The sequence below is a fragment of the Streptomyces sp. NPDC005820 genome, from assembly GCF_040630255.1.
Classification (GTDB): domain Bacteria; phylum Actinomycetota; class Actinomycetes; order Streptomycetales; family Streptomycetaceae; genus Streptomyces.
Map to the genome: position 1 here is coordinate 11,835 of NZ_JBEXXE010000040.1, position 94,179 is coordinate 106,013.

General features: G+C 72.9%; 84 protein-coding genes and 3 tRNA genes. 46 read left to right on the forward strand and 41 right to left on the reverse strand.

Translation table 11 applies throughout. From position 1 onward, the window contains the following. Positions 1-527 precede the first annotated feature (527 nt). A complete protein-coding gene (locus ABZ464_RS37870; RefSeq protein ID WP_359285307.1) occupies positions 528-2,246 on the forward strand; it encodes an LCP family protein in 1,719 nt (572 codons plus the stop codon). Positions 2,247-2,262: 16 nt separating this feature from the next. Here the strand turns inward: ABZ464_RS37870 and ABZ464_RS37875 are convergent, their stop codons facing one another. The 9 genes from ABZ464_RS37875 to ABZ464_RS37915 all read right to left on the reverse strand — a co-directional run bounded on the left by ABZ464_RS37875 (position 2,263) and on the right by ABZ464_RS37915 (position 12,074). Continuing rightward, positions 2,263-2,427, reverse strand: a complete 165-nt coding sequence (locus ABZ464_RS37875; RefSeq protein ID WP_359285310.1) for a twin-arginine translocase TatA/TatE family subunit — start codon at positions 2,425-2,427, stop codon at positions 2,263-2,265. A gap of 140 nt (positions 2,428-2,567) precedes the next feature. Beyond that, complete coding sequence (locus ABZ464_RS37880) at positions 2,568-3,401, reverse strand: endo alpha-1,4 polygalactosaminidase (RefSeq protein ID WP_359285313.1); 834 nt, start codon at positions 3,399-3,401, stop codon at positions 2,568-2,570. Beyond that, complete coding sequence (locus ABZ464_RS37885; protein WP_359285315.1) at positions 3,398-4,060, reverse strand: spherulation-specific family 4 protein; 663 nt, start codon at positions 4,058-4,060, stop codon at positions 3,398-3,400. Before ABZ464_RS37885 ends, ABZ464_RS37880 begins: the two co-directional genes overlap by 4 nt. Beyond that, the gene (locus ABZ464_RS37890; RefSeq protein ID WP_359285317.1) at positions 4,057-4,956 is read right to left on the reverse strand and encodes an NAD(P)-dependent oxidoreductase; all 900 of its coding nucleotides are present in this window, start codon (positions 4,954-4,956) and stop codon (positions 4,057-4,059) included. Before ABZ464_RS37890 ends, ABZ464_RS37885 begins: the two co-directional genes overlap by 4 nt. A 7-nt stretch (positions 4,957-4,963) precedes the next feature. Then, positions 4,964-5,677: a sugar phosphate nucleotidyltransferase gene (locus ABZ464_RS37895; RefSeq protein WP_359285320.1), complete on the reverse strand. Its 714-nt coding sequence runs from the start codon at positions 5,675-5,677 to the stop codon at positions 4,964-4,966. Positions 5,678-5,722: 45 nt separating this feature from the next. Continuing rightward, positions 5,723-6,724, reverse strand: coding sequence for a GDP-mannose 4,6-dehydratase (locus tag ABZ464_RS37900; protein WP_359285322.1), 1,002 nt, complete (start codon positions 6,722-6,724; stop codon positions 5,723-5,725). Between the two features lie 97 nt (positions 6,725-6,821). Beyond that, positions 6,822-8,240 (reverse strand): hypothetical protein, encoded by a 1,419-nt coding sequence (locus tag ABZ464_RS37905; RefSeq protein ID WP_359285325.1) that lies wholly within the window; start codon positions 8,238-8,240, stop codon positions 6,822-6,824. Next, positions 8,237-9,820, reverse strand: a complete 1,584-nt coding sequence (pelF, locus tag ABZ464_RS37910; RefSeq protein WP_359285327.1) for a GT4 family glycosyltransferase PelF — start codon at positions 9,818-9,820, stop codon at positions 8,237-8,239. The genes ABZ464_RS37905 and pelF overlap by 4 nt, the downstream gene beginning before the upstream one ends. Before the next feature lie 124 nt (positions 9,821-9,944). After that, on the reverse strand, positions 9,945-12,074 hold the full coding sequence (locus tag ABZ464_RS37915) for a hypothetical protein (protein ID WP_359285328.1): 2,130 nt from the start codon (positions 12,072-12,074) through the stop codon (positions 9,945-9,947). 546 nt (positions 12,075-12,620) lie between these two features. Between ABZ464_RS37915 and ABZ464_RS37920 the strand changes: the two genes are divergently transcribed. Next, entirely contained in the window at positions 12,621-14,666 is a 2,046-nt protein-coding gene (locus tag ABZ464_RS37920) for a phosphocholine-specific phospholipase C (RefSeq protein ID WP_359285330.1), read from the forward strand. Positions 14,667-14,755: 89 nt separating this feature from the next. Then, positions 14,756-15,577, forward strand: coding sequence for a phospholipid scramblase-related protein (locus tag ABZ464_RS37925; RefSeq protein WP_359285333.1), 822 nt, complete (start codon positions 14,756-14,758; stop codon positions 15,575-15,577). 606 nt (positions 15,578-16,183) lie between these two features. On the opposite strand, the gene ABZ464_RS37930 is transcribed toward ABZ464_RS37925, so the two are convergent. Next, positions 16,184-17,131 carry a hypothetical protein gene (locus ABZ464_RS37930; RefSeq protein WP_359285334.1) on the reverse strand — a complete coding sequence of 316 codons (948 nt, stop codon included), beginning with the start codon at positions 17,129-17,131 and terminating at the stop codon, positions 16,184-16,186. Further along, complete coding sequence (locus ABZ464_RS37935; protein ID WP_359285337.1) at positions 17,128-17,931, reverse strand: phosphatase PAP2 family protein; 804 nt, start codon at positions 17,929-17,931, stop codon at positions 17,128-17,130. Before ABZ464_RS37935 ends, ABZ464_RS37930 begins: the two co-directional genes overlap by 4 nt. Positions 17,932-18,090: 159 nt before the next feature. Here ABZ464_RS37935 and ABZ464_RS37940 point away from each other — a divergent pair, with 159 nt between their 5' ends. Continuing rightward, complete coding sequence (locus ABZ464_RS37940; RefSeq protein ID WP_359285340.1) at positions 18,091-18,717, forward strand: TetR/AcrR family transcriptional regulator C-terminal ligand-binding domain-containing protein; 627 nt, start codon at positions 18,091-18,093, stop codon at positions 18,715-18,717. Between the two features lie 148 nt (positions 18,718-18,865). Here ABZ464_RS37940 and ABZ464_RS37945 read toward each other — a convergent pair whose 3' ends face one another. Then, complete coding sequence (locus tag ABZ464_RS37945) at positions 18,866-19,894, reverse strand: DUF2510 domain-containing protein (protein ID WP_359285342.1); 1,029 nt, start codon at positions 19,892-19,894, stop codon at positions 18,866-18,868. A gap of 287 nt (positions 19,895-20,181) precedes the next feature. On the opposite strand from ABZ464_RS37945, the gene ABZ464_RS37950 reads away from it, so the two are divergent. Continuing rightward, positions 20,182-22,857 (forward strand): AAA family ATPase, encoded by a 2,676-nt coding sequence (locus ABZ464_RS37950; RefSeq protein ID WP_359285344.1) that lies wholly within the window; start codon positions 20,182-20,184, stop codon positions 22,855-22,857. A gap of 78 nt (positions 22,858-22,935) precedes the next feature. On the opposite strand, the gene ABZ464_RS37955 is transcribed toward ABZ464_RS37950, so the two are convergent. From ABZ464_RS37955 to ABZ464_RS37990, 8 genes are read right to left on the reverse strand one after another with little or no spacing between them, the layout of a single operon-like run. Further along, positions 22,936-23,745, reverse strand: a complete 810-nt coding sequence (locus ABZ464_RS37955) for an SDR family NAD(P)-dependent oxidoreductase (protein ID WP_359285346.1) — start codon at positions 23,743-23,745, stop codon at positions 22,936-22,938. 48 nt (positions 23,746-23,793) lie between these two features. Further along, positions 23,794-24,912, reverse strand: a complete 1,119-nt coding sequence (gene pcaD / locus ABZ464_RS37960; protein WP_359285348.1) for a 3-oxoadipate enol-lactonase — start codon at positions 24,910-24,912, stop codon at positions 23,794-23,796. Beyond that, the gene (gene pcaB, locus ABZ464_RS37965; RefSeq protein ID WP_359285351.1) at positions 24,909-26,237 is read right to left on the reverse strand and encodes a 3-carboxy-cis,cis-muconate cycloisomerase; all 1,329 of its coding nucleotides are present in this window, start codon (positions 26,235-26,237) and stop codon (positions 24,909-24,911) included. Before pcaB ends, pcaD begins: the two co-directional genes overlap by 4 nt. Continuing rightward, a complete protein-coding gene (gene pcaG, locus ABZ464_RS37970; protein WP_359285353.1) occupies positions 26,234-26,839 on the reverse strand; it encodes a protocatechuate 3,4-dioxygenase subunit alpha in 606 nt (201 codons plus the stop codon). The genes pcaB and pcaG overlap by 4 nt, the downstream gene beginning before the upstream one ends. A gap of 6 nt (positions 26,840-26,845) precedes the next feature. After that, positions 26,846-27,619 carry a protocatechuate 3,4-dioxygenase subunit beta gene (gene pcaH, locus ABZ464_RS37975; RefSeq protein ID WP_359285356.1) on the reverse strand — a complete coding sequence of 258 codons (774 nt, stop codon included), beginning with the start codon at positions 27,617-27,619 and terminating at the stop codon, positions 26,846-26,848. Positions 27,620-27,636: 17 nt separating this feature from the next. Further along, positions 27,637-28,839 (reverse strand): thiolase family protein, encoded by a 1,203-nt coding sequence (locus ABZ464_RS37980; protein ID WP_359285358.1) that lies wholly within the window; start codon positions 28,837-28,839, stop codon positions 27,637-27,639. Beyond that, positions 28,836-29,480: a CoA transferase subunit B gene (locus ABZ464_RS37985; protein WP_359285360.1), complete on the reverse strand. Its 645-nt coding sequence runs from the start codon at positions 29,478-29,480 to the stop codon at positions 28,836-28,838. The genes ABZ464_RS37980 and ABZ464_RS37985 overlap by 4 nt, the downstream gene beginning before the upstream one ends. Further along, a complete protein-coding gene (locus tag ABZ464_RS37990; RefSeq protein ID WP_359285363.1) occupies positions 29,480-30,235 on the reverse strand; it encodes a CoA transferase subunit A in 756 nt (251 codons plus the stop codon). Before ABZ464_RS37990 ends, ABZ464_RS37985 begins: the two co-directional genes overlap by 1 nt. Before the next feature lie 176 nt (positions 30,236-30,411). Between ABZ464_RS37990 and ABZ464_RS37995 the strand changes: the two genes are divergently transcribed. Further along, the gene (locus tag ABZ464_RS37995; protein ID WP_359285365.1) at positions 30,412-30,876 is read left to right on the forward strand and encodes a MarR family transcriptional regulator; all 465 of its coding nucleotides are present in this window, start codon (positions 30,412-30,414) and stop codon (positions 30,874-30,876) included. A gap of 9 nt (positions 30,877-30,885) precedes the next feature. Here ABZ464_RS37995 and ABZ464_RS38000 read toward each other — a convergent pair whose 3' ends face one another. Beyond that, positions 30,886-31,890, reverse strand: coding sequence for a DUF3048 domain-containing protein (locus ABZ464_RS38000; RefSeq protein ID WP_359285368.1), 1,005 nt, complete (start codon positions 31,888-31,890; stop codon positions 30,886-30,888). A 171-nt stretch (positions 31,891-32,061) separates the two neighbouring features. Between ABZ464_RS38000 and ABZ464_RS38005 the strand changes: the two genes are divergently transcribed. Next, on the forward strand, positions 32,062-33,252 hold the full coding sequence (locus tag ABZ464_RS38005; protein ID WP_359285371.1) for a zinc-dependent alcohol dehydrogenase: 1,191 nt from the start codon (positions 32,062-32,064) through the stop codon (positions 33,250-33,252). 43 nt (positions 33,253-33,295) lie between these two features. Here the strand turns inward: ABZ464_RS38005 and ABZ464_RS38010 are convergent, their stop codons facing one another. Next, positions 33,296-34,375, reverse strand: coding sequence for an ATP-dependent DNA ligase (locus tag ABZ464_RS38010; RefSeq protein WP_359285374.1), 1,080 nt, complete (start codon positions 34,373-34,375; stop codon positions 33,296-33,298). A 253-nt stretch (positions 34,376-34,628) separates the two neighbouring features. On the opposite strand from ABZ464_RS38010, the gene ligD reads away from it, so the two are divergent. Next, a complete protein-coding gene (gene ligD, locus ABZ464_RS38015) occupies positions 34,629-35,708 on the forward strand; it encodes a non-homologous end-joining DNA ligase (protein ID WP_359285376.1) in 1,080 nt (359 codons plus the stop codon). A gap of 173 nt (positions 35,709-35,881) precedes the next feature. Beyond that, positions 35,882-36,907, forward strand: a complete 1,026-nt coding sequence (locus ABZ464_RS38020; protein ID WP_359285379.1) for a LacI family DNA-binding transcriptional regulator — start codon at positions 35,882-35,884, stop codon at positions 36,905-36,907. Between the two features lie 25 nt (positions 36,908-36,932). Here ABZ464_RS38020 and ABZ464_RS38025 read toward each other — a convergent pair whose 3' ends face one another. Continuing rightward, entirely contained in the window at positions 36,933-37,724 is a 792-nt protein-coding gene (locus ABZ464_RS38025) for a VOC family protein (protein WP_359285382.1), read from the reverse strand. Positions 37,725-37,978: 254 nt separating this feature from the next. On the opposite strand from ABZ464_RS38025, the gene ABZ464_RS38030 reads away from it, so the two are divergent. The 5 genes from ABZ464_RS38030 to ABZ464_RS38050 all read left to right on the forward strand — a co-directional run bounded on the left by ABZ464_RS38030 (position 37,979) and on the right by ABZ464_RS38050 (position 41,069). Next, a complete protein-coding gene (locus ABZ464_RS38030; protein ID WP_208117194.1) occupies positions 37,979-38,224 on the forward strand; it encodes a WhiB family transcriptional regulator in 246 nt (81 codons plus the stop codon). 86 nt (positions 38,225-38,310) lie between these two features. After that, positions 38,311-38,382 (forward strand) — tRNA-Gly (locus tag ABZ464_RS38035). Positions 38,383-38,390: 8 nt separating this feature from the next. After that, positions 38,391-38,462: transfer RNA gene (locus ABZ464_RS38040), tRNA-Glu, on the forward strand. 28 nt (positions 38,463-38,490) lie between these two features. After that, positions 38,491-39,852, forward strand: coding sequence for an SDR family oxidoreductase (locus ABZ464_RS38045; protein WP_359285385.1), 1,362 nt, complete (start codon positions 38,491-38,493; stop codon positions 39,850-39,852). Next, entirely contained in the window at positions 39,849-41,069 is a 1,221-nt protein-coding gene (locus tag ABZ464_RS38050) for a ribonuclease inhibitor (RefSeq protein ID WP_359285388.1), read from the forward strand. The genes ABZ464_RS38045 and ABZ464_RS38050 overlap by 4 nt, the downstream gene beginning before the upstream one ends. A 48-nt stretch (positions 41,070-41,117) precedes the next feature. Here the strand turns inward: ABZ464_RS38050 and ABZ464_RS38055 are convergent, their stop codons facing one another. Both ABZ464_RS38055 and ABZ464_RS38060 read right to left on the reverse strand, forming a co-directional pair. Beyond that, positions 41,118-42,911, reverse strand: coding sequence for an AAA family ATPase (locus ABZ464_RS38055; RefSeq protein ID WP_359285391.1), 1,794 nt, complete (start codon positions 42,909-42,911; stop codon positions 41,118-41,120). Positions 42,912-42,931: 20 nt separating this feature from the next. Then, a complete protein-coding gene (locus tag ABZ464_RS38060; protein ID WP_359285392.1) occupies positions 42,932-44,332 on the reverse strand; it encodes a hypothetical protein in 1,401 nt (466 codons plus the stop codon). A 91-nt stretch (positions 44,333-44,423) separates the two neighbouring features. Here ABZ464_RS38060 and ABZ464_RS38065 point away from each other — a divergent pair. After that, a tRNA-Trp gene (locus ABZ464_RS38065) sits at positions 44,424-44,499 on the forward strand. A 17-nt stretch (positions 44,500-44,516) separates the two neighbouring features. Here the strand turns inward: ABZ464_RS38065 and ABZ464_RS38070 are convergent. The 5 genes from ABZ464_RS38070 to ABZ464_RS38090 form a co-directional block, all read right to left on the reverse strand. Further along, positions 44,517-45,350, reverse strand: coding sequence for a hypothetical protein (locus tag ABZ464_RS38070; protein WP_359285395.1), 834 nt, complete (start codon positions 45,348-45,350; stop codon positions 44,517-44,519). 67 nt (positions 45,351-45,417) lie between these two features. Then, positions 45,418-46,392, reverse strand: coding sequence for an acyl-ACP desaturase (locus tag ABZ464_RS38075; RefSeq protein WP_359285397.1), 975 nt, complete (start codon positions 46,390-46,392; stop codon positions 45,418-45,420). Between the two features lie 219 nt (positions 46,393-46,611). Further along, complete coding sequence (gene ddaH, locus ABZ464_RS38080) at positions 46,612-47,388, reverse strand: dimethylargininase (RefSeq protein ID WP_359285399.1); 777 nt, start codon at positions 47,386-47,388, stop codon at positions 46,612-46,614. Positions 47,389-47,548: 160 nt separating this feature from the next. Continuing rightward, positions 47,549-49,171, reverse strand: a complete 1,623-nt coding sequence (locus tag ABZ464_RS38085) for an ABC-F family ATP-binding cassette domain-containing protein (protein ID WP_359285502.1) — start codon at positions 49,169-49,171, stop codon at positions 47,549-47,551. A gap of 286 nt (positions 49,172-49,457) precedes the next feature. Beyond that, the gene (locus ABZ464_RS38090) at positions 49,458-49,874 is read right to left on the reverse strand and encodes an SsgA family sporulation/cell division regulator (RefSeq protein WP_359285402.1); all 417 of its coding nucleotides are present in this window, start codon (positions 49,872-49,874) and stop codon (positions 49,458-49,460) included. A 225-nt stretch (positions 49,875-50,099) separates the two neighbouring features. Between ABZ464_RS38090 and ABZ464_RS38095 the strand changes: the two genes are divergently transcribed. The 4 genes from ABZ464_RS38095 to ABZ464_RS38110 all read left to right on the forward strand — a co-directional run bounded on the left by ABZ464_RS38095 (position 50,100) and on the right by ABZ464_RS38110 (position 52,598). Beyond that, entirely contained in the window at positions 50,100-51,212 is a 1,113-nt protein-coding gene (locus tag ABZ464_RS38095; protein ID WP_359285404.1) for an oxidoreductase, read from the forward strand. Positions 51,213-51,275: 63 nt separating this feature from the next. Then, positions 51,276-51,608: a plasmid stabilization protein gene (locus tag ABZ464_RS38100; protein ID WP_359285407.1), complete on the forward strand. Its 333-nt coding sequence runs from the start codon at positions 51,276-51,278 to the stop codon at positions 51,606-51,608. Positions 51,609-51,668: 60 nt separating this feature from the next. Then, positions 51,669-52,364: an endonuclease V gene (locus ABZ464_RS38105; protein ID WP_359285409.1), complete on the forward strand. Its 696-nt coding sequence runs from the start codon at positions 51,669-51,671 to the stop codon at positions 52,362-52,364. Between the two features lie 87 nt (positions 52,365-52,451). After that, a complete protein-coding gene (locus ABZ464_RS38110) occupies positions 52,452-52,598 on the forward strand; it encodes a hypothetical protein (RefSeq protein WP_359285410.1) in 147 nt (48 codons plus the stop codon). 28 nt (positions 52,599-52,626) lie between these two features. Here the strand turns inward: ABZ464_RS38110 and ABZ464_RS38115 are convergent, their stop codons facing one another. Continuing rightward, the gene (locus ABZ464_RS38115; protein WP_359285413.1) at positions 52,627-53,799 is read right to left on the reverse strand and encodes a saccharopine dehydrogenase NADP-binding domain-containing protein; all 1,173 of its coding nucleotides are present in this window, start codon (positions 53,797-53,799) and stop codon (positions 52,627-52,629) included. A 111-nt stretch (positions 53,800-53,910) separates the two neighbouring features. Here ABZ464_RS38115 and ABZ464_RS38120 point away from each other — a divergent pair, with 111 nt between their 5' ends. The 5 genes from ABZ464_RS38120 to ABZ464_RS38140 all read left to right on the forward strand — a co-directional run bounded on the left by ABZ464_RS38120 (position 53,911) and on the right by ABZ464_RS38140 (position 60,329). Next, a complete protein-coding gene (locus tag ABZ464_RS38120) occupies positions 53,911-54,165 on the forward strand; it encodes an MmcQ/YjbR family DNA-binding protein (protein WP_359285416.1) in 255 nt (84 codons plus the stop codon). Between the two features lie 127 nt (positions 54,166-54,292). Further along, the gene (locus tag ABZ464_RS38125) at positions 54,293-55,465 is read left to right on the forward strand and encodes a CaiB/BaiF CoA-transferase family protein (protein WP_359285419.1); all 1,173 of its coding nucleotides are present in this window, start codon (positions 54,293-54,295) and stop codon (positions 55,463-55,465) included. A gap of 37 nt (positions 55,466-55,502) precedes the next feature. Then, positions 55,503-56,717, forward strand: coding sequence for an acetyl-CoA C-acetyltransferase (locus tag ABZ464_RS38130; protein ID WP_359285421.1), 1,215 nt, complete (start codon positions 55,503-55,505; stop codon positions 56,715-56,717). 42 nt (positions 56,718-56,759) lie between these two features. Beyond that, positions 56,760-58,937, forward strand: a complete 2,178-nt coding sequence (locus tag ABZ464_RS38135; RefSeq protein ID WP_359285424.1) for a 3-hydroxyacyl-CoA dehydrogenase NAD-binding domain-containing protein — start codon at positions 56,760-56,762, stop codon at positions 58,935-58,937. Between the two features lie 129 nt (positions 58,938-59,066). Beyond that, positions 59,067-60,329: an acyltransferase gene (locus tag ABZ464_RS38140; RefSeq protein ID WP_359285426.1), complete on the forward strand. Its 1,263-nt coding sequence runs from the start codon at positions 59,067-59,069 to the stop codon at positions 60,327-60,329. On the opposite strand, the gene ABZ464_RS38145 is transcribed toward ABZ464_RS38140, so the two are convergent. Then, positions 60,269-60,979 carry a MerR family transcriptional regulator gene (locus ABZ464_RS38145; protein WP_359285429.1) on the reverse strand — a complete coding sequence of 237 codons (711 nt, stop codon included), beginning with the start codon at positions 60,977-60,979 and terminating at the stop codon, positions 60,269-60,271. The two genes, ABZ464_RS38140 and ABZ464_RS38145, sit on opposite strands and share 61 nt — an antisense overlap. A 107-nt stretch (positions 60,980-61,086) precedes the next feature. Between ABZ464_RS38145 and ABZ464_RS38150 the strand changes: the two genes are divergently transcribed. Further along, positions 61,087-61,569, forward strand: a complete 483-nt coding sequence (locus ABZ464_RS38150; protein WP_359285431.1) for a macro domain-containing protein — start codon at positions 61,087-61,089, stop codon at positions 61,567-61,569. Between the two features lie 7 nt (positions 61,570-61,576). Here ABZ464_RS38150 and ABZ464_RS38155 read toward each other — a convergent pair whose 3' ends face one another. After that, entirely contained in the window at positions 61,577-61,756 is a 180-nt protein-coding gene (locus ABZ464_RS38155) for a hypothetical protein (protein WP_359285434.1), read from the reverse strand. A 66-nt stretch (positions 61,757-61,822) separates the two neighbouring features. Further along, a complete protein-coding gene (locus ABZ464_RS38160; RefSeq protein ID WP_359285436.1) occupies positions 61,823-63,310 on the reverse strand; it encodes a M1 family metallopeptidase in 1,488 nt (495 codons plus the stop codon). Positions 63,311-63,528: 218 nt separating this feature from the next. On the opposite strand from ABZ464_RS38160, the gene ABZ464_RS38165 reads away from it, so the two are divergent. Beyond that, positions 63,529-65,472 carry a Xaa-Pro dipeptidyl-peptidase gene (locus ABZ464_RS38165; RefSeq protein WP_359285439.1) on the forward strand — a complete coding sequence of 648 codons (1,944 nt, stop codon included), beginning with the start codon at positions 63,529-63,531 and terminating at the stop codon, positions 65,470-65,472. A gap of 92 nt (positions 65,473-65,564) precedes the next feature. Here ABZ464_RS38165 and ABZ464_RS38170 read toward each other — a convergent pair whose 3' ends face one another. Continuing rightward, positions 65,565-66,524: an FAD-dependent oxidoreductase gene (locus tag ABZ464_RS38170; protein ID WP_359285440.1), complete on the reverse strand. Its 960-nt coding sequence runs from the start codon at positions 66,522-66,524 to the stop codon at positions 65,565-65,567. A gap of 94 nt (positions 66,525-66,618) precedes the next feature. Between ABZ464_RS38170 and ABZ464_RS38175 the strand changes: the two genes are divergently transcribed. Further along, positions 66,619-68,259, forward strand: coding sequence for an ABC-F family ATP-binding cassette domain-containing protein (locus tag ABZ464_RS38175; protein ID WP_359285442.1), 1,641 nt, complete (start codon positions 66,619-66,621; stop codon positions 68,257-68,259). A 114-nt stretch (positions 68,260-68,373) separates the two neighbouring features. Here ABZ464_RS38175 and ABZ464_RS38180 read toward each other — a convergent pair whose 3' ends face one another. Both ABZ464_RS38180 and ABZ464_RS38185 read right to left on the reverse strand, forming a co-directional pair. After that, on the reverse strand, positions 68,374-68,937 hold the full coding sequence (locus tag ABZ464_RS38180) for a putative glycolipid-binding domain-containing protein (RefSeq protein WP_359285445.1): 564 nt from the start codon (positions 68,935-68,937) through the stop codon (positions 68,374-68,376). Between the two features lie 64 nt (positions 68,938-69,001). Next, positions 69,002-71,416 (reverse strand): Tex family protein, encoded by a 2,415-nt coding sequence (locus ABZ464_RS38185; protein ID WP_359285447.1) that lies wholly within the window; start codon positions 71,414-71,416, stop codon positions 69,002-69,004. A 154-nt stretch (positions 71,417-71,570) separates the two neighbouring features. Here ABZ464_RS38185 and ABZ464_RS38190 point away from each other — a divergent pair, with 154 nt between their 5' ends. Both ABZ464_RS38190 and ABZ464_RS38195 read left to right on the forward strand, forming a co-directional pair. Beyond that, positions 71,571-72,557: a GlxA family transcriptional regulator gene (locus ABZ464_RS38190; RefSeq protein WP_359285448.1), complete on the forward strand. Its 987-nt coding sequence runs from the start codon at positions 71,571-71,573 to the stop codon at positions 72,555-72,557. Positions 72,558-72,600: 43 nt separating this feature from the next. Further along, positions 72,601-73,236, forward strand: a complete 636-nt coding sequence (locus tag ABZ464_RS38195; RefSeq protein WP_359285505.1) for a DJ-1/PfpI family protein — start codon at positions 72,601-72,603, stop codon at positions 73,234-73,236. Here ABZ464_RS38195 and ABZ464_RS38200 read toward each other — a convergent pair. Next, a complete protein-coding gene (locus tag ABZ464_RS38200) occupies positions 73,223-73,975 on the reverse strand; it encodes an enoyl-CoA hydratase/isomerase family protein (protein ID WP_359285451.1) in 753 nt (250 codons plus the stop codon). The two genes, ABZ464_RS38195 and ABZ464_RS38200, sit on opposite strands and share 14 nt — an antisense overlap. Before the next feature lie 290 nt (positions 73,976-74,265). On the opposite strand from ABZ464_RS38200, the gene ABZ464_RS38205 reads away from it, so the two are divergent. Continuing rightward, the gene (locus ABZ464_RS38205) at positions 74,266-74,787 is read left to right on the forward strand and encodes an ATP-binding protein (protein ID WP_359285508.1); all 522 of its coding nucleotides are present in this window, start codon (positions 74,266-74,268) and stop codon (positions 74,785-74,787) included. A 3-nt stretch (positions 74,788-74,790) separates the two neighbouring features. Here ABZ464_RS38205 and idi read toward each other — a convergent pair whose 3' ends face one another. The 3 genes from idi to galE all read right to left on the reverse strand — a co-directional run bounded on the left by idi (position 74,791) and on the right by galE (position 77,595). Continuing rightward, positions 74,791-75,384 (reverse strand): isopentenyl-diphosphate Delta-isomerase, encoded by a 594-nt coding sequence (gene idi, locus ABZ464_RS38210; RefSeq protein ID WP_359285453.1) that lies wholly within the window; start codon positions 75,382-75,384, stop codon positions 74,791-74,793. A gap of 167 nt (positions 75,385-75,551) precedes the next feature. Next, positions 75,552-76,493 carry a cation diffusion facilitator family transporter gene (locus ABZ464_RS38215; protein WP_359285456.1) on the reverse strand — a complete coding sequence of 314 codons (942 nt, stop codon included), beginning with the start codon at positions 76,491-76,493 and terminating at the stop codon, positions 75,552-75,554. Positions 76,494-76,632: 139 nt separating this feature from the next. Continuing rightward, positions 76,633-77,595 (reverse strand): UDP-glucose 4-epimerase GalE, encoded by a 963-nt coding sequence (gene galE, locus ABZ464_RS38220; protein WP_359285459.1) that lies wholly within the window; start codon positions 77,593-77,595, stop codon positions 76,633-76,635. A gap of 322 nt (positions 77,596-77,917) precedes the next feature. Here galE and ABZ464_RS38225 point away from each other — a divergent pair, with 322 nt between their 5' ends. From ABZ464_RS38225 to ABZ464_RS38300, 16 genes are all read left to right on the forward strand, one after another. Beyond that, a complete protein-coding gene (locus ABZ464_RS38225; protein ID WP_359285462.1) occupies positions 77,918-79,747 on the forward strand; it encodes a DUF5941 domain-containing protein in 1,830 nt (609 codons plus the stop codon). After that, the gene (locus ABZ464_RS38230; protein WP_359285465.1) at positions 79,744-80,496 is read left to right on the forward strand and encodes a phosphocholine cytidylyltransferase family protein; all 753 of its coding nucleotides are present in this window, start codon (positions 79,744-79,746) and stop codon (positions 80,494-80,496) included. The genes ABZ464_RS38225 and ABZ464_RS38230 overlap by 4 nt, the downstream gene beginning before the upstream one ends. Beyond that, positions 80,484-81,545 carry an iron-containing alcohol dehydrogenase family protein gene (locus ABZ464_RS38235; RefSeq protein WP_359285468.1) on the forward strand — a complete coding sequence of 354 codons (1,062 nt, stop codon included), beginning with the start codon at positions 80,484-80,486 and terminating at the stop codon, positions 81,543-81,545. Before ABZ464_RS38230 ends, ABZ464_RS38235 begins: the two co-directional genes overlap by 13 nt. Next, positions 81,523-82,302, forward strand: coding sequence for a CDP-alcohol phosphatidyltransferase family protein (locus ABZ464_RS38240; protein ID WP_359285471.1), 780 nt, complete (start codon positions 81,523-81,525; stop codon positions 82,300-82,302). The genes ABZ464_RS38235 and ABZ464_RS38240 overlap by 23 nt, the downstream gene beginning before the upstream one ends. Then, entirely contained in the window at positions 82,299-83,180 is an 882-nt protein-coding gene (locus ABZ464_RS38245; RefSeq protein WP_359285474.1) for a glycosyltransferase, read from the forward strand. Before ABZ464_RS38240 ends, ABZ464_RS38245 begins: the two co-directional genes overlap by 4 nt. 99 nt (positions 83,181-83,279) lie before the next feature. Next, the gene (locus ABZ464_RS38250) at positions 83,280-84,209 is read left to right on the forward strand and encodes an ABC transporter permease (RefSeq protein WP_359285477.1); all 930 of its coding nucleotides are present in this window, start codon (positions 83,280-83,282) and stop codon (positions 84,207-84,209) included. Continuing rightward, positions 84,202-84,990 (forward strand): ABC transporter ATP-binding protein, encoded by a 789-nt coding sequence (locus ABZ464_RS38255; RefSeq protein WP_359285479.1) that lies wholly within the window; start codon positions 84,202-84,204, stop codon positions 84,988-84,990. Before ABZ464_RS38250 ends, ABZ464_RS38255 begins: the two co-directional genes overlap by 8 nt. Positions 84,991-85,351: 361 nt before the next feature. Then, positions 85,352-86,272 (forward strand): squalene synthase HpnC, encoded by a 921-nt coding sequence (gene hpnC, locus ABZ464_RS38260; protein WP_359285483.1) that lies wholly within the window; start codon positions 85,352-85,354, stop codon positions 86,270-86,272. Then, a complete protein-coding gene (gene hpnD, locus ABZ464_RS38265) occupies positions 86,269-87,219 on the forward strand; it encodes a presqualene diphosphate synthase HpnD (RefSeq protein ID WP_359285485.1) in 951 nt (316 codons plus the stop codon). Before hpnC ends, hpnD begins: the two co-directional genes overlap by 4 nt. Then, positions 87,219-87,389, forward strand: a complete 171-nt coding sequence (locus ABZ464_RS38270) for a DUF6380 family protein (protein WP_359285487.1) — start codon at positions 87,219-87,221, stop codon at positions 87,387-87,389. The genes hpnD and ABZ464_RS38270 overlap by 1 nt, the downstream gene beginning before the upstream one ends. Next, positions 87,386-88,786, forward strand: a complete 1,401-nt coding sequence (gene hpnE / locus ABZ464_RS38275) for a hydroxysqualene dehydroxylase HpnE (protein ID WP_359285490.1) — start codon at positions 87,386-87,388, stop codon at positions 88,784-88,786. Before ABZ464_RS38270 ends, hpnE begins: the two co-directional genes overlap by 4 nt. Before the next feature lie 74 nt (positions 88,787-88,860). Then, positions 88,861-89,925: a polyprenyl synthetase family protein gene (locus tag ABZ464_RS38280; protein ID WP_359285509.1), complete on the forward strand. Its 1,065-nt coding sequence runs from the start codon at positions 88,861-88,863 to the stop codon at positions 89,923-89,925. Between the two features lie 118 nt (positions 89,926-90,043). Beyond that, positions 90,044-92,152 carry a squalene--hopene cyclase gene (shc, locus tag ABZ464_RS38285; RefSeq protein WP_359285493.1) on the forward strand — a complete coding sequence of 703 codons (2,109 nt, stop codon included), beginning with the start codon at positions 90,044-90,046 and terminating at the stop codon, positions 92,150-92,152. Continuing rightward, the gene (locus tag ABZ464_RS38290) at positions 92,153-92,794 is read left to right on the forward strand and encodes a 1-hydroxy-2-methyl-2-butenyl 4-diphosphate reductase (RefSeq protein WP_055635841.1); all 642 of its coding nucleotides are present in this window, start codon (positions 92,153-92,155) and stop codon (positions 92,792-92,794) included. A 5-nt stretch (positions 92,795-92,799) separates the two neighbouring features. Beyond that, positions 92,800-93,822, forward strand: coding sequence for an adenosyl-hopene transferase HpnH (hpnH, locus tag ABZ464_RS38295; protein WP_359285495.1), 1,023 nt, complete (start codon positions 92,800-92,802; stop codon positions 93,820-93,822). 4 nt (positions 93,823-93,826) lie between these two features. Further along, positions 93,827-94,179: flavodoxin-dependent (E)-4-hydroxy-3-methylbut-2-enyl-diphosphate synthase (locus ABZ464_RS38300; protein ID WP_359285498.1), on the forward strand; the 353-nt coding region annotated here is incomplete at its 3' end.

Here is a 94,179-nt window from a genome sequence, read left to right on the forward strand (position 1 = left end):
GTCCGAACCGCCTCCCGGCGTCCGAACCGCCTCCCGGCGTCCGAACCGCCTCCCGGCGTCCGAACCGCCTCCCGGCGTCCGAACCGCCTCCCGGCGTCCGAACCGCCTCCCGGCGTCCGAACTGCCCCCCGGCGTCCGAACCGCCTCCCGGCGTCCGAACTGCCCCCCGGCGTCCGAACTGCCCCCCGGCGTCCGAACCGCTCCCGGCGGCTGACGCCGGCCCCCGGCGGCCGACCGCTCCCCGGCGTCCGAACCGCCCCCTGCGGCTGACGCCAGCCCCCTGGCCGTCGACCGGCCCCTGGCGGCTGACCGGCCCCTGCGGCTGACGCCAGCCCCCGGCGGCCGACCGCCCCCCGGACGGGGAATCCCTCCCCCAGGTTGCATGACATCCCTCACCTGTGAATTCGCCCAGGATCCGGACTGCTCTGGCCAGGGCTTTGTTAGATTGCGCAACTACGCAAGCAACCTCGATCTTGATTGCCGCCTCTACCTCTGTGCATCTGTCCGACCGTTCGTAGGAGTGGTGAATGAGCGACCCGTGGGACGGTCCGGCCGGCCAGGCCACGCGCAGCCGCACCGGCAGGGTGCCCGGGCAGCGCGCGACCGGGCTCGACGAACCGCTTCCGACGGGCGGGCGCGCCGCGGCACGGGCGGCCTCCCGCGGGCGCGGCGGCGGCCGCGGGACGCGCCGGGGCCGTCCGGTGCGCCGCGGCAGACGCCTGCTGCGGATCGCCGGGCTGTGCCTGGCGGTCCTGGTGCTGGCGACGGCCGGTGCGGGCTGGTGGTTCTACCAGCACCTGAACAGCAACATCAACAGCGTCTCGATCGACGGCAAGGGCGGCAAGGAGAAGGCCGACGCATTCGGCCGCACCCCGATCAACATCCTGGTCATGGGCTCGGACGGCCGTACCAGCAAGGCGGACTGCAAACTGGGCGGCGGCTGCTCGCAGACCGGGGTGCAGTCCGGCAACGGCAACGCGGACGTGCAGATGGTGGTCCACATATCCGCCGACCGCTCCAACGCCACCGTCATGAGCATCCCGCGCGACACCATGACGAACGTCCCGGCCTGCAAGGACAGTGGGACCGGGCAGTCCACGTCCGGCTACTACGGCCAGATCAACAGCGCCCTCCAGTACGGCCCGGCCTGCCAGGTGTCCACCATCCACGAGCTCACCGGCATCCCCATCGACCACTTCGTCAAGCTCGACTTCTCCGGCGTGGTCAAGATGTCCGACGCGGTCGGCGGTGTCTCCGTGTGCGTGAACGCCAACGTGTACGACACCTACTCGCATCTGAAGCTGTCCAAGGGCACCCACACCCTCAAGGGTGTCGCGGCCCTGGAGTTCGTCCGCTCACGGCACGGCTTCGGCGACGGCAGCGACCTCGGCCGTACCGTCTCCCAGCACATCTTCCTCAGCGCGATGATCCGCAAGTTCAAGAGCGCGGGCACCCTCACCGACCCCACCGCGGTCTACAGCCTCGCCGACGCCGCCACCAAGGCGCTCACCGTGGACGACGGCCTCGGCAGCGTGAAGAAGCTGATCGGGCTCGCGGCCGACCTGAACAAGGTCCCCACCAGGCGGATGACGTTCACCACCATGCAGACGGCCCCCGATCCGTCGGACAGCGACCGGGTCGTGGTGGGCACCGGCGCCAAGACCCTCTTCTCCACCATCGCGGGCGACCAGTCGCTCACCACCGGTTCCGGCAAGAAGTCGGCGGCGGCCTCCGCGACGGCCAAGGCGACGGCCACCGCCTCGGCGGTCCCCGCGTCCGAGGTCGCCGTCACCGTGGAGAACGGCACGACCATCACCGGCCGCGCCTCCGCCGTCGCCGGCGCCCTCACCGACGCGGGCTTCGACTCCGGCACGACCACCGCCAACGCCCCGAGCCCGGCGACCACCACGACCCTCACCTACGGCACCGGCCGGAAGGGCGCGGCGCAGACGGCCGCGAAGACCCTCGGCCTGCCGTCCTCGCATCTGAAGCAGGGCGGCGGAACCGGCCTCACCCTGGTCATCGGCAGCGACTGGCCGAGCGGCACCACCTACCCCGGCGGCACCTCCTCGCCCGCGCCCGCCGACACCAAGGCCGCCGTCTCCAACGCCCACGCCCAGACCGCCGACGAGGCCAAGACCTGCGCCGAGGTCAGCCCCTTCAAGACGGTCGCCCTCAATGGCGTCCCCATGACCCCCACCCAGGCCTACGCGGCGGCGGGCAACAAGCCCGACTCGGACGACTGACCGGGGCAGACGCCGGTCAGGGACGCGGCGCGGCGTCGTCCCGGTCGTTCAGGGACCTCGCCTCGCTCTTGAGGATGCGGGTCGCCCTGCCCGCCGAGCGGGTCAGTTCGGGCAGCTTCCTGATCGCGAGGATCGCGATGACGACGACCAGGATCAGGGCCAGCTCGCTCATGCCGAACATACGGGTCTGCTCTCTCTCCAGGTCGTCTACAGTTCTGTAGAAGTATCCCCGGGAGGCGAACGCTCAACAAGTCTGCCTTCCGGCCGCGTTGGCGGGAAACTGTACGAACCGAGGAGCGTCAGCAGCGGGCGCCCCCCGGCTCAGCAGGGCTTGCGCCACACCCCCAGCTCCAGCTTCTTCTGCATCGACGACAGCTTCAGCCGTCGTGACTCGGCGCAGAAGCTGCTCGTGGGCTCCGCGTACTCCACGTGGAAGACCGCCTTCCCGGCCTCGATGAACGGGGTGAGCCGCGCGCACTCGCCGTACTGGGCGCACTCCTCGTTGACCGCGAAGTCGAAGTGGGCGAGGAGCTGGGGGATCTGCGGCAGGTCGTTCTTGAGGCCCACCGACATCCCGCGTGCGTGCGCCAGCTCGGCGATCATCCGGTTGTAGCGGAGCTGGTCGCGGGCGGTGAGCGGGAAGCCCGTCGTGTTGCCGTAGCCCTCCACCAGGTCCGGTTCCACCGCGTCGAAGCCCTTGGCGCGGCACATGTCGAAGCGCCGCGCCATGATCGGCCGCAGCACGGAGATCTTCCGGATGTCCAGCCAGCGCTCGCCCGCCCAGCCGTTCTCCTTGCCCAGCACCGCCTTGGGGAAGTCGTCCTTGTCGGACCGGAAGTCCTCCCACGCGCCGACGTTGACGTAACAGATGACCTTGCGTCCGTCCCGGTGCAGCCGGGCCACGTCCGCGGCCGTGTTCTCGAAGCCGTCGATGTCGTAGACCGGCACGTCCACCGACGGGTCGACCCTGCTGTTGAGCTGCCACTGCCAGGCCAGCCCCGGCCGGGGCCGCCACAGCTCCCCGGCCGACGAGTCCGCCGTACCGGAGGGCGAGCCGGAGGCCGGCGGCGTGCCGTCGTCCCCGCCCCCCGTTGCGGAGCAGCCCGCGAGTGCCAGCGCGCCGGCCAGCAGGATCGCTCGTACCGTGTACCTCATCGTTGTGTTCCGCTCAGTGCGGGGGTCAACTCACCCCAGGGATTGGGCAGTTCTCCCGTGACGGGACCGGACACCGCGGCGCCCCGCTCACCCGCGGTGCGCACCGCGAGCGGTACCAGCGCCTCGGGGACGCCGTACACCAGATGGCAGAGTCGCTCGGGCGCGTGCCGGGTGGTCCAGTCCGGGCGGGTGAACGCCGAGACGTACGTGGACCAGTGGCCCTCGAAGGTCACGGTCAGGTCGGCGAGGCGGGCGTAGCCGGGCGCCGGGTGGACCCCGGGGTTGAGGACCACCGTCCCGGCGCCCGAGCGGCGCACGCTCTTCACCAGCCGGCGGCAGGCGGGCAGCGCGTCCGGGGTCGCCGTCACCTGGTCGAGGAAGCAGCCGTCGGCCGCGTACCACTCCTGGTGCCGGCGTACGTCGGCCACCACGGCGGCCCGCTCACGCACCCCGTAGTCGGTGTCGACGTACCCGAGGACGCGCGCGCCCGCCTCCCGAAGGGCCCCGGCCGCCGCGGCGAACGCGGGGTCGGGGCCCCGACCGGGCCCGTTCGCGGGGTTGAGGATCACGCCGTACGTGCGCCCCGCGCCCTGGATCAGACGGTGCCAGGCGCCCGGATCCTCGGCGGGGTGCACGTACAGCGGAATCAGCAGGCTCACGGCGTGCCGTCGCCTTCCCACAGCGCGGCGAGCGCCTCGTCGAGGGTGTGCGCGGGCCGCCAGCCCAGGGCTCGCTCGGCGGCCGTGACGTCGGAGCACTGCCAGGACACCTCGCCCGAGCGGATCGAGCGTCCGCCCCCCGTGGTCTCCTCGACGCGGCCCCGGAAGCCGGCCTGCGCGGCCAGCCCGAGCACCAGCTCGCGCACCGGGACGGCGCGGCCCGCGCTGACGTTCAGGATCCGCGGCAGCGGGCCGGGGACGGTGACCGCGAGCTCGGCCGCGTGCGCCACGTCCCGTACGTCCACGAAGTCGCGGTACGAGGACAGATCGCCGAGCCGCAGCACCGCGTCCGGGTCCCGGCCCGCCTCCCGCAGCAGGGCGGCCAGCCGGCCCGGCAGTCCGGCGGGCGGCGCCCCCGGCCCCACCGGGTTGCCCACCCGCAGCACCACCGCGTCCAGGCCGGACGCGGTCACCACCGCCGTGCCCGCGAGCTTGGTCGCGCCGTACGGACCGGCCGGGCAGGTCGGGTCGGACTCGGTGACCGGGCTGCCCGCGATGCCCGGACCGTACTCGGCGGCCGAGCCCAGATGCACCAGCCGGGCCCCCGGCGCCGCCTCCCGCAGCGCCGCGCACAGCACGGCCGGGCCACGGGCGTTGACCTCGGCGAGGGTCACGGCGTCGCCGCCGGTCGCGCCCGCGCAGTTGACCACCGCGTCGGGCGCGGCCAGGGCCAGGGTCTTGGCCAGCTCCGCCGGACGGACCGAGGCGAGGTCGACCTCGTGGTCCGCGCCCGGGGAGCGGCCGGCGCCGAGGACCAGCGCGCCCGGCAGGGCCCGCAGCCGGTCGGCGACATGGGCTCCGAGATAGCCGGTGAAGCCCAGGACGAGAATGCGCATCGGGTGCTCAGGCTCCCTTGAGGAGATGGGACTTGCGGGTGGTGAACTCCGCGTTGGCGCGGTCGTAGTCGTCGGGGCGCCCGATGTCCAGCCAGTAGCCGTCGAACTCGTAGGCCTGCGGCTTGTTCTGAGCCTGAATCAGATCGAGGACCAACTCGTCGAAGCCGAGCGGCAGTCCGGGGGTGTAGCCCTCCAGCGTCGAGCGGGACAGACCGTAGACGCCCATCGAGACCCGGTAGTCCATGCTGGGCTTCTCGGTGAAGGCGACCACCTTCGAGGAGTCGGTGGTCAGCACCCCGAAGTCGATGCGCACCTTCCGGGCGTACGTGGCGATGGTCAGCGGCGCCCCCGAGGCGCGGTGCGTCCTGAGGACGTCCGCGTAGTCGAGGTCGGTCAGGACGTCACCGTTCATGACCAGGAACGACTCGGGCAGCCGCTCGCGCAGGGTGAGCAGCGGGCCGAGAGTGCCCAGCGGGCTCTCCTCGGTGGCGTAGTCGATCTTCAGGCCCCAGGCGGCGCCGTCGCCGACGTAGGCCCGGATGATCTCGCCGAGATGGCCGATGGCGATGGTGCAGCCGGTGAAGCCGGCCGTGGCCAGCTGGCGCAGCACGATCTCCAGGATGGCGTGCTGGTCGCCGATGGGGACCAGCGGCTTGGGCAGCGCGGTGGTGTAGGGCCGCAGCCGGACGCCCTTGCCGCCGGCCAGGATCACTGCGTGCACGGGACTCCTCCTTCGTGTCTTCGGGTGTGGGGACGTACCGGACGGTCAGATGTTGTAGATGCCGGTCTTGTAGCGGGTCAGGTGGGCCGGGTCGCGGAAGAACTCCACGGTGTGCGCGAGGCCTTCCTCCAGGGTGTGCGCGGGCTGCCAGCCGGTGGCGGCGGCGAGCCGGCTCGCGTCGGCGACCAGCCGCATCACCTCGGAGTTGGCCGGCCGGATCCGGGCGGTGTCCTCGCGGACGTCGAGGGCGGTGTCCATGACCTTGCCGATCAGCTGGACCAGGTCGCCGACGGAGATCTCCCCGCCGGTGCCGGCGTTGAAGGTGCGGCCCACCACCTGCCCGGCGGGCGCGGTGCCGACGGCCAGGAACGCCTGCGCGGTGTCCCTGACGAAGGTGAAGTCCCGCGTGGGCCGCAGATCGCCGAGGGTGATCGTGCGTTCCCCGGCGGCCACCTGGCCGATGACGGTCGGGATGACCGCGCGCATCGACTGGCGCGGCCCGAAGGTGTTGAACGGCCGCAGCGTCACCACGGGGGTGTCGAAGCTGGCGTGGTAGCTGTCGGCCAGCCGGTCCCCGCCGGCCTTCGAAGCGGCGTACGGGGACTGGGTGTTGATGGGGTGGTCCTCGGTGATCGGCACGGTCTGCGCGGTGCCGTACGTCTCGCTCGTGGAGGTGTGCACCAGCCGGGGCGTGCCCAGCGCGCGCACCGCCTCCAGCACGTTCAGCGTGCCGGTGACGTTGGTGTCCACATAGCTGTGCGGCGCCCGGTAGGAGTACGGGATCGCGATCAGCGCGGCCAGGTGGTAGGCCGTGTCGGCCCCTTCGAGCAGGCCGCGCACCGAGCCCGGGTCCCGGACGTCGCCCAGGACGATCTCCACCTGGTCGAGGACGTCCGGGTGCAGGGTCTCCAGCCAGCCGTACGAGGAGAACGAGTTGTACTGGGCCATGGCCCGCACTCGGTGCCCCGAGGCGACCAGCGCCTCGGTGAGATGCGAGCCGATGAAGCCCTCGGCTCCGGTGACGGCGGCGAGCGGTGTGGAGGTCAACTCCGGTGTCCTTCCGATGGGTTCGATGTGTGTGTGGGGGCGGGTGACGGCAGCGTGGGGGAGGTGAAGGGCGCGTGGCCCGGAGAGCGTGCGGCGCTCAGGCGTGCGGCGCGGGGCGGCCGAGCTGCCACAGCGCGTACGCCGTCAGACAGAGCGCGGCGGCCCCCGAGGCCAGACAGAGCGCCTCGACCGGGCCCGGCGGCAGGCCGAGGAGGGCGACGGCCCCGGCGCCCCCGGCGGCGGTGAGACAGATGAGGGCCGACGGCCAGGCGGCGCCGAACGCCTGCAGCAGCAGGGCGGTCCACAGCGCGGCGGCGAGCAGCAGCAGCGCGGTCGGCGCGGACCCGGTGACCAGGGCCGCGGGCACCAGCGGCAGCAGATAGGCGAGCAGACAGACGGCGAGGATGCCGGCCGAGCGCAGCAGGAACCCGGCGGGGGTCGCGGTGGCGCGCAGGGCCGCCACCGACAGACCACGGTAGCGGTACAGCAGCCACTCCGCGAGCCCCATGCTGACGGTGAGCACGATCACCGCGTACGGCTCCGCGCGCCCCTCCAGCAGCACCAGCACCCCGGCGGCCAGCCCGAACAGTCCGTAGGGCAGCGACCACGCGAGACGCGGGAGGGGCCCGTCGGGCGCGGCCGGCGCGGCGAGGGCCGTACGCAGCGCCAGGGCGGTCACGGCGAGCGTGCCCAGCAGGGCCAGCGCCGGCAGCCCGGTCCGCAGCGGCCCGCCCGGTTCCCACCACGGCAGGACGACGGCGCCCGCGATCAGCGGGGAGAGCGCGGCCAGCAGCAGCCGCTCCCGCGCCAGCACCAGCAGGACGCCCGCCGCCGCCAGATACAGGGACTGCGCGGCGACGGCCAGGAGCACCGGCACGCTCCCGGCGAGCGGCACGGCCGCCGCCGTGGCCAGGGCGGCGCCGACGGGCGCGCCGGTGAGCAGCGTACGGCCCGCCTCGCGCCGCCCGGTCGCCCTGCGCAAGTGGGCCCGGTGGCCGAGCGCCTGCCCCCAGGCCCAGGAGACCAGGCCCGCGACGATCAGCGCGGGGGCGTGGTCCGCGGCGTTCCACAGCGGACGGGTGAGCAGATAGGCCAGCCCCGGCAGGGCGAACAGCACGCCCCGCAGCAGACAGCGCACGGTGTCCGGGCGCCATACGTCGGCGGCCGGAGCGGGCTCCGGGAAGGTCCTCGGCACCCGCTCGTACAGCGCGGCGGCGAGGGAGAACAGACTGGGGTGGCCGTAGCGCGCCTTGATGAGGGCGGCCGACAGGCCCTCCGCCTCCAGCAGCGCGGCCACCTCGTACGGGTGGACGGCGGGCCCGACGCGGTCGGCGAGCTCGGCGGCCAGCAGGCTCACCGCCTCCTCGTCGGGGCCCTGCCGGGGCAGCCGGATGGCGAGCGTGGTCTCGTCCGAGGCCCAGCGCGGCCGGCGGCGCGGCGGGCGGGTCTCGGCGAGCCGCAGCGCCAGCGTGTCCTGCTCGGACCCGCCGGGCTCCAGGGAGATCGGCCCGCTCATCCGGCCACCGTGCCGACCGGCGCGACCGGCGAGACCGGCTGGGGCGGCACCGAAGCCGCCGCAGGCACGGCTGTGGTCATGGCCGTGGTCGTGGTCATGGCCTTGGGTATGGCCTTGGTTATCCCCGCGGGTTCCCGCTCCAGCGTGGGCAGTTCGAGGTAGATGGCGCGGAAGGTGTCGATGGTCTGGCGCAGGGTGAACTGCTCGATCACCCGCAGCCGGGCCGCCTCGCCCATGCTGCGGCGGCGCGCCGGGTCGCCCAGCAGCTCCAGCGCGGCCGAGGCCATCGACCGGGGGTCGCGGGGCGGCACCACGAGCCCGGTGTCGCCGACCGCCTCCCGTACCCCGCCCACGTCGGTGGAGACGGTGGCCCGCCCGCACGACATGGCCTCGATCAGCGTGAACGGGAAGCCCTCGCTGATGCTGGACAGCATCACGACGTTGCCGGCCGCGTAGGCGTCCTTGATGTCGTCGACCCGGCCCTCGAAGGTCACGGCGTCCGCGTGTCCCAGCTCGGCGGCGAGCGCCTCGCAGCGCTCCCGGTAGGCCTCTCCGCCGCGCGGGGTGCCGCCGAACAACCTCAGGCGGCAGTCGGGGAGTTCGGCCCGGACGAGCGCGAAGGCCCGGATCAGGGTCTCCAGGTCCTTGATCGGGTCGACCCGGCCGGCCCAGCTCAGGGTGAGGTCCCCGGGCTCGGGTCCGGCGGGCGGGAACGCGGCCGGGTCCACGCCGTTGTAGACGGTGCGGATCGACTCCGGGGCGGCGCCGCCCTCCTCCTCCCACAGCCGGTTGTAGCGGTTGCCCGGGGTGATCAGCGCGGCCCGCCGGTAGGTCTCCTCCGCCAGCAGCCGGAAGAAGCCGAGGACGACCGCCTTCACCGGCCAGCGGTAGGGCGCGGTGCGGTAGCCGAGGTAGCGCTCGCGCAGATACACGCCGTGCTCGGTCAACAGCAGGGGCACACCGTGCCGTTGGAGTGCCGCGAGGCCCGGCAGGACGGCGACTCCGCCGCTGACCGCGTGCGCCACCCCGGTCTCGGGGGCGGGTGCGGCGAGCGGGCGCAGGGCGTGTTCCAGGAGGGCGGTCGCGGTGAGCGCGTCGTGCAGGGTCGGGCCCGCCTCGCGCACGGCGAGGCCCGGCCGGTTCCACACCGACGTGAGGATCGCGATCGCCCGGTCGCCGCAGAGGAAGGGGCTGAGCGCCCCGTCCGCCGCGGCCCGCGCCATCGTGTACAGGGCGGGCGCGAAGCCGCCCTCGGCGCGCGGGTCGAGCAGCGCGGTGAGGAACTCCTCGTAGGCGGTGGCCAGTCGGGTGCGGGCGCGGCCCCGGGGCGCCCGGCCGGCGGGCGGGTCGCCCCACATGGGGACGGACAGCACGCGCGTGACATGGGTGGGCAGGTCCCAGGCGAGGGACTCGCGTCCGGTGCCGGTCACGGCGATGACGTCGAAGTCGATGTCGGGCATGCCCTGGACGAGCTGGTCGCACCAGACGCTCACGCCGCCGTGACTGTGCGGGTAGGTGCCTTCGGTGAGCAGGGTGACGCGCGTCGCGCCGGAGCGGCGCGCGCCGTGGGGAACGTGCATCGGTGGGCTCCACGGCCGAGGTGTGGGGTGGTTCGTGCCCGGTGAGCCCCGTTCTCGGGGCTCACCGGTGGGTCCGTGCCGCGGGCTCGCGGCGGTCGGTTCCGTCCGTCGGTCGGTGCGCCGTTCAGTTGTCCGCGGTGTACGGGACCTGTTCGGTCACGCCCGCCGGGACCCGTGTGTCCGGTGCGGGCCGGGTGGCCGTGAGCGTCTCGGAGGTGTCGGCGGCCGGGGCCGCGGCGGAGGCCGGCAGGGTGAGGGTGAGGGGAGTGCCGGCGGAGGGCGTCCAGCCGGACACCCCGCCCGCGTACGCCGTGCCGAAGGCGGCGCCGGCCAGGGTGGTGCCGCTGGGCAGGGTCGCGGTGACGTCCACGCCGTCGGGTGCCTCGACGGTGACGGTGTCGCCGACGCGGTAGGCGGTCACCCGGTCGTCGCGCACGGCGGCCTGCCAGGCGGTCCGGCGCTCGAGTTCGGTGCCGATGTCCTTCATCCGCAGGTTGACCACCGGGGTGTCGTCGGCGAACAGGGCGCGGTAGCCGTCGAGGACACCGTCGAGGACGGGGTAGGCGAGGCGGTCCTCGGCGAGGTTCGACTGGTGGATGTAGTGCGGCTTGGGGTCGTTCGCGAGGACGTGTCCGAGGGCGGTGCGGGTCTCGATCGGCACGATGTGGTCGGCGTAGCCGGTGGCGGGATCCAGCGGGGCCGTGAGGCAGGTGGTGGTGGCGGGGTTGTCCTCGCAGACGCCGCTGCCGCCCTGGGCCCGGCTGGTGTAGATCCAGTTGTACTCGTCGATCTGCTCGGCCGCCCTGCCCGCGTTGTAGAAGACGTTCATCGGGTGGCGGGGGACGGTGGTGGCGGCGCCGAGCCGACGCCGGTCGGGCTCACGGGAGTTGTCGGAGCCGAGCCAGCCGATGCCGTTGTCGTCGAGGGCGGGTGCGAGGTTGGGGTTGTCCACGGGCTGCTGCGGCAGCACCTTCAGGCCGGAGTGCTCGCCGGTGACCAACTCGTCGGCCTCCAGGGGGAGTCCGTTGGCCTGGCCCCAGGCGCGGTTGTCGGCGATCGCGTCGGAGATCTCCGTACGGCTCACCCACTGCGTGGCGCCGTCGGCGTCGGTGGCGCACTTCCACGGCACCACCGTGGTGTCCTGCACACAGCCCAGGAAGGCGTGTGTGTAGGTGTGGTTGATCCAGCGGAACCGGTCCTTGTCGGCGAGGAGTCGGTCGGCGAGCGGGTCGGCGCCGTTGTTCTGCGCGCGGGTGTCGACGGTGGCGACCGCGTTGTAGGCCAGGTCCAGGGTGAAGTTCCTGCTGTTCTGCCAGGTCACCGCGTGGTCGACGTCGGCGGCGGTCATCCGGATCGGGTCGGGGGTGGCGCCGGGGTCGGTGCAGTCGACGTCGCCCGGGGTGCAGTCGAGGGTGGTGTTCCAGCGGTCGTCGGCGGCGAACACGTCGTCCACGTGCACGGCGAAGTAGTTGCGGGAGGCGCCGAGGTGGACCCCGCCGGTCATCCACTCCACGATGCCGCGGGCCAGCAGCCGGAACTGCTGCTGGTACTGGTTGTAGACGAAGGTGACGACCAGTTCGCGCCGCCCGTCGTGCCGGTACTCGCCCACCAGTGAGCCCCGCGTCGACTGCCCGGGGACGGGCGCGTCGACGTAGGAGGTGAAGTCGGCGCCCGCCGCGGGCGTCGACAGATAGGCGTAACTCTCGCCGACGGAAGGGTCGTTGTCCTCGAAGGGCACCGTCCCGTCGAGATAGCCGAACGGTCCGGTCCGCCCGGCGGCGGTCACCGAGGCCCGCACCCCGTCGAGGCTGCCGGAGTAGCCGCCGTGCACCGGGTACTGCAGACCCGCTTCCGGACGTGCGTAGGTGTAGGCGTCGACCTGGGGGATGCCGTAGGTCTGCTCGTAGGCGGCGAGGGCCGCCATCTCCGCCGAACCGGCCGCGAACGGGTTGTCGTTGGGCAGCACGACCGCCTGGAACCTCGCGCGGGGCCGGCCGTCGACGGTGTCGGCGAGGAAGGCCGCGTCGATCACCTGCCGGCCGGGCCGGGTGAGGTCGATCTCGGTGTACGGCGTCCCCGCCGCCGTCAGTTCAGCCGCGATGGCGCCGGTGGCCGGGCCGCCGTCGCTCACCACGAGAACCCGCAGGTCGACGCGTGGTGTGGTGGCGTCGGCACGAGCCGTGCCGGTGGGCAGGCCGAGCGCGGCGATGAGCGCGCCCACCGTGAGCGCGGTGGTGCGTGTGGTCCGCTTCATGCGGTGAAGTTCCCCTCCCCGGGCAGGGGTGAGCACCGCTCCCGTGGAGCTGACGCACCCCCTTGCGGAACGCCGGCTCCCCCTCCGAGGCCGGTCGTCGCCGCATCCGTCGCGAATGAACATAGTGAGGAGTCTGTGCGGGTTTTGTGATCTTGCTGCGGAACATGACGGAAAAGTGCGCTTGCTCCGGTGATTCGGCACACAACCGAATCATGTGTTTTTCCATCTGAGGTGCTCGCGGGGCACGACGGATGCAAGCGCTTCATGTGCTGGTCGTGGCCTCGGGCGGCACACGGCCGGACCCCTTGGCCGGCCGGTCGAACCGCCAGTGGTCCATACCGCGAGCGGCGGCCCGGATCAGGCCGGAATCGCGTCACCCTAAGGGAGTAGGGCCCGGGTCTTGGGGGGCCTTTGATCCGCTGCACATCTCGCGTACCGGCGACCTTCACGCGGACGCCACCGCACCCTTCCGCGCCGTTCGATGCCCTTGGAACACTCGCTTCCCGTCACGTGAGACACGCCTTCCGCACGAGAGGTCCCTCACCCATGTCCGAGGTCAACCGGCGCCGCTTCCTCCAACTCGCGGGCGCCACCACCGCGTTCACCGCGCTCTCCGGCAGCATCGAGCGTGCCGCGGCGCTGCCCGCGAACCACCGCACGGGGTCGATCGAGGACGTCGAGCACATCGTCGTCCTGATGCAGGAGAACCGCTCCTTCGACCACTACTTCGGCACGCTGAGAGGCGTCCGCGGCTTCGGCGACCCGCGCCCGGTGACGCTCCCGAACGGCAAGTCGGTGTGGCACCAGTCCGACGGCACCAAGGACGTCCTGCCCTTCCATCCCGACGCCGACGACCTGGGGATGGCCTTCCTCCAGGACCTCCCGCACGGCTGGAACGACGGCCACGCCGCCTTCCACGGCGGCAAGTACGACGGCTGGATCGCCGCCAAGTCCGCCACGACGATGGCGTACCTCAACCGCGCGGACATCCCGTTCCACTACGCGCTCGCCGACGCCTTCACCATCTGCGACGCCTACCACTGCTCCTTCATCGGCTCGACCGACCCCAACCGCTACTACCTGTGGACCGGTTACACCGGCAACGACGGCAAGGGCGGCGGCCCGGTCCTCGGCAACGACGAGGTCGGCTACAACTGGACGACGTACCCCGAGCGGCTGGAGAAGGCGGGCGTCTCCTGGAAGATCTACCAGGACGTCGGCGACGGCCTGGACAAGGCCGGCAGCTGGGGCTGGATCCAGGACGCCTACCGCGGCAACTACGGCGACAACTCGCTGCTCTACTTCACCCAGTACCAGAACGCCCAGCCCGGCGACCCCCTCTACGACAAGGCCCGCACCGGCACCGACGCCCGCAGGGGCGAGGGCTTCTTCGAGCAGCTGAAGGCGGACGTCCAGGGCGGCAGGCTGCCGCAGATCTCCTGGATCGTCGCCCCCGAGGCCTTCACCGAACACCCCAACTGGCCCGCGAACTACGGCGCCTGGTACGTCGCGCAGGTCCTCGACGCCCTCACCTCCGACCCGAAGGTGTGGGCGAAGACGGCCCTGTTCATCACCTACGACGAGAACGACGGCTTCTTCGACCACATGGTCCCGGCGTTCCCGCCCGCCTCCGCCGCGCAGGGCCGGTCCACCGTCGACACCGGTCCGGACGTGTTCAAGGGCGACAGCGGCCATGTCGCCGGCCCCTACGGACTCGGCCAGCGCGTGCCGATGCTGGTCGTCTCCCCCTGGAGCAAGGGCGGTTACGTCTGCTCCGAGACCTTCGACCACACCTCGGTGATCCGGTTCATGGAGCGCCGCTTCGGTGTCCACGAGCCGAACATCTCGCCGTGGCGGCGCACGGTCTGCGGTGACCTGACCGCCGCGTTCGACTTCGGCCGCAAGGACACCCGCCCGGTCTCCCTGCCCGGCACCGACGGCTACGAGCCGCCGGACAGGGACCGCCACCCGGACTACGTCCCGACCCCGCCCGCGACCCCGGTCCTGCCGAAGCAGGAGCGCGGCCACCGCCCGACCCGCCCGCTCAAGTACGCCCCCTTCGTGGACGGTTCGGCGAACGGCGCGGCCGGGGAGATCACCCTCACCTTCGCCTCCGGCGCGAAGGCCGGCGCCGCCTTCCTCGTCACCTCCGGCAACCGCGCGGACGGGCCGTGGAGCTACACCACCGGCTCGGGCAAGACCGTCTCCGACACCTGGAACCCGGCCACCTCCGGCGGCTCCTACGACCTGACCGTGCACGGCCCCAACGGGTTCCTGCGCGCCTTCCGGGGCAAGGAGGCCGGGCTGGAGGCGATCGCCCGGCACATCGGCGAGGGCCTCGAACTCACCCTCACCAACAAGACCGCCCACACGGCCGTGCTGAAGCTCGCCGACGGCTACGGCGGCCGCACCACGTCCGTGCGGGTGCGCCCCGGCGCCGTGGTCCGCCACTTTGCCGACCTGACCAGGAGCCGGCGCTGGTACGACCTCACCGTCACGGCCGACGTCGACGCCGACTTCGGACGGCGGTTCGCCGGACACGTCGAGAACGGGTGCCCGGGCGTCAGCGACCCGGCGATCGTCACGGAGTAGCAAAGAGCCCGGCGCGCGGGTAAATGCGGCGTGAACACCGGCTCGTGGGGACTGGTCAGGTCCCGGCGGGCTCGGGGTAGTGTGCCCCGGTGACCACGCATTCGAACACACCTGCAGGCTGGTACCCGGATCCGCACGGTGCGGCCCAGACGCTGCGCTACTGGGACGGCGCCCAGTGGACCGAGCACACGCACGCCGACCAGCCGGGCCAGGCTGCGCCGGGCATCCCGGCGCAGCCGGCCGGGCCCGATCCGCGCGTCCAGCGCCAGGTGCAGCAGCAGGCCGGGGTCGCCTCGAGCGGCCCCGGCGGCGGCACGCTGTTCAGCGAGCCGGTGCTGGTGGTGAACCAGAAGGCCAAGCTCATCGAGCTGACCAACGAGTACAAGGTCATGGACCAGCAGGGCAACCAGCTCGGCTCGGTCGTCCAGGTCGGCCAGAGCGCCCTGCGCAAGATCATTCGGTTCGTCGCCAGCATCGACCAGTACCTCACCCACAAGCTGGAGATCCGCGACGCCTACGGTCAGCCCGTGCTGCTGCTGACCCGCCCGGCGAAGATATTCAAGTCCCGGGTGATCGTGACCCGTCCGGACGGACAGCAGGTCGGCGAGATCGTCCAGCAGAACGTCTTCGGGAAGATCAACTTCGCCATCAACGCGGGCGGTCAGCAGATCGGCGCGATCAAGGCGGAGAACTGGCGGGCGTGGAACTTCGCCATCGTCGACCACGCGGAGAACGAGGTCGCCCGGATCACCAAGACCTGGGAGGGCCTCGCCAAGACGATGTTCACCACCGCCGACAACTACGTCCTCCAGATCCACTACCAGCTCCCCGAACCGCTGCTGAGCCTGGTCGTCGCAACGGCCCTCACGGTGGACACGGCCCTGAAGCAGGACGCCCGAGGCCTCGGCTGACGCCGACGGCAGCACGGTAGACACGGGGGCCACCGGACCGGCGCGCCGCCCGGCAGCAGAGGCGGCGGCCATTCCGGCCCGTGGCGGGGGGCCGCACCGCCGGAACACCGGCGCACACCCGGGAGGCCTGCTCGGCGCGGGCGCACGGCCGGGACACCGGCGAGCACCCGGGACGCTTGGTTACCGGGCTCCCCCCGAGCACCCGCCGACGGGCGCCCGGGGACGACTGCCGGCCCGGGCCCTGTCCGGTGCCCGCGCATTCGGCCCGGTGCCTGTCCGGTCGGCCCGAGGCCTGGCCGGTGTCCGTGCACTCGGCCCGGTGCTTGTCCGGTCGGCCCGGTGCTTGTCCGGTCGGCCCGAGGCCTGTCCGGTTGGCCCGATGCCTGCCTGGTGCCCGTGCACTCGGCCCGGTGTCCGTGCACTCGGCCCGGTGCCTGCCCCGTCGGCTCGGTGTCCGTGCACTCGGCCCGGTGCCTGCCCCGTCGGCCCGGTGTCCGTGCACTCGGCCCGGTGCCTGCCCCGTCGGCTCGGTGCCCGCGCACTCGGCTCGGTGCCCGTGCACTCGGCCCGGTGGCCGCGTACTCGGCCCGTTGGCTCCGCCCTCGTTCACCGTGCCGTCAGATGTCCGGGTTCCGAGGTCGGGCGGGGCCGCATGGCCGGTTCGGGTGAGGCTGTTTCCGGGCTCAGGGCCAGGACGGCGGCCACGGGGTGCTCCTCGTCGTGGAGCGGCAGGGGCTGCGGTGCGGCCCGGGAGAGCAGGACCACGCCCCAGCCGGCGAGTGACGCGCCCGCCAGTGCGAGGAGGACGCCCGCCGGACCGCCCTGGAGGCGTTCGCCGAGCAGGACCAGCCCGATCGCCGCCGCGGCCACGGGGTTGGCCAGCGTCACCATCGCCAGCGGGGCGCCGAGCCCGCCCCGGTAGGCGGTCTGCGACAGCAGCAGCCCGGCCGTGGCGAACGCCGCGACCAGCAGCGCCACCCCGATCACCTGCACGCTCAGCAGCGAGCCCGAGCGGTCGGTGGCCGCCACCGTCACCGTCTGGGTGAGCGCCGAGGCGACCCCGGAGACGATGCCGGACGCGCTCGCGTGCCGCAGTCCGGGCCGGGTGCCGGGCCGGGCCAGCAGGCCGATGACCGCCGCCGTGGTCCCCGCCACCGCGATCGCCTCGGAGCCGCTCAGCGCGTTCTCGGGGGCCGGGCCCGAGGCCGTGACCAGGATCGCGGCCAGTCCGGCCAGGGTGAAGGCGGTGCCCCGCCACTCGGCCGGGGTGACCCGCCGCCCCGCGACCCGCGCGCCCAGCGGCACCGCGGCCACCAGCGTCAGCGCGCCGAGCGGCTGCACCACGGTCAGCGGACCGTACTTCAGCGCCACCACGTGCAGCAGCGCCGCCGAGGCGTTCAGCCCCACCGAGGCCCACCAGGCGCCCCGGCCCAGCATGCGCGCCAGCCCGGCGCCGGGGGAGCGGGAGGCGAGCCGCTCCTGGGCGACGGCCGCGGCCGCGTAGGCGACCGCCGAGAACAGGGAGAGGACGACGGCGACGAGGGTGGCGTTCATCGGCCCGCCCCCACCAGGACGTGGTCCCCGGTCCTCGCCCGGACCGGCCGCGGACGGCCGGGGCCGACCGGGGCCGCCGTCCGCGCCGGCACGTGGATCACCGCGAGCGCCGCGCCGAGCAGGGCGCCCGCCACGATCGCGTCGAGCCAGTAGTGGTTCGCCGTCCCCACGATCACCAGCAGTGTCACCAGCGGATGCAGCAGCCACAGCCAGCGCCACCGCGACCTGGTCGCCGCGATCAGCCCGATGGCGACCATCAGGGCCCAGCCGAAGTGCAGCGAGGGCATCGCCGCGAACTGGTTCGACAACTGGTCGGTCTGCGGGGGCCCGTACACCGAGGGACCGTAGACCCGCGCGGTGTCCGTCAGGCCCGCCGCCGCGAGCATCCGGGGCGGCGCGAGCGGGAACGTCAGATGCAGCACCAGGGCGGCCGCGGTGACGGCGGCCAGCACCCGCCGGGCCCACACGTAGTGCGCCGGGCGCCGCAGATAGAGCCAGACCAGGAAGGCCAGCGTGGCCGGGAAGTGCACGGTCGCGTAGTAGGTGTTCGCGACCCGGACCAGGACGTCCCCGTGCAGCAGCAGGGACTGCACCGCGCCCTCGCCGGGGAGGTGGAGCCACCGTTCGGCGTGCCACACGTCAACGGCGTTGCGGAAGGCCTCCGCGGTGTGGCCCGTGGCCAGCTGCCGCCCGACCTTGTAGACGAGGAAGAGCCCTGCGACGAGCAGGAGCTCCCTGACTATGGGCGGCCGTGCCGGTGAGACCGGCTCCGCTGCTTCAGGCTCGGTGCGGGCATTCATCCCCCGGCCCCTTCACTGGACGGTGGTGCGTTTGATCGATCGATACGGCATCGTACCGATACGCTACTGTACCGATACGCGCGAGTACCGGTACACTTGCGTATCGATTGAGATACGACACACTGGAACGGACAGCGAGCGAGAGAAGGGGACGAGGCGATGACGTCGCAGGCCGCGGAGGGACCGGAGCCGGTCGCCGCAACGCGCCGCTCCAAGATCACGCCTGAGCGTGAGGCGGAGTTCTTCGACGCCGTCCTCGAACAGATCCGCGAGTGCGGATACGAAGCGCTCACCATGGAGGGCGTGGCCGCCACCACCCGGTGCAGCAAGTCCACGCTCTACCGGCAGTGGAAGACCAAGCCCCAGTTCGTCGTGGCCGCGCTGCGGTCCCGCCGGACCGGGCGGCTGGCCGGCATCGACACCGGCTCCCTCGCCGGCGACCTGTGCGAGGCCGCGCGGGCCACGGGCCACTGGTCGTTGCACGACAGCAAGCTGATGCAGGCCCTCGGGCACGCGGTCCACGGCGACGAGGACCTCGCCCTGGCGCTGCGCGAGGCGCTGATCGACCCCGAGATCGAGGCGCTGCGCACGATTCTGCGGCGCGGGGTCGACCGGGGCGAGATCCCCGCCGACCACCCCGCGCTGGAGTACATCCCCGCCCAGATGTTCGGCGTCGTCCGCGCCCGGCCCGTCGTCGACGGCGAGTTCGCCGACCCGGACTACCTGGTCCGGTTCGTGGAGGCCGCCGTACTGCCCGCGCTCGGGCTCCGCAGGCCGTCACCGTAGAAGACCCAGGCCGCCGCCCACGGGATGACCGGACGGCGACCTGCTCGCGCCGCACCGTGGGGACGGGGGCGGCGCGCACCCCCCGGCCGGGTGGGGTTCCCCTTGAGCGGAGGGGCGCCCCACCCGGCCGATCAACGCTCGACGGGTGTCACACGTTCGTACCGCTGCCGCCGCCCGAGGCGACCTTGATCCCCTTCGTGATCGTGTCGATGACCGACACGCTCTGGTCGGCGTCCACGCCGAACCGCAGCACCACCAGCCGCTTGCTGTCCGCCGGGGCCGGGAACGCCAGCGACTCCACGTAGCCGTCGGCGCCCTTGCTGGTGACCGCCTTCCAGCGCACCAGATAGCCCTTCTGTCCGGCGACGGTCACGGCCTTGGAGGCGAGCACCTGGTGCGAGGTGATCTCGCCGTAGGTGTCGCCGCCGTAGGACTGCTCCGCGTTCTGGGCGATGTCCGCCTTGGCGACCTCCTCGGCCGTGTCGCCCTTGGTGCCCAGCAGCTCGACCGGCGAGGAGTACACGCCGCCCTTGGTGCAGGACTTGGAGGTGTCGCCCGGGCACTGGTACGAGGACTCGGACGTCACGGCCGCGCCGGAGCTGCCCTCCTGCCCGTACCAGCCGCTCGGGATCGGGATGCTGATCCCGTTGAGCGCGTCGGTCACCGACCCGCTCTTGATCTTCGGCGCCTCGGACTCCTGCGGGGACGGAGAGGCCCCGCCCGAACCGCCGGAGCCGCCGGAGCCGCCTGGTCCGCCGCTCGATCCGCCCGAGCCGCCGCCCGGTCCGCCCTGGCCGCCGCCGCCGCCCGGTCCGCCCTGGCCGCCCGGCCCCTGCGCCGTACCGCTGCCGCCGCTGCCGCCGTCGTCCTTCGACAGCGCGTACACGCCCACCCCGATACTGGCGAGGACCGCGACCGCCGCCGCGACGGCTATGCCCGTGCGCAGTCCGCGCCGCGGGCCCGTGCCCTCCGGCGGTGCCGGGTACGCCGGATAGGCCGGGTACGCCGCATACGCGCCGTCGGTCGGCGCCTGCGCCTGCGGACCCCATGCGGCGGCCGAGCCCACGGGGCGGGTCTGGTCGGTCCACGCCTTGCCGTCCCACCAGCGCTCGGCGGCGGGACCGTCACTTGTCTGCCCCGGGTCGGGGTACCACCCGGGAGGAGTCACCTGCGTCATGCCCTAACCGTATGAGGCATCGGTGAAAGGCGGATGAGAGGGAGGGCATTCCGTTGCGGGGGCCGCGCCCGCCGAGCGCCGCGGCTGGCGTGAATTCGACGTCAAATCCGTGCGCGTCGCCCGGCGTTGACGTTCCGGTGGCCGCGACGCAGGCCCGCCCGGCCGGGCCGGGGTCCGCCGTGTCACTCGTGCAGGCAAGACCTGCGCGGACTGTCTGCACGGCGCCCTCCGGACGGCTACGCTCGAGTTCTGTACGTCGTCCGGGCGACACTTGGGGAGGTAGCGGGATGACGGAGGCACGGCCGGCGGGGGCCGCCTCGGCTTCCCTGTGGGAGCGCGAGAAGGAGATCGCCGGCATCGCGCGGGCGGTGGACGCGCTCTGCGCCGACCGGTCCTCCTCGGGTCACCTGCTGGTGCTCCGGGGCGAGGCCGGGGTCGGGAAGACCGCATTGCTGGCCGAGACCCGCCGTATCGCCGAGGACCGGGGCTGCGCGGTCTGGTCGGCCCGCGGCGGCGAGACACTCAGGTCCGTCCCCTTCAACGTCGTACGGCAGCTGCTGCAGCCCGCGCTGCTGTCGCTGCTGTCCGAGGAGGCCCGCGAGTACCTCGGCGACTGGTACGACATCGCGGGCCCCGCGCTCGGCATAGCGGAACCCGGCGACGGCCCGGCCGACCCGCAGCACGTGTGCGACGGACTCGTCGCCGCCGTGAGCCGGCTGGCCACCCGCTGCTACCCGCTCGTCCTGCTGATCGACGACGCGCACTGGGCCGACCAGGAGACCCTGCGCTGGCTCGCCGCCTTCACCGACCGCCTCGACCGCCTCTCCGTCCTGGTCGTCCTGGCCCGCAGGCCCGAGGCGGTGGGCGGCGACCGGGGCCGCTACCTCGACGCGATCGGCGAGGCCGCCGGCCCCCGCGTCACCAGCATCACCACCCTCACCCCGGCCTCCGTCGCCGGCCTGACCCGCGCCACCCTCGGGGAACACGCGGACGCCGCGTTCTGCCGCGAGGTGTGGGCCGTCACCGACGGCAACCCCTACGACACCGTCGAACTCCTCGCCAAGGTCAAGGACAAGGGCCTCGACCCGACCGAGGCCTCGGCCGCCGAACTGCGGCCCCTGAACCGGGCGGCCCGCGGCGGCGGACTCGTCGACCGCCTGGAGGAACTGGGGGTGGAGGCCACCCGGTTCGCCATGGCGGCCGCCATCCTCGGCGGCGTCGGCATCTCCATCGACGAGGCGTCCCGGCTCGCCGTCATGGGCCGCGACACCGCCGTGCGCTGCGCCGACCTGCTGCGCACCGCCCGCATCCTCACCGAACCCGACCCGGCCGCCGTGCCCGCCGCGGAGGGCGACCTCGAGTTCGTCCACCCGCTCATCGCCAGCGCCGTCTACGACAGCATCCCCTCCAGCCTGCGCACCGCGATGCACGGCATCGCCGCCAAGATCGTCACCGAGGCGGGCAAGGGCCTCGCGGCCGCCTCCCGGCACCTCATCCAGGTCCACCCCGAGGGCGACCAGGAACTCGTCGAACAGCTGCGCGGGGCGGCCGGCGAACACCTCGCGGTCGGCGCCCCCGACGCGGCCCGCCGCTGTCTGGAGCGCGCCCTCGCCGAACCGCCCGACCCGGACGTCCACGCGCGCGTGCTGTACGACCTCGGCTGCGCCACCCTGCTCACCGCGCCCGCCCGGACCGTCGAGCATCTGCGCACCGCGCTCGCCATGCCCGGTCTGGAGGGCGACCTGCGGATCGACGCCGTCTACCGCCTCTCCCAGGCCCTGCTGCACAACGACCAGATGGAGGAGGCCGTCCGCACCGTCGAGGCGGAGGCGAACCGGCTCGCCCCGGGCCCGGCCAAGATGCGGCTGCAGGCCGTGCAGTTCATGTGGGAGTGCGTGCACGCGGGCGAGGCGATCTCCCCGAACCGCTCCGAGCAGCTCGCCGCCCTCGCCGCGACCTGCACCGGCCGCGACAACGCCGAGCGGGCCCTGCTCATCCTGCGCGGCTTCGACGCCGTGACCCGCGGGGAGAACGCGGAGGAGGTCGTCGAGTACTGCGACCGCGCCCTGGTCAACGGCGGCCTCGCCCCGGGACTCGGCTGGACCGACCAGGTCTGGGGCATCGAACTGCTGATGATGCTCTCCAGCTCCTACGCCTACACCGACCGGCTCGACCGCGCCGACACCTTCTTCAACGAGGCCCTGCGCACCTACGAGTCGGCCGGCTGGAGCGGCGGCCATCTCGCCCTCGCGCACGCCTACCTCGGCCTCGGTCTGCGCCGCCGGGGCAAGCTGAAGGAGGCGGAGAAGTCCCTCAGGAAGTCCCTCCAGCTCGCCGAGCGCGTCGGCCGCGGACTGCCCCTGTACTGGTCGGCCACCTGCAACCTGGTCGACGTGCTGCTGTGCCGCGGCCATGTCGACGAGGCGTGGGAGATCGCCGAGGAGTGCGGCTTCGCCCCGCCGTACCCGTCCACGATCGTGCTGCCCGACCCGCGCTCGGTGCGCGGCCGACTGCTGCTCGCGGTGGGCCGCACCGCCGAGGGGATCAACGAACTGGAGGAGGCGGAGAAGGCGGCGGCCGTCCGCGGCCACCTCAACCCGGTGATGGTCCCCTGGGCGGTCGACCTCGCCCGCGCCCTCGCGACCGAGGACCCGGCCCGTGCGGCCCTGCTCGCCGGGGACGTCCGCCGGCGCGCCGAGCGGTTCGGCACCGACACCGCGATCGGGGAGGCGCTGCGGTGCGCCGCCGCGCTGGAGACCGGGCAGCGTGCGGTGCGGCTCGCCCATCAGGCGGTCACGTTGCTGGAGTCCTCACCGAGTCAGTACGAGCACGCGGCTGCCCGTATCGAGTACGGGATTCTGTCGCGGTCGGTGTCCGAGCTGAATCGGGGGTTGACGCTGGCGCGTACCTGCGGGGCGGATGGGCTGGTGGAGCAGGCGGAGAGGGCATTGGGGGCGGGCTGAAGGTTGTTCGGGTGCGGCGTCGTCGTGGCTGGTCGCGCCCACGCGGCGGAGCCGCATATCGACACAGCCCCGCGCCCCTTAGGGGCGCTGCCCCCATCCGTCGGTCAGTAGGTCCTCGGTGATCTGGGCCAGCCGGGCCCGGGTCTTCGGGTCGTACGTCTCCTCGTGGGCCCGTGCCCTGCGGGTTCCGTCGTAGAAGTGGCCCGTGCCCCGGTCCTCCGTGGCCAGGGCCAGGACCCCCGGGGCGCCGTCGGCGACCGTGGTCCACGGGGTGACGCCGCCCTCGCGGACCATGGTCGTGTCCATGAAGGTCGCCGGGTGCAGGACGTTCACCGCGACGCCGGTGTCCGCCAGTTCCCCGGCGAGGGCGAAGGTGTGGGCCGCGAGGGCGAACTTGCTGCGGCAGTAGGCCGGGAAGCCGTCGTAGCCGCGGGTGAACTCGGGGTCGTCCGGGTCGACGGGTTCCTGCCCGAGCGAGCCGACGTTGACGACGCGGGCCGGCGGGTTCGCCCGCAGCACCGGCAGCAGCGCGCGGGTCAGCGCCACCGGCGCCAGATAGTTGACGGCCAGCCGCAGTTCGTGCCCGTCGGCGCTCACCTCACGGCCCGAGCCGGGCGAACCGGCGCCCACGCCCGCGTTGTTGATCAGCACGCCGAGTTCCGGGTGGGCCTCGGCGACCCGCGCGCCCAGCTCGCGCACCCGGGTCAGCGAGGCCAGGTCGGCGACGAACCCCTCCGCCGCGCCCTCGGCCCGCAACTCCTCGACCAGGTCCCGGGTACGGTCCGGATCGCGGCCGTGGGCGAGCACCAGGTGCCCGGAGCGGACCAGCTCGAACGCGACGTACCGGCCGAGACCCGAGGTGGCGCCGGTGATCAGGATGGTGGACATGCCCCCACCGTAGGCACAACTGCCGTGCCGTGCCTGCCACCGCCGGGGTCACCCTTCCTCGTCCTCCAGTACCCGCTGAGCCGCCGCGAACGCCGAGTTCGCCGCCGGGACCCCGCAGTACACGGCCGTCTGGAGCAGTACGGCCCCGATCTCGTCCCGCGTCAGCCCGTTGCGCAGCGCGGCCCGCACATGCATGGCCAGCTCGTCGTAGTGGCCGTGGGCGACCAGCGCGGTCAGCGTGATCATGCTGCGTTCGCGGCGGCTGAGGGTGGGGTCGGTCCAGATCTCGCCCCAGGCGTAGCGGGAGATGAAGTCCTGGTAGCGGGCCGTGAAGGGGGACTGCCGGGCCTGCGCCCGGTCCACATGGGCGTCGCCCAGCACCTGGCGGCGCACCTCCATGCCCCGCCGGGCGCCCCCGTCCAGGTGGGCGCGCAGTGCGGTCAGCACGGCCTCCGGGCACTGCGCGGGCGCCAGGTGCGAGGCTCCCGGGAGCTCGACCAGCGTGGCGCCGGGCACCGCGTCCGCGATCTCCCGCAGATGCGCGGGCGGGGTCGCCGGGTCCTGCCGTCCCGCGATCAGCAGTGTCGGCACGGAGATCTCCGCCAGCCGCTCCCGCAGATCGAACGCGCCCAGCGCGTCACAGCACGCGGCATAGCCCCCGGGGTCGGCACGGCGATGGTCGGCGATCAGCTCCGGCACGGTGAACCCGGGGGTGAACCAGCGGGCGTCGGCGCCCTCGGCGAGCTTCTCCAACCCCTCGCTCCGTACCTGCGCGGCCCGCTCCTCCCACGGCTTGGACCCGTTGAAGTGGGCCGAGGAGCAGATCACCGCGAGCCGCGACACCCGCTCGGGGTGGTGCAGGGCCAGGTGGAGGCCCACCGCGCCGCCCAGCGACACCCCCGCGTACGCGAAGCGTTCCAGGCCGAGCGAGTCGGCGAGCGCCAGCACCAGCGCGGCGAGGTCACCGACGGTGGCCCCCGGCCCGATCAGATCGGCGGGGGAGCCGCCGTGCCCCGGCAGGTCGTAGCGGATCACGCGGTGGGTGATGGACAGCTCGGGGGCGACCTTGTCCCACAGGGTGTACGAGGTGCCCAGCGAGGGTCCGAGCAGCAGCGCGGGCGCGGAAGTGGGGCCCTCGGCACGGTGGTTGAGCAGCTTCTCGGTCAACGTCGCTCCAGCGCACGGTCGGTGAGGGCACCGGCGGAGCCGGTGTAGCGGGCGGGGTCGGTGAGGTCGGTGAGGTCGACGTCCGTCAAGTCGGGCTCCTCCGCGAGGAGTTCGGCCAGCGGGCGGCCCTCGGCGTAGGTGCGCGGGGCGAGCGCGGTGAGCAGCTCCTTGGCCCGGGCCCGGCCCAGCACCGCCGACAGTTCGGCGGACAGCCGCTCGGAGACGATCAGCCCGTGGGTGAGTTCCAGGTCGGCGCGCATCGCCTCCGGGTGCACGCGCAGACCCCCGGTCAGCTCGGCCGCGTCCCGGGCGGCCCCGCCCACCAGCCGCAGCAGATCCCTGAGCGGCTCCCACTCCGCGTGCCAGGCCCCGGCCGGCCGCTCGTCCGGGGCGGTCAGCGACCCGAACAGCACGGCCGCGAGCTGCGGTGCGCGCAGGGCGGCGGCCGCGATCAGCGTCGAGCGCACCGGGTTCGCCTTGTGCGGCATGGCCGAGGAGCCGCCCCCGCTGCCCTCCGCGACCTCGGCGATCTCGGTGCGGGCCAGGGTGAGGACGTCCGTCGCGACCTTGCCCAGCGCGCCCGCCGCGAAGGCCAGGCAGCCGGCGAGGTCGGCGACGGGGGTGCGCAGGGTGTGCCACGGCAACAGCGGCTCCGCCAGCCCGAGTTCGCGCGCGTACGCGCCGGGCAGCGCGGTCGCGTCCTGGGCGCCGTAGGCCGTGAAGGCCGCCAGCGTCCCGGCGGCGCCGCCGAGTTGGGCGGGCAGGGAGTCCCGTACGGCGGTGATCCGGTCCCGCGCGTCCAGCACGAGGGAGCGCCATCCGGCGGCCTTCAGCCCGAACGTCGTCGGCACGGCGTGCTGGGTGAGCGTCCGGCCGGGCATCACCGTGTCCCGGTGCGCGCCGGCGAGCCGGGCCAGCGCCTCCTGCGTACGGCCGAGGTCGGCCAGCACCGGGTCCAGGGTGCGCACGGCGACCAGCATCGTCGCCGTGTCCATGATGTCCTGGCTGGTCGCGCCCCGGTGGACGTAGGGGCCGAAGGTCCCGCCGACGGCCCGGGTGAGGTCCGCGACCAGTGGGATCACCGGGTTGCCGCCGGCGCGGGCGCGCTCGGCGAGGGAGTGCGCGTCGAACGCGCCGGCCGCGGCCGCGGTGACCGCCGCCCCGGCGCCCCCGGGGGCCAGGCCCAGTCTCTCCTGGGCACGGGTCAGCGCGGCCTCCGCGTCCAGCAGCGCCCGCAGATAGGCGCCGTCGGAGGTCGCGGAGGCGGCGGGGGAGCCGGTCCACCCCGGGGAGAGCAGACCGGACTCGGGCCGGGCATCCGTCACTGGAACTCCAGGAACACCGTCTCGCCTTCGCCCTGAAGGCGGATGTCGAAACGGTAGGTGCCCAGCGGGCCGTCCGTGGCGATCAGCGTGGCCCGGCGCGCCGGGTCGAGCCGCTCCAGCAGCGGGTCGGCGGCGAGCGCGGCCTCGTCGCCCGGCAGATAGATCCGGGTGTACAGGTGCACCAGCAGACCGCGCGCGAACACACAGACGCTGAGGTAGGGGGCGCTGTTCCCGCGCGCGCCGGGCCGCAGGGTGCGCGCCGACCAGTGTCCGTCGGTGTCGGTCTGGATCCGGCCCCAGCCGGTGAACTCCACGCCGTTGCGGCCCAGGAAACCGCCCGTGGACGGGTCACGCCGCATCGAGCCGTCGGTCTGCGGCACCCGGCCGTCCGGGTCGGCGCCCCACAGCTCCACGAACGCGTCCGGCAGCGGGTTGCCCTCGCCGTCGTACACGTACCCCTGCAGGGCGATGGTGTCCGGGTGGCCGAGCGGGGCGATGTCGCCGCCGCCGGGGAACGGCAGGGCGTGGCCGTAGAACGGGCCGACCGTGTGCGACGGCGTCGGGAGCACGGTCTCCGGACGGCTCGTGTCGATCTTCGTCATGGCAGGTCAGCGTCCTTCTTCGATCCAGGTGGCGTGCGGGCCGTCCAGCACGATGTCCCAGTGGTAGCCCATCGAGAACTCCGGCACCGACAGGCTGTGGTCGTAGGTCGCGACCAGCCGCTGGCGGGCCGCGTCGTCCGTCACCGACTGGATGATCGGGTCGTAGGGGAACAGCGGGTCGCTCGGGAAGTACATCTGCGTCACGAGCCGCTGGGTGAACGCCGTACCGAAGAGCGAGAAGTGGATGTGGGCGGGCCGCCAGGCGTTGAGGTGCTGGCGCCAGGGGTACGGCCCCGGCTGGACGGTGGTGAAGCGGTAGTGGCCCTCGTCGTCGGTCAGGGTGCGGCCGACACCGGTGAAGTTCGGGTCCAGCGGGGCGTCGTGCTGCTCGCGCTGGTGGGCGTACCGGCCCGCCGAGTTGGCCTGCCAGATCTCCACGAGCTGACCCCGGATCGGACGCCCGTCGCGGTCCAGCAGCCGTCCGGAGACGGTGATGCGCTCGCCGATCGGCTCGCCGTGGTGCTGCCGGGTCAGATCGTTGTCGATCTCCGTGATGTCGCGCTCGCCGAAGGCGGGGGAGTGCAGCTCCACCAACTCCGGGTCCTTCGACACGTCGATGGTGACCGGCGGCTGCTTCGGGTGGCGCAGGACCGAGGAGCGGTACGGCGTGTAGTCGCGGCGCGGCTGGTGCTCGACGGGCCCGCCGTCGGCGAGGCGCTTCTCGTACGCCGCGTGCTCGGCCGCGATCTCCTGGTCGATGTCGTGCTGGGTGAGAGTCATGGGAAGTCCTTGGAGGCCTAACGTTCGAGGACGAGGGCGAGGCCCTGGCCGACGCCGATGCAGAGGGTGGCGACGCCGGTGCCGGAGCCCCGGCGGGCGAGCTGATGGGCGACGGTGCCGGCGAGGCGGGCGCCGGAGGCGCCGAGGGGGTGGCCGAGGGCGATGGCGCCGCCCTGGGGGTTGAGGACGGCCGGGTCGAACTCGGGCCACTCGGCGACACAGCCCAGCACCTGGGCGGCGAAGGCCTCGTTGAGTTCGAGCACGGACAGGTCGGCGAAGGTCCGGCCCGCCTTGGTGAGCGCCCGGTTGACGGCTTCGACGGGGGCGAGGCCGAAGTGGTCCGGGTCGAGGGCGTGCACGCCGGTCGCGCTGATCCGGGCGAGCGGCTCCCGGCCGGTGGCCTTCAGCCCCTCCTCGTCCACCAGCAGCAGGGCCGCGGCACCGTCGTTCAGCGGCGAGGCGTTGCCCGCGGTGACCGTCCCGCCGTCGGGGCGGAAGGACGGCTTCAGCTTCGCCATCGCCGCCAGGGACGCGTCCGGCCGTACGCATTCGTCGGCGCCGAAGACGATGGGGTCGCCCTTGCGCTGCGGGATCGCCACCGGCGCGAGCTCGGCGTCGAACAGGCCCGCGGCCTGCGCCGTCGCCGCCTTCCGATGCGAGGCGAGGGCGAACTCGTCCTGCTGCTCGCGGCTGATCTTGTGCTTGTCGGCGATCAGCTCGGCGGACTCGCCGAGGGGGATGGTCCACTGCGGGTCCATCCGCGGGTTGACCATGCGCCAGCCGAGGGTGGTCGAGTACAGCTCGGTGTGTCCGGCGGGGAAGGCCCGGTCCGACTTCGGCAGCACGTACGGCGCCCGGGTCATCGACTCCACACCGCCCGCCACGGCGATGGAGGCGTCGCCGGCGGCGATGGCGCGGGCCGCCTGGATCACCGCCTCCAGGCCGGAGGCGCAGAGCCGGTTGACGGTGACGCCGGGCACGGAGGTGGGCAGGCCGGCGAGCAGGGCGGCCATGCGGGCGACGTTGCGGTTCTCCTCGCCGGCGCCGTTGGCGTTGCCGAAGTAGACGTCCTCGATCCGGGCCGGGTCCAGTCCGGGGGTACGGGCGAGGAGTTCGCGGACGGCGTGGGCGGCGAGGTCGTCCGGGCGCACGCCCGCGAGGCCGCCGTTGTAGCGGCCGATCGGGGTGCGGACCGCGTCGACGACATAAACCGTGTTCACAGCGACTCCTCCGAGACGGTCAGCTTCGCGTCGGTCCTGGCGATGACGTCCTCGACGCCCACCCCGGGCGCGACCTCGGTCAGCACGAGCCCGTCCGGGGTCACGTCGATCACCGCGAGGTCGGTGATGATCCGGTTCACGCAACGCTTGCCGGTGAGCGGCAGCGCGCACTCCTCCAGGATCTTCGGTGAGCCGTCCTTCGCGGTGTGGGTCATCACCACGACGACCGTACGGGCCCCATGCACGAGGTCCATCGCCCCGCCGATCCCGGTGATCAGCTTCCCCGGAATCGCCCAGTTCGCCAGGTCGCCCTTCGCGGACACCTGCATCGCCCCCAGCACGGCGACATCGATGTGCCCGCCGCGGATCATCCCGAAGGACAGCGCCGAGTCGAAGAAGGAGGCGCCGGGCAGGACCTTCACGGTCTCCTTGCCCGCGTTGATCAGATCCGGGTCGACCTGGTCGTCGGTGGGGTAGGGGCCGGTGCCCAGGATGCCGTTCTCCGACTCCAGGATCACCTCCACGTCCGCCGGGAGGTAGTTCGGGATCAGCGTGGGCAGCCCGATGCCGAGGTTGACGTACTGCCCGTCCTGAAGTTCGCGCGCGGCGCGGGCGGCCATCTGCTCACGTGTCCAGGCCATCAGCTGCTCACCGTCCGCTGCTCGATCTTCTTGTCGGCGGCCTGCTCCGGGGTCAGCGCGATCACGCGCTGCACGAAGATGCCCGGCAGGTGCACGGCGTCCGGGTCGATCTCGCCGGGCTCGACCAGCTCCTCCACCTCGGCGATCGTGACCTTCCCGGCCATCGCGGAGAGCGGGTTGAAGTTGCGGGAGGACTTGTTGAAGACCAGATTGCCGTGCCGGTCGCCCCTGGCCGCCCTGACCAGCGCGAAGTCGGTGCGGATGCCGCGCTCCAGCACGTACTCCGTGCCGTCGAAGGTCCGTACCTCCTTCGGCGGGGAGGCCAGCGCCACGCCGCCCTCACCGTCGTAGCGCCACGGCAGTCCGCCCTCGGCGACCTGGGTGCCCACCCCGGCGGGGGTGTAGAAGGCGGGGATCCCGGCGCCGCCGGCCCGCAGCCGCTCGGCCAGCGTGCCCTGCGGGATCATCTCCACCTCCAGCTCCCCGGCCAGGTACTGGCGGGCGAACTCCTTGTTCGCACCGATGTAGGAACCGGTCACCCGGGAGATCCGCCCGGCCGCGAGCAGGACCGCGAGGCCCGACTCCATCGCCCCGCAGTTGTTCGAGACGACCGACAGACCGCTCACGCCCCGCTCGTACAGGGCCTGGATGAGGACGTTCGGCACACCGCTCAGCCCGAAGCCACCCACCGCCAGCGACGCACCGTCCGGCACGTCGGCCACTGCCTCCAGGGCCGTGGCGACCACCTTGTCCATCCGTGGAGCCCCATCTCTGCGAATTAATCAGCGCACTGAGTATTTCAGCGAGGTGTCCTACGCTGCCATCGGCGGGTGAAGGCGTCAAGAGCTGGGATGATGCGGGGCCTGCCGAGACAGGGCCGGGGAGCGCGAGTATTGTTCAGTGCACAGATTAATTCGGACGGGGAGCGCACATGGCCGCGTTGGACCTCACCACCCACCCCGGGCACCTCGCCCGGCGACTCCAGCAGGCGCACTACCTGCTGTGGAACACGATGGTCTCCGAGGAGATCACCTCCCCGCAGTTCGCCGTCCTCAACGCGCTCGTCGCCGAGCCGGGCCTCGACCAGCGCACCGTGGGCGAGCGGGTGGGGCTCGACCGTTCCACGATCGCCGAGGTGATCAGCCGGCTGGACCGGCGCGGGCTGCTGGACAAGGTCCGCGACCCGGCGGACGGCCGCCGCTTCCTGCTGCGGCTCACCGAGGACGGCGTCCGCACCCACCGCAGGCTGACCGTCCGCACGGCCCGGATGAACCAGGTCTTCCTCGCGCCGCTCTCCGCCGACGAGCAGGTCCAGTTCTTCGACCTGATCCGGCGGGTCTCGGACGCGGCGGAGGGACTGCGCAACCCGGCGGAGCCGCTGGTCGGGCAGGGGTGAGACGACCGCTCACGGAGCCTTCGCGAAGACCACCCACACCTGCCCCTCGGCGAAGTCGACCGGGTTCCCGTCGGTGGTCGTGAAGTCCGTGCCGTCCCGCGCGGTCGCCCGCTTCCAGCGCACGTCGTAGGCCCGCCCGTCGCGCAGCACCTCCGCCGTCCCCGAGCCCACCGTCTCGGTGTACGGCGTGTTGTTGCCGAGGAAGTCGTGGAAGGCCGACTCGCGCACCTTCACGTACTGCACCACCACCGTGGCCGGGGCCACCCGCCGGCCGTCGGCCGTCACGGTCGGTGTGCCGTCCATGGAGACCAGCCAGCGGGCCCGGTCCGCCGCCCAGGTGAAGGTGAAGCGGGCCCCCGGGTAGCGCACCGTGTGCGAGGCCTGCGCCCTGCCGCCGGAGGGTGCGGGGCCGTAGCGGAAGCCGGTGGTCAGCGCGGCCGCGCCCGGCGCGGAGGACAGCAGCCGGTCCGGGCGGAGGTAGAGATTGTGCGGAGCGGCCCGGTCCGGGCCGCGGTAGTAGGCGCCGGACGCGTCGCCCGGCGTCACGGCGTCCAGGGGCGCCCGGTCGATCAGCGGCAGCAGCTTGTGCTGCGCCCCGGAGAAGGCCAGCAGCGGACGCCGGAACTGGCCCAGCAGCTCCAGATCGGACTCCCGCGCGCTGCGCACCGGCCCCACCGCCTGCGGCAGCGTGCTGGCGTACACCGCCATCAGCCGGCTCAGCCCGCCCTCGACCTGCTCGACGTAGACGACGTCCGCCGCGTCCACCCCGGTCTGCGGGCGCGCCGCGTCCGCGTTGTCGATCTTCACGGCGAGCACCGAGCCGAGGTCCGTGGCGGGCGGGCTGGTGCCGTCCGGCCGTCCCGAGGTGCTGCGGCCGTCGTCGGGGGACGGGGAGCGGGTCGTCGTACAGCCCGCCGTCAGGGAGAGGGAGACGGCGAGGGCGGCGGCGAGCAGGGCCGCGGCCGGTGTCGCCCTGACGGCCGTCCTGGAGCGTCTCGCGCGTTGTGCACCCACCGTCGCCACCCCGCTTCCGTCTCTCGATTGTGCGCTCGTCCGTTCGGTCGCGCCTGCGAGTGGACGGGTCCGGTGTGACAGGGCCACCGGTCCGGGTACCCGGGGCGCAGCCGGGCACCGGGACCCCGGACCCGCCGGGACGGACCGGACCGGTGGAGGGAGCGCGGCACCATGAAGGCAGTGACCTGGCAGGGAAAGCGCGACGTCCGGGTGGAGACCGTGCCCGACCCGGAGATCCAGGAACCCACGGACGCCGTCATCCGCATCACGTCCACCGGGCTGTGCGGCTCCGACCTGCACCTGTACGAGGTGCTCACCCCGTTCATGACCCCGGGCGACATCCTCGGCCACGAGCCGATGGGCATCATCGAGGAGGTCGGCGCCGGGGTGCCCGACCTGAAGGCCGGCGACCGGGTCGTGGTGCCGTTCCAGATCGCCTGCGGCACCTGCTGGATGTGCCTGAACTCCCTGCCCACGCAGTGCGAGACCACCCAGATCAGCGCCGAGGGCATGGGGGCCGCCCTGTTCGGCTACACCCGGCTGTACGGCGCGGTGCCCGGTGCCCAGGCCGGGTATCTGCGCGTCCCGCAGGCCCAGTTCGGCCCGATCAAGGTCCCCGAGGGACCGCCCGACGACCGGTTCGTGTACCTCTCCGACGTCCTGCCCACCGCCTGGCAGGCCGTCGCCTACGCCGACATCCCCACCGGCGGCAGTGTCGCCGTGCTCGGACTCGGCCCCATCGGCGACATGGCCTGCCGGATCGCCCAGGTGCGCGGCGCCGGGCGGGTGTTCGGCGTCGACCTGGTCGGCGAGCGGCTGCGCCGGGCCCGGGCGCGCGGTGTCGAGACGTACGACCTGCGCGGCTTCGACAGCGAGAAGGAGCTGGTCACCGCCATCCGCGACGAGACCGACGGGCGCGGCCCCGACGCCGTGATCGACGCCGTCGGCACCGAGGCGCACGGCGGCGCGGCGGCCCGTCTGGTCCAGAACGCCTCCGCGCTGCTCCCGCGCAGGCTCGGCGGCCCTCTCGCGGAACGCTTCAGCGTGGACCGGCTCGCCGCCCTGCACACCGCCATCGACCTGGTGCGGCGCGGCGGCACCCTCTCGCTGACCGGCGTCTACGGCGGGATGGCCGACCCGCTGCCCATGCTCACCCTGTTCGACAAGCAGCTCCAGATCCGCATGGGCCAGGCCAATGTGCGCCGCTGGGCCGACGACATCCTGCCGTACCTCACCGACGAGGACCCGCTCGGCGTCGACGACTTCGCCACCCACCGGCTGCCGCTGGCGGAGGCGCCGCACGCGTACGAGATGTTCCAGCGCAAGCAGGACGGCGCGGTGAAGATCCTGATGACGCCGTGAGCCACGGTGGCGCCGGGGTGAGTCAGGGCATGGGCGAGGTGCGTCAGGTCGCCGCCGGGGGTGTCCCGAGGATCTCCGCGAGGTCGTAGCGCACCGGCTCCTCCAGCTGGCCGTAGGTGCAGCTCTCCGGGGTGCGGTCGGGGCGCCAGCGGCGGAAGCGGGCGGTGTGGCGGAAGCGGGCCCCGTTCTCCATGTGGTCGTACGCCACCTCGGCCACCCGCTCCGGCCGCAGCGGCACCCAGGACAGGTCCTTCTTGCCCGACCAGCGGCTCGGCGCCCCCGGCAGCCGCGCCGTCTCGTGGGCGGCCTCCTCCGCCCAGGCCGCCCACGGGTGCCCGGCGGGGTCCGCCATCCGCGACGGCTCCAGCTCCTCGATCAGTTCGGCCCGGCGCTTCATGGGGAAGGCGGCGGACACGCCCACGTGCTGGAGGGTGCCCCGGTCGTCGTACAGGCCCAGCAGCAGCGACCCGACGACGGGCCCGCTCTTGTGCAGCCGGTAGCCGGCGACCACCACGTCGGCGGTGCGTTCGTGCTTCACCTTGAACATGGCCCGCTCGTCCTGCCGGTAGGGCAGGCCGAGCGGCTTGGCGATCACCCCGTCCAGGCCGGCGCCCTCGTACTGCTCGAACCACTGTCGGGCGACCTCGACCTCGGTCGTCGCCGGCGCCAGATGCACCGGCGGGGTCACCCCCGTCAGCGCCCCGGTCAGCAGCTCCCGCCGGTCGGTCAGCGGTACGTCGAGCAGCGAGGTGTCCGCCAGCGCCAGCAGATCGAACGCCACGAACGACGCCGGCGTCCGCTCGGCCAGCGTGCGCACCCTCGACTCCGCCGGGTGGATGCGCTCGGTGAGGGCGTCGAAGTCCAGCCGCCCCTCCCGCGCGATCACGATTTCCCCATCCAGCACGCACCGCTCGGGCACCCGCTCCTTCAGCGCCTCCACCAGCTCGGGAAAGTACCTGGTCAGCGGCTTCCCGGTCCGGCTGCCCAGCTCGACCTCGGCCCCGTCGCGGAACACGATCGCCCGGAACCCGTCCCACTTCGCCTCGTACTGCATCCCCGCCGGAATCGCCGCCACCGACTTGGCGAGCATCGGCTTCACGGGCGGCATCACCGGCAGATCCATGCTCCGACTCTACGAGCCGCCCAGGGCACCCGCACGCCGCACCCATCCGCGCGGACGACGGCTCCGAAGGACGGGTGAGGGCCATCGAAGCTGCGCCTTCGTCTGTCGCCCGGCTGTCGCCGACGCTCCGGCCGGGCGACTGTCCCTCACCGTGCGTGCGCGGGGGAGGGGCAGGGGGAGAGACAGGGGAGAGACAGAAGTGCCGGTATTGCCCGGTATGCGTGTCATGGGTGTTGCGCCTACCGTGGCTCGCATGGGTGATGCGGTGGAACTGGAGGCGGGTGGCCGCAGCGTACGGCTGTCCAGTCCCGACAAGGTCTTCTTCCCGGAGCGCGGCTTCACCAAGCTGGACCTCGCCCGCTACTACCAGGCCGTCGCGCCCGGCATCCTGCGCGCCCTGCGCAACCGCCCCACCACCCTGGAGCGCTACCCCGACGGCGTGACCGGCGAGTCCTTCTTCCAGAAGCGCGCCCCGAAGAACATGCCCGACTGGATCCCCACCGCCCACATCACCTTCCCCAGCGGGCGCAGCGCCGACGAGATGTGCCCCACCGAGGAGGCGGCCGTGCTGTGGGCCGCCCAGTACGGCACGCTCACCTTCCACCCCTGGCCCGTGCGCCGCGACGACGTCGACCGCCCCGACGAACTGCGCATCGACCTCGACCCGCAGCCCGGCACCGACTACGCCGACGCCGTCCGCGCCGCCCATGAACTGCGCGCCGTCCTCGACGAGTTCGGCGGTCTGCGTGGCTGGCCCAAGACCTCCGGCGGCCGGGGCCTGCATGTCTTCGTGCCGATCCGGCCCCACTGGACCTTCACCCAGGTCCGGCGCGCGGCCATCGCCGTCGGCCGGGAGATGGAGCGGCGGATGCCGGACCGGGTGACGATCAAGTGGTGGAAGGAGGAGCGCGGCGAGCGCATCTTCCTCGACTACAACCAGACCGCCCGGGACCGCACCATCGCCTCCGCCTACTCCGTACGGCCCCGCCCGCACGCCCCGGTCTCGGCGCCCCTGCGCTGGGAGGAGGTCGGCGAGGCCCACCCCCGTGACTTCGACATCGCGACCATGGCGGCCCGCTTCGCCGAACTCGGCGACGTCCACGCCGACATGGACGACCACGCGTTCTCCCTGGAGTCCCTCCTGGAACTCGCCCGCCGCGACGAACACGACCACGGCCTCGGCGACCTGCCGTATCCCCCGGAGTACCCGAAAATGCCGGGCGAACCGAAGCGGGTCCAGCCGAGCAGGGCCCGCGACGAGGACGCCCCGCCGCCCTCGCGCTCCCGACGCCGCGAGAAGCCGGCGCCCCCGCCGGAGTCGACGGCACCCTGACCCTGCGCCTCCCGGCCCGCGGCACCCCGCTGACGTCCGGTCAGCAGCCCTCTGACGTCCGGTCGGCACCCCTGCGGCAACCGGCCCCCCGTGCCCGCGCCGCCGCGAGAGCGCTCTCACCGTCCTCCTCCCGGGGATATCCTGATCCGCACCCACCGAGGAGGAGCCCCGACGTGACCGAGACCGCGCAGCGTCCCACCCTGGAGGCCGTGGCCGCGCGGGCCGGGGTGTCCCGGGCCACCGTGTCGAGGGTCGTCAACGGTGGGGACGGGGTGCGGGAACCCCTCGTGGAGCGGGTCCGGCGGGCCGTGGAGGAACTCGGATACGTGCCCAACCAGGCCGCCCGCAGCCTGGTGACGAAGCGGCACGGCGCCGTGGCCGTCGTCATCGCCGAACCGGAGACCAGGGTCTTCGCCGACCCCTTCTTCGCACTCCAGCTCCGCGGCATCAGCAAGGAGCTGACCGCCCAGGACAACCAGCTGGTCCTGCTGCTCACCGAAGGCCGCGACGACCACACGCGTGTCGCCCGCTATCTCGCCGGCGGCCATGTCGACGGCGCCCTGGTCTTCTCCCTCCACCTCGACGACCCGCTCCCCGGCCTCATCCGGGGCGCCGGCCTGCCCACCGTGTTCGGCGGCCGCCCCGGCTGGAACGACGGCGACGCCGAGGTGGTGTACGTCGACAGCGACAACCGCGGCGGGGCCCGCGCGGCCGTACGCCATCTCGTCGGCCTCGGCCGTACCCGGATCGCGCACCTCACCGGCGCCCTCGACCAGACCTCGGCGGCCGACCGGCTCGACGGCTACCGGGACGTCATGGGCGAGGGCGATCCGCGGCTCGTCGTGGAGAGCGACTTCACCCCCGGCGGCGGGGAGCGCGCGATGCGCGCCCTCCTGGACCGCTGCCCCGACGTCGACGCGGTGTTCGCCGCGAACGACCTCACCGCCTCCGGTGCCCTGCGCGTGCTGCGCGAGCGGGGGCGGCGGGTGCCCGAGGACGTGGCGGTGGTCGGCTTCGACGACATGCTGCCGGTCGCCGAGGCCACCGACCCGCCGCTGACGACGGTCCGTCAGGACATCGAGGAGATGGGCCGGATCATGGCCCGCCTGCTGCTGCGCCGCCTCGACCCGCGCACCCCCGAGGAGACCCCGGCGGGTGTGGTCCTGCCGACCACCCTGGTGCGGCGCGCCTCGGCCTGAGCCCCGCCCGTCGTCCGGCCGGCCCTCAGCCCTCCTGCTGCGCGCTTCTGATCACCGCGAAGCGCGCCCCGTACGGGTCGGCCAGCCGGGCCATGCGGCCGACGCCCTCGACGTCCGCCGCGGGCATCCGGACCGCGCCGCCCCGCGCCTCCGCCTCGGCGGCGACCGCGTCCACGTCCGCGACCTCGAAATACGGCAGCCAGTACGCCCCGTCCCGCGCCTCGGTCGGGTCGTCGGCCAGTGTCACGAACCCGCCGAACATGGCGTCCTCACCGGCCCCTGCCGGGTTGACACAGGTGTACACACCGCCGGGGAAGGGCACGGCGGAGGTCTCCAGACCCAGCGTCGCGCGGTAGAAGGCGGCCGCCGCGGCGATGTCCGGCGTGTACAGCTCCACCCAGCACAGCGAGCCGGTTTCGCCGGCCAGGTCCACGCCCTTGTTCCGGCCGGCCTGCCAGAGGCCGAAGGGCACCCCCGCCGAGTCGGCGACGATCGCCATCATGCCCTGTCCCATCACGTCCATGGGAGGGAAGAGCACCCGCCCGTGAGCCTGTTCCGCGGCCTTGGCGGTGGCGTCCACGTCCGGCGACTGGAAGTACACCGTCCAGGACGGGGGGCCCTGTGCGGGCGTGGTCTGCATACCGCCCGCGACGGTTCTGCCGTCCGACTGGAAGAAGCCGTAACCCCCGGCGTCGGGGCCCGCGGACTCGAACCGCCAGCCGAACAGGGCGCCGTAGAAGGAGGTGGCGCCGTCGATGTCGGGCGTGCCGAGGTCGATCCAGTTCGGAGCGCCGTCGACGAAGCGGGTGGTGAGCATCTCCGCCCTCCTCACAAGGGTCCCGTTGCCTGCACTGCCGAGTCTCGCACCGCCCACTGACAATCGCCGCCGGAATCCCACTACCTTCGGTGATCGACGAGGGTCTCTCTGTTTCCGCGACTTCCGTGACATCCGCGCGCCGCCGTGCGCCGAGGCCGGTCACGGCGTCATCATCGGAGCGGCCGGAGGCCTTCGCCCGGTGCGTATATCCGGCGTTGATCGAACGTTTTTCGCCGCACGGCACGATCCTGGCCATGCATACCGACACGATCCCCACGTCCGACCTCGGCTGGCAGCGGGAGGCGCTGTGCGCGCAGACCGGGGCGGACTTCTTCTTCCCGGAGCCCGGCAGCTCGGTGCGCGAGGCCAAGCGCATCTGCGGCATGTGCGACATGCGCGTGGCCTGTCTCGAGTACGCCCTGGCCAACGACGAGCGCTTCGGCGTCTGGGGCGGCCTGTCCGAGAAGGAGCGCCTGCAGATCAGGCGGACGTCCTGCTGACCCGTCACCGGGCGGTGGGCAGTTCAGGCGTCTCGAAAATCCGGGAGACCGCGTCGCGGGGGTGCGGTTAGGATCCGGGGGCGCCTCCGGACGTAGCGCAGAGGCAGTCGCGCCGGCTTGCCCAGCCGGATACGCCGGTTCGAATCCGGTCGTCCGGGCGCGGAACGGTCCTGTAGAGCAGAGGCAGACTCGCCACCCTCTCAAGGTGGAGACGCCGGTTCGAATCCGGTCGGGACCACGGTACGGCGAACACGGGGCGGGGACGGATGGGCGAGGAGAGCACGGTCACGGCGGTCGGCCCGCGGGTCACCGAGACGGAACTGGCCGCCTTCCACGCGCTGGTGGGCAAGTTGCGCGCGCTGCCCGTCGACGATCCCGTACGGCTGCGCGCCGAGCAGGTCGCCGCCTCCTTCGCCCGCGACGGACGGCTGCGCCGCCGCAAGGCCCGCGGCGCCGAGGTGTCGGCCGCCGACGCCGCAGCGATGGCCGCCACCGCCACCGGGGCCCCGGACCGGCGCGAGGACGCGCCCCTGACCGGCGCCGACACCGGTGACGGAGGCGTCTTCCTGCGGCCCCGCACCTGCTACGTCTGCAAGTCGGCGTATCGACAGGTCGACACCTTCTACCACCGGCTCTGCCCCGGCTGCGCCGCCGACAACACCGCCCGCCGCGCCCTGAGCACCGATCTGCGCGGGCGGCGTGTCCTGCTGACCGGCGGACGTGTGAAGATCGGCTTCCAGCTGGCCCTGATGATGCTGCGCGACGGCGCGGAGGTCCAGGTCACCTCCCGGTTCCCGCACGACACCGTGCGCCGCTTCCGCGCCGAACCGGGCAGCGGCCAGTGGCTGGACCGGCTCACCGTCCTCGCCGTCGACCTGCGCGACCCGCGCCAGGTGCTGGGCCTGTGCGAGGACCTGCGCGCCGACGGTACGCCCCTCGACATCCTCGTCAACAACGCGGCCCAGACCGTACGCCGCCCTCCGCAGTCGTACGCCCTGCTCGCGGCCGGTGAGGTCGACGCGCTGCCCGAGGGGGCGCGTCAGGCCCCCGGGTTCGCGCCGATGCGGATGCTGCCGGGCGGCGCCGCCGCGCTGCCCGCGGCCCTGCGCGAGGCGGACGAGGCCGGTCTGCTGCCCGACCCCTCCCCGGAGAACTCCTGGTCGGCGACGCTCGGCGCGCTCGACCCGGCCGAGATCCTGGAGACCCAGCTCGTCAACGCCCTCGCCCCCGCCCTGCTGTGCGACCGGCTGCTGCCGCTGCTGCTCGCCTCCCCGCACCCGCGCCGCTACGTCGTCAACGTCACCGCCGTCGAGGGCCGGTTCACCGTGCGCAACAAGATGCCGGGACACCCGCACACCAACATGGCCAAGGCCGCACTCAACATGCTCACCCGCACCAGTGCCGCCGAACTCGCCGCGCGCGGCGTCCACATGTGCGCGGTCGACACCGGCTGGATCACCGACGAGAACCCGGCGCCGAAGAAGGCCCGGATGGCGGGCGCGGGCTTCCGCACCCCGCTGGACATCGTCGACGGCGCGGCACGGGTGTACGACCCGATCGTGCGCGGCGAGGCCGGGCACCCGGTGTCGGGCGTGTTCCTGAAGGACTACCGGGAGGCGGAGTGGTGAGCGAGGAGAACCGGGCGGCCGAGCCCGTGGTCCGGCGGACCGGGTTCGCCGGAGTGCCGCAGGTCGTGCCCCGGCCGCTCGCCGATCTCGCCCCGCTGCTCGACTGGCTGCGGGCCGGGCGCCCGGCGGGGGAGCGGCTGGACTTCACGGCCGGGACCGCGCTGCCGGACGGACGCCTCGACCTGTGCAAACAGGGGCTGGGGGCCGAGGGGGCCGCGCTGATCGCCGAGGCCCTGGCCGACGGCCCCTCGCCGGTACGGCATCTGCTGCTGGGCACCGACGCCCTCGGCGACGACGGCGCCGCCGCCGTGGCCGGCACCGACGCGCCGGTCGAGACCCTCTACCTCGGCTGCAACGGCATCACCGCCGGTGGCGCCTGCCGGATCGCCGACCAGCTGCGCGCCTCGCCGCAGGTCGTCACCGGTGTCTGGCTCAAGCGCAACCCGCTGGGCAGCGGCGGAGGCCGGGCCGCCGTCGAACTCATCGAGTCCGCACGGACCCTGCGCACCCTCGACCTCGTCCAGACGGGCCTGGACGCGTCCGGCGCCGCCCGCCTCGCCGACGCCCTGCCGGCCGCCGCCGAGGGCGGACGGCGTATCGAGCGGCTCTTCGTCGGCGGCAACCCGCTGGGCGCACCGGGTGCCGAGGCGCTCGCCGCGGTGATCGCCGCCGGGGCCGTCGACGAGCTGTACGTGTCCGCCGCCCGGCTGGGCGACACCGGCGCCCTCCGGCTCGCCGACGCGCTGTCCCGGGCGCCGTACGGGCGGCTCACCCGGCTGTCCGTCGCCAGCAACGGCATCGGACCGCGAGCCGCGGCCCTGCTGGTGGACGCGGCCACCGCCGCCGGGGTCACCCTGCTGGACCTCGGCCGGGTGCGCGCCGCCGCCGTGCTGGGCGCGGCCGACAACCGGCTCGACCTGGAGGCCGCCGACCGCATCGGCCGGACGCTGGCCGCCGGTGAACACCGCCTCGCCCACCTGTACCTGCGCCACACGGGCCTGCGCAGCCGCGAGGCCCACCGTCTGCTCGACCACGCGCCCCGCGCCGCCACGGCCACCCGCTTCGACCTCGGCCAGGGCATCGCGACGAGCGTCAAACGCCGCCTCACCGCCCTCAGCGCCCACGTCCCGCCCCCGACCGTGGCCCCCGACGTCGCCGCCGTACGCAGCGTCCACCGCACGGCACCCCCGACGCCGGAAAACCCACCCGAGGACTGACCGCCCGCCGGCGCCCGCCCGGGTGTCGGCGCCGGGGCGTCGGCGGTCTCACCGTCCCTTCCCGGTGAACACCTCCATCCAGAACCGCTGATGCTTCTCCGAAGCCCCCACCAGATACGTCGCCCGCAGCTTCGGCGGCAGATGGCGCACCAGCCGGGCCACCACCGCGCGATGCCTGCGCAGCTGGGACAGCTCGGCGTTGGCGAGGATCTGGTGGACGACGTCACTGTCGTCGCCGCCCTCGTCCGAGTGCTCGGCGGCGCGGCGCAGCCGGGCCTCCCAGGCGTCCGCGTCCCGGGCGAGTTCGCCGAGGCCGGTGACCGGACGGCCCTGGAGACGGTCGATCAGCGCGGTCAGCGGCACGGGCGCGTACTCGCCGTCGCCGAGGTAGACCGTCGCCATCTCCAGCGGCAGCCCGCGCCGGTGCAGCTTGATCAGCCGCTCCAGGGTGCGCTTGGTGATCCAGGCCCGGCCCTCCTCGTCGATGTCGTGCTTCCACCACTCCAGGACCGTCTCGGCGTCGGCCCCGTACCGCTCCAGCAGCCACTCGTTGGCCGGGATGTCCTCCGGCGCCACCTCCAGGGAGGCCGTGAACCGGGTCGCCTGCGCGATGTTGTTCCGGGACACCAGCAGCTTGCGGCCGAGGTGGTACGGCGGGTTCTGCACGGCTATCTGGGCGCGCAGGTTCTCGATCCGCCGGCCCGCCAGCGACCACTCCTGGGTGATCTCCATCAGCTTCGCGAACGCGGCCCTGTCCTTGGGCCGGTTGTACTCGTCCCACACGATCGCCTTGGGCTCGGGCCCGGTGAACCGCACGGCGAGCAGGTTGTCCAGCGTGCCGTCCGGCGACGGCACCGGCGCGCACAGGTCCTCGACGTTCGTCACCGGCAGCGAGAAGTACAGCGGGTCCCGGCCCAGGCCCTCCCGGAGGGTCTCGCGCACCAGCTCCGTCTTGCCGCAGCCGGGCGGCCCCTGCAGCAGCACCGTCCAGCGGTTGCGCAGCGCCGCCCGCACCACCTGCCGTACCGGGTCGGCGACCGTGGCCGGGTTGGGCACGCCCAGGGCCTGCGCGATCCGGTCCAGGATCTCGGCCGTGCGGTTCCGCCCGGGGCGGCCGTCCGGTCCGGGCTCGGCCAGCCGCAGCCGCTCCCCGTCGACCAGGGGCAGGCCCCAGCGCAGCGGGAAGCCCTCGCGCGCGTTGGCGAGGACGTGGTCGAGGGTGCGCGGGGACAGCAGTTCACGCAGAGCGGGGGAGAGCGACGCCCATACGGCGAACACCGGACGCAGGTCCCACGGGCGGTACCTGGCCGCGAGGTGCCGCCGCCACGACGTGTCGTTCGCCGTGATCCGCATGGTGACCATGCGGTCCAGCAGCGCGAGGTCGCCGCGCCGTGCCGAGGTCTCCGCGAGCGACTCGTTGTCCGTGAGGAAGACGCCGACACACCCGAGCGCCCGCAGATCGTGCTCGCCCAGCGTCCAGTTGCAGGCGATCTGCATCAGCTGCGACTGGATGGTGTCGCCCGCCTGCAGCGAGTCGTCGATGAGCAGCACGAACGGTCGCCCCGGCGTCAGCTGGCTCATCACCAGCTGACGCAGCACCAGTTCACCCGAGCGGGGGTCGCGCACCGGCGCGTTGACGAGCAGGTCGTCGGGTGTGAGGTTCGCGGCCGGTACGTAGACCAGCTCGGTGTCGGGGCGGGTGCGCGCGAGGTACGAGAAGAACGTCGACGTCTTGCCGATGCCGTGTTCCCCGAAGACCTGGCCGGTCTGGCCGAGGTCGATCATCGCGTCGATGAAGGACTCGAGACGCGAGGCGGTCTGCTGCGGTGCTTGCGTGGTCATGTGCCGGTTCCTGTGCTCGGTTACCGCGATCCGGTGGTCACGCGATGGCAGGCCATCGCCGGGGTGTGCGTCTCGGGCCACTCGCTGCCGCCCTCGGTGATCAGCCATATCCACTTGCCGGGCTCGGCGGGCGTGATCGCCGGCGCGTAGCCGTCGGTGAGGACGACGACCGCGTCCGGAGTCTCGTCGAACCGGCGGCCCTTCACCTCGGTGCGCCCCTCCACGTAGTCGGCGACCGCCTGGAAACTGGTGCCTCCGCCGCCGTACACCCGTTCGCCGGGCCGGAACGGCATCACCACGCCGTCGAAGGACAGCCAGTGCGCCGCCACCCCGTCGATCCGCCCGACCAGATCGGTGAGCCACCGCACCACGTGGTCCGGCATCGACCCCGAGGTGTCGTACGCGATCACCAGGACCTTCTCGCGGACCGGGCCGCGCCGCGCCAGCATCGGGTCCTGGCCGAGCGCCGCGAGCAGCGCGCCGCGCTTCTTGGGGTACACCAGCCGCTCGCCGTCCCGGAGTTTCGAGGCGAGCACGTCGACCAGCCAGCGCTGCCACCAGTGGACGGTCCGCGTGCGCGTGGTCTCGCCGCGCAGCGCGCCCGCGCCCAGGGTGCCCCACAGCCGGGCCGCCCGCGCCGAGTCGCCCTCGGTACGGCCCATCAGGTCGAGCAGCTCCCGCTCCGCGCCGGTGTGCCCGCGCCGGGCCGCCAGCAGGGAGTTGAGCAGCGCCGAGGACGTCACCGCGTCGACGGTCTCCTGGTCGGCGGGGACCCCGCCCGCCAGGTGCACACAGAGCCGACGCTCGACGACCGGCGGGTGGTGCATCCGCTTCAGCTCGCCGTACACCCGCATGTCCGTCTCGGTGAACGTCCCGTACTCCACCGGCTCCCGGCCGTGGGCCGTCAGGTCCTCGACGTAGGCATCGTGGATCCGCCGCGGGTCGACGCCCGTGGGGCGGCCGTCCAGCAGGGGCAGTGCGTCGCGCTCCAGCCGGACCAGGGCGACATGGTTGACGGCCACCTCCGCGGCCAGTTCGAACACCGGGTCCTCACGCAGCTCGGGCTCGGCCAGCAGATGCCGGTGCACCAGATGCCGCGCCTCGTGGAAGAGGACGAACTTGACGCCGTCCAGGCCCAGTCGGACGAAGAAGTCCGGGTTGTACAGCAGCAGACAGGTGCCGTCGCCGGAGGCCACCACGGCCGCCGTGTCCACCGCCGTCGTCGGGATCTGGTGATGGCACTTCGTGTACAGCCAGGACGCCACCGCCGACTCCGTCAGCCCGAAGTCCAGCAGCGCGGCCTCCTTCAGCCGCCGCGCCTCCTCGACGACCTCGGGACGGGCCGGCCGATACGCCTCCAGCGCCCGGCGATCGGTCAGATCCACCACCGGCGCACGCCGCCCCCGCTCCCCGTACCCCATGCCACAGCCCCCCGTGCGATCGCTCCCCCAGCACCTCATTGGTAGCAGCCCCCACCGACAACGGGCCAAGGCATTAAGCTCCACGGCAAGGGCGGGGCCGTAGCGCAGCGGCAGCCGCACCGGTCTCCAGAACCGGAACACGCTGGTTCGAATCCAGCCGCCCCGCCCCCCTTCCCGGCCGTGCTCAGGCGAGGGCGCCCGCCGTCATCAGCAGTTCCGGGGCTGTCCCGTGGAAGGTCTCGGCGATCTGGGCCAGCACCGCCCAGGCGTCCTCCCGGTCGCCGAGGTGGTCGTGGACGAGCGGGCGCAGGGCGTGCTCGGCGTCGGGGACGCGGGCCGGGAACATCAGCCGGCCCATGGCGAGGACTTCGAGCACACGGACCGCCGGGCCGTGGCCGGTGGCGTACGCGGCGGGTCCGTCCAGCACGCCGGCCTCCCGCAGCCGGTGCGTGAACCTGGGGTGGGAGCCGAACCGGGCGCGCAGCGCGGGCGGGCAGTCCGGGCGTATCGAGAGCACCCAGCGGGTGTAGCCCGGCAGCGGCTGTTCGACGTGCGCCTCGGCGACCGCCGTCCAGTCGTCCCGGGTCAGCACCATGGAGCAGGCCTCGCGGGCCCGGGTCATGGAGTCCCCCGTGCGCAGGGCGCCGACGAGGCCGTGGCGGACGTAACTCTCGGGGATCTCGGGTTCCTCGCCCGCCAGCGCGGGATCCACCGGCACGGGGGCGGTGCGGCCGGGGCCGAAGGGCAGCCCGCGCACGACGGCCCGCCGCAGGCCCGCGTTCCTGCCCAGGTGGGGCCAGACGAGCGCGTTCAGCTGCGGGTCGTCCTGTTCCAGCGTCCACAGTGCGACGGACGACGGTACGGGGGACCAGTTCCACGCCCGTCTGATACGGCGCCGGGCCAGTCGGGCGGGCTCGTCGGCGGGCAGGTCGATGCGTGCCCGGACGCGGGCCGCGGTGTCCTCGTCGGTCAGGCCGACCAGAAAGCCGACCGCCAGACGTGTGGTGTCGTCGAGCATGGCGGCATGATGCCGCAGGGTACCGACAGGGCGCACCGGCAATTCGATGCGCCCCGCACGCCCCGGCTCAGGCTCCGGCGCGCGCCGCCATGCGCGCCTTGCGCGCCGCCAGCTTCTCGTCGAACTTCGCCGCCTCCGAGTCCAGGCCGCCCATGAACAGGCCCAGCTCCTCCTGGGCCTGGCGGCCGTCGGCGCCGAGGCCGTCGATGTCCATGACCTTCAGGTGGCGCAGCACGGGCTGGAGGACGTCGTCGTGGTGGATGCGCATGTTGTACACCTCGCCGATGGCCATCTGCGCGGCGAACCGCTCGAAGCCGGGCATGCCGTGGCCGGGCATCCGGAAGTTCACGATGACGTCCCGCACGGCCTGCATGGTGAGGTCGGGGGCGAGCTCGAAGGCGGCCTTGAGCAGGTTGCGGTAGAAGATCATGTGCAGGTTCTCGTCGGTCGCGATCCGGGCCAGCATGCGGTCGCAGACCGGGTCGCCGGACTGGTGGCCGGTGTTGCGGTGCGAGATGCGGGTCGCGAGCTCCTGGAAGGCGACGTAGGCGACCGAGTGCAGCATCGAGTGGCGGTTGTCCGACTCGAAGCCCTCGCTCATGTGCTCCATCCGGAACCGCTCCAGCTGGTCCGGGTCCACCGCGCGCGAGGCGAGCAGGTAGTCGCGCATCACGATGCCGTGCCGGCCCTCCTCCGCGGTCCAGCGGTGCACCCAGGTGCCCCAGGCGCCGTCCCGGCCGAACAGGGAGGCGATCTCGTGGTGGTAGCTGGGCAGGTTGTCCTCGGTGAGGAGGTTCACCACGAGCGCGATCCGGCCGATCTCGGTGACCTTGGACTGCTCCTTGTCCCAGGCCTCGCCGTCCTCGAAGAGGCCGGGGAAGTTGCGGCCGTCGCTCCACGGCACGTACTCGTGCGGCATCCAGTCCTTGGCGACCTTCAGATGCCGGTTGAGTTCGGTCTCGACCACTTCCTCGAGCGCGTACAGCAGCTTGGCGTCGGTCCAGACGGCGGGGCTGCCGAGGTGAGGGGAGGTGATCGTCACGAGGTACTCCAGGGGGACAGAAAAACGGAGCGGAACACTCCGGCGAGCGATGCCGGAACCTACGGGATCGTAGGCTACGAAACCGTAGGTTACGAAGCCGTAGGTTAAGGGTGCTGTAAAGATCGCTGATCAGCCAGGCTCCCCAAGGGATTTCGAGGGGTGCCGAACACCCCCGGGATCCGCAGGTCCCGGGGCTGAAGAGGTGATCGGGTCACCCGGTCAGGCGTACAGTTCCCGAAGTCGCACCGAGAGGCAAGTCACACATCCCTCGAGTTTCTCGAACTCGCCGATGTCGACCGTGACGGGCTCGAGGCCGAGGTCGGCGAAGAGCTCCGCCGACTGCGGCGCGGCGGCCGACATGAGCAGCTTCGGGCCGCCCAGGAGCACCACGTGCGAGCCGGCCTCCTCGGGCACCGACAGGAACCGCGGGAACAGCGAGGGCCGGTCCACCTTCGGGATGTGCCCGATCACCGTGCCGTCGGGCAGCGCGGTGACCGCCGACTTCAGATGCAGCACCCTGCTCACCGGTACGGCGACCACCCGCGCCCCGAGCGGCTCGAACGCCGCCCGCACCTGCTGCAGCCCGGCGGCGTTGGTCCGTCCGCCGCGGCCGACGTAGATCGTGTCGCCGACCTTCAGCACGTCGCCGCCGTCCAGCGTGCCCGGCTCCCAGATCCAGTTCACCGAGCAGCCGAGGCGGGCCACGGCCTCCTCGACCCCGTCGGTCTCCGCGCGCCGGGACTCGGCGCCGGAGCGGGCGATCAGGGCGACGTTCTTGTACATGACGACGGTGTCCTCGACGAACACGGCGTCGGGGCAGTCGTCGGCCGGGTCGACCTCGATCGTCTCCCAGCCGTGCGCGCGCAGTGTCTCCGTGTACGCCTCCCACTGTTCGAGCGCGAGGTCGACATCGATCTTCTCGCGCTCGATGTGGGTCACCAGCCCTTCGGCGAGGCGGGGGCCGGGGCGGCGGACGAGGGCTTTCCTGCTGGGCACGGACGGGTCTCCGAATCGGCGAGGGCTCGGGCCCGCCCGGCGGATCGCGCCGGAGGTCCGACCGGCGCCCCTGACACGGCGCCGGTCAGCCATCATGCAGCGCGGCTCCACCAGGACAAAACCCCTGGCGCCCGCCCGTGCCCCTCCCGAGACCGGCCGCCTAGGCCGGGTCCGCCACCTCCTCGAGGCTGCTCTCGCGCAACTCCCCGTCCAGCAGCAGCCAGCGGGTGATCCCGATCGACTCCAGGAACGGCAGATCGTGACTGGCCACGACGAGTGCGCCCTCGTAGGACTCCAGGGCCGTGGTGAGCTGCCGCACACTCGCCATGTCGAGGTTGTTCGTCGGCTCGTCCAGCATCAGCAGCTGCGGGGCCGGCTCGGCGAGCATCAGCGCCGCCAGGGCCGCCCGGAAGCGCTCCCCGCCGGACAGCGTCCCCGCGTTCTGGTCCGCGCGGGCGCCCCGGAACAGGAACCGGGCGAGCCGGGCCCGTACCCGGTTGTTCGTGGCGGCCGGCGCGAACCGGGCCACGTTCTCGGCGACCGTCAGCGTGTCGTCGAGGACGTCCAGGCGCTGCGGCAGGAAACGCAGCGGCACGTGCGCGTGCGCCTCGCCCGCGACCGGCGCCAGTTCCCCGGCGATGGTGCGCAGCAGGGTCGTCTTGCCCGCGCCGTTGCGTCCGACGAGCGCCACGCGCTCGGGTCCGCGCAGATCGAGACCGCCCGCCACGCGCGCGCCGTAGGCGAGTTCCAGGTCCCGCAGGGTGAGCACCTCGCGCCCCGGCGGGACGGCCGTGTACGGCAGCTCGACCCGGATCTCGTCGTCGTCCCGCACGGCCTCCGCGGCCTCGTCGAGCCGTTCCCTGGCCTCGGTGAGGCGCTCCTCGTGCAGGATGCGGTGCTTGCCCGCGGACTCCTGCGCAGCGCGCTTGCGCGCCCCCATGACGATCTTCGGTTCGCGTTTCTGCTCGAACATCTTCTGCCCGTAGCGCTTGCGGCGGGCGAGCTTGACCTGGGCGTCGGCCAGTTCGCGTTTCTGCCGGCGCAGATCGCCCTCCGCGACGCGCACCATGCGCTCGGCGGCCTCCTGCTCGCCGGCGAGCGCCTCCTCGTAGGCGGAGAAGGTGCCGCCGTACCAGGTGATCTCCCCGCCGCGCAGGTCGGCGATCTGGTCGACGAGCTCCAGCAGTTCCCGGTCGTGACTGACCACGACCAGCACGCCCGGCCAGGAAGCCACGGCCGCGTACAGCCGCCGGCGGGCGTACAGGTCGAGGTTGTTGGTGGGTTCGTCGAGCAGCAGGACGTCCGGGCGGCGCAGCAGCAGCGCGGCCAGCCGCAGCAGGACGGACTCGCCGCCGGACACCTCGCCGACGGTGCGGTCCAGGCCGATGTGGCCTAGGCCGAGTTCGCCGAGGGTGGCCAGGGCGCGTTCCTCCACGTCCCAGTCGTCGCCGAGGGCCTCGAAGTGCTCCTCGGCGGCGTCGCCGGCCTCGATGGCGTGCAGGGCGGCCCGCTGTACGGCGATGCCGAGGACGTCGTCGACCCGCAGACCGGTGTCGAGCGTGACGTTCTGCGGGAGGTGGCCGACCTCGCCGGAGACCCGCACGGTGCCCTCGGTGGGGGTCAGCAGCCCGGCGATCAGCTTCAGCAGGGTCGACTTGCCGGAGCCGTTGACGCCGACGAGCCCGGTCCGGCCGGGGCCGAAGGAGACGTCGAGGCCGTCGAGGACGGGCGTGCCGTCGGGCCAGGAGAAGGAGAGGGCGGAGCAGGTGATGGATCGTGTCAAAGGGGCCTCGCGGTGTGCGTGTGCGGTCAGGGGCATACGCGTGTCGAGACACCGGAGGGCGGCGACCACCGTGGGAGCGGGAGCGCGGGCATACGGAGAGCCCTGTTGCGCAAAGGACGGCTCGAGAACGCCGAGGTCGCACGCAAGCGCCCGCACGGGTGCGGGGCATGGTGTCTCAGGACCTCAGACGAGCAACGTCCTTCTCCAATCGACGGCAACAGGACCGCTTCAGACGATAGGAGGGGCCGGCAGCACCGTCAAAGGATTAAAACCGGCCGCCCGCGGTTCAGCAGGCGTCCCGCATCAGTTCCGCGAGGTCGTGGTCGAGATCCAGCTGGAGGTGCTCCAGACCGACCGGCACCAGCTCCCCGGTGGCGCCCAGGAAGCGGCGGATGTCCGACGAGTGGACGTGCACGACGGCGGTGCCCTCGGGGGCGTGGAACTCCAGCACCGTGCGGTCGTACCCGTACGGGCGGACGCGGACGTCGCCGTGGCCCTCGGCCTGCTCCAGGCCGGCGGCGAGCAGGTCACGGGCGAAGGTCCAGCAGACCTCGACGCCCTCCAGGGTCGCGGGGGCCGGGAAGGTCATACGGACGGCGAACGGGTCGCTCCGGTCGTAGTGCAGCATGGCGGGGATGCTCGGCATCCGAGGCGCGGCGGCGACCAGGCGGGCCTCAACGGGCTGCTCGATGACGGTGGACAACGCCTTGCTCCCTTGCTGACGACGGGACGGACTTCCGGCCGGACGGGGACCGGATACAGGAAGAGACGCTGTAACCGGCCGATCCGTGCACACCGATGGCGAGTGACCTCGGTCACCGCCTTCATGCACGGGAGTGACGCACCTCTCCTGCCGTGCCGGACAGGGCGGTTGAGGCGGCCGGGGCCCTCTGGACGCCACCGGGGCCGTGGGCTAGCTTCCCCCGCCATGAGGCGCTTGGGGAAGACGCGACGCACGGTAAGGACGGTAAGAACTGCCCGGGGGAAGGCGTGGGCCGCCGCGGTGGCCTGCGCGGCGGCGCTGGCCGCGCTGCCCGCCGCACCGGCCCGGGCCCAGGCCCACGGGGACCCGCACTGGGCGGCGAAGGACACCGGCAGCACCTCGGTCCGCTTCCGCGGGCTGTCCGCGGTCGACCGGCGCACCGCGTGGCTGTCCGGCACCCGGGGCACGGTGCTGCGCACCACGGACGGCGGGGCGAGCTGGCGGAACGTCTCTCCGCCGGGCGCCGCCGACCTGCAGTTCCGCGACATCGAGGCGTTCGACGCGCGCCGCGCGGTGGTGCTGGCGATCGGCGAGGGAGAGGCCTCGCGGGTGTACCGCACCGAGGACGGCGGAGCCACCTGGACGGAGTCCTTCCGCAACACCGACGCGCGGGCGTTCTACGACTGCATGACCTTCTTCGACCGCCGCCACGGCCTCGCGATGAGCGACCCCGTGGACGGCAGGTTCCGCATCCTGTCGACCGCGGACGGCGGCCGGTCCTGGACGGTGCTGCCGGACACCGGCATGCCGGCCGCCCTGGACGGCGAGGCGGGCTTCGCGGCCAGTGGCCAGTGTCTGGTCTCCGCCGGGCCGAAGGACGTGTGGCTGGCCACCGGCGGAGCGGCACGCGCGCGTGTGCTGCACTCCGCCGACCGGGGACTGACCTGGACGGCCGCCGACACCCCCGTCCCGGCGGGCGACCCCGCGCGCGGGGTGTTCGCCCTCGCCTTCCGCGACCGTACGCACGGCCTCGCCGTCGGCGGCGACTACCGCGCCGACCAGCCCTCCCCGGACTCCGCCGCCCGCACCGGCGACGCGGGCCGCACCTGGCGCCCCGCCGCCACCGCGCCGCCCGCCTACCGCTCCGGCGTGACCTGGCTCCCGCACCGCCGCACCGCCGCCCTCGCCGTCGGCCCCACCGGCACCGACCTGACCACCGACGGCGGCCGTACCTGGCGCAGCCTCGACACCGGCTCGTACGACACCGTCGACTGCGCCCCGGGCGGCGGCTGCTGGGCGGCGGGCGAACAAGGGCGGGCGGCACGGCTGGAGAACTGACCGATCCGGGGTACCCGGACCGCGTACACGAAGGCACAGCGCGGCCGGAAGGAGTGAGCGCACATGTCACGCGGTGCGAGCCCCGAGCGGGAGCGCCAGTACGAGCACATCAAGGAGAGCGCGCGGGACCGGGGCGAGAGCCCCCGCCGCGCCGAGGAGATCGCCGCGCGGACGGTCAACAAGGAACGCGCCCGGTCCGGCGAGTCGAAGACCGCGAGCCGCACCTCAACCGAGGACATCTCGTCCGGCAGGCGGGGCGGGCTGCGGTCCGGCAAGGGCTCCCAGGGGCCCACCTACGACCAGCTGTACGAGGAGGCCAAGCAGCGCGGCATCAAGGGCCGTTCGGACATGAACAAGAGCCGGTTGCAGCGCGCCCTGGACGACAGGAAGGGCTGACGGACCGCGGGGAGACCTGATCGCGGGCCCGCGCGCGGGAGCCGTACGCTCGTCACCACCATGACGACCGTAGACATTCCCGCGGGCTGGCCCGCGACCGAGGAGGAGGCCCGCGCCGTCCAGGACGAGCTGCGGGCCCGCGTGCTGCTCGACGAGCCCGGCCCGCCGCCGGGGACCGGGCGGGTGACGGGGGTCGACGTCGCCTACGACGACGAACGGGACGTCGTCGCGGCCGCGGCCGTCGTGCTGGACGCGGCGAGCCTCGACGTCGTCGCCGAGGCCACCGCCGTCGGCCGGATCTCGTTCCCGTACGTGCCCGGTCTGCTCGCCTTCCGTGAGATCCCGACCGTGCTGGCCGCCCTCGACGCCCTGTCCGTCCCGCCCGGCCTGGTCGTCTGCGACGGCTACGGCCTCGCCCACCCGCGCCGCTTCGGTCTCGCGAGCCACCTCGGGGTCCTCACCGGCCTGCCCACGATCGGCGTCGCGAAGAACCCGTTCACCTTCACGTACGACGACCCGGACGCGCCGCGCGGATCGTCCTCGCCGCTCCTCGCGGGCGCCGAGGAGGTGGGGCGCGCCCTGCGCACCCGAGAGGGGGTCAAGCCCGTCTTCGTCTCCGTCGGCCACCGTACGACCCTGGGGACGGCCTGCGCCCACACCCTCGCCCTGACGCCGCGGTTCCGCCTCCCGGAGACGACCCGCAGGGCCGACGCGCTGTGCCGGAGCGCGCTCCGGGAGGCGACGGGGCAGGCCTGACGGGCCGTACGGGCACCGGCGTCTGAGTACGTCGTCTGAGTATCCGTACGGATGCCGGCGCCGCCCGCCGACGGCCAGGCTGTGCCCATGACCACGCACCGGGCCCCGAAGCCCCTCGCCGACCCCGACCGGCCCGTCGAGCGCGCCGTGAACGCCGCCCTGATCCTCGCCGTGCTCGCGGGCCTCGGCTGGATCGTCGGAATGATCTACACGCTCGTCGAATGGCCGATGTGACCGATGTGAGGCTCCGGGAAAGGGGTGCTCAGCGGCTCGCCGCCACCCGGAAACGGATGCCCGCGCGGATCAGTCGCTCGGTCAGCGCGTCGCCCATCGCCACCGCCGTGGTGACCTGCCCCGCCGTCGGCGGCAGGTCGTCGCAGGCCAGCGCCAGCGCACCCTCGGCGAACATCTTCGCCGTCTCGTCGTAGCCGGGGTCGCCGCCCGAGACCTCCGTGAGCACCCGCCGGCCGCCGCCCTCGCCGACGAACCTGACCGAGAACCAACTGCGCGCCCGCTTCTCCGCACTGGGCCCCTCGCCCGGCTTGAGCCGGTCCGACAGCCAGCGCCGGGCGGGCGGCAGCTGCGCGGCCGCGACGACCGTCCCGACGGCCGCGACCCCGCCCACGGCGACCGGCAGCCGCCGTACGGCCGCGTAGTGGCGGTAGCGGAAGTCGGGGCCGTAGCGGTCCAGCGCCTTCGCCGACCGGCACACGATCTGCGGGTCCACCGTCGGCAGCGGCAGCGCCCAGGCGCCGACCTCCGGGGCGAACCGGGGCGCCCCCGCCGGCGCCGACGCCCGCCGGCCCATCAGACGCGGCTCGTGCCGGCGCCGGTCCCGCGCGGCCGAGGCCACCTGCCTGCCGCGCGCGAACTGTCCCAGCGCGGAGGCGAACGTCCCGCCCGAGAAGGCGGCGTCCGCCGTCACATAGCCGTCCACGATCAGCGGCACCCCCTCGGGCAGCTGCCGGACGGTGAAGTACACGCCGAGATCGTGCGGGACCGAGTCGAAGCCGACGGCGTGCACCAGCCGTGCCCCCGTCTCCCGCGCGCGGGCGTCGTGCCGGACGTACATCAGGTCCAGGAACTCCGGCTCGCCGCTGAGGTCGAGGTAGTCGGCGCCGGTGTCCGCGCAGGCGGCGACGAGCTCCTCGCCGTACTCCACATAGGGGCCGACGGTCGTGGCCACCACGCGCGCGTGCTCCGCGAGGGCGCGCAGCGACGCCGGGTCCGCGACGTCGGCGGTGAGCACCCCGGCCGTCGTGCCGAGCCGCCCGCGCAGCCGCTCCAGCTTCTCCCGGCTGCGGCCGGCGATCGCCCAGCGCAGATCCTCGGGCGCGTGGGCGGCGAGGTACTCGGCGGTGAGCGTCCCGACGAATCCGGTCGCGCCGAAGAGCACGATGTCGTACGGACGGTCCGTCCTCTTTAGCCTGCTCATGACACCCCTTGCCCGTTCATGACACCTCTTGGTCCCGCAGCCCGCGCCGCTGTCGGTGGCTGAGGCTAGCGTGAGGAGTGCGCAGGCCGACGACGAGCCCGGAGGCAGCAGGTGACCGTGGACCGGAACGCCCTGAAGAAGTGGGAGAAAGTACGCGAGTTCGCGCTCGGGCTGCCGGGCGCGACCGAGGAGTACCCCTGGGGCGAGACGGTCGCCAAGGTCAACAGGAAGGTGTTCGTCTTCCTCGGCGTCGACGACGGCAGTCACCCGCTGGGCGTCACCGTCAAGCTGCTCTGCGACCGGGTCGAGGAGAGCTACCGCACGATCGCGCCCAAGCGGCTCATAGCGGAGCTGGACGCCCGCTGAGCAGGCGCAGGTCGGGCACATCGCGCCTAAACTGGCTAAGCGCTTGCTCGCTCGGCTCTTGTGCCCACTGGAACACGTTCTTAACATCACGGGTGTTACATCGGTTGTGTCACAGCAAGGGGGCTGGATGACGACGGGACACACGTCCGGGCAGGGCCCGCTCGCCGGAGTGCGCGTGGTGGAGCTCGCCGGCATCGGCCCGGGCCCCTTCGCCGCGATGCTGCTGGCCGACCTCGGCGCCGACGTCGTGCGCGTGGACCGCCCCGGCGGCCCCTCCCTCGCCGTCGACCCGGCCTACGACGTCACCAACCGCAACAAGCGCTCGGTCGTCGTCGACCTCAAGGCACCCGACGGCCCCGCGCGCGTGCTCGACCTCGCCGCCCGCGCCGACGTGCTGATCGAGGGCAACCGGCCCGGCGTCGCCGAGCGGCTCGGCGTGGGCCCCGAGGACTGCCACGCCCGCAACCCCCGGCTGGTCTACGGCCGGATGACCGGCTGGGGCCAGGAGGGCCCCCTCGCCCACCGCGCCGGCCACGACATCGCCTACATCGCGCTCACCGGCACCCTCGGCATGATCGGCGCCCCGGACACCCCGCCGCCCGCCCCCGCCAACCTCCTCGGCGACTACGCCGGCGGCTCCCTCTACCTCGTCGTCGGCGTCCTCGCCGCGCTCCACCACGCGCGCGTGAGCGGCACCGGCCAGGTCGTCGACGCGGCGATCGTGGACGGCACCGCCCATCTCTCCGCGATGATCCACGGCATGCTCGCGGCCGGCGGCTGGCGGGACCGGCGCGCCGCCAACCTCCTCGACGGCGGCTGCCCGTACTACGGCACCTACGAGACCGCCGACGGCGGCTACATGGCGGTCGGCGCCCTGGAGCCGCAGTTCTACGACGCGTTCACGGACCTCCTCGGCCTCGGGGACTTCCGCGACGCCCGCAAGGACTGGACCCGCTGGGGCGAACTGCGCGAGGCGGTCGCCGCCCGCTTCAAGTCCCGCACCCGGGACGAGTGGACGGCTCTCTTCGAGGGCTCCGACGCGTGCGTGGCGCCCGTGCTGTCGCTGCGCGAGGCCCCGCACCACCCGCATCTCGCCGCCCGCGGCACCTTCACCGACCACGGCGGCATCACCCAGCCGGCCCCCGCGCCCCGCTTCTCCGCCACCCCCACGGCCGTCCGCTCCGGCCCCGCGCAGCCCGGCGCCGACACCGGCGAGGTGGCCCGGGACTGGGACATACCGGGGCTCGCGAACGACCTGGTGAAGACCCCCGTGAAGGACCTCCCGCGCCAGGGCGACTGACCCCGTTCGGCCCACCCTCCCCCGAAAGGCTTGACCAGTGAGCACCGAAGCGTACGTGTACGACGCGATCCGCACCCCGCGCGGGCGCGGCAAGGCGAACGGCGCCCTGCACGGCACGAAGCCCATCGACCTCGTCGTCGGCCTCATCCACGAACTGCGCGACCGCTTCCCCGGCCTCGACCCGGCCGCGATCGACGACATCGTCCTCGGGGTCGTCGGCCCCGTCGGCGACCAGGGCTCCGACATCGCGCGCATCGCCGCGATCGCCGCCGGACTGCCGGACACGGTCGCGGGCGTACAGGAGAACCGCTTCTGCGCCTCGGGTCTCGAGGCCGTCAACCTGGCCGCCGTCAAGGTCCGCTCGGGCTGGGAGGACCTGGTCCTCGCGGGCGGCGTGGAGTCGATGTCCCGGGTGCCGATGGCCTCCGACGGCGGCGCCTGGTTCAACGACCCGATGACCAACCTGGCCGTCAACTTCGTCCCGCAGGGCATCGGCGCCGACCTCATCGCCACCATCGAGGGCTTCTCCCGCCGTGACGTCGACGAGTACGCGGCACTGTCGCAGGAACGGGCGGCGACGGCCTGGAAGGAGGGCCGCTTCGACCGCTCCGTCGTCCCGGTCAGGGACCGCGCCGGACTCGTCGTCCTCGACCACGACGAGCACCCGCGCCCCGGCACCACCGCCGACTCCCTCGCGGCCCTGAAGCCGTCCTTCGCCGACATCGGCGAACTCGGCGGCTTCGACGCGGTGGCGCTGCAGACGTACCACTGGGTGGAGAAGATCGACCACGTCCACCACGCGGGCAACTCCTCCGGCATCGTCGACGGCGCGTCCCTGGTCGCCATCGGCTCCAGGGAGGTGGGCGAGCGCCACGGCCTCACCCCCCGCGCGCGGATCGTCTCCGCGGCCGTCTCCGGCTCCGAGCCGACCATCATGCTCACCGGCCCCGCCCCGGCCACCCGCAAGGCCCTCGCCAAGGCCGGCCTGACCATCGACGACATCGACCTCGTCGAGATCAACGAGGCGTTCGCCGCGGTGGTGCTGCGGTTCGTCAAGGACATGGGCCTGTCCCTGGACAAGGTCAACGTCAACGGCGGCGCCATCGCCCTCGGCCACCCCCTCGGCGCCACCGGCGCGATGATCCTCGGCTCCCTCGTCGACGAACTGGAGCGCCAGGACAAGCGCTACGGCCTCGCCACCCTCTGCGTCGGCGGCGGCATGGGCATCGCCACGATCGTCGAGCGCGTCTGACCCTCCCCAGCGGCACCCACAGACTTCTACGGAGACCCCGTCATGACCGAGAGCACCACCATCCGCTGGGAACAGGACCGCACCGGCCTCGTCACCCTCGTCCTCGACGACCCGAACCAGTCCGCGAACACCATGAACGCGGCGTTCCGCGCCTCCCTCGCGGCGGTCACCGACCGCCTGGAGGCCGAGAAGGACACCATCCGGGGCGTCATCCTCACCTCGGCCAAGAAGACCTTCTTCGCCGGCGGCGATCTGCGCGACCTGATCCGCGTCACCCCCGAGACCGCCCAGGAGCTGTTCGACGGCGGCCTGGAGATCAAGCGCAACCTGCGCCGCATCGAGACCCTCGGCAAGCCCGTCGTCGCCGCCCTCAACGGCGCCGCCCTCGGCGGCGGCTACGAACTCGCCCTCGCCTGCCACCACCGCATCGCCCTGGACGCCCCCGGCGCCAAGATCGGCTGCCCCGAGGTCACCCTCGGCCTGCTCCCCGGCGGCGGCGGAGTCGTCCGCACCGTCCGCCTGCTGGGCATCGCCGACGCCCTCCTGAAGGTCCTCCTCCAGGGCACCCAGTACAGCCCGCACAAGGCCCTGCAGAACGGCCTGATCGACGACGTGGCCGCCACCCCCGAGGAACTCCTCGCCAAGGCCCGCGCCTTCATCGACGCGAACCCCGAGTCGCAGCAGCCCTGGGACAAGCCGGGGTACCGCATCCCCGGCGGCACCCCCGCCCACCCGAAGTTCGCCGCCAACCTGCCCGCCTTCCCGGCCACCCTGCGCAAGCAGACGGGCGGCGCCCCCTACCCGGCGCCGCGCGCCATCCTCGCCGCGGCCGTCGAGGGCTCCCAGGTCGACTTCGAGACCGCGCAGGTCATCGAGGCCCGCTACTTCGTCGAGCTCGCGGCCGGCCAGACCTCGAAGAACATGATCCAGGCGTTCTTCTTCGACCTCCAGGCCGTCAACTCCGGCGCCAACCGCCCCCAGGGGATCGAGCCCCGCCCCGTCCGCAAGGTGGCCGTCCTCGGCGCGGGCATGATGGGCGCCGGCATCGCCTACTCGTGCGCCCGCGCGGGGCTGGACGTCGTCCTGAAGGACGTCACCCCGGAAGCCGCCGCCAAGGGCAAGGGCTACTCCGAGAAGCTGTGCGCCAAGGCCGTCTCCCGGGGCCGTACCACCCAGGAGAAGGCGGACGCGCTGCTCGCCCGCATCACCCCCACCGCCGACCCCGCCGACCTGGCGGGCTGCGACGCCGTCATCGAGGCCGTGTTCGAGGACACCGCCCTCAAGCACAAGGTCTTCCAGGAGATCGAGCCGATCCTCGCCCCCGACGCCCTGCTGTGCTCCAACACCTCCACGCTCCCCATCACCGCCCTCGCCGAGGGCGTGGAGCGCCAGGAGGACTTCATCGGCCTGCACTTCTTCTCGCCCGTCGACAAGATGCCGCTGGTCGAGATCATCAAGGGCGAGCGCACCGGCGACGAGGCGCTCGCGCGCGCCTTCGACCTGGTCCGGCAGATCAAGAAGACGCCGATCGTCGTCAACGACTCGCGCGGCTTCTTCACCTCCCGGGTGATCGGCCACTTCATCAACGAGGGCGTCGCCATGGTCGCCGAGGGCATCGAGCCCGCCTCGATCGAGCAGGCCGCCGCGCAGGCCGGCTACCCGGCCAAGGTGCTGTCCCTCATGGACGACCTGACGCTCACCCTCCCGCAGAAGATCCGCCGCGAGTCGAAGCGGGCCGTGGAGGAGGCGGGCGGCACCTGGACCGCCCACCCCGCCGAGGCCGTCGTCGACCGCATGGTCGACGAGTTCGGCCGCCCCGGCCGCAACGGGGGAGCGGGCTTCTACGAGTACGCCGAGGACGGCAGGCGCGGCGCCCTCTGGCCGGGCCTGCGCGAGCACTTCACGCGCGCGGGCGCCGAGATCCCCTTCCGGGACATGCAGGAACGCATGCTCTTCGCCGAGGCCCTCGACACCGTCCGGCTCCTCGAGGAGGGCGTCCTGACCTCCGTCGCCGACGCCAACATCGGCTCCCTGTTCGGCATCGGCTTCCCCGGCTGGACCGGCGGCGTCCTGCAGTACGTCAACGGCTACGACGGCGGGCTGCCCGGATTCGTGGCACGCGCGCGTGAGCTCGCCGACCGCTACGGCGACCGCTTCACCCCGCCCGCGCTGCTCGTGGAGAAGGCGGAGCGGGGGGAGACCTTCACCGACGCCCGCTGACATCCCGCGCGCCGGACCCCGTAACCCTCCGAGGGCTCACGGGGTTCGGCCCGTGGGCCCCGCCGCGTAACGCTCCTCGCGCCCCGGTCCAAGAACAGCCGTAGGACCCCGGGAGAGAGAGGGACGCGAGTGGACGGCGCGAAGCGGTCACGATGGGACTGGCTGGACGCGCTGCGCGCCGTCGCGGCCCTCGTGGTGGTGTTCGACCACGCGTCCGCCACCTTCCTGCCCGAGTTCCGGCGGGACCTCATGCCGCACTTCAACACCAGCCGCTACGGCATCACGGTGTTCTTCCTCGTGAGCGGTTACGTCATCCCCGCCTCGCTGGAGCGCCGGGGCTGTGTCCGCGGCTTCTGGACCGGCCGGATCCTGCGCCTCTACCCGCTGTGGGCGCTCGCCGTCGGCACGGTCCTCGTCCTCGGCCTCGTGGGCGTCGCCCCCCTGCGCACCGACCACGGCGGCCGCAGCGCCCTCGCCACGGCGCTCGCCCACCTCACCCTGCTCCAGGAACTGCTGGGGACACCCGGTCTGCTGCTCGTCCTGTGGACGCTGTCCTACGAGATGGCCTTCTACCTGCTGGTCGTCGCCCTCTTCACGGTCCGACTGCACCAGCGGTCGGCGGCGGTCGCCGTCATCCTGGCCCTGCTCGCCGCCGTCGGCGCGCTCGTGGGCGGCTCGCTGCCCGGCTCCGCCCTGGCCGGTCTGATCGGCACCGGTCCACTGATCGCCGTCACCGCGGTCGCCCTGGCCGTCGCCGTGTGCTGCGCGAGCGCCGGCCCGCCCGCGCTGCGCGTCGCCGGGGGAGTGCTGGGCGGGCTCCTCGCGCTCGCCCTGGTGGCGTTCGACAGCACCGTGCCGCAGTGGGAAAGCCTGGTGATCCTCGCCGTGATGTTCCTCGGCACCGCCGTCCACCGGGCCGAGACCGGCGGGAGCACCTGGCGGGCCGCGGCCTGCGCGGCGGCCGTGGTGCTCCTGTGCGCGGTGGGCAGCGCCTGGCGGTACGGCGACGGCCACTACTTCACCCGGCGCGGCTGGATCACGGCGTTCCTGCTGGCCGTGCTCACCTTCGCCGCCGCCTTCGCGGCGCGCCGGCGGCGGATCCCGCGCGGGGCGGCCGCGCTGGGCGTGATCAGCTACTCCGTCTACCTGCTGCATCCGGTGCTGCTCACCGCGGTCGACGGCACCATCGGCCGGCAGCGGCGCGACGAGCCCCTGCTCCTGGTGGCCTTCGTCGCGGTGCTGCTGCCGCTGTGCGCGCTGACGTACCGGTGGGTCGAGGCACCCGGCCAGGCGTGGGGCCGCCGACTGGCCCGCCGCGCGCCGGCCGCCCCTCAGCCGCCCGTCTGCGCCTCCGACAGCCACAGCCGCAGCTCGTCCCGCAGCGAGCGCTGAAAGGTCGTCAGCAGGGCCTGCACGACCAGCGGGCGCATCTGCGCGGTCAGCGAGCGCACGTCCTGCGCGTCCCGTTCGGACACCGCCTCCCGCAGCAGCCCCGACAGCTCCTGCGCCGCCGCGCGCGAGTGCTCGATCAGCGTGCTGCGCGCCGCGAGGATCACCTCCTGCGACAGCGGTACGTCGAGCAGCCGCACCCCGAGCGGCAGCAGACCGGAGTCGACGCGGTAGCCGCCGTCGCCCGCGGCCTCGACGACGTCCATCGCCACCAGCCGTCGTACGTCCTCCTCGGACAGCGGCCGCCCCGCCCGCCGCCGGAGCTCCTCGCCGCTCACCGACTCGTCGGTGCCCGGCGCCCAGGAGGCCACCACCGCCCGGTGCACGGCGAGGTCGTGCGCGTCGAGGCCGGGCGGCAGCTGCCCCAGGTAGCGCTCGATCGCCGCCAGGGTCATGCCCTGCCGCTGCAACTCCTCGATCAGCTCCAGACGCGCGAGATGTTCCGGACCGTAGTGCCCCACCCGGCGCGGACCGATCACGGGCGGCGGCAGCAGGCCCCTGGTGCTGTAGAAGCGGACCGTGCGGACCGTGACCCCCGCGCGTGCGGCCAGCTCATCGACCGTGAGGGGCGGCTCGTCGGTCTCGATCGTCATGGGCAGCAGTATCGCCGTCGCGAGGGCGGCCGTGTGAGAAGTAACGCGCCGGCCTCACGAAGTAGCAGGCCAGGGCCACTGTCAGTGGCATCGCCTACGGTGGCGTCATGGCGGAGATCACATATGTCCGGGGTGACGCCACCGTGCCGTCGGTGAAGGGCACCAAGGTGATCGCCCATGTCTGCAACGACATCGGGGGATGGGGGAAGGGCTTCGTCCTGGCCCTCTCCCGCCGCTGGCCGGAGCCGGAGGCGTCGTACCGTGCCTGGCACCGCGAGCGCGCCTCCAACGACTTCGGGCTGGGCGCGCTCCAGCTCGTGCGGGTCAAGCCCGACGTGTGGGTCGCGAACATGATCGGCCAGCGCGGCGTGCGCACGGGCAGCAAGGGCGTGCCCGTGCGCTACGAGGCCATCGACACCGCGCTGGCCCGCCTGGCCGACCGCGTCCTCGACCTCGACGCCTCCGTCCACATGCCCCGGATAGGCTGCGGCCTCGCCGGCGGCAAGTGGTCGCGCGTGGAGCCGCTCGTCGCCGAGCGGCTCGTGCGCCGCGGGATAGCCGTCACCGTGTACGACCACGGGGACGGCTGAGCAGGCGTCAGTTCTGCTTGCGCCGGGCCGCCGTGAGTCCGATCACGCCGACGAGCGCGACGAGCGAGCCGAGCAGGGTCAGCACGGGAACCTGCCCGATCAGACCGATACCCAGTCCCACGGCCCCGACGAGCGTCAGGACTCTCCACACACCGAGACCCTCGTTGCTGTTCCCCGCACCGGCCATGGCCCGCCCCGTTTCTTCGCGCGCTGCACGATCCCTGCCCGGCTTGATACCCACACCGGCCCGGACTCAGTGCTCGTGCACCCCGTTCGTCGCCTCGATCTTCTTCCAGGACCGCGGCTGCACCGCCGCGGCCGGTGCCGCGACCCCGGCCCGCGCCGCCGGCGCGGCGGGCTTCGTCGGCTGGTACAGCCAGGTGTCGAACAGGGCGCCGAGATCCTTGCCGGAGACCTGTTCGGCGTAGGCCCGGAAGTCGGCGACGTCGGCGTTGCCGTAGGCGCGGCTCTGCGGCCAGCCCTTGAGCACGGCGAAGAACGCCTCGTCGCCGATCGCGCTGCGCAGCGCCTGCACCGCGAGCGCCCCCCGGTCGTACACGGCGATGTCGAACTGCTTGTCCGCGCCCGGGTCACCCGGCTTCACGGTCCAGAACGCGTCGTCGGCCGGGTGCGAGGCGTACACGTAGTCGGCGAGCTCCTGCGCCGTGCCCTCGCCCTCGTGCTCGGACCACAGCCACTGTGCGTACCGGGCGAAGCCCTCGTTGAGCCAGATGTCCTTCCAGCCCTTGACGGAGACCGAGTCGCCGTACCACTGATGGGCCAACTCGTGCACGACGACGGAGGTGTTGGAGCCGTTCGCGAACTGCCGCGGGCTGTAGTACACCCGGCCCTGCGTCTCCAGCGCGAACCCGGTCGTGGTGTTCGGCACGTAGCCGCCGGCCGAGGAGAACGGATACGGCCCGAACACACCGCTCAGCCAGTCGACGATCTCCCCGGTGCGCTCCACGCTCGCCCGCGCCGCCCCGTCCTGGTCGCCGAGGTCCTCGCTGTAGGCGTTGACGACCGGGACACCGCCCTCGGAGGTGCCGGTGGTGATGTCGAACCTGCCGAGCGCGAGGGTGGCCAGATAGGTCGCCTGCGGCTTGTTCTGCCGCCAGGTGTAGCGGGTCCAGCCCAGGCGGGAGGTCGTCGACTGGAGGGTGCCGTTGGAGATCGCCCGGGTGCCGTCCGGCACCGCCACCGACACGTCGTAGGTCGCCTTGTCCGACGGGTGGTCGTTGCTCGGGAACCACCACCAGGCGGACTCGGGCTCGTCCGCCGCGACCGCGCCGTCCGGGGTGCGGTGCCAGGTGGAGAAGCCGTACGCGCTCTTCGTCGACGGCACCCCGGAGTACCGGACGACGACGGTCAGCGGCGTCCCCTTCGCCGGCGAGGTCTTCGGGGTGACGACCAGTTCGTGTTCACCGGAACGGGCGAAGGCGGCGGTCGCGCCGTTGACCCGTACCTCGCTCACGTCCAGCAGGAAGTCCAGGTCGAAGCTCGACAGGTCCTCGGTGGTCCGCGCGAGGATCGTGGCGGTCCCCGACAGCTCGTCCGTCGCCGGACGGTACGTCAGCCGCAGGTCGTAGTGGGAGACGTCGTACCCTCCGTTGCCGTACGCCGGATAGTAGGGGTCGCCGATGCCCGGCGCACCGGGGGAGACGCCCGCGGCGGACGCCGGGATCGCCAGCAGGACGGACGCGGCGGCGAGTGCGCCGGGCACGAGGAATCTGCGGTGCACGAGAGCTCCAAGTCGTGGGGGTACCAGGGCTGTTCGAAGCCTATTGACTCCCTGTGCCCGGCCCGCGTCCACCGCCGCCCCTGTCACACGATCGCCATTCGGCCGTCATGGGCGCACCACCCGCATGGACGTGTTCCGGCCACCGCGCCCCCGGCGCTCACAGGCGGCTCACAAACGCCCTCTTCTGCACGGGTGTTGACCGATGTACCGTCCCGCGCATGCCGACACGCACGCGCTTCACGATCTGGAGAACGCTCGCGACCGCCGCCCTCACCCTTCTGGTGGCAGGCTTCCTCACCCCGGTGACCGCCCACGGCGCCCCGCGCGAGAGCAGGCCCGTCTACTCCTACGCGCAGGCGATCCGCGAGGCCGTCTGGGTGGACACCGGCCTCGACGGCGACGGCGACGGGAGACACGACCGCGTCGCCGTCGACATCGTCCGCCCCCGCGAACCGGCCGCCCAGGGCCGCAAGGTGCCCGTCATCATGGACGCCAGCCCCTACTACTCCTGCTGCGGCCGCGGCAACGAGAGCCAGCGCAAGACGTACGACACCGCGGGCGACGTCGTCCAGATGCCGCTGTTCTACGACAACTACTTCGTCCCGCGCGGCTACGCCTTCGTCGGCGTCGACCTGGCCGGCACCAACCGCTCCGACGGCTGCGTGGACGTCGGCGGCCGCTCCGACATCCTCTCCGCCAAGGCCGTGGTCGACTGGCTGAACGGCCGCGCCAAGGCCTACACCACCCGCACCGGCACCACCACGGCGCGGGCGGGCTGGACCAACGGCAGAACCGGGATGATCGGCAAGAGCTGGGACGGCACCATCGCCAACGGCGTCGCCGCCACCGGGGTCGAGGGCCTGAAGACCGTCGTCCCGATCTCGGCGATCTCCTCCTGGTACGACTACTACTTCTCCCAGGGCGCCCCCCTCTACGACTCCGGCCCCGACTGGCTCTCCGACTACGTCGACAGCCCCGACGCCCGCGCCCGGTGCGCCGCCGTCCAGCGCGCACTCGTCGACGGGGCTCCGCGCACGGGCGACCGGACGTCCCTGTGGACCGAGCGGGACTACGTCAAGGACGCCCGCAAGGTCCGGGCGAGCGTGTTCCTCGTCCACGGTCTGCAGGACCTCAATGTCCGCACCCGGCACGTAGGCCAGTGGTGGGACGCCCTCGCGAAGAACGGCGTCGAGCGCAAGATCTGGCTCTCCCAGACCGGCCATGTCGACCCCTTCGACTTCCGGCGCGCCGCCTGGGTCGACACCCTGCACCGCTGGTTCGACCACGAACTCCTCGGCTACGACAACGGCATCGACCGCGAGCCCATGGCCGACGTCGAACGTCACCCCGACCAGTGGGTCACCTCGGCGGTCTGGCCGCCACGCGGCACCCGGCCCGTGACCCTGCGCCCGGCCGCCGGCACCCTGCCGGGCGTCGGCACCCTCGGTCTGCGCCGGGGCACCGGCACCGAGACCTTCACCGACGACCCGCGGCTGAGCGAGACCGACTGGGCCGCGCAGACCGACACGTCCACCCCCGCCAAGGCGGGCTTCGTCACCGGGCCGCTCACCCGCGGTCTGCGCCTGTCCGGCTCCTCACAGGTCACCGTCACCGCCACCCCGACCACGGCGACGGCCCACCTCAGCGCCGTCCTCGTGGACCTCGGCCCCGACACCATCCGTGACTACGCGGCGGGCGGCGAGGGCATCACCACCCTCACCGACCGCACCTGCTGGGGCGAGAGCACGGCCGGTGACAGCGCCTGCTTCAAGGAGACCAGGGCGAAGACCGCCGACGTCGACTTCACGGTCCTCAGCCGTGGCTGGGCCGACCTCGGCACCTACGCCGACCCCGGCAAGGGCGTCCCGCTCACCCCGGGCCGGCGGTACACGATCACCCTCGACCTGGCCGCCACCGACCATGTCGTCCCGGCCGGACACCGGCTGGCGCTGATCGTCGCGGGCACGGACAAGGACCTCATCGACCCGCCTGCGGATACGCCCACGCTGAGTGTGGATCTGGCTCGCACGTCGGCCAGGGTGCCGTTCGTCGGGGGTAGCGCTGCGTTTGCGGCGGCCACGTCCGGGGCTGCGGGGGGTGGGCTCGACTCCGGTCCGTTGGACGGTGTGCGTGGGTTGCGGGGGGCGTATCGGATTCCGTAGAGGCTGTGGTGTGTCGTCGGCCGGCTGCGGGTGCGTCGTGGCTGGTCGCGCCCACGCGGCGGAGCCGCACAGCGATACAGCCCCGCGCCCCTTCAGGGGGTTGCAGCCAAGGTCGCCGCCTCCTCGGCGCAGCCCCAGGCCACCGTGACGCCGGCGCCGCCGTGGCCGTAGTGGTGCACCAGGACCCGGCCGTCCGGCAGGGTCTCCCGCTCCAGTCGCACCGCGGGCCGCACCGGGCGCAGGCCCACTCGGTGGTCCAGGATCCGGGCATCGGCGACCTCCGGGCGCAGGGCCGCGCACCGCCGTACGATCGCCTCGGCCTGGGCCGGGTCCGGCTCCGGGGACCAGTCGTCGTCCTGGGCCGTGCCGCCCAGGAGGAGGCGGCCGGGCTGGGGGAAGAGATAGGCCAATTCGCCGCCCGACGTCCCGGCGACGAGCCAGGTGTCGATGCCGGGGTTCTCGACCACGACCAGCTGCCCGCGCTGGGGCCGCACCGACCGGTCGCCCGTCAGTTCCCGCGCGCCGAGGCCCGTGCAGTTGACGACCACCGGTGCCTCGGCCCCGGCCAGATCGGTCACCGTGCGTTCCTCGACCGAGCCACCCGCCCGGCGCAGCCGCTCCCGCAGCCAGGGCAGATGCACCGCCATGTCGATCAGCGGCAGCCGTGCCCACATCGCGTCCCCGCCCGGGTACTCCCGCTCGGTGGCCCGGCGCAACCCGGCCGGCCGGCCCGGCGGCGCCCAGCCCCGGACCTCGGCGGGATCGACCCCGCCCATCGCGCCCTCGACCAGCCGTACGCCGGTCTCCTCGGCCCGGCCGGCCAGCTGCTCGTACACCTGAAGCGAGCGCAGCGACCACCGGCGCGCCGCCGCGAGCGGTTCGATGTGGTACGGCCACCAGAGCGCACCGGCGACCGCCGAGGTGGTCCGCTCCACCGGGTCCCGCGTCCAGAGCCGCACCCGCCGCCCGCGCTCGGCCAGGACGAGGGCCGTCGTCAGCCCGACGACCCCGCCGCCGATCACCACCACATCGTCCCGCCCGGCACTGTCCACGGGCGGACGGTAGCCGAGGAGACGGGGGTACGGCGAGGGCGGCCGGGAAACCCGCGCGCCCGGCCGGCCGCGCGCCCACTAGGATCTACGACCTGTGACCGCCACCCTCGTCGTCAAGAACCTCGCCGCCGGACACGGCGACCGCTCCCTCTTCTCCGGGCTGGACCTCGTCGTCGCGCCCGGTGACGTGATCGGGCTGGTCGGTGCCAACGGCGCGGGCAAGTCCACCCTGCTCAGGCTGCTCGCCGGGCTCACCACGCCCGAACAGGGCGAACTCAGGCTCTCCCCGCCCACCGCGACCGTAGGCCATCTGCCCCAGGAGCCGGAGCGCCGCCCCGGTGAGACCGTCCGGGAGTTCCTCGCCCGTCGTACCGGTGTCGCCGAGGCCCAGCGGGCCATGGACGAGGCGACCCAGGCCCTGGTGGACGGCGCACCGGGCGCGGACGACGCGTACGCGACGAGCCTGGAGCGCTGGCTCGGGCTCGGCGGGGCCGACCTCGACGAGCGGGCGGAGGAGGTCGCCGACTCCCTCGGCCTCGGCGTCGGCCTGGACCAGCCGATGACCGCTCTGTCCGGCGGCCAGGCAGCCCGCGCGGGCCTCGCCTCCCTCCTGCTGTCCCGCTACGACGTCTTCCTCCTCGACGAGCCCACCAACGACCTCGACCTCGACGGCCTGGAGCGCCTCGAACGCTTTGTGACCGGGCTGCGCGCGGGCACCGTCGTCGTCAGCCACGACCGCGAGTTCCTCACCCGCACCGTCACGAAGGTCCTCGAACTCGACCTCGCCCAGCAGCAGATCAACCTCTACGGCGGCGGCTACGACGCCTACCTGGAGGAGCGGGACGTGTCCCGTCGGCACGCGCGCGAGGACTACGAGGAGTACGCCGACAAGCGCTCCGCCCTCCAGGACCGCGCCCAGATGCAGCGTTCCTGGATGGACAAGGGCGTGAAGAACGCCCGCCGCAAGGCGAACAACGACAACGACAAGATCGGCCGCAAGTTCCGCAGCGACGCCAGTGAGAAGCAGGCCGCGAAGGCCCGGCAGACGCAGCGGATGATCGAGCGCCTGGAGGTCGTCGAGGAGCCCCGCAAGGAGTGGGAGCTGCGCATGGAGATCGCGGCCGCCCCGCGCTCCGGGGCGGTGGTCGCCACCCTGCGGGACGCGGAGGTACGGCGGGGCGGCTTCACCTTCGGCCCGGTGACCCTGCAGATCGACTGGGCCGACCGGGTCGCCGTCACCGGCGCGAACGGCGCGGGCAAGTCGACGCTGCTCGCCGCGCTCCTCGGCCGGATCCCCCTCGACGGCGGGCACGCGGCGCTCGGCTCGGGTGTCCTGGTCGGCGAGGTCGATCAGGCGCGCAAGCTGTTCCACGGCTCGGAGTCCCTGCTGGACGCCTTCTGCGCGGCAGTCCCCGACACCGAACCGGTCGAAGTGCGCACTCTCCTGGCCAAGTTCGGTCTGAAGTCGGACCACGTCCTGCGCCCGGCGGCCACCCTGTCACCCGGCGAACGCACCCGCGCCGCCCTCGCCCTCCTCCAGGGCCGCGGCGTCAACCTCCTCGTCCTCGACGAGCCCACGAACCACCTCGACCTCCCGGCCATCGAACAACTGGAGACGGCCCTCGACACCTACGAGGGCACGCTCCTCCTCGTCACCCACGACCGCCGCATGCTGGACGCGGTCCAGGTGACCCGCCGCCTGGAAATGGCGGATGGCAAGCTGACGGAACGCTAGACACCGGGCCTGAAGCGGGTGCCTGGGCGCTGCGGGCGGGGCAGCCACGGGTACGTCGTGGCCGGTCGCGCAGTTCCCCGCGCCCCTCAGGGGCGCTGCCCTCCGGCCTCGTTTTCAGGTGAGACGCGTGGCCAGGTCCGGGTAGTCCTGTACGAAGCCGTCCCGGTCGAAGGTGATCTCGGTGCGGAAGCTGCCGGACGTGAACCGTACCCGGGTGCCCCGTACGTCCGGTCCGAGGTGGGTGTAGGTCTGCCAGGAGGGTCGTACGGTGAGGGCCGGTACCGACACCCAGGCCGTCAGCAGGCGTCGCTCGCCCGGTGTCCGGTGCAGGCCGTGCCGGAGTACCGGCGGGGTGTTGGTGAGGGGGCACAGGCCCAGATCGCAGTCGACGGCGTCCCGGAAGCCGGGCAGCGGCTCCCCGTCGGCCGTCCAGCCGCCCCGGCCGTCGTGCCGCAGGTCCAGCGACCTGGTCCGCTCGGCGGTCTCCACGGTCACCCGCAGCCGCCGCGTCACGAAACCGTCGGCGGTGTCGAGGTCGTACGACACCCAGTACGGCTCCGGCAGTGTCCCGACCGCGCGTCCCCGGGCCCGGAGCAGGCCCTCTCCGGTCTCGGTCCACGCGGTCTCGTAGCCGCCGCTCGCCGTGACGGTCCAGGTGAGGACACGCGAAGTGGTCATACCGTCACTGTACGAGGGGCGAGGGCCCCGGCGCCCTGTCGGGAACCGGGGCCCCGCGGTCAGGTCAGCCGCGGCCCTTCTTCGGGTCGAGCAGGCCCGCCCGGCGCAGTGCGTCGGCCATCGCGCTGTTCGCCGGCGGCGGGGCCTGGCGCGCGGCGCCACCCCCGCGCTGGCCGCCGTTCCCGCCGCGCCGGTCGCCCTGCTGCTGCCGCTGCTGCGGCGGACGTCCGCCGCCCCGCTGTGGCCGGCCCCCGCCGGAGGAACGGTCCTGGCCCTGCGGGGCCGCGTCGTCGTCCAGCCGGAGCGTCAGCGAGATCCGCTTGCGCGGGATGTCGACGTCGAGGACCTTCACCTTGACGATGTCACCCGGCTTGACCACGTCCCGCGGGTCCTTGACGAACGTCTTCGACAGCGCGGAGACATGCGCCAGCCCGTCCTGGTGGACACCGACGTCGATGAACGCCCCGAAGGCCGCCACGTTCGTCACGACGCCCTCCAGGACCATCCCGGGCGCCAGGTCGGAGATCTTCTCCACGCCCTCCTTGAAGCTGGCCGTCTTGAAAGCGGGCCGAGGGTCGCGCCCCGGCTTCTCCAACTCCTTCAGGATGTCGGTCACGGTCGGCAGACCGAAGGTGTCGTCCACGAAGTCCGCCGGGCGCAGTGAGCGCAGCGCACCCGTGTTGCCGATGAGGGAGGCCACCTCCTGGCCGGAGGTCTTCACCATCCGCCGGACGACCGGGTACGCCTCGGGGTGCACGCTGGAGGCGTCCAGTGGGTCGGAGCCGCCCCGGATCCGCAGGAAGCCCGCACACTGCTCGTAGGCCTTGGGGCCGAGCCGCGACACCTTCTTCAGTTCCGTACGGGACGAGAACGGCCCGTTGGCGTCCCGGTGCGCCACGATGTTCTCGGCGAGTCCCGAGGTGATGCCGGAGACCCGGGCGAGCAGCGGCGCCGAAGCCGTGTTGACGTCCACACCGACGCCGTTCACACAGTCCTCCACCACCGCGTCCAGCGAACGCGACAGCTTCACCTCGGACAGGTCGTGCTGGTACTGGCCGACGCCGATCGACTTCGGGTCGATCTTCACCAGCTCGGCGAGCGGGTCCTGCAGCCGGCGCGCGATGGACACCGCGCCGCGCAGCGAGACGTCCATGTCGGGCAGCTCCTGCGAGGCGAACGCGGAGGCCGAGTACACCGAGGCGCCCGCCTCGGACACCATCACCTTGGTGAGCTTCAGCTCCGGGTGCCGGGTGATCAGCTCACCGGCGAGCTTGTCGGTCTCGCGGGACGCCGTGCCGTTGCCGATCGCGACCAGGTCGACCGCGTGCTCCTTCGCCAGCCGCGCCAGCTTGGCGAGCGCCTCGTCCCACTTGTTCGCCGGGACGTGCGGGTAGATGACGTCCGTCGCGACGACCTTCCCGGTCGCGTCGACCACCGCCACCTTCACACCCGTACGGAAACCGGGGTCGAGGCCCAGCGTCGCGCGCGTGCCGGCGGGCGCCGCGAGCAGCAGGTCCCGCAGGTTCGCGGCGAACACGTTCACCGCCTCGTCCTCGGCGGCCGTGCGCAGCCGCAGCCGCAGGTCGATGCCGAGGTGGACGAGGATGCGGGTCCGCCAGGCCCAGCGCACCGTGTCCGTCAGCCACTTGTCGCCCGGCCGGCCCCGCTCGGCGATGCCGAACCTCGACGCGACGATCCCCTCGTACGACGAGGGACCGGGCTGCTCGGAGGGCTCCTCCGGCTCCAGGACGAGATCGAGGACCTCCTCCTTCTCGCCCCGCAGCATCGCGAGGATCCGGTGCGAGGGCAGCTCGGTGAACGGCTCCGCGAACTCGAAGTAGTCGGCGAACTTCGCGCCCGCCTCCTCCTTGCCGTCGCGCACCTTGGCGGCCAGCCGCCCGCGCCCCCACATCCGCTCGCGCAACTCGCCGATCAGGTCGGCGTCCTCCGAGAACCGCTCGGTCAGGATCGCCCGCGCGCCGTCCAGCGCGGCCTGCGGATCGGCGACGCCCTTGTCGGCGTCGACGAACGCGGCCGCCGCCGCGAGCGGCTCCACGCCCGGGTCGCCGAGCAGGCCCTCGGCCAGCGGCTCGAGACCCGCCTCGCGCGCGATCTGCGCCTTGGTGCGCCGCTTGGGCTTGTACGGGAGGTAGATGTCCTCCAGCCGCGCCTTCGTCTCGGCGCCCCGGATCTGCGCCTCCAGCGCGTCGGTGAGCTTGCCCTGCTCGCGCACCGACTCCAGGATCGCCGTCCGCCGCTCCTCCAGCTCCCGCAGATAGCGCAGCCGCTCCTCGAGCGTGCGCAGCTGCGCGTCGTCGAGCATCTCGGTCGCTTCCTTGCGGTAACGGGCGATGAAGGGCACCGTCGAGCCGCCGTCGAGCAGCTCCACGGCGGCCTTGACCTGCCGCTCCCGTACGCCGAGCTCCTCGGCGATCCTGCCTTCGATGGACCCTGCTTCGAGGGATCCCGGTGTCGTCACGAGCCCGTACCGCCTTCTCCACTGAGGTTGCGCCGCAATTGTGGCAGGTGGCACCGACAACCCGCCGCTGCCCCGACGACATCGCCCCGCATGGCAGAAAAGGTGGGGTATTCGTCATTGCCGCCCTCCGCGCTCCCCGCGAAGAATCGTGCCCATGGCGCAGCGACCCGTCCGCACCGTCCGCACTGCCCGCACCGTCCTGTTCATCCTGTTCGACGACGTCCAGAGTCTCGACGTCACCGGCCCCCTGGAGGTCTTCACAGGCGCAGAGCGCCACACCCCGGGGTCCTACCGGGTCCGCACGGCCTCCCTGGACGGTTCCCCGGTGCGCACCTCCAGCGGGCTGACACTCGTCCCGGACGAGGCCCTCACGCGCGCGCGTGCCCCGCACACCCTCGTCGTCCCGGGCGGCCGGGGCACCCGCCGGGACGACCCGGAGCTCACCGACTGGCTGCGCACGCACGCCCCGCGCGCGGAGCGTCTGGTGTCCGTGTGCACCGGCGCGATCCCGCTCGCCGCGGCCGGGCTGCTCGACGGCCGCCGGGTGACGACCCACTGGGCCTACGGCGACACCCTCGCCCGCCACCATCCCGCCGTCCGGGTCGATCCCGATCCGATCTACGTCCGCGACGGCCACGTCTACACGTCGGCGGGCGTCACCTCCGGCATCGACCTGGCGCTCGCCCTGGTCGAGGAGGACCTCGGCCGGGACGCGGCGCTGGCCGTCGCCCGCCATCTGGTCGTCTTCCTGCGCAGGCCGGGCAACCAGGCCCAGTTCAGCGCCCAGCTCGCCGCCCAGACCGCCCGGCGCGAGCCGCTGCGGGAGGTCCAGCACTGGATCACCGAGCACCCCGACGCCGATCTGAGCGTCGAGACGCTCGCCGCCCGCGCCCGGCTCTCCCCGCGTCATTTCGCCCGTGCCTTCCGCGCCGACACCGGCACCACCCCCGGCCGCTACGTCGACCGGGTCCGCCTCGAACACGCCCGCCGGCTGCTGGAGGACACCGCCGACGGCGTCGAGGAGATCTCCCGCGCCAGCGGCTACGGCACCCCGGAGGCGATGCGGCGCGCCTTCCTCAGGGCGCTCGGCACGGCCCCCGCGGAGTACCGCCGCCGCTTCCGCCCGGCATCCGCCCACTGAACCACCGGGAAGGAACCCGATGCAGAACACGCTGCAGAACCCGATGCAGATCGCGATCCTCGTCTACGACCGTTTCACCGCCCTGGACGCCGTGGGCCCCTACGAGATCCTCGCCCGGACCCCCGGCGCGGAGACCGTGTTCGTGTCGCCCCGCCCCGGGCCCGTCCGCACCGACCGGGGCAGCCTCGCGGTCGTCGCCGACCGGGCACCGGCCGACGTACCGCACCCGGATGTGCTGGTGGTCGCGGGCGGGCCCGGGCAGAGCGACCTGATGGAGCACGAGCCGCTGCTGGAGTGGCTGCGCGCCGCGGACGCCACCAGCACCTGGACGACCTCCGTGTGCACCGGCTCCCTGCTGCTGGCCGCCGCCGGACTCCTGCGGGGCCGCCGCGCCACCTCGCACTGGCTGGCCCTGGAGCGGCTGGCGGCGTTCGGCGCCGAACCCACCGGTGAACGCGTCGTCTTCGACGGCAAGTACGTGACCGCGGCCGGCGTCTCCTCCGGCATCGACATGGGGCTCGCCCTGCTCGGCCGGATCGCGGGCGACGACCACGCCCGGACCGTACAGCTGGCCACGGAGTACGATCCGCAGCCGCCCTACGACGCCGGCGCCCCGCACAAGGCCCCCGCGCACCTCGTCGACGCGCTGCGGGCGCGCAGCCGGTTCATCCTGACGTGACGGTCCAGGTGAAGCGGGGTTCCCGGCGCTCCAGGAACGCGGCGACCCCTTCCGCGGTGTCGCCGCCGAGCCGGGCCTGGGCGGCCCAGTGGGCGTCCCGGTCCGTCCGGCCGTTCGCGAACTCCTTCGCGGCCGCCTGGGTGAGCCGGGAGCGCGAGACGAGGACGCGGGTGAACTCCGCGACCCGTTCGTCCAGTGCGTCGGGGGGCAGCACCTCGTCGACCAGACCGGTGCGCAGCGCCCGCTCGGTGTCGATCAACTCACCCGAGAACAGCAGGTACTTGGCGGCGGCCGGGCCGACCAGCGCCACCAGCCGACGGGTGGCGGAGGACGGGTAGACGATGCCGAGCTTCGCCGGGGTCACGCCGAACAGCGCCCCCTCCTCGGCGAACCGCAGATCGCAGGCCGCCGCGAGCTGCGCGCCCCCGCCCACGCAGTGCCCCTTCACGGCGGCCAGCGTCGGCTTGGGGAACGCGGCGAGGGCGTCCTCCGCCTGTACGGCCAGCGTCTGAGCCTCGTCCGGCGAGCCCTGGAGCGTGGAGATGTCGGCGCCCGCGCAGAAGGTGCCGCCCGCGCCCGTCAGCACCAGCGCCCGCACCTCGGGATCGGCGGCCAGCGCCTCCAGCAGCGGCGGCAGCGCGGCCCACATCGCGGCGGTCATGGCGTTGCGCTTCGCCGGGTGGTGCAGGACGACGGTGGCGACGCCGTCGGTGACGCCGTGCAGCAGTTCGGGCTCCATGGCCCGGATGCTAGCCTCCGCGCTCCCGGCCCGGTCACAGCGGCCTCCGGGGACGAAGCGGGCAACCGCCGTCGAGACCGGCCTAGGGGGCCGCCGAACCCGTACAACCCGAAGAGTGAGCGAAAGCGGCATCATCGGATCAGGAACGGTCGTGGCCATGGCTGATCCGGGCGAGAACGGTCGGGAACACTCGATAATGGCTGACTTCTGGTCAGTCGCGCGGGGTGACGCGGCTCTTTACCAACACTCGACGTGTGGTGACAATCGAGCGCGAGGGTGGCGACCGGACGATGGACAACCACGGGCGCGGGCCCGACCCACGCCCAGAGGGCGGCGCGGACGACGCACCTCTCGAGTCCCTGGCGGACCCAGGGCGGCGGCCGCTGCCCTACGAAGGAGTCTGGCGGTTCACCGCACCCGCCCTGGACGCCTCCGTCCCCCAGGCCCGGCACGCCGTGCGCGACCTGCTGCTGCGCCAGGGGGTGCCGGTCTCGGAGGACCTGGTCCAGGGGCTGCTGCTGATCGTCTCGGAACTGGTCACCAACGCCGTCCGGCACGCGGCGCTGCTGTCGCCGACGCTCGCGGTCGAGGTGGCCGTCGGGGCCGAGTGGGTGCGGGTGGCCGTCGAGGACAACCACCCCTACCGCCCGACGGCCCTGGAGGCCGACCACGAGGAGACCAACGGCCGCGGGCTGCTTCTGGTGCGGGAGATCACCAGAGAGGCGGGCGGGGTCTGCGACGTCGAGCACACCGCCGGCGGCGGCAAGGTGATCTGGGCCGCCCTGCCGCTCAAACCGCTGCGGATGCCCTGAGGTTCACCAGCCGGCCGACGGCCCCGTCAGCTCCCGTACCGCGGGCCGGGCCGCGTCCAGCACGGTCATGAACCAGGCGGAGAAGGTGTCCTTCGCGTGCCGCTCGGCCAGCTCGTCGGGTGTCACGAACGCCGTGTCGCCGACCTCCTCGGGGTCCGGCCGCAGCGGCGACTGCACCATCCCGACGAAGAGGTGGTTGTACTCCTGCTCGACCAGGCCCGACGCCGGGTCCGGATGGTTGTAGCGGACCGTGCCCGCCTCCGCCATCAGCGACGGGGACACCCCCAGCTCCTCGAACGTGCGCCGCGCGGCCGCCGCGAAGGGCGCCTCGCCCGGATAGGGATGGCCGCAGCAGGTGTTGGACCACACACCGGGGGAGTGGTACTTGCCGAGCGCCCGCTGCTGGAGCAGCAGCCGGCCCCGCTCGTCGAACAGGAACACGGAGAAGGCGCGGTGCAGCAGGCCCGGCGGCCGGTGGGCCGCGAGCTTCTCCTCGGTGCCGATCGTCACGCCGTCCTCGTCGACCAGTTCCAGCAAAATCGCTTCCGCGGCGCCGCTCGACGAGCTCTGCGTCGCGGTGGCAGGTGTGATCGGCATACCCATCCTTAGCATCGGTCCTCGCGTCCCCAGTCTGCCGTACGAGCCCGGCCCGCCCGGCGCTTCACACAAACGCCGCGCCCGTCCCGCGCGCGGCGGCGGGCTCCGCGGGTGATCTTGCCCGGGGCCCCGGGTGAGGAACCGTCCTGAACCGGTGTGCGAATTGCTCAGTGGCAGAGCCGGGCCTCGTGCTCCGCGTGGCCGACCGGCTCCAGCTGGAAGGTGCAGTGCTCCACGTCGAAGTGGTCGCCGAGGCAGCCCTGCAGCTCGTGCAGCATCTTCTCGTGACCGATCGCGTTCAGCACGTCCGAGCGCACCACCACGTGCGCCGACAGCACCGGCATCCCCGAGGTGATCGTCCAGGCGTGCAGATCGTGCACGTCCTCCACCCCGTCCAGGGCGACGATATGGGCCCGCACCTCCGCCATGTCGACGTCCTTGGGCGCCGCCTCCAGCAGTACGTCGAGCGTCTCGCGCAGCAGCTTCACCGTGCGCGGCACGATCATCAGGCCGATCACCAGCGAGGCGATCGGGTCGGCGTACTCCCAGCCCGTGGTCAGGATCACCACGGCCGAGATCAGCACCGCGACCGAGCCCAGCGCGTCCGCCGCCACCTCCAGGAACGCCCCGCGCACGTTCAGGCTCTCCGCCTGGCCGCGCATCAGCAGCGTGAGCGAGATCAGGTTCGCGACCAGACCGATGGCGCCGAACCAGATCATCAGCCCGCCCTCGGTGCCGGCCGGGGTGACGAACCGCTGCACCGCCTCGTACAGGACGTACCCGCCGACCCCGAGCAGCAGCAGACAGTTGGCGAGCGCGGCCAGGATCTCGGCGCGGGCGTACCCGAAGGTGCGGTTGGTGCTCGCCGGACGGTTCGCGAAGTGGATGGCGAGCAGCGCCATGCCGAGGCCCAGCGCGTCCGTCGCCATGTGCGCCGCGTCCGCGATCAGCGCGAGGGAGTCCGCGAGGAGTCCGCCGACGATCTCGACCATCATGACGCCGAGCGTGATCGCCAGTGCGACGCGCAGTCTGCCGCGGTACGCCGCCGCGGCCGTACCGGTGGTCGGCGCGTGCGTGTGTCCGTGGCCGTGGTCGTGCCCAGCCCCCATGGAAAGCACCCTCCTGTGGTCGCCCGGGATCACAGTGAACTACGGGTGGGGGGTATCCGGCAACGCGGCACTGAACACCGTTGTCATGTGCCCTGACCTGCGCAAACGAAGCGCAGGTCAGGGCACCCTCACCGGCCGCTCAGCCCTGGTGGAGCTGCCAGCCCCGCCAGGCCGACTCCACCATCTCGCGCACCCCGCGCCGGGCCGTCCAGCCCAGCTCCCGCGCGGCCAGCTCCGCCGAGGCGACCGCGCGCGGCGCGTCCCCCGGGCGCCGCCCCTCGACCACCGCGGGCCGGGCGTCCCCGGTCACCTCGCCGATCAGCGTGACCAGCTCGCGCACCGAGACGCCCTCGCCGCGCCCGATGTTCACGGTGAGATCGCCTCCGTCGCCGGCCGGCCGGCGGGCCGCCGCGAGATGCGCCTCGGCCAGGTCGGCGACATGGATGTAGTCCCGTACGCAGGTGCCGTCCGGCGTCGGGTAGTCCTCGCCGAAGATCCGCGGGGCCTCGTCGCGGGTCAGCCGGTCGAAGACCATCGGCACGATGTTGAAGGCCCCGGTGTCGGCCAGCTCGGGCGCCGCGGCACCGGCCACGTTGAAGTAGCGCAGGCACGTCGTCGTGATGCCGTGCGCCCGCCCGGCGGCCCGCACCAGCCACTCCCCGGCGAGCTTGGTCTCGCCGTACGGGTTCACCGGGGCGCAGGGGGTGTCCTCCGTGATGAGGTCCACCTCCGGGTTGCCGTAGACGGCCGCGGACGAGGAGAACACGAACCGCCGCACCCCCGCCTCGGCCACCGCCTCCAGGAGCGTGGCCAGACCGCCGACGTTCTCCCGGTAGTAGCGGGTGGGCCGCGCCACCGACTCGGCGACCTGCTTGTGCGCGGCCAGGTGCACCACGCCCGTCACGGCGTGCCCGGCCAGGACCTCCTTGAGCAGGGCCGGGTCCAGCGCGGAGCCCCGCACCAGCTCCACGTCGGCCGGCAGCCGGGCCGGGAACCCGGCCGAGAGGTCGTCCAGGACGACGACGCGCTCCCCGGCACCCGTCATGGCCCGCGCCACATGGGCCCCTATGTATCCGGCTCCGCCGGTGATCAGCCACGTCATGGCCGCCCACCCTATGTCGCGGCCCCGCGCCGCCCCCAATGTCCCCTATGTCGGGCACATGGCTCCCGGGTTCGTGGTCCGCGGCCGTCGCGGTTTGTCGGGCGGGCCGCCGATCGATGATGATGATCTCGGCAAAGGCCGGTTCACACCGTGCCGTCCGACCGCCTGACCGGAGCTGAACGGCCGGTGAACGCGGCCTTCCCGGCATCGGATAGCCTCTGCCGACATGCCGCCCGCCCGGCCCCGACCGGGGCAGGCCCAGGGCGCCCCATCGTGCACACGACCGGCGCGGACGCGTCGGGACCCAGGGAGTGAGTTCGGTTTGCCGACCGCCATCCTCACCGGTCAGCCGGTCCCCGGATCGTCGATCGAGGGCGATCTGCGCTCCCTCGGCTTCGACGTCCGGCAAGCCGCCGACGCCGCCGACACCGCGGAGCTGCTCGCCGGGGTGCCGGCCCGGGAACGGGTCGCCCTCGTCGACGCCGGCTTCGTCGGCCATGTGCACGCCCTGCGCCTCGGGCTCACCGACCCGCGCTTCCCGCTCGCCGCGATCCCGGGCGCGCTCACCGCGCAGGCGGCGGGCCGGCCGGCCCTCATCCGCGCGCTGGCCCACGAGAACTCCGCGAGCGGCGGCACCGCGCATGGGGGTGCCCCCGCGCGAGCGAAGTCGAGCGTGGGGGACGTGGACAGCCTCGCGGACCGCGTGGTCACCGCCCTCGACACCGACGGCGAGGGCGTCCACCGCCCCGAGCTGGGCAGCCTGGTCGCCGAGGTCCCCGCCGACCCGCAGGCCCGCAACGAGGCACGGCAGGCCGTCGCCGCCGTCGACGACGAGGCCGTACGCCTGAAGTCGGCCGTGAAGGCCCGCGACGGGTTCTTCACCACCTTCTGCATCAGCCCGTACTCCCGCTACCTCGCCCGCTGGTGCGCCCGCCGGGGCCTCACCCCCAACCAGGTCACCACCGCCTCCCTGATCACCGCGCTGATCGCGGCCGGGTGCGCGGCCACCGGCACCCGGGGCGGGTTCGTCGCGGCCGGCGTCCTGCTCATCGCGTCCTTCGTGCTGGACTGCACCGACGGCCAGCTCGCCCGCTACTCCCTGCAGTACTCCACGCTCGGCGCCTGGCTCGACGCCACCTTCGACCGGATCAAGGAGTACGCCTACTACGCCGGCCTCGCCCTCGGAGCGGCCCGGGGCGGCGACGACGTATGGGCCCTCGCGCTCGGCGCGATGATCCTGCAGACCTGCCGGCACGTGGTCGACTTCTCCTTCAACGAGGCCAACCACGACGCCACCGCCAACACCAGCCCCACCGCCGCCCTCTCCGACCGGCTCGACAGCGTCGGCTGGACGGTCTGGGTGCGCCGGATGATAGTCCTGCCCATCGGCGAACGATGGGCCATGATCGCCGTCCTGACCGCCGCGACGACCCCTCGCATCACCTTCTACGCGCTGACCGCCGGCTGCGCCTTCGCGGCGACGTACACCACGGCCGGGCGGGTGCTGCGCTCGGTGACCCGCAAGGCCCGGCGCACCGACCGGGCCGCGCAGGCGCTGGCGGACCTGACCGACAGCGGCCCCCTCGCCCAGGGCGTGGCCCGCATCGTGCGCGGCAAGGGCGCCCACCTGGCGCCGCTCAGCGCGGCCGGCGGCGTCGTCCTGGTCGTGGCCGGAGCCCTGGTGTGGGGACCGGGCTGGTGGACCGTCCTGATGGCCGCGGCCTACACCCTGCTGTCGGCCGAAGCCGTCTCGCGCCCCCTCAAGGGCGCCCTCGACTGGCTCGTCCCGCCGCTCTTCCGCGCCGGCGAATACCTCACCGTCCTGATCCTCGCGGCGAAGTCCGAGGTGAACGGAGCCCTTCCTGCGGCTTTCGGGCTGGTGGCCGCCGTCGCCTACCATCACTACGACACGGTGTACCGCATCCGCGGCAACGCCGGAGCGTCGCCGGCCTGGCTGGTGCGCGCCGTAGGGGGGCAGGAGGGGCGGACGCTGCTCGTCGCGGTGCTGGCCGCCCTGCTCACCGCCCCGCAGTTCGAGGTCGCGCTCACGGTCCTGGCCGTGGCCGTCGCCCTCGTGGTGCTCGTCGAGAGCATCCGCTTCTGGGTGTCCGCAGGGGCCCCCGCCGTACACGATGAAGGAGAACCCGCATGATCGGCCTCGTGCTGGCGGCCGGCGCCGGACGGCGTCTGCGCCCCTACACCGACAGCCTGCCCAAGGCGCTGGTGCCGGTGGGGCCCGCGGGCATAGAGGGCGAGCCCACGGTCCTGGACCTGACCCTCGGCAACTTCGCCGAGATCGGGCTGACCGAGGTCGCGGTCATCGTCGGCTACCGCAAGGAGGCCGTGTACGCGCGCAAGGACGCCCTGGAGGCCAAGTACGGCCTCAAGCTGACCCTCATCGACAACGACAAGGCCGAGGAGTGGAACAACGCCTACTCCCTGTGGTGCGGCCGTGACGCCCTCAAGGACGGCGTGATCCTCGCCAACGGCGACACCGTGCACCCGGTCTCCGTCGAGAAGACGCTGCTCGCGGCGCGCGGGGAGGGCAGGCGGATCATCCTCGCGCTGGACACCGTGAAGTCCCTCGCCGACGAGGAGATGAAGGTCGTCGTCGACCCCGAGCGGGGCATGACGAAGATCACCAAGCTGATGGATCCGGCCGAGGCCACCGGCGAGTACATCGGCGTCACGCTCATCGAGGGCGACGCCGCCCCCGAGCTGGCCGACGCGCTGAAGGCCGTGTGGGAGACCGACCCGCAGCAGTTCTACGAGCACGGCTACCAGGAGCTGGTGAACCGCGGCTTCCGGATCGACGTCGCGCCGATCGGTGACGTCAAGTGGGTCGAGATCGACAACCACGACGATCTCGCCCGCGGACGGGAGATCGCGTGCCAGTACTGACCCGGCTCATCCCCTCGCCGGTCGTCGTCGACATCCGTCCGGGTGCCCTCGACGACCTGGGATGCGTCCTCGCCGACGAGCGCATCTCGCACTCCGGCAAGCTCGCCGTCGCCGTCAGCGGCGGCTCGGGCTCCCGGCTGCGCGAGCGGCTCACGCCCCTGCTGCCCGGCGCCACCTGGTACGAGGTCGGCGGCGGCACCCTCGACGACGCGGTCCGGCTGGCCGGCGACATAAAGGCCGGCCACTACGACGCCGTCGTCGGCCTGGGCGGCGGCAAGATCATCGACTGCGCCAAGTTCGCCGCGGCACGGGTCGGCCTCCCGCTGGTCGCCGTCCCCACGAACCTCGCGCACGACGGTCTGTGCTCCCCGGTCGCCACCCTCGACAACGACGCGGGCCGCGGCTCCTACGGGGTGCCCAACCCGATCGCCGTCGTGATCGACCTGGACGTCATCCGCGAGGCCCCGGTGCGGTTCGTGCGCGCCGGCATCGGCGACGCGGTGTCCAACATCTCGGCCATCGCGGACTGGGAGCTCGCCAACCGGGTCAAGGGCGAGAAGATCGACGGCCTCGCCGCCGCGATCGCCCGCCAGGCCGGCGAGGCGGTGCTGCGCCACCCCGGCGGCATCGGCGACACCGGCTTCCTCCAGGTGCTGGCCGAGGCGCTGGTCCTCAGCGGTATCGCGATGTCGGTGTCGGGCGACTCCCGCCCGTCCTCCGGCGCCTGCCACGAGATCAACCACGCCTTCGACCTGCTCTTCCCCAAGCGGGCCGCCGCCCACGGCGAGCAGTGCGGCCTCGGCGCGGCCTTCGCGATGTACCTCCGCGGAGCCCACGAGGAGTCGGCGTACATGGCCGAGGTGCTCCGGCGCCACGGACTGCCGGTGCTGCCGGAGGAGATCGGCTTCACCGTGGACGAGTTCGTCCGCGCGGTGGAGTTCGCTCCCGAGACCCGGCCGGGCCGCTACACGATCCTCGAACACCTCGACCTCAAGACCGAACAGATCAAGGACGTCTACGCCGACTATGTCAAGGCCATCGGTAGCTGAACTCAGACCGGTCGTCCACCCCCCGGGGGTCAAGGACCGGCGCAGCGGTGAGCACTGGATGGGACGCCTCTACATGCGTGAGGTGTCCCTGCGGGTGGACCGCTACCTGGTGAACACCAGGGTCACGCCCAACCAGCTCACGTACCTGATGACCGTCTTCGGCGTGCTCTCGGCCCCGGCACTGCTCGTGCCGGGGATTCCGGGCGCCGTGCTCGGCGTGCTCTGCGTCCAGCTGTACCTGCTGCTGGACTGCGTGGACGGCGAGATCGCGCGCTGGAAGAAGATGTACTCGCTGAACGGGGTCTACCTCGACCGCGTCGGCGCGTACCTCACCGACGCCGCCGTGCTCGTCGGCCTCGGGCTGCGCGCCGCCGACCTGTGGGGGAGCGGCCGCATCGACTGGCTGTGGGCCTTCCTCGGCACCCTGGCCGCGCTCGGCGCGATCCTGATCAAGGCCGAGACCGACCTGGTCGGCGTCGCCCGCCACCAGACCGGCAAGGAGCCGGTCAAGGAGGCCGCCGCCGAGATGCGCTCCTCCGGCATGGCGCTGGCCCGCCGGGCCGCCGCCGCGCTGAAGTTCCACCGGCTGATCCTCGGCATCGAGGCGTCCTTGCTGATCCTGGCCCTGGCGATAGCCGACCAGATCCGCGGCGACCTCTTCTTCACCCGGCTCGGCGTCGCCGTCCTCGCGGGCATCGCCGTGCTCCAGACCCTCTTGCACCTGGTGTCGATCCTCGCGTCGAGCAGGCTCAAGTGACCGCCCTGAAGGTCGGGGCGGTGATCATCACCATGGGCAACCGCCCCGACGAGCTCAGGGCCCTGATCGACTCGGTGGCCAAGCAGGACGGCGACCCCGTCCAGGTCGTCGTGGTCGGCAACGGCTCGCCCGTGCCGGACGTCCCCGAGGGCGTGCGCACGGTCGAGCTGCCCGAGAACCTGGGCATCCCCGGCGGCCGCAACGTCGGCATCGAGGCCTTCGGCCCGGCCGGCCGGGACGCCGACGTCCTGCTCTTCCTGGACGACGACGGCCTGCTGGCCCACCACGACACCGCCGAGCTGTGCCGGCGGGCGTTCGCGGCCGACCCGGGGCTCGGCATCGTCAGCTTCCGCATCGCCGACCCGGACACCGGCGTCACCCAGCGCCGGCACGTCCCCAGGCTGCGGGCCTCCGACCCGATGCGCTCCTCCCGGGTCACCACCTTCCTCGGCGGCGCCAACGCCGTCCGTACGAAGGTCTTCGCAGACGTGGGTGGACTGCCGGACGAGTTCTTCTACGCCCATGAGGAGACCGACCTCGCCTGGCGGGCCCTCGACGCGGGCTGGATGATCGACTACCGGTCCGACATGGTGCTGTACCACCCCACGACCGCGCCCTCGCGGCACGCGGTCTACCACCGCATGGTGGCGCGCAACCGGGTCTGGCTGGCCCGCCGCAACCTGCCCGCCGTGCTCGTCCCGGTCTATCTCGGGGTGTGGCTGCTGCTCACCCTGGCCCGGCGGCCCTCGCGGTCCGCGCTGAAGGCGTGGCTCGGCGGCTTCCGGGAAGGCTGGACCACACCGTGCGGGCCGCGCAGGCCCATGAAGTGGCGTACGGTGTGGCGGCTGACCCGACTGGGCCGCCCCCCGGTCATCTGACAAGCTCGTCCCAGAGGACTCCCGGCCGGACCGCGAGTCCCCCGGCTCATGCCCAGCCCCCTCAAGGCCGGGCATCGCGAAGACGAAAGTTTCCTACTTGTGAGTGAGACAACGCATGACGGCGGAGTCGCGGTGAGCGCGCTTCCGTCGCCCGACGAGGGCCTGACGGCCGCCCAGCTGGCCGCCAAGTACGGGCTGGCCGTGAGCGGCGCCCGGCCCGCGGTGCGGGAGTACGTCCGCCAGCTCTGGGGACGCCGGCACTTCATCCTGGCGTTCTCCCGGGCGAAGCTGACCGCGCAGTACAGCCAGGCCAAGCTCGGCCAGCTGTGGCAGGTGGCGACTCCGCTGCTGAACGCGTTCGTGTACTTCATGATCTTCGGCGTGCTGCTCAACGCCAGCAGGGGCATGCCCAAGGACGTGTACATCCCGTTCCTGGTCACGGGCGTCTTCGTGTTCACCTTCACGCAGAGCTCCGTGATGAGCGGGGTCCGGGCGATCTCCGGCAACCTCGGCCTGGTGCGCGCCCTGCACTTCCCGCGCGCCTCGCTGCCGATCTCCTTCGCGCTCCAGCAGCTTCAGCAGCTGCTGTACTCGATGCTGGTGATGTTCGTCGTCGTGATCGGCTTCGGCAGCTACCCGGACGCCTCCTGGGCGTTGATCGTGCCGGTGCTGATCCTGCAGTTCGCCTTCAACACCGGACTGGCGCTGGTGTTCGCCCGGGCCGGCGCGAAGACCCCCGACCTCGCCCAGCTGATGCCGTTCGTGATGCGGACCTGGATGTACGCCTCCGGCGTGATGTTCTCCATCCCCGTCTTCCTCGCCGACAAGCCGCAGTGGGTGGCCAACGTCCTGCAGTGGAACCCGGCCGCCATCTACATGGACCTCATGCGCTTCGCGCTCATCGAGGAGTACGGCGCCGAGAACCTCCCCGACCACGTCTGGGCCGTCGCCGGCGGCTGGGCCCTGCTGCTCGCGGTCGGCGGCTTCCTGTACTTCTGGAAGGCGGAGGAGAGGTACGGCCGTGGCTGACCAGGTACCCGGGCAGCACATCCCCACCGTCATCGCCGACGACGTGCACATCGTCTACCGCGTCAGCGGCGCCAAGACGGGCAAGGGCAGTGCCACCGCCGCGCTGAGCCGGATGATCAGGCGGGGCTCCGACGACGAGGCACGCGGGGTGCGCAAGGTGCACGCGGTACGGGGTGTCTCCTTCGTCGCCTACCGGGGCGAGGCCATCGGCCTGATCGGCTCCAACGGCTCCGGCAAGTCCACCCTGCTGCGCGCCATCGCCGGTCTGCTGCCGCCGGAGAGCGGCAAGGTCTACACCGACGGCCAGCCCTCGCTGCTCGGCGTCAACGCGGCCCTGATGAACGACCTCACGGGCGAGCGCAACGTCATCCTCGGCGGGCTCGCCATGGGCATGTCCCGGGAGCAGGTCAAGGAGCGCTTCCAGGAGATCGTCGAATTCTCCGGCATCAACGAGAAGGGCGACTTCATCACCCTGCCGATGCGCACCTACTCCTCCGGTATGCAGGCCCGGCTGCGCTTCTCCATCGCCGCGGCCAAGGACCACGACGTCCTGATGATCGACGAGGCCCTGGCCACCGGCGACCGCAAGTTCCAGAAGCGTTCCGAGGAACGCATCCGGGAGCTGCGCAAGCACGCGGGCACGGTGTTTCTGGTCAGCCACAGCAACAAGTCGATCCGCGACACCTGCGACCGCGTCCTGTGGCTGGAGCGCGGCGAACTCCGCCTGGACGGACCGACCGACGAGGTCCTCAAGGAGTACGAGAAGTTCACGGGCAAGTAGCCCGAAAGCGACCGGGGCCCTGCCGGAACTGTCCGGTGGGGCCCCGCGTCTGCAAAGGAAACGTCAACTCCGCGTCGGCGTAGGAATCTTGACGCCAATCGGTGTGTTGTTGTGATCTGCGGGACACCCGCGCGATCCTCGCTGCGTTGTACAACGTAAGCTGTGACAGGTCCCGAAACGCGTCAAGTGGGGCGATAATGCGCGACACCCTCGGTCGAGGCTGCCGTGCGGACGGCCGGGCGGCGTGTCCGAAATAGTGTGTCTTGGGTCGGCGGTGTAGAACGGGAGATGTGACGGCAATGGCTACGGAAACTCCCCAGCTCAACGCAGCATGTGCCGTCCCTGTCCCGGGTGGCGACCGGTGACGGCGCCGACCGTGCCCCGCGCCCGCGGCCCGGAGCGCGGCACCCTCGACAAGGCCGCGGACGAGAACTTCCCGGTCGCCCCGTTCTTCCTGCCCAGGGCCTGGCGCGAGGACCTGATGGCCGTCTACGGCTTCGCCCGCCTGGTCGACGACATCGGTGACGGCGACCTCGCCCCAGGCGGCGCCGACGCCGCCCTGCTCGGTGCCCCGGCCGCCGACGCCGAGGACCGCATGCTCCTCCTCGACGCCGTCGAGACCGATCTGCGCCGGGTCTTCGAGGCGTCCCCTGGATCCCGCGGGGGACCCCGCCATCCCCTGCTGCGCGCCCTGCTGCCCACGGTCCGCCGGCACTCCCTCACCCCCGAGCCGTTCCTCGGCCTGATCGCCGCCAACCGTCAGGACCAGCTCGTCAAGCGCTACGAGACCTACGACGACCTCCTCGCCTACTGCGAGCTGTCCGCCAACCCCGTCGGCCGTCTCGTGCTCGCCGTCACCGGCACCTCGACCCCCGAGCGGATCCGCCGCTCCGACGCGATCTGCACCGCACTGCAGATCGTCGAACACCTGCAGGACGTGGCCGAGGACCTCGGTCGTGACCGCGTCTATCTGCCCGCCGCCGACATGAAGCGCTTTCATGTGCGGGAGGCGGATCTCGCCGCGCCCTCGGCGGGCGCCTCGGTGCGCGCCCTGGTCGCGTACGAGGCGCAACGCGCCCGCGATCTGCTGAATGAAGGCGCCCCCCTCGTGGGTAGCGTCCACGGCAGGCTGAGGCTGTTGCTCGCAGGGTTCGTGGCGGGGGGAAGGGCGGCGATCCACGCGATCGCCGCCGCCGAGTACGACGTACTTCCCGGCCCGCCCAAGCCCGGCAAGCTCCGGTTGCTGCGCGAGGTGGGCGTGACCCTGCGAGGAGAGGGGTGATCCGGACCGTGGAGTCGTCACCGCACGTGTCCGCACCGGTACTCGCCGCCTACAGCTACTGCGAGGCCGTCACCGGACAGCAGGCCCGTAACTTCGCCTACGGGATCCGGCTGCTGCCCACACCGAAGCGCCGCGCCATGTCGGCGCTGTACGCGTTCTCCCGCCGCGTCGACGACATCGGCGACGGAGCGCTGGAGGACAAGGTCAAGTCCGCCCGTCTCGAGGACACCCGCGCATTGCTCGCCCGGGTCCGCGACGGCGAGGTCGACGAGGACGACACCGACCCCGTCGCGGTCGCCCTCGCCCACACCGCGCGCGTCTTCCCGGTCCCGCTGGGCGGCCTGGACGAACTGATCGACGGCGTCCTGATGGACGTACGCGGCGAGACCTACGAGACCTGGGACGACCTGAAGGTGTACTGCCGCTGTGTGGCGGGCGCCATCGGACGCCTCTCGCTCGGCGTGTTCGGTACGGAACCGGGGACGCGCGGCGCCGAGCGCGCGCCGGAGTACGCCGATACGCTCGGGCTCGCGCTCCAGCTGACGAACATTCTGCGGGACGTCCGTGAGGACGCGGCCGGCGGCCGGACCTATCTGCCCGCCGACGACCTCGCCAAGTTCGGCTGCTCGGCCGGGTTCGACGGGCCGACCCCGCCGGAGGGCTCCGACTTCGCGGGACTCGTGCACTTCGAGGTGCGGCGGGCCCGGGCCCTGTTCGCCGAGGGCTACCGGCTGCTGCCGCTGCTCGACCGGCGCAGCGGCGCCTGTGTCGCCGCCATGGCGGGCATCTACCGCCGTCTCCTCGACCGCATCGAACGCGACCCCGCCGCCGTGCTGCGCGGCCGGGTCTCGCTGCCCGGCCGGGAGAAGGCCTATGTCGCCGTGCGCGGACTGTCCGGACTGGACGCCCGGCACGTCTCGCGGCAGACCGTCAGGAGGCACGCCTGATGGGCGCCGTGGGCGACACCGTGGGCCAGGGTGATGCCGCCGGGGAAAGCGCAGGAACCGATGGAAAGCGGCACGCAACCCTCCGCTGCGGCGCGGCGTCCCTGAGTGCGACCGCCCGCCGTGCACAGTTCACCTACCACGGCAGGGCGGCAGGGGAGGGTGCACGATGAGTGACGAACGGCAGGGCGCCGACGGGCGGCACGCGGTCGTCGTCGGCGGCGGGCTCGCCGGCACCACCGCCGCGCTCGCGCTCGCCGACGCGGGCGTGCGCGTCACCCTGCTGGAGGGCCGGCCCCGCCTGGGCGGTCTGGCCTTCTCCTTCCGGCGCGGCGACCTCACCGTCGACAACGGCCAGCACGTCTATCTGCGCTGCTGCACCGCCTACCGCTGGTTCCTCGACCGGATCGACGGCGCGGCCCTGGCACCGCTGCAAAAACGTCTCGACGTGCCCGTCGTCGACGTGGCACGGCCCGAGGGGCGGCGGCTCGGCAGGCTGCGGCGCGACGCCCTGCCGGTGCCCCTGCACCTCGGGCGCAGTCTCGCCACGTACCCGCATCTCTCCCTCGCCGAACGCGCGAAGGTGGGCCGGGCCGCGCTCGCGCTCCAGGGGCTCGACCTCGCCGACCCGGCCCTGGACGCGCAGGACTTCGGCAGCTGGCTGACCGCGCACGGCCAGTCGGCCCGCGCCGTCGAGGCCCTGTGGGACCTGGTCGGGGTCGCCACCCTGAACGCGGTCGCGGGCGAGGCCTCGCTGGCCCTCGCCGCGATGGTGTTCAAGACCGGTCTGCTCTCCGACCCGGGCGCCGCCGACATCGGCTGGGCCCATGTCCCCCTCGGCGAACTCCACGACCGGCTGGCCCGCAAGGCGCTGGACTCCGCGGGCGTGCGCACCGAGGTCCGCGCCCGCGTCACCGCCGTCTCCCCCGAGGGGGACGGGCGCTGGAGCGTGCGGATGCCCGGCGAGACGCTCACCGCCGACGCCGTCGTCCTCGCCGTACCGCAGCGCGAGACCCACGAACTGCTGCCGGCCGGGGCGCTCGACGCCCCCGAGCGGCTGCTGGAGATCGGCACCGCGCCCATCCTCAACGTCCATGTCGTCTACGACCGCACGGTGCTGGACGCCCCCTTCCTCGCCGCGCTCGGCACCCCCGTGCAGTGGGTGTTCGACCGCACCGACGCCTCCGGGCTGCGCGACGGCCAGTACCTCGCGCTGTCCCAGTCCGCCGCCCAGGACGAGATCGACACCCCCGTCGCCGACCTGCGCGCGCGCTATCTTCCCGAGCTCGAACGGCTGCTGCCCCGCACGCGCGGCGCCGGCGTGAGGGACTTCTTCGTCACCCGGGAGCGCACGGCCACGTTCGCCCCCGCCCCCGGCGTCGGGCGGCTGCGTCCCGGCGCCCGCACCAAGGTTCCCGGCCTGTACCTGGCCGGAGCGTGGACCGCCACAGGGTGGCCCGCGACCATGGAGAGTGCGGTCCGCAGCGGTGTGAACGCGGCGGACGCCGCGCTCGGCGCCCTCGGCCGGCCCCGACCCCACCGGCTCTTCGCGTTCGAGGAGGCGGCCTGATGCTCGATCAGCACGGCTCGGCACACCCCCGCACCCCCTCCGGTACCGCAACAAGAGGAGAAACTGTGCCCACTGTGCCCCCGGCCTCGCCGGCCGCTCGCAGGACCGCGGTGGACGTGACCGCGCTCCTGGAGCGCGGCCGCACCCTGGCCACTCCGGTGCTCCGGGCGGCCGTCGACCGGCTGGCGCCGCCCATGGACACGGTCGCCGCCTATCACTTCGGCTGGATCGACGCCCAGGGCAACCCGACCGACGGCGACGGCGGAAAGGCCGTGCGCCCCGCCCTCGCGGTGCTCTCCGCCGAGGTGACCGGCGCCGCCCCCGAGACCGGCGTGCCCGGCGCGGTCGCGGTGGAGCTGGTCCACAACTTCTCGCTCCTGCACGACGACCTGATGGACGGCGACGAGCAGCGCCGGCACCGCGACACCGTCTGGAAGGTGCACGGCCCCGCCCAGGCGATCCTGGTCGGCGACGCCCTGTTCGCCCTCGCCAACGAGATCCTCCTCGAACTCGGCACCGCCGAGGCCGGCCGCGCCACCCGCCGGCTGACCACCGCCACCCGCGCCCTGATCGACGGTCAGGCCCAGGACATCTCCTACGAGCACCGCGACCGCGTCAGCGTCGAGGAGTGCCTGGAGATGGAGGGCAACAAGACCGGCGCCCTGCTGGCCTGCGCCAGCTCGATCGGCGCCGTGCTCGGCGGCGCGGACGAGCGCAGCGCCGATCGCCTGGAGAAGTACGGCTACCACCTCGGCCTGGCCTTCCAGGCCGTCGACGACCTCCTCGGCATCTGGGGCGACCCGGTCTCCACCGGCAAGCAGACCTGGAGCGACCTGCGCCAGCGCAAGAAGTCCCTGCCGGTCGTGGCGGCGCTCGCGGCGGGCGGCCCCGCCTCCGAGCGGCTCGGCGAGATCCTCGCCGCCGACGCCAAGAGCAGCGACTTCGCGACCTTCTCCGAGGAGGAGTTCGCGGCCCGCGCCGCGCTCATCGAGGAGGCCGGCGGCCGCGACTGGACCGCCGGGGAGGCCCGCCGTCAGCACACCGTCGCCATCGAGGCCCTGAACGCCGTCGACATGCCCGAGCAGGTGCGGGACCGGTTCACGGCGCTCGCCGACTTCGTCGTCGTACGAAAGAGATGATCACTATAGGTCGAATAGTCCTCGCGTAGTCGCCGGCCGGTGCAGCGAGGCGAGATGCGCACCGGCCGACGGCGTTCCCACAGCAGCACGACGCGCACGACTGCACGAAGGGGAAGCCATGACAGCGACGACCGACGGAAGCGCCGGGGCGGCCCTGCCGCCCCGGGCGGCCGCGGCCAGCGACACCGACACCGACATCACCGTTCCCGTGACGGCCGGGGTACAAGAAGCCGCCGAACGCGCGACGCGGCGTGCCGCCGACTTCCTGCTCGCCCGGCAGGACCCCGAGGGCTGGTGGAAGGGCGACCTCGAGACCAACGTCACCATGGACGCCGAGGACCTCCTCCTCCGGCAGTTCCTGGGCATCCGCGACGAGGCCACCACCCAGGCCGCCGCCCGCTTCGTCCGCGGCGAGCAGCGCGAGGACGGCACCTGGGCCACCTTCTACGGCGGCCCGCCCGAACTCTCCGCCACCATCGAGGCGTACGTCGCCCTGCGCCTGGCCGGTGACGCCCCCGACGCCCCCCACATGGCGAGGGCCTCGGAGTGGGTCCGGGCCCAGGGAGGCATCGCCGCCGCCCGGGTCTTCACCCGGATCTGGCTGGCCCTGTTCGGCTGGTGGAAGTGGGAGGACCTGCCCGAACTCCCGCCGGAGCTGCTGTACTTCCCGAAGTGGTTCCCGCTCAGCATCTACAACTTCGGCTGCTGGGCCCGGCAGACCATCGTCCCGCTCACCGTCGTCTCGGCGAAGCGCCCGGTACGCCCGGCGCCGTTCCCGCTCGACGAGCTGCACACCGACCCCGCCCGCCCCAATCCGCCGCGGCCGCTCGCCCCGGTGAACACCTGGGACGGCCTCTTCCAGCGGCTCGACAAGGTCGTCCGCGGCTACCGCACGGTCGCGGTGCGCCGGCTGCGCAGGGCCGCCATGAACTCCGCCGCCCGCTGGATCATCGAGCGGCAGGAGAACGACGGCTGCTGGGGCGGCATCCAGCCCCCGGCCGTGTACTCGGTGATCGCCCTGCATCTGCTCGGCTACGACCTCCAACACCCCGTGATGCGCGAGGGCCTGAAGTCGCTGGATCGTTACGCCGTGTGGCGCGAGGACGGCTCCCGGATGATCGAGGCCTGCCAGTCCCCGGTGTGGGACACCTGCCTCGCCACCATCGCGCTCGCCGACGCCGGGCTGCCCGCCGACCATCCCGCGCTCGTCAAGGCCGCCGACTGGATGCTCGGCGAGCAGATCGTACGGCCCGGCGACTGGTCCGAGAGCCGACCCCAACTCCCGCCCGGAGGCTGGGCGTTCGAGTTCCACAACGACAACTACCCGGACATCGACGACACCGCCGAGGTCGTCCTCGCGCTGCGCCGGGTCCGCCATCACGACCCCGAGCGGGTGGAGAAGGCGATCGGGCGCGGGGTGCGCTGGAACCTCGGCATGCAGTCCCGGGGCGGGGCCTGGGGGGCCTTCGACGCCGACAACACCAGCCCGTTCCCCAACCGGCTGCCGTTCTGCGACTTCGGCGAGGTCATCGACCCCCCGTCGGCCGATGTCACCGCGCACGTCGTGGAGATGCTCGCCGTCGAGGGGCTCTCCCACGACCCGCGCACCCGGCGCGGCATCCGCTGGCTGCTCGCCGAACAGGAGCCGGACGGCTCGTGGTTCGGCCGCTGGGGCGTCAACTACGTCTACGGCACCGGGTCGGTGGTGCCCGCCCTGACCGCGGCCGGACTGCCCGCCCGCCACCCCGCCATCCGCCGGGCGGTCGCCTGGCTGGAGCGGGTCCAGAACGACGACGGCGGCTGGGGCGAGGATCTGCGCTCCTACCACGACCCCGCCCGCTGGAGCGGCCGGGGCGCCTCGACGGCCTCCCAGACGGCCTGGGCGCTGATGGCCCTGCTGGCGGCGGGGGAGCGGGACTCCGGCGCCGTCGAGCGGGGCATCGCCTGGCTGGCCCGGACCCAGCGGGAGGACGGCTCGTGGGACGAGCCCTACTTCACCGGCACCGGCTTCCCCTGGGACTTCTCCATCAACTACCACCTCTACCGTCAGGTCTTTCCGCTGACCGCGCTCGGCCGGTACGTCCACGGGGAGCCGTTCACCAAGAAGCCCGCTCCCGTCGGGACCACGTCCGTCGGGATCACGTCCGTCGGGACCGCTCCCGTCCAGGCCGCCCCTGCCGAGGCCGTTCCCGCCGAGTCCGCTCCCGTCGAGGTCAAGGGGAGCTGAATGAGCACGCAGCCCGTCCCGGCCCCGCTGCTGATCGCCTGCGCCCTCGGCATCGAGCACCTCGCCCTGCGCATGGGCGACCGCAGCGGGGCCGGCGGGCCCGTCACCGTCCTGCGCACCGGCATGGGCCCGAAAGCCGCCGAGCGCTCCGTCACCCGGGTCCTCGCCGACCCGGTGCTCGGCGGGGCGGCCGTGCTGGCCACGGGCTTCTGCGCGGGACTCGCCCCCGGTATGCACCCCGGCGACCTGGTCGTCGCCGAGGAGACCCGCGACCCGCGCGGCACCGTGCCCTGCGTGGGCACCGAGCTGCTCGTCAAGGAACTCGTGCGCACCCTGCCCGGCCGGACCGTCCACACCGGCCCCCTCACCGGCTCCGACCACGTCGTACGCGGTCACGAACGGGCCGATCTGCTGGCGACCGGCGCGATCGCCGTCGACATGGAGTCGGCGGCCACGCTCCTGAGCGCCGTGCGCGCGGACGGACGCCCGGTTGCGGCCGTCCGGGTGGTCGTGGACGCTCCAGAACATGAACTCGTCCGGATCGGCACGGTTCGCGGTGGAATATCGGCTTTCCGTGTCCTTCGTTCCGTCCTGCCTGCATTCTTCGAATGGCACCGTAATGTGCTGCTCCCCCGGAGGTGAGCCGAATGGCCATGCCGCTGCGCCAGTCCATCAAGGTCGCTACATATCTGGCTGAACAGAAGCTCCGCAAGCGGGACAAGTTCCCCCTGATCGTGGAGCTGGAACCCCTCTTCGCCTGCAACCTGAAGTGCGAGGGCTGCGGCAAGATCCAGCACCCGGCGGGGGTGCTCAAGCAGCGCATGCCGGTCGCCCAGGCCGTCGGAGCGGTCCTGGAGTCCGGTGCGCCGATGGTGTCCATCGCGGGCGGCGAACCCCTGATGCACCCGCACATCGACGAGATCGTCCGGCAGTTGGTGGCGAAGCGGAAGTACGTCTTCCTCTGCACCAACGCCATGCTGCTGCGCAAGAAGATGGACAAGTTCAAGCCCTCGCCGTACTTCGCCTTCGCCGTGCACATCGACGGGCTGCGCGAGCGGCACGACGAGTCGGTGGCCAAGGAGGGCGTGTTCGACGAGGCGGTGGCCGCGATCAAGGAGGCCAAGCGGCGCGGCTTCCGGGTCACCACCAACTCGACCTTCTTCAACACCGACACCCCGCAGACCATCATCGAGGTGCTGAACTTCCTCAACGACGACCTCAAGGTCGACGAGATGATGATCTCGCCCGCCTACGCCTACGAGAAGGCACCCGACCAGGAGCACTTCCTCGGCGTGGAGCAGACCCGCGAGCTGTTCAAGAAGGCCTTCGCGGGCGGCAACCGGAGCAAGTGGCGGCTCAACCACTCCCCGCTCTTCCTGGACTTCCTGGAGGGCAAGGTCGACTTCCCGTGCACCGCGTGGGCGATCCCGAACTACTCGCTCTTCGGCTGGCAGCGTCCCTGCTACCTGATGAGCGACGGGTACGTCCCGACGTACCGCGAGCTGATCGAGAAGACCGACTGGGACAAGTACGGCCGCGGCAAGGACCCGCGCTGCGCCAACTGCATGGCGCACTGCGGCTACGAGCCCACCGCCGTCCTCGCCACCATGGGCTCGCTCAAGGAGTCGCTGCGCGCGATGCGCGAGACGGTCTCCGGGAACCGGGAGTGAGGCCATGACCGCCGTCCCTCTCGGTGTCCCCGAGGTACCGGCCCGGCCGGTCGCCGCGCGGCGCGCCGCGCGGCAGATCCAGGTCGGGCCGGTGGCGGTCGGGGGCGGGGCCCCGGTGTCGGTCCAGTCGATGACGACGACCCGTACGTCGGACATCGGCGCGACGCTCCAGCAGATCGCCGAGCTGACGGCGTCCGGCTGCCAGATCGTCCGCGTCGCCTGCCCCACGCAGGACGACGCGGACGCCCTCGCGACGATCGCCCGCAAGTCGCAGATCCCGGTGATCGCGGACATCCACTTCCAGCCGAAGTACGTGTTCGCGGCGATCGAGGCGGGCTGTGCCGCGGTCCGCGTCAA

Excerpts from the sequence above, each read along its gene's own strand:
- ABZ464_RS38005 (WP_359285371.1), top strand. The coding sequence starts at position 32,062 with ATGAAGGCAGTGACCTGGCAGGGAAAGCGCGACGTCCGGGTGGAGACC.
- ABZ464_RS37880 (WP_359285313.1), bottom strand. The coding sequence starts at position 3,401 with ATGAGGTACACGGTACGAGCGATCCTGCTGGCCGGCGCGCTGGCACTC.
- pcaH (WP_359285356.1), bottom strand. The coding sequence starts at position 27,619 with ATGACTCTCACCCAGCACGACATCGACCAGGAGATCGCGGCCGAGCAC.
- ABZ464_RS38135 (WP_359285424.1), top strand. The coding sequence starts at position 56,760 with ATGACCGAGAGCACCACCATCCGCTGGGAACAGGACCGCACCGGCCTC.
- galE (WP_359285459.1), bottom strand. The coding sequence starts at position 77,595 with ATGACGTGGCTGATCACCGGCGGAGCCGGATACATAGGGGCCCATGTG.
- ABZ464_RS38070 (WP_359285395.1), bottom strand. The coding sequence starts at position 45,350 with ATGCTCGACGACACCACACGTCTGGCGGTCGGCTTTCTGGTCGGCCTG.
- ABZ464_RS37985 (WP_359285360.1), bottom strand. The coding sequence starts at position 29,480 with ATGGCCTGGACACGTGAGCAGATGGCCGCCCGCGCCGCGCGCGAACTT.
- ABZ464_RS37890 (WP_359285317.1), bottom strand. The coding sequence starts at position 4,956 with ATGCGCATTCTCGTCCTGGGCTTCACCGGCTATCTCGGAGCCCATGTC.
- ABZ464_RS37915 (WP_359285328.1), bottom strand. The coding sequence starts at position 12,074 with ATGAAGCGGACCACACGCACCACCGCGCTCACGGTGGGCGCGCTCATC.
- ABZ464_RS38110 (WP_359285410.1), top strand. The coding sequence starts at position 52,452 with ATGACCACGCACCGGGCCCCGAAGCCCCTCGCCGACCCCGACCGGCCC.
- ABZ464_RS38125 (WP_359285419.1), top strand. The coding sequence starts at position 54,293 with ATGACGACGGGACACACGTCCGGGCAGGGCCCGCTCGCCGGAGTGCGC.
- ABZ464_RS38025 (WP_359285382.1), bottom strand. The coding sequence starts at position 37,724 with ATGCTCACCACCCGCTTCGTCGACGGCGCTCCGAACTGGATCGACCTC.
- ABZ464_RS38165 (WP_359285439.1), top strand. The coding sequence starts at position 63,529 with ATGCCGACACGCACGCGCTTCACGATCTGGAGAACGCTCGCGACCGCC.
- ABZ464_RS37945 (WP_359285342.1), bottom strand. The coding sequence starts at position 19,894 with ATGACGCAGGTGACTCCTCCCGGGTGGTACCCCGACCCGGGGCAGACA.
- ABZ464_RS37905 (WP_359285325.1), bottom strand. The coding sequence starts at position 8,240 with ATGAGCGGGCCGATCTCCCTGGAGCCCGGCGGGTCCGAGCAGGACACG.
- ABZ464_RS38145 (WP_359285429.1), bottom strand. The coding sequence starts at position 60,979 with ATGACGATCGAGACCGACGAGCCGCCCCTCACGGTCGATGAGCTGGCC.
- ABZ464_RS37875 (WP_359285310.1), bottom strand. The coding sequence starts at position 2,427 with ATGTTCGGCATGAGCGAGCTGGCCCTGATCCTGGTCGTCGTCATCGCG.
- shc (WP_359285493.1), top strand. The coding sequence starts at position 90,044 with ATGACAGCGACGACCGACGGAAGCGCCGGGGCGGCCCTGCCGCCCCGG.
- ABZ464_RS37990 (WP_359285363.1), bottom strand. The coding sequence starts at position 30,235 with ATGGACAAGGTGGTCGCCACGGCCCTGGAGGCAGTGGCCGACGTGCCG.
- ABZ464_RS38200 (WP_359285451.1), bottom strand. The coding sequence starts at position 73,975 with ATGGAGCCCGAACTGCTGCACGGCGTCACCGACGGCGTCGCCACCGTC.
- ABZ464_RS38060 (WP_359285392.1), bottom strand. The coding sequence starts at position 44,332 with ATGGGGTACGGGGAGCGGGGGCGGCGTGCGCCGGTGGTGGATCTGACC.
- ABZ464_RS38270 (WP_359285487.1), top strand. The coding sequence starts at position 87,219 with ATGGGCGCCGTGGGCGACACCGTGGGCCAGGGTGATGCCGCCGGGGAA.
- ABZ464_RS37940 (WP_359285340.1), top strand. The coding sequence starts at position 18,091 with ATGACGTCGCAGGCCGCGGAGGGACCGGAGCCGGTCGCCGCAACGCGC.
- ABZ464_RS38290 (WP_055635841.1), top strand. The coding sequence starts at position 92,153 with ATGAGCACGCAGCCCGTCCCGGCCCCGCTGCTGATCGCCTGCGCCCTC.
- ABZ464_RS38030 (WP_208117194.1), top strand. The coding sequence starts at position 37,979 with ATGCATACCGACACGATCCCCACGTCCGACCTCGGCTGGCAGCGGGAG.
- ABZ464_RS38115 (WP_359285413.1), bottom strand. The coding sequence starts at position 53,799 with ATGAGCAGGCTAAAGAGGACGGACCGTCCGTACGACATCGTGCTCTTC.
- ABZ464_RS38180 (WP_359285445.1), bottom strand. The coding sequence starts at position 68,937 with ATGACCACTTCGCGTGTCCTCACCTGGACCGTCACGGCGAGCGGCGGC.
- ABZ464_RS38230 (WP_359285465.1), top strand. The coding sequence starts at position 79,744 with ATGATCGGCCTCGTGCTGGCGGCCGGCGCCGGACGGCGTCTGCGCCCC.
- ABZ464_RS38215 (WP_359285456.1), bottom strand. The coding sequence starts at position 76,493 with ATGGGGGCTGGGCACGACCACGGCCACGGACACACGCACGCGCCGACC.
- ABZ464_RS38205 (WP_359285508.1), top strand. The coding sequence starts at position 74,266 with ATGGACAACCACGGGCGCGGGCCCGACCCACGCCCAGAGGGCGGCGCG.
- ABZ464_RS38150 (WP_359285431.1), top strand. The coding sequence starts at position 61,087 with ATGGCGGAGATCACATATGTCCGGGGTGACGCCACCGTGCCGTCGGTG.
- ABZ464_RS38055 (WP_359285391.1), bottom strand. The coding sequence starts at position 42,911 with ATGACCACGCAAGCACCGCAGCAGACCGCCTCGCGTCTCGAGTCCTTC.
- ABZ464_RS38155 (WP_359285434.1), bottom strand. The coding sequence starts at position 61,756 with ATGGCCGGTGCGGGGAACAGCAACGAGGGTCTCGGTGTGTGGAGAGTC.
- ABZ464_RS38045 (WP_359285385.1), top strand. The coding sequence starts at position 38,491 with ATGGGCGAGGAGAGCACGGTCACGGCGGTCGGCCCGCGGGTCACCGAG.
- hpnE (WP_359285490.1), top strand. The coding sequence starts at position 87,386 with ATGAGTGACGAACGGCAGGGCGCCGACGGGCGGCACGCGGTCGTCGTC.
- ABZ464_RS37930 (WP_359285334.1), bottom strand. The coding sequence starts at position 17,131 with ATGAACGCCACCCTCGTCGCCGTCGTCCTCTCCCTGTTCTCGGCGGTC.
- hpnH (WP_359285495.1), top strand. The coding sequence starts at position 92,800 with ATGGCCATGCCGCTGCGCCAGTCCATCAAGGTCGCTACATATCTGGCT.
- ABZ464_RS37935 (WP_359285337.1), bottom strand. The coding sequence starts at position 17,931 with ATGAATGCCCGCACCGAGCCTGAAGCAGCGGAGCCGGTCTCACCGGCA.
- ABZ464_RS38195 (WP_359285505.1), top strand. The coding sequence starts at position 72,601 with ATGCAGATCGCGATCCTCGTCTACGACCGTTTCACCGCCCTGGACGCC.
- ABZ464_RS38240 (WP_359285471.1), top strand. The coding sequence starts at position 81,523 with ATGTCAAGGCCATCGGTAGCTGAACTCAGACCGGTCGTCCACCCCCCG.
- ABZ464_RS38190 (WP_359285448.1), top strand. The coding sequence starts at position 71,571 with ATGGCGCAGCGACCCGTCCGCACCGTCCGCACTGCCCGCACCGTCCTG.
- ABZ464_RS38100 (WP_359285407.1), top strand. The coding sequence starts at position 51,276 with ATGTCACGCGGTGCGAGCCCCGAGCGGGAGCGCCAGTACGAGCACATC.
- ABZ464_RS37995 (WP_359285365.1), top strand. The coding sequence starts at position 30,412 with ATGGCCGCGTTGGACCTCACCACCCACCCCGGGCACCTCGCCCGGCGA.
- pelF (WP_359285327.1), bottom strand. The coding sequence starts at position 9,820 with ATGCACGTTCCCCACGGCGCGCGCCGCTCCGGCGCGACGCGCGTCACC.
- ABZ464_RS37950 (WP_359285344.1), top strand. The coding sequence starts at position 20,182 with ATGACGGAGGCACGGCCGGCGGGGGCCGCCTCGGCTTCCCTGTGGGAG.
- ABZ464_RS37955 (WP_359285346.1), bottom strand. The coding sequence starts at position 23,745 with ATGTCCACCATCCTGATCACCGGCGCCACCTCGGGTCTCGGCCGGTAC.
- ligD (WP_359285376.1), top strand. The coding sequence starts at position 34,629 with ATGGGTGATGCGGTGGAACTGGAGGCGGGTGGCCGCAGCGTACGGCTG.
- pcaG (WP_359285353.1), bottom strand. The coding sequence starts at position 26,839 with ATGACGAAGATCGACACGAGCCGTCCGGAGACCGTGCTCCCGACGCCG.
- ABZ464_RS38095 (WP_359285404.1), top strand. The coding sequence starts at position 50,100 with ATGAGGCGCTTGGGGAAGACGCGACGCACGGTAAGGACGGTAAGAACT.
- ABZ464_RS38105 (WP_359285409.1), top strand. The coding sequence starts at position 51,669 with ATGACGACCGTAGACATTCCCGCGGGCTGGCCCGCGACCGAGGAGGAG.
- ABZ464_RS37920 (WP_359285330.1), top strand. The coding sequence starts at position 12,621 with ATGTCCGAGGTCAACCGGCGCCGCTTCCTCCAACTCGCGGGCGCCACC.
- idi (WP_359285453.1), bottom strand. The coding sequence starts at position 75,384 with ATGCCGATCACACCTGCCACCGCGACGCAGAGCTCGTCGAGCGGCGCC.
- ABZ464_RS37870 (WP_359285307.1), top strand. The coding sequence starts at position 528 with ATGAGCGACCCGTGGGACGGTCCGGCCGGCCAGGCCACGCGCAGCCGC.
- ABZ464_RS38010 (WP_359285374.1), bottom strand. The coding sequence starts at position 34,375 with ATGGATCTGCCGGTGATGCCGCCCGTGAAGCCGATGCTCGCCAAGTCG.